This is a genomic window from Streptomyces sp. NPDC093252 (assembly GCF_040683675.1).
Classification (GTDB): Bacteria; Actinomycetota; Actinomycetes; order Streptomycetales; family Streptomycetaceae; genus Streptomyces.
This window is the reverse complement of sequence record NZ_JBFBEM010000005.1, coordinates 115,344-230,686: the sequence shown is the minus strand read 5'-3', so window position 1 is coordinate 230,686 and position 115,343 is coordinate 115,344. Positions and strand designations below refer to the sequence as shown.

Below are 115,343 nucleotides of genomic sequence, written 5' to 3'. Positions count from 1 at the left end.
CGCGAGGCCAAGGCCATCGCCCGGATCCGGAACACCAGCGCGGTCACGGTCTTCGATGTCGTCCAGGAGGACGACCGGCCCTGGATCGTGATGGAGCTGGTCGAGGGCAAGTCCCTGGCCGAGGTGATCCGTGAGGACGGGCTGCTGGAGCCCCGGCGCGCGGCCGAGGTGGGCCTCGCGATCCTGGACGTGCTGCGCTCGGCGCACCGCGAAGGCATCCTGCACCGCGATGTGAAGCCGTCCAACGTACTGATCGCCGAGGACGGCCGGGTCGTCCTCACCGACTTCGGGATCGCCCAGGTCGAGGGCGACCCCTCCATCACCTCGACCGGCATGCTCGTCGGCGCCCCCTCCTACATCTCCCCGGAGCGCGCCCGGGGCCACAAGCCCGGCCCGGCCGCCGACCTCTGGTCGCTCGGCGGACTGCTCTACGCGGCCGTCGAAGGCGCCCCGCCCTACGACAAGGGCTCCGCCATCGCCACGCTCACCGCGGTGATGACCGAGCCCCTGGAGGAGCCGAAGAACGCCGGGGCGCTGGCCGACGTCATCCGGGGTCTCCTCAACAAGGACCCCGCCAAGCGGCTCGACGACACCAGGGCGCGGGCCGGGCTCCAGGCCGTGATCCAGGCGCCCGAGCCGGGCGAAGCGGCCGACGCCACCAAGGTGGTGCCGCTCCCGCCCCAGCCCGACCGGCGTGCGGAGCAGGGCCGTCCGGGGACCAAGAAGGCCGGTGAACCGGCGGCGAAGCGGCGCGGATCACTCCTCTCCGGACGCAAGGGCGCGGCGGGCGCGGCTGCTGCCGGTGCCGCTGGTGCCGCTGCGGCGGTGGGTACGGGCGCGGGTGCGGGTGCTGCTACGGGTACTGGTACGCAGGGTGGTGGTGGCGCGCGGGAGAGCGCGGCCTCGGTGACGAGCGGGATGCCGACGGGCACCAAGGGCGGTGGCTCGGCGGGTGCGGGCGCGGCTGCTGGGGGTGCCGGGGCGGGGGCGTCTTCGCCGAGTGTCTCTGCCGGGTCCGGTCCCGGTTCCGGTTCCGGTTCTGGGTCCGGCGGTTCGGGTTCTTCGTCCGGAGGGTCCGCCGCCGCCTCCGGTTCCACCCCGTCCTCCCTGTCCTCCCCTTCCTCCTCGTCCTCTTCTTCCCCCTCCTCGTCCTCGAACGGTGGGCAGGCGGGGCGGAGTCCGTCCGGGTGGCCCGTGGTGCCGCCGCCGGATCTGCCCGCGCGGCCGGCGCCCAAGGCGTCCCTCACCGATGTGGTGCCGAAGCGGACGCTGATCCTCATCGCCGTGGTCGCGGCGCTGGCGGTGCTCGGCGTGGTGCTGACCATCGCGTTCGCCGGGAACGACGAGTCGGACGCCGGGTCCGGGGGCGGTGCGAAGGCCGACTCCAGTGCCTCGGCGAGCGCCGACACCCGGTCCGACGAGAGCGGTGGCACCGACCCCGACAGCCGGGCCACCGACCCGGCGACCGGGAGCGGTTCGCCCGCCGCGGGCGGTGGCGGCGCCCAGCCGGACGACGACGAGCAGTCGGACGACGCCTCCGACGAAGCCGGTGAGGAGACGGAAGGCGCGTCGCCCGGCGCCGACAGCGGGGCGGCCACGAACTACGAGGGCCAGCAGGGCTACTCGATCGGGCTGCCCGAGGGCTGGAAGTACTCGTCCTCCGACGCCGCGGGCGACCGCTTCACCGGCCCCGACGGCCAGCGGCTGCTGATCGGCTGGACCTCGACGCCCAAGGACGACCCGGTGGCGGACTGGAAGAACCAGGAACGCTCGATGACCCGCGCGCAGTACGAGCGCGTCCGAATAGCCGCGGTGGACTACCGCGGCTGGAACACGGCCGACTGGGAGTTCACCTACTCCGACCGCGGGACCAAGTACCGCACGATCGACCGGGGATTCGTCGTGGACGACGACCAGGGCTACGCGCTGATGTACACCGCGAAGGCGGCGAATTGGGGCGACAGTGAACGCGCCGACACCTGGCGGACCCTGACGGAGAGTTTCGAACCCAAGCCGTGAGCGGGTGGGAGCCGGGGGCCCAAAGCGGGTAGGGACGATGAGATGTCCCATCCTTCCATGCGAATTGCCTCTGGCACGTATCGTGAGTGCTTGCGAACCGTACGCATCCGGAACGGGACGCCTGACGAACGGAATTGACCGACCCGGAAGGGACCGGCCCGGACGCCCGGGGGAGGCAACGTGGACGACTACGCGGGGCGGGTGCTCGCCGACCGCTACCGCCTGCCGCTGCCGCCCTCCGACGAGTACGAACTCGCCGAGAGCCGCGCCTTCGACACCTACAGCGGACAGGAAGTGCTGGTACGGCAGGTGCCGTTGCCGGAGGTCGTCGAGGCGGAGGTGCTCGACGCGGAGGGGCTGCCCGAGGGATTCACCGCGCGCGGCGGCCCCGGACGCAGGCCGCCTGGCCGCGGCGCGAGTACGCGCAGGCCGGTCGATCCGGCCGTACGGCGGGCTGTCGAGGCGGCGCAGGCCGCGGCGCGGATTCCCGACCATCCCCGGCTCGACCAGGTATTCGACGTGTTCGCCGAGGGCGGGTCGCTGTGGATAGTCAGTGAACTGGTACCGGCCCGGCCGCTCGCCGCGTTGCTGGCCGAGCAGCCGCTGACCCCCTACCGCGCCGCCGAGGTCGCCTCGGATGTGCTGATGGCGCTCAAGGTGCTGCACGCCCATGGCTGGGTGCACCGCAACGTCACCGCGCGCACGGTGCTGGTCTGCGACGACGGCCGGGTCATGCTGACCGGCCTCGCGGTCGGCGCGGCGGAGGAGGCGCTGTGCGGGTACGACCCGGTGCCGCCGCCGGAGGGCGATGACGGAGGGCCCGGTGGACCCGGGGTGCCGTCCGGCGGGGCGGGTGTGCCGGGGACATTTGCCAGTGGCTCCGGGGGTGCGGCCGGTGGGGCGCCGCCGCTCGGGCAGGGGCGGGCCGGGGCGCCGGGCGGCGCCCTGCCACCCGCGGGGCACTCGGCATCCGCGGGGCACACGGGCGGGCTCGCCGGGGATCCCGAGGCCGCGCGGCGGGCCGCGATCGAGGCGCGGGCGGCCGGTGGGCTGCCGGTGGCCGGGGGCGAGCGGGCAGCCGGGAGTCCGGCGGTGCCGGCCCGGCGGGCGCCGGAGGACGGCGGGGACATCAGGGCGGCGCGGGCCGGGGCCATCGCCGCGTACCGCGCGGGCGCGCGGGCGGCGGCCCGGGTGCAGGAGACGCAGGGCGGCCGGACGGCGCTGCCCGGAGCCCGTCCGGCGCCGGAGAGCGAGCAGCCGTCCGGGCCGCCCGGACAGATCGCCGATCCCTATGGGGTGCGGGACGCCGGGCGCCAGGTCGGGCCGGGGCCCGCGGCGGCCGGGGCGCTGCCGCCCGCTGCGCCTCGTGGCCAGGGCCCGTCTGCCGGGTATGGCCCATCCGCCGGGCACGGCGGTGGATACGGGGCGGGTGCCCCCGCCCAAGGAGTCCCGGGCCAGGGGTTCACGGCTCAGGGAATGCCCGGCCAGGGAGTCCCGGGCCAGGGAGCCGCGGGCCAAGGAGTCCCGGCCCCCGGAATGCCCGCCCCCGGAATGCCCGCTCCCGGAACCACCGCCCCCGGAGTAGTGGCGCATGGAATGCCCGCCCCCGGAATGCCCGGCCCCGGAGCCACCGGCCCTGAAGTAGTGCCGCACGGCGTGCCCGCCCAGGGTGGGCCCGCGTCGGTCGAGGTGTCGGGGGCGCGGGGTGCGGGGTCCGGCCGGTGGGACGAACCGGACGTCGGGGTGCGGCCCGTGCGGCGGGGGCCCGCGACCGCGCTGGCCGCCGAGCGGGCCCGGCAGGCGCGGATGGCCGTGGTCGGACCGGTGACCGAGCGCTGGGCGCCGGAGCAGGCCGGGCCGGTGCACGAGAACTGGCAGTTGGCCGCGCCGATCGGTCCCGCGACCGATCTGTGGGCGCTGGGCGCGCTGCTCTTCCGCTCCGTGCAGGGGCACGCGCCCTATCCGGAGGAGTCGACGGCCGAGCTGGTGCAGATGGTGTGCGGGGAGCCGCCCGCCTTCGCCGAGGAGTGCGGGCCGCTGCGGCCCGTCGTGGAGTCGCTGCTGCGCCAGGACCCCACCGAGCGGATCGACTTCGAGGAACTGCGGGGCTGGCTGCGTTCGCTGGTGCGTTCGGCGCCCGAGCCGGAGGCCGGGGTGCATGTGGTGGCGGCGCCCCCCGCCGGGACCGGCCGGCTGCCGGTGGTGCGCCGCCGGGGCGAGCTGGTGCGCCGGCGCAAGGCCGGGCTCCCGGCGACCCACGGGCGGCACAAGCGGGGCCGGGAGGAGAACCGGGCACCCCGCCGACTCGGCCGCACCCTGCTCGTCCTGGTGCTGCTGGCGATGGCGGGGGCCATCGCGTACGCGGCGCTGTTCCTGCCGAAGGCCGGCGAGGAGGGGCAGAACGGCGCGAGCGGCACCGACCGGACCGGCGCGGCCGGCGGGGTGAGCGAGGAGTCCGCGCGGCCGGACGCCAGCAGCGAACCGCGCCCCGACCAGACGACACCCGGCGGCGAGGGCGAGGACACCGAGGGGTCCACCGGATCGGGATCCACCGGATCGGCGGAGACGCAGACCGCCGGACCGGACGTCGCCGACGGATTCACCCTGCGCAACGACCCGGAGGGCTTCCGGGTGGCCGTCGCCAACGGCTGGGACCGCACCCCGGAGAACGGACGCGGGCAAGTGGTCTACACGGAGGGTTCCTTCGAGCTGATCCTGGTCCCCGGGCGGGACTCGGCCGCCGAGTTCGGCTCGGACCCCATGGAGTACCAGCGCGAGCGTGAGCCGGAGCTCCAGCCGTACCGCGATTCGACCTGGGCCGTCGCCACCGGGCTGAAGTCGATAGAGGTGGGCGGGCGGAGCATGGCCGAGGGGCAGTTCACCTGGACCGGGGACGACGACCGGGAGCTGTTCGTGCGCAATCTCGCCATCCTGGTCGACGGCCGCTACCACGTGGTGCAGGTGCGCGGCCCGGAGGCCGAGCGCGACGAGGTGACCCGGCTGTACGAACAGGCGGCGGCGACCTACCAGGTGACGGGCTGACGCCTCTCCCCGGGCCCGACCCGACGTTATGCCGGGCCGGTTCACTCCGGTCACGGAAAGCGACAACCGTCACAGTGCTGTCTCCGTGGCCACCCACCGGTTCCGCGCGGCCGGAGCGGTCCTTACGCTGACTCTGTCAAGAGCATTGCGGGGGAACGTGAATCAGATGCAGGGCCTGCTCCTGGGGGACCGCTACCGGCTGACCGACGCCATCGGCAGGGGAGGCATGGGGCGGGTGTGGCGCGCCCATGACGAAGTGCTCCACCGGATGGTCGCCATCAAGGAACTGACGGCCGCTCTCTATGTCTCCGACAGCGACCAGTCGGTCCTGCTGGCGCGCACCCGGGCCGAGGCGCGGGCGGCGGCCAGGATCAACCACTCGGCCGTGGTCACCGTCCACGACGTCCTCGAACACGACGGCCGGCCGTGGATCGTGATGGAACTGGTCGAGGGCGGTTCGCTCGCCGACGCGGTGAAGGAGAACGGCCGGATCGCACCGGCCGAGGCGGCCCGGATCGGGCTGTGGGTGCTGCGGGCCCTGCGCGCCGCGCACACCGCCGGGGTGCTGCACCGCGATGTGAAACCGGGCAATGTCCTGCTCGCGCGCGACGGCCGGGTGCTGCTCACCGACTTCGGGATCGCGCAGATAGAGGGCGACAGCACCATCACCCGGACCGGCGAGGTCGTCGGTTCCGTCGACTATCTCGCCCCCGAGCGGGTACGGGGCCACGATCCCGGGCCGTCCGCCGACCTCTGGGCCCTCGGGGCGACCCTGTACACGGCGGTGGAGGGACTCTCGCCGTTCCGCCGCACCTCGCCGCTGGGCACCATGCAGGCGGTGGTCGAGGAGGAACCCGAGCCGCCGCGCAACGCCGGGGTGCTCGGCCCCGTCATCGCCGCGCTGCTGCGCAAGGATCCGGCCGACCGGCCCGGCACCGCCGAGACCGAGCAGCTCCTCGCGGAGGCCGCGGAGGGGCGCCGTCCGCGCGAGGCGCAGGCGTATGTGCCGACCCTGCTGAACCCGGCGGGCACGACGGCCCTCGACGCGGGGCGGATACCGGCGCCGGTACCGGCGCCCGCGGCGGCGCATCCGTCCGGGACCGGGCCGACCTCCGTCGCGCCCCCGGCGCGGTCCGTCCCGCCGCGCCGGCAGCGCCGGCTGCGCACCCTGGCGCTGGTGATCGCGGTCGCCGCCCTGGTCGGCGGCGGCACCGCCGTGGTGGTGGAGCAGCGGTACGGCGACGAGAGCGGCGGCGGGGCGTCCGGCTCCTCGGCGCCGGCCGACGACCCGGCGGCGGGCGGCGGTCCGGCGACCGGTGACGCCCCCGCGACCGGCGACGACCCGGGGAGCGGCGAGGAACCCTTGCAGGACCTCCTCCCCGGCCGGACCCCGTCGCCCACCGACAACGGGCAGGACCTGGGCGCGGTGCCGGAGGGCTGGGCGACGGTCTCCGACCCGATCGGGTTCGGGCTGGCGCTGCCGCGGGGCTGGGAGCGCCAGGAACCGAGCGTCTCCGGCGATCTCCAGCAGGTCGACTACACCCCGGACGGCGGACGCTACTTCCTGCGCGTGGCCGTCGACAGCTCGCCCGACTACTCCGACCCCTACGCGCATCTGGCCGACCTCGACCAGCAGCTCGGGGACCGGCTGGTGGACTACCGGCGCACCGCGCTGGACCGCAACACCTACCGGGACCGGCCCGGCGCCCGCTGGGAGTACGCCTGGACGGCGCTGGCCAAGGACACCGCGTTCCCGGGCGCGTACCGGGCGGTGGACCAGATGTACCTGGCCCGGAACGGCGTCGAGTACGCCCTCTATCTGGCCGCCCCGGCGGACGAGTGGGACACGGCCCTCGCGGAGTTCGAGACGATCCTGCGGAGTTGGACCGAGCCCGGGGCGCAGCAGGGCTGACCGGGCCCAGCAGGGTTGACCCGGGGCTGACAGGGGGCCGTTGGGCCATCGGTGGGGGCGGGATTCGGTCGCGTCCGGGGATCGGGTTTCGCGGGGTGATCCCCCGGTGCCTCACGGTAGTTGTCCCTTCGGACCCCCGCTGACGTGCCAGGACGGGCGTCGGTTGTCGGCCACCTGGGCGCCCGGGGGTCGGAAGCGGTGGCTCCGGGTCGGGCATCATGGGGCGCATGGGGACCGAGCGCGCGGATGGCCGTGTGATCGCGGGCCGCTACCGGCTGGAGGGTCTCCTCGGGCGGGGCGGTATGGGGGTCGTCTGGCGGGCCACCGACCAACTGCTCGGCCGTCTGGTCGCGGTCAAGGAACTCACCCTCGACACCTCCTCCCTCTCGCCCGACCGGGCCCGGTCGCAGCGCGAGCGGATTCTGCGCGAGGCCCGCACGGTCGCCCGGCTCCATCATCCGCATCTGATCGTCGTCCATGACGTGGTGGAGCACGAGGAACGGCCCTTCCTCGTCATGGAGCTGATCGCGGGCGGCTCGCTCGCCGACCGGGTCGCGGCGGACGGTCCCGTCGACCCGCGCGAGGCCGCCCGGATCGGCATCGCGCTGCTGGGCGCGCTCGGCACCGCCCACGCGGCGGGGGTGCTGCACCGCGACCTCAAACCCGCCAACGTCCTCATCGAGTCCGGCACCGGGCGGGTGGTGCTCACCGACTTCGGGGTGGCCCGGGTCTCCGGGGCCTCCACGCTCACCGAGAGCGGCACCTTCGTCGGATCGCCCGAGTACACCGCGCCGGAGCGGATCTCGGGGACCGGCACCGGACCGGCGTCCGATCTGTGGTCGCTGGGCGCGCTGCTGTGCGCGGCGATGAGCGGCGACTCGCCGTTCCAGCGGGCCTCAGTAGGCGGCACCCTCAATGCGGTGGCCTCCGGCGAGATCCGGCTGCCGGCCGAGGCGGGCCCGCTGCTGCCCGTCGTACGGCGGCTGCTGGAGCGGGATCCGGAACGGCGGCTGGACGCGGCCGGGGCCGAGCGGATGCTGCGGGTCTTCCTGGACACCGGCCGGGCCGAACGGCGTCGCTGGGACCGGCTGCTGTCCCGGCGCCGCAGCCTGCTGGCCGCCGCGCTGCTGGTGGCGGCGCTGATCGGGGCCGGGGTGTCGGCGGCGCTGCTGGCGGCGGGGGACGCGGACGGGGACGGGAAGCCGGGCGGGCGGCCGAGCGGCGGGGTGAGCACACCGGCGAACCCGTCCGCAAGTCCCTCCGCAAGCCCCTCCGCCGGTCCGTCCGGTAGTCCGTCCGTCGGTCCGTCCGGTAGTCCGTCCGCCGGTCCGTCCGTCGGTCCGTCCTTGGGTACGGCGACCGGGGGCGTGCTGCCGTAAGGGGGCGGGGGCGGCGCATCGCCATAAAAGGGAGATAAGTTGCGGCCTTGGTCACGGGTCTGTGACCGGACCGCTTTCGTGGTGGATACAGGGGCGTTCCACGCGATATGGATGGGCCCATGAGCAGCAACGGGGGAGCCCGCCACGGGGCCGACGAGCCGACGAGTTTCGAACTGCAACCGCCGCGCCCGGTGGATCCGCAGCAGGGCAACCCGTATGCGACCCCCGCGCCTCCGGTCCAGCCCCAGCATCAGCCCCGGGCGTCCGTACCGCCGCACGCCCAGTCCGCGCACGAGCTCTCGGCGCAGCCGCATCCCGCCGAGCAGCCCCCCGTACCGCAGCAGTCCCCCGTCCCGCCGCAGCCCTCCGTCCCGCAGCGGGGTGTGCCGCCGCAGGCCGCCGGGGCCGTCCCGTACGGGGTGCGGGATCCCGGGGCCGGGCGGCTGATCGACGGGCGCTACCGGCTGCTCTCCCGGCTCGGGCACGGCGGTATGGGCACGGTCTGGCGGGCCAAGGACGAGACGGTGGACCGCGAGGTCGCCGTCAAGGAGCCCCGGGTGCCCGATCATCTTCCCGACCGTGAACGGGACAACGCGTTCGAGCGGATGCGGCGTGAGGCGCGGGCCGCGGCCCGGCTCGACCATCCGGCCGTGGTGAACGTGTACGACGTGGCCGTGGTGGACGGACGGCCGTGGATCGTGATGGAGCTGGTGCAGGGACGTTCCCTCGGCCATGCCCTCCAGGAGGGCACGCTGAGCGCGCGGGAGGCCGCCCGGGTCGGTCTGGAGGTGCTGGGCGCGCTGGAGGCCGCCCATGCCGCCGGGATCCTGCACCGGGACGTCAAGCCGGACAACGTCCTGCTCGGCCGGCACGACCGGGTGGTGCTCACGGACTTCGGGATCGCGCAGATCGAGGGCGAGACCAATCTGACCGACACCGGCGGCTTCGTGGGCTCGCCCGAGTACATCGCGCCGGAGCGGGTGCTCGGCCAGCGGCCCGGACCGGCGAGCGATCTGTGGTCGCTGGGGGTGGTGCTGTACGCGGCGACCGAGGGTGTCTCCCCGTTCCGCCGCAGCAACACCCCCGCCACCCTCCAGTCCGTCCTCAACGCCGCGCCCGCCCCGCCCGCCGTCGCCGCCGGGCCGCTCGCCGAGGCCGTCAACGGCCTGCTCCAGAAGGATCCGGCCCGCCGTCCGGACGCCGCCCGGGTCCGGGCCCTGCTGGAGGCCGCCGTCCGCCCGCCGGTCCCGTCGGCGCCCACGCCCCCGCAGGTGGTCACCCCGGCCGGGCCGCCCCGCCGGGGACGCCGGTTCCGCGCCGTGGCCTGGACCGCGCTGGGGGCGGTGGTGGCCGCGGCGGCGGTGACGTCGTACGTCCTGGTCGCGGATCCGTTCGCCGGGCCGCTGCCGGACGGCTGGCAGACCCGGGAGGAGAAGGCGCTCGGCGCGACCCTCGCCGTTCCCGGCGACTACAAGCGGTCGGTGCCCGAGGAGGACGACGAGTCGCACTGGGTGACGTACACCGACGCGAGCGGGGCCGTCTGGATCGGGCTGACCCTGGAGCGGAAGGCCGAGGACACCACCGGGGAGATCGCGGACTCGGCGTCGGCGGAGATGTACGACGACAACGCGGGCTTCAAGGAGTCCGGTTCGTACGAGCTGGGCATGCCCGAGGCGCCGAGGACCGCGCCCCGGCCGGACATGGCGTACCGGGGTGAGCGGCGGGCCGCCGAGAACACCGTGACCTACACCACCACCGACACCCAGAATCCTCGCCCCCGTGAGCTGCGGATCTTCTACTACAAGACGTCCGGCGGGGACATGTACAAGCTCACCGTCGGGTATCCGGGGAAGGGCGACTTCACCGAGCGCGGGCGGGATGTGGCGCGGACGGCGATCGAGGAGCTGGAGATCTCCGAGCTGTGAGCGCCGTCCGCCGCCCACGGCGGTGGTACCGGGGCCGCGTCGACAACGGCCCGGTCCGCGCGGTAGGCATGGCGCATGAGTGACGGCGGGGCGCACGGGTCCAACGGGGCGGCGGGCGAAGGGGGGTTGTCGGGGGACGGGTTGCCCGGGGAACGGTTGCCTGGGGGACGGTTGTCCGGGGACGGGTTGCCTGGGGGGCGGCTGTCCGGGGACGGGTTGCCCGGGGAACGGTCGTCCGGGGAACGGCTGTCTGGGGGAGGGTTGTCCGGGGGACGGGGGCCTTTGATCGGCGGTCGGTATCGGCTCGCCGAGCGGATCGGCTCCGGCGGCATGGGCACCGTATGGCGGGCCTACGACGAGTTGGTCGGCCGGGAGGTCGCGGTCAAGCAGCCGCGGCTGCCCGGTGATCCGGAGGATCCCGCCCATCAGCGGGCGGCGCACCGGCTGCACCGGGAGGCGCGGGCCGCCGCCCGTGTCGACCATCCGTCCGCGGTCACCATCCATGACGTGGTCGTCGAGGACGGGCTGCCCTGGATCGTGATGGAGCTGATCCGGGGTGAGTCCCTGCACGAGCGGCTGCGGCGGGGCACCCTGCCGCCCGCCGAGTGCGCGCGGATCGGGCTCGCCGTCCTGGGCGCGCTGCGCGCCGCGCACTCCGTGGGGATCGTGCACCGGGATGTGAAACCGGCCAATGTACTGCTCGGCGCGCACGACCGGGTCGTCCTCACCGACTTCGGGATCGCGCACGTCCAGGGGGAGGAGTCGCTCACCGTCAGCGGGGAGTTCGTGGGCTCGCTGGAGTTCATCGCGCCGGAGCGGATGTCGGGGCGCGGCGCCGGGCCCGCCTCCGACCTCTGGTCGCTGGGCGTTCTGCTGTACGCGGCCGTCGAGGGCGGCTCGCCGTTCCGCCGGGCGACGCTGGAGTCGACGCTCGCCGCGATCCTCTCCGCCGATCCGCCCGAGCCGGAGCACGCCGGGGCGCTGGCGCCGCTGCTCGCCGGGCTGCTGCGCAAGAACCCCGATGAGCGGCCGGGGGCGGGGGAGACGGCTGTGGTGTTGCGGGGGGTTGTGGGGGAGGGGGACGGGGAGGGGGTGGGGTCTGGGGTACCGGGGGAGGCTGCGGAGCCCGTGGAGGCTCAGCGGCCGGAGGGGTTGCGGGAGTTCGGGGACGATCGGGGGACTGTGCGGTTGGGGGAGGCGGGGGAGGAGGGGGCGAGGGCTGGGGCTGGGGCGGCTGCCGGTGAGCCTCAGGGCGTCGAGCCTCAAGCCCCCGGGGACCCCGTACCCGACATACCCGAGGACCACCTCCCCGTGCCGTCGGCGCGGCGCAGGCCGGTGCACCGGCATCCCGTCGCCCTCGCCCTGATGGGTGTGCTGCTCGCGGGTGGGGTGTGGGCCGGGGTCGCGCTCATCGACGGCCAGGGGGCGGGGGCGTCCGGGACGCCCGGCGCCTCGCGGACGCCGCAGCCGACCGGGTCCACCGGATCGACGGGATCGACGGGAGCCACGGGATCCACCGGGTCCACTGGATCGGCGAGCGCCTCGCCCGGCGCCTCCGCCTCCCCCTGGGTGCGCTACGAGGAACCCGACATGGCCGCCGTCCTCGTGCTGCCCTCGGAGTACTGGGAGCTGGCGCGGCAGGGCGGGCCGGACTATCAGCCGCGGCTGGTGGTCTACTCGGCGGGGACCGTGGACGTACGTCTCACGCAGTGGGACCGGGCGCCGAGGGACGCGATGGGGCAGGCGGAGGCGGCGCACGAGGTATGGGCGGAGTACGACGCCGAGGCGCGGACGCAGTACACCCGGACGAGTTTCCAGGGTGCCGAAGCGGTGATCGCGGACACCACGTACACCTCCGAGGGGACCGCGATCCGGGTGATGCAGTTGATGATCCTCCGGGAGGACGAGCGGCTGTACGAGCTGCGGGTGGACATGCCCAAGGGGACGCCGGACGAGCAGCGCGGCACAGCCGTGTTCAAGGGCGCGCGGGACCGGCTGGAGCTCACCTCGTAGCGCCGTGCCCGATGGGGTGCGGGTGGCTGTCGGATCGTGCACAACGCGCTGATCAGGGGCTTCGTTGCCAGTGATCACTGGCGGGTTGCGGATGCCCGGTGCGGCTCCCGTGCCGGATTCATTACCGGCGGGTACGGACGGGTACCCAAAGCCCGCGCGGCGGCATACTCTGCGGCTCATGACCGATGCGCAGCCCGCTGCCGAGCAGGCCACCACCGCCGTCTCAGCCGACCCCGCCGCCCCCGGTAACAGTCCCGCCGCCCCAGGTAGCAATCCCGCCGCCCCCGGTACGAACCCCGCCACCCCCGGTACGAACCCGGTCGCCCCCGGTACGAACCCGGTCGCCCCGGTCCCGGCCGGGGTGCGGGGCGCCGCCGATGTGGTCACCCCGGAGCTGATCGCCCAGCTCACCAAGGGCGTGACCGGTTCGGGCCGGACCGCGAACCACACCCCCTTCACCGGGGAGAAGCTCGCCGATCTGCCCGAGGCGACACCGGAGGACGTGGCCGGGGCGTTCGAGGTGGCGCGGGCGGCGCAGGCGGTGTGGGCGCGCATCCCGGTCCGGCGGCGCGCGGCGGTCCTGCTCCGCTTCCACGATCTGCTGCTGGAGCGGCAGGCCGAGGTGCTGGATCTGATCCAGTTGGAGACTGGCAAGGCGCGGCTGCACGCCCATGAGGAGGTGCAGGCCGTCGCCGTCGCCGCCCGGCACTACGGCCGCCGGGCCGTCCACTATCTGCGCCCGAAGCGGCACGCGGGCGCGATCCCCGCCCTCACCCGGGTCACCGAACTGCGTCACCCGCGCGGGGTCGTCGGCCAGATCGCTCCCTGGAACTACCCCCTGGAGCTGAGCGTCGGCGACGCCCTCCCGGCCTTCGTCGCGGGCAACGCGGTGGTGATGAAACCGGACACGGAGACCGCGCTGACCGCGCTCTGGGCCCGTGACCTGCTGATCGAGGCCGGACTGCCCGCCGAGGTGTTCCAGGTGGTGCTGGGCGAGGGCCCGGTGGTCGGCCCGGAAGTGGTACGCCACGCGGACTACGTCTCCTTCACCGGCTCCACCCGCACCGGCCGCGAGGTCGCTCAGGGTGCCGCCGCCCGGCTGGTCGGGGTCTCCCTCGAACTCGGCGGCAAGAACGCCATGCTGGTCCTCGCGGACGCCGACATCGAGAAGGCGGCGGCGGGCGCGATCCGCTCCTGCTTCTCCTCCGCGGGCCAACTGTGCGTCTCCATCGAACGGCTGTACGTCCATGAGTCGGTCGCGGACGCCTTCGTGGAGCGCTTCGCCGCCCGCACCCGGGCCATGCGGCTGGGCACCGCCCTGGCGTACGGCGCCGACATGGGCTCCCTGGTCGGCGAACGGCAACTGGAGACCGTACAGCGGCATGTGGCGGAGGCGGTGGAGAAGGGGGCGACGGTGATCGCGGGGGGTGTCGCCCGCCCCGACATCGGCCCGTACTTCTACGAGCCGACCATCCTCGACGGCGTCGCCGCCCCGATGGCGGTCTGCGCGGAGGAGACCTTCGGCCCGGTCGTCTCCCTCTACCGTTTCACGGACGAGGACGACGCCGTCGCCCGCGCCAACTCCACCGCGTACGGCCTGAACGCGTCGGTCTGGACGAAGGACGCCCGGCGGGGCCGCGAGGTGGCGGCCCAACTGCGCACCGGCACGGTCAACGTCAACGAGGGGTACGCCTCGGCCTACGGCAGCGTCCAGTCCCCGATGGGCGGCATGAAGGACTCCGGCCTCGGCCGCCGGCACGGCTCCGAGGGCATCCTCAAGTACACCGAGGCCCAGACGGTGGCGGCCCAGCGGGTCCTGCCGATGGCGCCCGCGCTGGGGATGAGCGACGAGCAGTACGCGCGGTTGATGAGCGGGAGTCTGCGGGTGATGAAGGCGCTGCGCTTCCGCTGACGGGCGGGCGGGCGGAACACCCTCGATGGGGAGGCGGATCTCATGTCCCAGGACGACACACTTGTGCCTGATTCACACGATTATGACGTGATTGTCGTCGGCTCGGGGTTCGGTGGATCCGTCACCGCGCTGCGGCTGACCGAGAAGGGCTACCGGGTGGGGGTCCTGGAGGCGGGCCGCCGTTTCACCCCCGAGACCCTCCCCCGGAACTCCTGGGACCTGAGGAACTACCTCTGGGCCCCCGCCCTGGGCCTGTACGGCATCCAGCGCGTCCATCTGCTCGGCAAGGTCATGGTCCTGGCCGGCGCGGGCGTCGGCGGCGGCTCCCTCAACTACGCCAACACCCTCTACGTACCGCCGCGCCCGTTCTTCGAGGACCCCCAGTGGCGGGACATCACCGACTGGCAGCGGGAGCTGGCGCCGTACTACGACCAGGCGCGGCGCATGCTCGGCGTGCGCCTCAATCCGACGATGACCCCCTCGGACGTCCATCTCCGCGCGGCGGCCCGGCGGATGGGGGTCGGCGACACCTTCCACATGGCGCCGGTCGGGGTCTTCTTCGGCGACGGCGAGGACGGGGCCGGTGCTTCGCGGGCGCGGCCGGGGGAGACGGTGGCGGACCCGTACTTCGGCGGGGCCGGACCCGAGCGGCGGGCGTGCGTGGAGTGCGGCGAGTGCATGACCGGCTGCCGCCATGGCGCGAAGAACACCCTCAACGAGAACTATCTCCATCTCGCCGAGCGGGCGGGCGCGGAGGTGCATCCGCTGACGACGGCGGTCGCGGTGACGGACGACTCGCGGGGCGGGTACGCGGTGACGACCCTGCCGACGGAACGGACGGGGCGGCGGACGGGGTGGCGGAAGGGGCGGGGGCGGATGCGGGGGCAGGTGCGGGGGCGGGTGTTCACCTGTCGGCGGGTGGTTCTGGCCGCCGGGACGTACGGCACCCAGACGCTGCTGCACCGGATGAGGGCGGGCGGGCAGCTCCCGTACCTCTCCGACCGGCTCGGTGAGCTGACCCGGACCAACTCCGAGGCGCTGGTCGGCGCCCAGACCGACGACCGGCGCTACCGTCGGCTCGGCGGTGCGCGCAAGGCCGACTTCACCCGTGGCGTCGCCATCACCTCCTCCATCCACCCCGACGCCAGCACCCATATCGAACCGGTCCGCTACGGCAAGGGCTCCAACGCCATGGGTGGCCTGTCCATACTCCAGGTCCCCTACGCCGAGGGGTCGTCGCGGGTCGCCGCCTGGCTGGGGAACGCCGCCCGGCATCCGCTGCTGGTCCTGCGCTCGCTGTCCAACCGCCGCTGGTCCGAGCGGACCATCATCGGCCTGGTGATGCAGTCGCTGGACAACTCCCTGACGACGTATCTGAAACCGGCCGGCCCCGGCAAGGGCCTGCTCACCGCCCGCCAGGGCCACGGCGAACCCAACCCCCAGCAGATCAGGGCCGCCGTCGAGGGCGCCTCGGCCCTGGCCGCCGAGATCAACGGCTTCGCGGGCTCCAACATCGGCGAGCTGATGGGTATGCCGCTCACCGCGCACTTCCTCGGCGGCTGCCCCATCGGCGCCTCCCGCGAGACCGGCGTGATCGACCCGTACCACCGGCTGTACGGCCACCCGGGCATCTCCGTCGTCGACGGCGCGGCGGTCTCGGCGAACCTGGGCGTCAATCCGTCCCTGACGATCACGGCCCAGGCGGAGCGGGCGATGGCGTACTGGCCCAACAAGGGGGACGCCGATCCGCGTCCGGCGCCGGGGGAGGCGTACGCCCCGGTGGCGGCGGTGGCGCCGAGGAGTCCGGCGGTACCGGCGGGGGCGTTCGGGGAGCTGAGGACGGGGACGTTTCTGGGGATGCCGGGGGGATGGGGAGGGGTGGGAGGAGGGGTGTGAGGAAGGGGGTGAGGAAGGGGGGTTCTTGTAGAGGGCCCTTGTAGAGGGCCCTTGTCTTGTGGAGGGGGCTTGCAGGGGCTCTTGTTCGGGGGCAGCAAGAAGGACCTGCGCCCCCCTCCGAGCGCAGGTCCTTCTGTTCCCGGTTTCGGTTTCCGGGATGCCTGAGTTGGTGGTGCTGGTGGTGCTGGTGGTGACGGTGGTTACGCGACGCTGCCGGTCTTGCGCTTGCGGACCACGAACACCGCACCGGCGCCGAGCACGACGGCCGCGCCGCCGACCAGGCCGATGACGGGCAGCGCGGAGCTGGAACCGGTCTCGGCGAGGTTCCCGGTCACCTGCGGGGTGTTGCCGCTGGGCCGCTCGTCGGTGACGGGGGCCTTGCCGCCCTCCTGCGGGCGGGTGCCGTCGGTGTCGGTGCCGGAGGCCACGATCTGGAAGCGGTAGGCGACCTCGCCGTAGCCGGTGCACTCGGCGTCCGGGTCGCCGTAGATCGTCGCGCCGAGCGAGAAGCCCGAGCCGACCGGGGCGGAGGACTTCACATTGATCCGGAGCGGGATGTTGACCTCGTAGTCCGGCTTCAGCTCGTCGGTGTAACCGACGTAGCCGACCGCGTAGCCCTCCTCATCGAGGTCCCCCCAGGTCTCGCTCTCCGGGTCCCACGCCTGGAGCTGGACCTGCTTGCTGAGGAAGAGGTCGAGCCCCGCCTCGTCGGAGGCGGCCCCGGCGAAGAAGCCCAGGTCGGTGAGGGTGGAGTCGGAGGTGTTGAGCACGTCCAGCGAGAACTCGCGCCAGCCGCTGCCCGCCGGGATCTTGCCCGGGAGGCCGGTGATGCTGACATCGACCATCTCGTCCGTGCAGGCCGAGGGCTCGGGGTCGGGCGTCTCGGTCTCCGCCGGCGGGGTGGTGCTCGCGGGCGGGGTGGTCGCGGGGGTGGTCGTCGGCGTGCCGGTGGGCTTGCCGCCCGGCTCGGTGGAGTTGTCGACCGGCGGGGTGGTGCTGGCGGTGGGGCTGCCGGACGGCTCCGAGGTCTCGCTCTCCGTCGGTGACGCCGTCGGGGAGGCGCTCGGCGACTCGCCGTCCGTGGGGGACTCGGACGCGGTGGGGGTCGGGGTCGTCTCACTGTCGGCGAACGCGAGCGGCGCGGTGGTGAGCAGCGCGAGCGGTGAGATGACGGCCGTCGCGGCGGCCACCGCCAGTGCACGGCGGAGCTTCATGAAGACCTCGAAACATCCAGTGCTGCGATCTCGCAGCAGGCTTCGGTCGGCCCCCGCTTGTGGGGCGCGGGTGTGTCCGTTGATTCGAGGGGTTGGATCAGTGACACCTGTGAATGGTTGTCCTTCATTCACATAATATTTATGTGGTCTGGGTCACATGGAGGTGGAGGGGTTGAAGGGGGTGGAGGGGGAGTGGGTTGTGCGGGGGTGGGTGGGTTGGGAGATGGGGTGTGGGGGCTTGTGTGGTCTCGGCGTGCGGAAGGGCCCCGCGGGGGTCGGCCGCGGGGCCCTTCCTTCGTCAGCACCGGCGTCAGGGCTGCGCCGGTGCCGGGGAGCGGCGCCGGGGGGTTGCGCCGCTGGCTTCGCACGCCGGGCGGGCGTGAGGGGGTCGGGGTGGGGTGGGGTGAGGTGTGGGGGTGATGGTGAGGGGGGAGCCGTACCGCCTCGTCCGGGAACGGGACTCAGGGGCGGATCCCGCCGGCCGACCCCGGGCGTCCCCGGAGCCGGCCGTTCTCTTGGGTGACCGGGCTGCTGTCCCCTGCCGTCCGGTCACGACCCTGGAGCGAGGTCCCACGACGTACGGCACGATCCGTACGTCTCATCGCCCCAGCGAGCCACGCGTGGTTCATTCGGGCCCGCGCCTGGCTGACACGGACATCGGTACCAACGAAGGGTCCCGCGGGGGCGTCACGCGCCGTACGGGTGAGAGGGCATGCGTACGTACGTGCCCAGGGGTTCAGATCTTGCCCCGGCACAGTTCGAGCAGGGTCATGGCGAGGGTGGTGCCGGGCTTGCCGAGGGCCTCGCGGTAGTGGCCGAGGATCTCCATCTCGCGGGAGAGGTTCACGCGGCGTCCGCCGGAGGTGATGCGGGCGTCCTGGATCACGGCGGAGACCGCCATCCGTTCCTGGATCAGGCCGATGATCCGGTCGTCGAGGGCGTCGATCCGTTCGCGGGCGCCGGAGATGACGTCGGCGGCTTCGGCGGTGTGGGCGCCGGTCTTCTGGGTGCCCTGCCGGGTGCTCTGCGGGGTGTTGTGCGGGGTGCCCTGGTGGGTGTTCTGCTGTGCGTTCTGCGGGGTGCTCTGCTGTGCGTTGTTCGGGGTGCTCTGCTGGGTTGAGGTGGCGGTGGTCATGTCGGGTTCTCCTGGGGTGGGTGGTGGTGGGGGCGGAGGTGGCGCCCCGACCGACCGGGACCCGGGAACGCCAGACGCCCCGGGCCTTGTCGGCCCGGGGCGCCTGGGAGGTCGCTCGTCAGCAGCTCAAGCAACACGACCATGGCATCCGGCGGGCCGGCTGCCATAGGTAAAGAGGAAGGTCGCGTGCTTGCGCATGGGGCGGAGTATTGCACGGGTGGGGCGGGACGGTCACCCACGGCCCCCCGCGCCTCAACGGTCACGCACGGCCCCCCCACCCCGCACCTCGACGGTCGCCCACGGCGCCCCCACCCCGCGCCTCGGTAGAATCGGCAAGTACAAGCCCCGCTCCGCCCACCGCCGAAAGGCACCCCGTGTCATCAGCGCCCTCCGCTGCCCCGGCCCCCGACACCGTCCTGGTCGTCGACTTCGGCGCGCAGTACGCCCAGCTCATCGCCCGCCGCGTCCGCGAGGCCCGGGTCTACAGCGAGATCGTGCCGAGCACCATGCCGGTCGCCGAGATGCTCGCCAAGAAGCCCGCCGCGATCATCCTCTCCGGCGGCCCCTCCTCGGTCTACGCCGACGAGGCGCCCCGCCTGGACGCCGCGCTGTTCGAGGCCGGTGTCCCCGTCTTCGGCATGTGCTACGGCTTCCAGCTCATGGCCCAGACCCTCGGCGGCACGGTCGACAACACCGGCGCCCGCGAGTACGGCCGTACGCCGCTGCATGTGTCGAAGTCGTCCTCCACCCTCTTCGAGGGCACCCCCGCCGAGCAGCCGGTGTGGATGTCGCACGGCGACGCCTGCTCCGCCGCCCCCGAGGGCTTCACCGTCACCGCGTCCACGGATGTCGTCCCGGTCGCCGCCTTCGAGAACGACGAGAAGAAGCTCTACGGCGTCCAGTACCACCCCGAGGTCATGCACTCCACGCACGGCCAGCAGGTCCTGGAGCACTTCCTCTACCGGGGCGCCGGGCTCACCCCGGACTGGACCACCGGCAATGTCATCGAGGAGCAGGTCGCCGCGATCCGCGAGCAGGTCGGCGACCGGCGTGCCATCTGCGGTCTCTCCGGCGGGGTCGACTCCGCTGTGGCCGCCGCCCTCGTCCAGAAGGCCATCGGCTCCCAGTTGACCTGCGTGTATGTCGACCACGGTCTGATGCGCAAGGGCGAGACCGAGCAGGTCGAGAAGGACTTCGTCGCCGCGACGGGCGTGCAGCTCAAGGTCGTGGACGCCGAGGAGCGCTTCCTGACCGCGCTGAAGGGCGTCTCCGACCCGGAGGAGAAGCGGAAGATCATCGGGCGGGAGTTCATCCGGGTCTTCGAGCAGGCGCAGGCCGAGATCATCGCCGACGCGGGCCCGGCCGTGGAGTTCCTGGTGCAGGGCACGCTGTATCCGGATGTCGTGGAGTCCGGGGGCGGCACCGGCACCGCCAACATCAAGTCCCACCACAATGTCGGCGGCCTCCCCGAGGACCTGGAGTTCCAGCTCATCGAGCCGCTCCGCAAGCTCTTCAAGGACGAGGTCCGGATGGTCGGCCAGGAACTGGGCCTGCCCGACGAAATCGTCCAGCGCCAGCCCTTCCCCGGCCCCGGCCTCGGCATCCGGATCGTCGGCGAGGTCACGAAGGAGCGCCTCGACCTGCTCCGCGAGGCCGACGCCATCGCCCGCGAGGAACTGACCGCCGCCGGTCTCGACCGCGACATCTGGCAGTGCCCGGTCGTCCTCCTCGCCGATGTCCGCAGCGTCGGCGTCCAGGGCGACGGGCGCACCTACGGCCACCCCATCGTGCTGCGCCCGGTCTCGTCCGAGGACGCCATGACCGCCGACTGGTCCCGGCTCCCGTACGACGTCCTCGCGAAGATCTCCACCCGGATCACCAACGAGGTCTCCGACGTCAACCGCGTCGTCCTGGACATCACGTCCAAGCCGCCGGGCACCATCGAGTGGGAGTGACGTCCACCGGGGTGAGCCCTTCCCCGTGACTCCTTCCCCCGTGACTCCTTGCCGGTGAGCCCTTGCCGGTGACCCCTCAGGTCCGCTTGAGCGTCCGCACCGGCGCTCCGGGCCGCCACACCTGCACGACCAGGTACTTCTCGTCCTCGACGAAGGTCCGCACGACCTCCGTCACCTCGGTGCGGAAGAGGTGGAACGGCTCCGGCGGTTCCACCTCTTCGCTGTACGCCGCCTTCCGCGCCGGGTCGGTGACCTCCACCGCCCGCCCGGCGATCCGGATGTCACCCCCGCCCATCGACTGCCCCTCCCCGGGGTTCGCCTGCAACGCGAACCGTCCGTCCCGCAGCAGATCGAGCGCCTTCACCGACCCCGGCATCATCCCGAGCCACAGCTCCCCGCCGAGGAACCGCACCTCCAGCCCCGTCGTGCGCGGCGACCCGTCCTTGCGGAGCGTCGCCAGCACATGGTGGGTGAACGCCCCGAATCTCTCCTCCGAGGTCTTCGCCAGCTCCGGCTCCACCGCCGCGAAGCGGCCCCAGCCGACCCCGGCTCCCGGCGCCGCCTCCGTTGCCCCGGCGCCCGCACCCACTCCGCCCGCCCCGACTCCGCCTGCTGTCTTCTCCCCGGCCGTCCTCTCCTCCGCAGCCGTCCCCCCGGCCGTCGTCCCCCCGGCCGTTGTCCCCTTGGCGGAGTCGACGATCTTCTTTCCGTTCGTACGCGTCATACGACGAGTCTCACCCCGAATCCCGACATCCACTGTCCGGTATCGGCCACAGGCGTCCTCTTTCTCGCTCAGCTCTGTCATCTTCGGCTGACCGACGGTAACTTCCCGCCCGTAAAGCAGCTCCAGTGCCGGAGGAACCATGCTCGGCCCCACTCCGCCCCCACCCCCACCCCTGCCCACGGACCGGCTCCGCTTCGCGATGCCGCCCATGCACGAGTCCCTGGAGGACGAGCGCCGGCACCGCAAGGAACGGCTCGCGGGCGCCCTGCGGATCTTCGGCCGCCAGGGCTTCGAGGACGGGGTCTCCGGCCACATCACCGCCCGCGACCCGGAGTACACCGACTGCTTCTGGGTGAACCCCTTCGGTATGCCCTTCCGGCATGTCACCGTCAGTGACCTGGTCCTCGCCAACCAGGACGGGCAGGTCATCCAGGGCGGCCACCATGTCAACCAGGCCGCCTTCACCGTCCACGCCCAGGTCCACGCCGCCCGCCCCGATGTCGTCGCCGTCGCCCACTGCCACTCCGTGCACGGCCGCGCCCTCGCCGCCCTGGGTGACCTGCTGGACCCGATCACCCAGGAGAGCTGCGCCTTCTACGAGGACCAGGCCCTGTACGCCGGCTACTCCGGAGTCGCCGTCGACACCGAGGAGGGCCGCCGGATCGCCGACACCCTCGGTTCCCGCAAGGCACTGGTCCTGCGCAACCACGGCCTGCTCACCGTCGGTGACTCGGTCGACGCCGCCGCCTGGTGGTTCCTGTCCATGGAACGCTCCAGCCAGGTCCAGCTCACCGCGCGGGCCGCCGGGCGCCCCGTCCTCATCGACCACAAGCCCGCCGTGGCCACTCGCGAACAACTCGGCGGCGACCTGGTGGCCTGGATCAACTACCAGCCGCTCTGGCAGGAGATCAGCCGCAGCGAACCCGATCTGCTGAGCTGACGCCCGCCCCGCCCTCGCCGCCCCTCACCGCCCTCACTCCTCGAAGCCCCGCAGCACCACCGCCTTCGTCATCGCGAACTCCTCGTCCGTGAGCACCCCGTCCCGGTGCAGCTCCCCCAGCTCCCGCAGCCGCCGCAGCAGCACGTCATGGTGACCGTCCACGCGATGCGGGGGGCTCCCTCCGGGGAGGGGATGGTCCAGCGCCGGGGCCGGTGGGTGGGCCGGGGTTTGGGATGGAGGGTGGGGCGGGGTTCGGGTCGGTAGGTGGGGCGGGGTTTGGGACGGAGCCCGGGGTAGAGCTTGGGGCGGGGGCGGCCCCTGGGGCAGAGCTTGGTCCAGGGGTGGTCCCTGGGGCAGAGCTTGGGCCGGAGGCCGTGCCCGGTGGTCCCGGTCCCCGGCGCGGAGGATCCCGTCGACCTGGACCCCGGCCCTGACCCCGACCCCGCAGCCGCCCTCGGAGTCCCGTCCGGCGTCGCCCCCGGAGTCCCGTCCAGGGTCCCGCCCGGCGTCCGGTTCCGCGTCCGGTTCCGCGTCCCGCCCGGTGGACGGATGCGGCAGCCGGGCCGTCACCGCCGTCGCCACCAGCGCCGTCAGCAGATCCCGCCGCACACTGCCCCACAGATCCAGCGCGTACGGATCCTTCTCCGGCGGCAGCTTCGAGACCATCGCCTCGCGGGTCACGAATCGCAGATACCCGTCCTCGTATCCCGAGTTGGGCAGCCACTCCACCTGCACCAGGTCCTGCACATCGATGATCCGCGGCCCCGTCGCCCGCTTCACCCGGTCCGAGGTGTCCGCCCAGTCGATCCTGATCCGCGTCCCGTCGAACGACACCGTCCCGTCGCTCGACCGCACCGACACCGGTACGGGCGGCCCCGCCAGCAGATACGCCCCCGTCGGCGCCTGGGGAAGCTGGTCCAGGAGCAGCGCCCGCCGGATCTCCTCCGCCACGTACTCCGCGACCCCGGCCCGGTCCGTCTCCACCGCCAGCCGATACGGATCCGCCGGGTCCGGCAGCCGCCCGCCGGTCGCCTGGAGCAGCGGGTCCGCCCCTTCGCGCAGCCGCAACCGCAGCCGCCCCCGCTTGCGTTCGGGCTCGTAGACCACCCCCGCGACCGCCTCCAGCGGGACCGTGATCTCCCCGTACGTCTGCCGGAACAGCGGCACCGAGCGGTGCAGCCCCGGAGTGATCCGTACCGTCGTGCCGTCGAAGGCCCAGGTCCCGTCCCGCTGGATGATCTCGGCCATACGGAAATTCTCGCAGCCGGGTCAACACGGCGCCCCGCGCTTCACCCGCACCCGTGCCCGGTCCGTGGACCCACCGGGCGGACACTGCCCCGGGTAGGGCACAATTCGCTGTCGTCGCACGGGAGTTGCGTTCCGGTGGCGGGGACCCGGAGGGGGGCCGGATCACCGGACGGCGGAGCTGTCGCCGGGTGCCGGAACCGCTGATGGTGCCGGTGCCGGTGCCGGTGCCGCGGTCGGCCGGTCGCGGCGGGGTGTGTCGTAACGAGTCATGGGGAAGGCGGTCGTCGGGCGTGGCGGTGCAGGAGACGGGGGCGGGCTCCCGGACGGGAGGGCACGGCGGCGGCTGCACCTGCGGGGACTGTCCGCACGGCGTCCGCGCGGGACATCGCAACGCGGTCGCCGAATTCCTCCGCCGCCGCGACGAGTTCGCCGCCGGGCAAGGGCTCCCGGCCGCCGTCGCCCACTCGGCCTCCGCGTCCCGCCAATGGGTCTCCGAGGCCCTGACCCAGTCCGCCGAGGATGTCGCCGAACGCAGCCGGGCCGAGGGCGACGCCTGGCTCCACCGGCTGTGGGTCCGTACCGCCTGCACCGTCTGGGCCGCGGTCGTCCTGCTCCTGCTCGGCCAGGCGTTCACCGCCATCGGCACCGGCTGGACCGCCGCCCGCACCGCCGCACTCCTCGCCGCGCTCCTGGTGGCCGCCGCGCTCACCATCGCCTCCCGGTACCACCGCGCCCGCGGCGGCGTCCTCGCCCCCGTCATCGGTGAGGACAACCGGCTCTCCACCTCCCGTGCCGTGGCCGCCGCCTGGGTGCTGTTCATCGCGTACGCCGTCCTGCTCCTCGCGGGCCGGCTCGCCGTCGCCTCCACCCCGGACGAACGCGACGCCATCGTCTCCGGCCTCGACCTGGCCCGCGGCGCCGGTGCCGTCGTCGTCCTCGCCGTGGTCTGCGCCATCGCCGTGCTCGTCCGCCGGGTGGTGGGGGTGCGGGTCCTGAACAGACGGCTCCAGAAGGTCCGCGCCGACCGCCCCCGCGCCGCCGACCTGCTCACCGACGACTCCGGCCGCGGCACCTTCGCCGACATCCAGTACGTCGTCATCAGTGCCGTCGCCCTGCTCTTCGCCGCCGTCCGGCTCGCCCGCCGCCCCGACCAACTCCCCGACCTGCCCTGGGGGCTGGCCGTCGTCGTCCTCGTCTCGGCCGCCACATATGTCGCCGGGAAGTACGCCGACGGCGGTCGGCCCGTGATCCTCTCCGTCGTCCGCGCCCGCGAGGCGGGAGACCTGGACGCCCCCATCCGTACCGGCGACGACATCGAGATCCGCGGCGCCGGGTTCGTCCCGCCCGGTGCCCAGGGCGCCGACCGCCTCGCCCGCATGGTCGTGCGCATCGGCGCCGTCCATGTCCACGTCCCCCTGGTGCCCGTCGCGGGCGGCTTCAGCAACCCCTCCGACACCCGCCTCACCGTCCCCGTCCCCGCCGAGGTCGAACCCGGCCGCGCCGCCGTCCAGGTCGTCACCGCCGCGGGCGTGGAGACCGATCCGTACGACATCGACGTCACCGACTGACCGGCCGGCCGCCCCGCTCCCGGCCGATCACGGCCCGGCTCCCTTCCCCGCCCCCTGGCGCGGAACGCCCGCAGCCCGAAACACTGTGCCCACGACAAACACTGTGCCCACGACATTGAGCGGCTCCTTCCTTTCGTACGTATGGTCAAGTGACGGGCCCGGCACTGCGCGGTGAGAGGTGGCTGGCAGCGATGACGCACGGTTATCGAACGGATACCCACACCCCCTACGGCGACGGCGGCGGCCGGGACTGGCGCAGCAACGCCACCCGCTACGCCCTGCTGCCCCTGCGGGTGTTCCTCGGCGTCACCTTCATCTACGCCGGGCTGGACAAGTTGACGGACGGCGCCTTCCTCAAGGACTCGGGCCTCGGGTCCATCGGCGACCTGATGCGCGGCGTCCGCGACTCCTCGGCGATCCCGGCCCTGATCGACACCGCCCTCGACAACCCCGTCGGCTTCGGCTACGCCATCGCCTTCGGTGAACTCGCCGTCGGCATCGGCACCCTGATCGGGCTGCTCGCCCGGATCGCCGCCCTCGGCGGTGCCCTCATCTCGCTCAGCCTCTGGCTGACCGTCAGTTGGTCCGCCGACCCCTACTACTACGGCAACGACCTCGTCTATCTGATGGCCTGGCTGCCCCTGGTCCTCGCGGGCGCCCCCTATCTCTCCCTGGACGCCGTCCTGCACTCCCGACGGCGTTCCCGGTCCGGCGGCGGGTACTACTGAGAGCGGCGGGCACTACTGAGGGCGCGACGGTGTTCGGGCGGTGTCCGATCCGGGTCGGCCCGTCCGGCTGCCAGCGTCCGACCTGGGTTGGCCCGCCTCGTTTTCCGAGGCCGGCTCCCGCCAGGCCGTCCCCCTGTTCGGGGCCGGGTTCGTCGGCCCGCCCCGTTGCCGGGGCCAGGCGTCGGCCGGCCCGCCCCGTCGTCAGAGGCCGGCTCCCCGCCGGGCCGGGTCCGCACCCGCTGCCAAGGGCCCGGTTTCGTCGGCCCGCCCCGTTGTCAGGGTCTGGTCTCCGTCGGATGATCGCTCGCTCGGGTGCCGTCCGGCCCGGCCCGGCGTCTCCGTACCGCCCGGCCGATCACGCCCACCGCGCCCGCCGCGAACAGCCCCGCCACCATCAGCGGGAAGATCGCGAACCAGGGTGTCTCCCACGCCCCGCCCGCGTCCCCGGCATAGACCACACCCGCCAGGATCACCACGAGACCCGCGACCAGCCGTCCGGGCTGGAACTCATGACGCAGCACGGAGCACCTCCGCCTGTCCCACGCCCACCTGGAGCCGCAGCTCCACCGTGCCAGCGTTCTTCGCGTCCTGCGTCGGCGCCAGTGTCACCTGTCTGGACTTCCCGGGGGCCACATCCACATCCTGCTGTCTCTCGCCGGGCAACTGGATGTCACCGAGCCCGACATCCACCTGCACCCGCACCGTGGCGTCCGCGGGCACGATCACCCGCAGCCGCCCCACACCCACGTCCGCGCCCGTCGCCACCGTCTGCCCTCTCGCCACATCCAGCCCGGACAGATCCAGGGTGCCCTGGCCCGTACCGAGGTCGTACTGCGGCTCGACCTGGGCCACCGCCGCCGGCCGCCACGTCGTCCGTGTCCAGTGCGTGCTGACGTCCGCGGGCAGTGCCGCCGCCCCGGCCAGCAGACCTGCCGTGAGCAGCGCCAGGAACATCGAGCCCGCTCCGGTGCGCCCCAGGAAGGAGCTGACGGTTATCCCGAGCCCGAAGACCAGCAGCGCGCACACCAGGCCCGTCTGAAGGCTGATGCCGAGCGGCTGCCCGTCCCAGGTCAGCCCCGTGCCCACGGCAGCCGCGGCCAGGGCGAGCAGGAACGTCCAGCCGCCGATCCAGCGCGGCCCCCGCTGCCTCGGTGACGCCGGCCGCGGCGCCAGGTCCAGCCGGGCGGCCATCGCCGACTGACCGCGGCTGATGTTGACGGCCGCCGCGATGTCCCGGTTCAGGGAGTCCTGCGGGCCCCACAGATATCCCGTCCCGCCGACACGGCCTCCGTCCTTGACGATCGGGTCCCGCCACCACGAGGGATACGCGGCCCCGACCGGCGGCGCCTGCGGCTCCGGCGGGGCGTCGGCGGCGGCCTGCGCGGCCAGCGGATCGGGGCGGGGCGCCCCGCGCCGCTGCGACCAGTACCCCGCGCCCGCCAGCAGCAGCGAGAGGACCACACCGAACGTCAGCACCCCGCCGTTGCCCAGCATGGTCAGGAAGACCCCGCAGCCGACCAGCGCGAACAGCACGGCCGCCAGCGCCTGGCCGTCGACCCGGCCCGTGAAGAGCTTCTTGACCTCGTTCTCCTCCTCGTCCTCGTACGGCACGAAGAGCCAGGCGAAGCCGTAGAAGATAAGGCCGATGCCGCCGGTCGCCGAGAGTACGGCGAGCGTGATCCGGAAGATCACCGGGTCCATGTCGCACTGCCGCCCGAGCCCGGCGCACACCCCCGCCAGCATCTTGTGCGGCCGGTCCCGACGGAACCGGTGCAGCGGCTGCGGCACACCGGGCGACCCGGGCTCACCCGGCCCACCCTCATGACCCGCCGGGGGCTCACCTCGGCCGCCAGGACTGCCGGGACCGCCGTGACCTCCGGGGTTGCCGACACCACCATGATCTCCGGGGTTGCTGGCACCACCGTGGCCTCCCGGGTTGCCGGGATCACCCTGACCTGGCGGGATGTCTGTTGGATGGCCCAGGTCGCCGGACCCACTCCGCCTGTCCGAGCCGCCCGCACCGCCCCAGCCACCCGGACCACCCGGACCGCCCGCACCGCCGGGAACTCCGGCGCCGCCCTGATCGTCGGAGCTGCTGGAACCGACCGCACCCGGACCGCCCACGCCGCCGAGCCCGCTCGCGCTCCCCCGACCACCTGCTCGACCGGGAACACCGGCGTTGCCCCCACTGCCGGTGACCCCGGGACCACCAGCCCCGCAACCACCCGCACTGCCCGCACCGCCGAAGCCGCCCGCGCTCCCCTCGGCGTCACGGCCGCCCGGACTGCCGGGGTTACCGGGATTGCCGGGATTGCCGGGGTTGCCGGGACGGCCGGAGACAGCCGTACCCCCCGCGCCCCGGAGCGCTTCGACCCTGGCCTCCAGCTTCGTCCGCGCGCCCGCCCACTCCTCCAGCTCCCCCGGCCCCCGCTGTTCCCCGTGCGCGCCCGCCCGCTCGCGCCCGCTCGCGCGCGGTTCCTTTTCCGCTGCGTGCGGGGCGGAGGCGCCGGACGGGCTCGGGCCGGGCCCGGGGTCCGCGGCGTGCTGGTGATCAGTCATGAGTCCATGGTGACGGCCGAGCCGCCGCCGCGGCAGTCGGAATGACCCTGGCCGGACCCTGATATCTCCCCTGAGCCGGGCCGGGGGAAGCGTTCGACCCGAGGGCCGGTCGAAGATCAGGGGTGTCTCGGGGGACAACCCTGATGCTCCGCTCCGCCGGCCGTGTGAACATCGATGGCATGCCGGACGTCGCAGCAGCGCCACCACTTGTCGAACCGCGACCGCCGCGCAAGCTCTACCGCAGCAGCGACGGTCGCTGGCTGGGTGGCGTGGCGCGGGGGCTCGCCGGGCATCTCGGGCTGCCTGTGGTCTGGGTGCGGCTGGTCTTCGTCGGCCTCTTCATGGCGGACGGCCTCGGTGCTCTGCTCTACGCGGCCTTCTGGTTCTTCGTCCCGCTCGGTGTCGGAGGGGTGGAGGCGCAGAAGCCGCCCTCCTTCGTCACCACCGAGACCTCGCCCGACGGCCGCCGCAGAATAGTCGCCCGCAAGCCCGACAAGGGCCAGATCATCGCCCTGCTGCTCATGGTCGTGGTGGCCATGGTCTTCGTGGGCAATGTCAACGTGGGCGGTGGCGCCACCGTCTATCTGTGGCCGACCGTGCTGGTCAGCGCCGGGGTCGCCCTGGTGTGGCGGCAGGCGGACAACGCCCGCCGGGCCCGCTGGGTCGAGGCCGGCCGCCGCAAGCGCACGCTCAACCTGCTCAGGGCGGTCGCCGGTGTCCTGCTGGTCACCGCGGGCGTGACCGCGATCTTCGTCCTCCAGGGCTCGGCCGCCCATCTGGGGTCGGTGCTCCAGGCGGCGCTGGCCGTGCTCGTCGGGATAACGCTGCTCGCCGGTCCGTACCTGGTCCGGATGACGCAGGACCTCTCCCAGGAGCGCCTGATGCGTATCCGCGCCCAGGAGCGGGCGGAGGTCGCCGCCCATGTCCATGACTCGGTCCTGCACACCCTGACCCTGATCCAGCGCAACGCGGAGAACGCGGGCGAGGTGCGCCGTCTGGCCCGTGCCCAGGAGCGCGACCTGCGCACCTGGCTGTACAAGCCCGAGGGCACCGGCAAGGAGGAGGCCGAGGAGCCGGACACCCTCGCCGACGCGGTCCGGGGCAACGCGGCCGAGGTCGAGGACAAGCACGGCGTCCCGATCGAGGTGGTCGTGGTCGGCGACTGCCCGCTCGACGACAGAATCGGGGCACAGATGCAGGCCGCGCGCGAGGCAATGGTGAACGCCGCCAAGTACGGTGGCGAGGGCGGTGCCGTGCAGGTCTACGCCGAGGTCGAGGGCAGGACGGTGTTCGTCTCCGTCCGCGACCGGGGGCCCGGCTTCGATCTCGACTCGATACCCGCCGACCGGATGGGCGTCAGGGAATCGATCATCGGCCGCATGGAGCGCCATGGGGGCACGGCGCGGCTGCGCGCGGTGCCGGGCGGTGGCACGGAGGTCGAGCTGGAGATGGAGAGGGCGGAGAACACGACATGAGCGACCCGACCGAGGCGAGCGGTACGGCCGGAGCGGCGGAGCCGGCCGAGGCGGTCGAGCCCTGCCGTCCCGCGGGGGGCGGCCCGGGGCGGCATGTGCGGGTGGTCCTGGTCGACGACCACCGTATGTTCCGCACGGGTGTGCAGGCCGAGATCGGCCAGACCGAGCAGACCGGGGTCGAGGTGGTCGGCGAGGCCGCGGACGTCGACCAGGCGGTCACGGTGATCACGGCCACCCGGCCCGAGGTGGTCCTGCTGGATGTGCATCTGCCGGGCGGCGGCGGGGTGGAGGTGCTGCGCCGCAGCGCGCCGCTGATGGCGGACGCCGAGCAGCCGGTGCGTTTCCTGGCCCTGTCGGTGTCGGACGCGGCGGAGGATGTGATCGGGGTGATCCGCGGCGGTGCGCGCGGGTACGTCACCAAGACGATCACGGGCACGGATCTGGTGGACTCCATCTTCCGGGTCCAGGAGGGCGACGCGGTGTTCTCGCCGCGGCTCGCCGGGTTCGTCCTCGACGCGTTCGCCTCCACGGACGCGCCGCCGGTGGACGAGGACCTGGACCGGCTGACCCAGCGCGAGCGGGAGGTGCTGCGGCTGATCGCCCGGGGTTATGCGTACAAGGAGATCGCCAAGCAGTTGTTCATCTCGGTGAAGACGGTGGAGTCGCATGTCTCGGCGGTGCTGAGAAAGCTCCAGCTCTCCAACCGGCATGAGCTGACCCGGTGGGCGACGGCACACAGACTGGTCTGAGCCCGGGGCCCGGGGCCCGGCCCCGGCGGGCGGGTCAGGGGTCGGGGATCAGGGTGCGGCGTTCGTCGCGCAGAGAGCGGATCAGGGTCAGGGCGGACAGGAGGTTGGCGAGCGCGGTCGTGCCGACCGTCCCCATATTGACCGGACTCGCGTTGCCCCAGAAGGCGAAGACGATCAGTACGCAGCCGCTGATCATGGCGAAGGCGAGGCTGAAGACGGCGATCCGCCAGCCCGTGCGGCGCCTCTTGGCCTCGGCCCTCGACTCCGCCAGGTAGGCGGTCTCCGCCGCCGACAGCGGGAACGGCGCGGGCTCCAGGGCCGTCCGGACGGCGGACAGGCTCCGCTCGTTCAGCACTCCCCGGCGATCGTCCGGGTCGGCCTCCCACGCGCGGGCCGCGGCCCAGAGGCGGGGCCGTAGGCGGAGAGCCTCGGAGGACTGCGCGATCCAGGTGGCCAGCCGGGGCCAGTCGGTCATCAGGGCGGGGTGGGCGAGCCGGAGGCAGGGCCGCTCGTCGTCCTGGGCGAGGCTGACGAGCAGCCGTCGCCGGATCAGTTTGTCGCAGAGGTCGGCGGCGTCCAGTTCGTCGGCGATGGACTTGGGGACGGCGGGTGCCAGGGGGCGGCCGTCGGTGTCGAGGGCGACCAGTTGCAGCAGAAGGGCGCGGGCGCGGTCGCTGTCCTCGGCGGAGAGGCGCTGGAACAGTTCCTCGGCCGTGTCGGTGAGGCTCGCGCCGATGCCGCCCGCGTACGCCTGGTGGGTGAGGTAGCCGTCCTCCCGGTGCAGCCACAGCCGGTCCAGGGCCGTCTGGAGCAGCGGGAGCGGGCCGGCGCCCTCGCCGATGTCCTTCAGCAGCCGGTCGGTGAGGCCGGGTTCGAGTTGGAGGCCGCGGGCGCGGGCGGGCAGTTCCACCGCCTGCCACAGCTCCTCCTCGGTGAGGGGCGGCACCTCGACGGTGCACACGGCGAAGGAGTGAGCGTCGCGCCGTACATCGGCGAGAGAGTCCGAGCGGACCACGGCGATCGGAAGAATCGACGAGTCCTCGGTCAGGGACCGGAGGGAGGAGAGGAGGACGTGGCGTTGATCGGGCGGTACCGAGAGGAACAGATCCTCGAAGTGGTCCATGACGGCGACGACGGGCTGTCCCTGCTCCCGGCTCAGGGCGCGGAGCCGGTCGGGCAGGTCCTGGGCGTCCGCCATGGACGCCTGGATCAGGACCGGCCAGAGATGGCTGCCGGACAGGCCGCCCGCGCGGAGCGCGGGGATCACGCCCGCGTTCACCAGGCTGGTCTTCCCGCTGCCCGAGTCGCCGACGATCGTGCACATACGGAACTCGCGCAGGGTGGCGAGCACCCGGTCCAGCACGGGTTCCCGGCCGAAGAACAGATCGGCGTCGGCGGTGGAGAAGGCGGCGCGTCCCGGGTACGGGGTGCGGATCTCCTCGGACGGCGTCCGGCGGTCACCCCCCTCGTCCCGGAGCGCCGCCCGGACGGTGTCCACCAGCAGTGGGTCGTTCCAGCCCATGCGGAGGTCGAGGGCCTGGTGGTCCGCCAACTCGTCCGGAGGCCGGGTGGCGCCGGGCAGCAGAACCGGCAGGATCGCCGCGTCGCCCCGGACGGCGAGGGCCTCGATTTCCCGCAGTTGCCAGAGGCCGAGCCGTTTCGACGCGCCGACGAGGACCAGGCAGAGTCGGGCCCGTACGCCTTCGTCCCGGGACCGGGACCGGCCGGGGAAGTGCTCGACGACATGGAGGCCGCCCCGGTGCGTCAGCAGGCCGCGCAGCCGGTCGGCCGCCTCCCGGTCGGCCGCGCGGTACGAGATCAGCACATCCGGCGTCGAGAAGCGGGTGGTGGGGTCGTAGCGGGTCTCCGTCGGCTCGCTCGGCGAGGCCGGGCGGTGGTCCGCCGGTGGCGGGCGGAGTTCCGCGAGCGGGCTGGTGCCGGGGGCGAGCAGGGTGATGGCGCTGCGCAGGCTGGCGTAGGCGCGGGCCAGGCCGCGGCGTTCGGCGGCGCGGCTCGGGTCGGTGATGACCTGCTCGTCGAAGGCGTAGGCCGGTTCGTAGGGGATCTGGAGGTCCCAGAAGCGCAGGCCGGCGGCGGGGAGGGGGTCGGGGGTGTACGCGTCGAAGGCGTGATGGAAGCGGGCGGCGAAGGAGTCGAGAAGGGCGGTGTCCTGCTGGTCGACGCGGGCGGGGACGACCAGGACCTCCAGGGGGCGGTCGCCGCGTACCCGGCGGACCTGGGGGGAGAGGAAGTGACGGACCATCCAGGCGGTGCCGTCGAGGTTCTGGAGGTTGGGCGCGCACAGGGTGACGACGGTGTCGGCGAGTTGGTAGGCGCAGACGCCGCCGAGTTCGGTGACGCCGGTGCGGCTGTCGACCAGGACGATGTCATAGCGCTCGGCGCAGGTGCGGCGGAACCATTCGAAGAAGAGTTCGCCGGACCAGACGAAATAGAAGTCCTGCCAGTCGAAGCGGCGCAGTTCGGCGCCGTAGCGGTTGATCTGGTCGTCGGTCAGGCGTCGGCCCGCCGCGAGGAGATCGAGCCGGCCGCCGTCGGAGCGGGGCGGATAGACGGTGGACAGATAGCGGTCGAGGTCGCGGAAGGCGTCCTCCTCGCCGTCCGTCCCGTCCACCGGCTCCGAGGACGCCATGGACATCGCGTACTTGTAGGCGAGCAGCAGGTCGAGGAGGCCCTCGCGGTCGCGGACACGGTCCTGGTCGATCGGGAAGAAGTGTTCGAGGCCGGGCGCCTCCAGATCGAAATCGACCATCAGGACGCGCATTCCGCTCCGCGCGAGCTGGTCGGCGATGTTGGCGAGGGCCATGGAGCGGCCGACGCCGCCCTTGTAGGAGTAGAAGGTGACGATCACGCCGCTCCGCCTTCGGTGATGAGCCGGGCCATCGAGACGGTGGGCCGGGTGCCCAGTTCGGTTTCCAGCAGCAGGGCCTTGGCGGCGCTGGGGCGGGCGGCGCGGTGGGCGTCCAGGGTCTGCGGCAGGCTGCTGCGCAGCCAGCGGTCGAGGTGGCGGCGGCTGGCGACGTTCATCTCGCAGAGCGGGTCGAGGGCGCCGCCGAAGCGCTGGTCGGTGTGGGCCAGCCGGAGCGCGAGTTCCCGGCGGATGACCTCGTGCGGGGTGCCCGCGGCGGGATCGTCCGGGGCGACGGTGATCAGCGAGACCTGGGCGCCCCGGTAGAGCGGGGAGGCGACGAACGCGGCCTCCAGGGCGGGGGCGAGAAGGGAGAGTTCATCGGCGACGACCAGACAGCCGTTGCGGGCGATGTCCCGGAAGAGGAGGGAGTGGGCGGGGTCGTAGCGGAGCAGATCGTCGAAGGCGTAGTACTGGAGCCGGATCTTCCGGCCGCGCAGCAGCAGATCGGGGTCGTTGACCCCGCTCACGGCGGCCTCCAGGATCTGCCGGACGGTGCGGCCGTCGCCGCCGAAGGGTCTCCAGTCGGCGCGGGTGGAACCGTACTGGCCGGTCACCGGGGAGCCGTCGGGGCGGGTGAGGCCGCGCAGGATGTCCGCGACCGGGCCCTCGGGAGTGGCGAGCAGGTCGGCGGCCTCGGTGTCGGTCATGGCGACGACCACCACCGGGAGGCCGATCTCTTGGTCGTGGCGGTGGGGCAGGACGGTGCGGGAGAGCGCCGCGTGCAGCGCGTTCTGCGGGGGCTGGTCAGGGGCGTCGGATATCTGTCCGGTGATGCCCCAGGGGTCGGGGTCGGGCGGGGTCCAGGGTTCGTAGCCGGGTGCGGTGAGGCCGAGGAGGGGAGCGGAGGTGCGGTCGCGGGCCAGGTCCAGGACGCGGCGGGAGCGTGCGGGGTTCTCGCCGAGGATGGTGGTGAGGGCGGGGGAACGCAGCAGGGCGACGGCGCGGACGGCGGTCACCGCGCGGTCCACGTCCAGCAGTTCCTGCGGGGTGGCGGCCAGCAGATGGGTGCTGGAGGCGGTGATGCGCCACAGTCCGCGGAGTGCCTCGGTGAGCCGGTCGGCGGTGTCCTGGTCCCTGGGGGCGTGCAGCAGATGGAGATCGCCGGTCAGCCTGCGCGGGTGCGGGGGTTCGGCGACCTGCCGGGCCGGGGCGGTGCCGGCGGGCGGCAACGGGAGGAGGGAGGCGACGGCGGGTACGACCTCGGCGGCCAGTTCGTGCGGTTCGCTGAACCAGCCGACGCCGTGTTCCTTCATCAGTTCGGTGCGCAGCCGCTTGATGCTGTCGCCGGGGTGGTCGCCGGGGCCGTTGAGGGCGTCGATGTGCCGGGTGGGCCAGGTGGCGCCGTCCTTGACCAGGAAGATCAGCCGCTTCGCACCGGCCGCGCCGGCCGTGCGGTACTCCAGTTCGGTGATCGACCGCCCCTCCGGATTCAGCGGGCCGGGCTCCGGTACGAAGCCGTAGCGGAAGGCGAAGATCCCGATGTAGAGGTCGCAGCTCGCCACGTCGGTGAGGCATTTCTCCAGCGGGCGGTTGTCGAAGGCGGCGTAGTCCTCCATGGCGATCACCTGGAGCGGCAGCCGCCGCAACGCGGTCAGCACGGCCGTCCGGCAGTCCTGGAGATCCGCCACCGTCGACGACAGATAGACCCTCACCCTGCGTACCTCGCTCCTTACGGGGTCAGAACAAGGTACAGGCGACGGCGGGGAGTTGGGGCGCGGTCGGCCGGGACCCGTCGCCGGGACGGTCCGACCGTCGGGCCCTACACGACCCGGGTCGCCCCCGCGAACGGCATCTGGTCGATCGGCGCCACCCGGACCGGGGCGGACGGGTTGGGGGCGTGGATCATTCGGCCGTCGCCGATGTAGAGGCCGACATGGCTGATACCGGAGTAGAAGAAGACCAGGTCACCGGGGCGCAGCTCGGAACGGGAGATGCGGCGCCCGGCGTCGATCTGGGCATAGGTGGTCCGGGGCAGGGCGACCCCGGCGGAGCGGTAGGCGGCCTGGATGAGGCCCGAGCAGTCGAAGGCGTCCGGCCCGGTGGCACCCCAGACGTACGGGCTGCCGAGTTTCTGGCGGGCGTACGAGACGGCCGCGGCGGCGCGGGTGTTGGGGGCGGCGGCGGTGCCGGCGGTGTGGTCGCCGGACGTGGTGCCACCGGCCGCGGAGTCGGTGACGCGCGCCCGTTCCTCTGCGGTGAGCCGCGCCAGCAGCCGGCGGGCGGTGTCCAGCTTGCCGGTGACGGTGGTGCGGTGGCGCTTCAGTTCGGCCTGGCGGGCGGTGAGCGAGGCCAGTTCGACCCGGGCGGCACCGCGCAGCCGCTCGATCTCGCCCAGATGCCTGCGGACCCTGGTGACCGCGGCGGACTGCCGGTCACCGGCCCGCTCGGCGAACGCGGCCCCGTCCAGATAGCCGTCCGGGTCCTCGGACAGGGCGAGTTGGAGGGCCGGGTCGAGGCCACCGCTGCGGTACTGGGCGGCGGCCACGGTCCCGAGCGCCGCCCGCTCGGTGTTGAGCCGCTCCTCCTTGCGGGCCGCCTCGTCCTGGAGCAGCCCCAGCCGCTCCCGCGCGGCCTCGGCCTTCTCCTTGGCGCCGTTGTACTGCTCGGTGGCGGCCTCCGCCTCCTGGTAGAGCCGGTCCACCTTGGCCTTGACCTGCGCCGCGGTCAGCTCGGGCGCGGCATGGCCGGTCCCGTCGAACGCGGTCGCGGTCGCCGCGCCGGCGAGGGCGAGCGTGGCCGCTCTGCGGGCCTTGCCGCCACCGGCCGGGAGCTGTCGGGGCTTGCGGTGCGCTGCCACGTGGACTGCACGTCCTTTCGTACCGTCTCGTACCGTCGTCCGGCCCGGGGCGCCGAGGGGAAGCCGGTCGCCTGGGGGAGGACGCTAGGCCGCGGTGTGACAGCTCGGTAACGGAATGTACGGAAATGGCGGGAGTGGAGCGGGTGTGACCGGCCGCGGTGGCGGATCGCGTCGGTGCCGGGTCGTCTTCGGGTGCGTGGATGACCGAGGTGGGGGTTCGGTGGTGCGGGAGGGGGACGGCAGTGTACGCGGGGGTGCCGGGGCGGGCGGGAGGTGCCCGGTGCGGTGCGGGGCCGGGGGCGCTGGTTAGGCTCCGGCCCCATGGACGTACTCATCCACCTCTTCGTCGGACTGCACATCATCGGCATCGCCTCGCTGCTCGGTGGCTTCCTCACCCAGATGAAGGCGATGGGGCAGGGCACCGCGCGATTCGTCCCCGCCATGCTGCACGGCGCGCTGACCATGCTGGTCACCGGCGTCGTCCTGGTCGGCCTCAACCAGGCCGACGACCAGACCGTCGACAACATCAAGATCGGTGTGAAGCTGGCGCTGCTGGTGGTCATCCTCGGGCTGGTCTATGTCAAGCGCGACGACGAGAAGGTGGACAAGGGGCTGTTCGGCCTGGTGGGGCTGCTGACCACGGCGAACATCTTCATCGCGGTGCTCTGGACGTAGAGGGCGACGCCGAGGGCTGCGTCAGGGGCGCGGCAACCCCGAACCCCGTGTCAGGGGCTCCCCTCGGGGGCGCGCGGCGCACGCCACGCGCCCTCCACCGCCACCCCCGCCACCACCAGCCAGGCCGCCACCGCGACCCAGAGCAGCACCTCGGCCGGGGTCCGCAGCCAGGAGACATCCATCGCGGTCCCGACCGACAGCATCGCTGTCGCCGTCACGCCCATGGAGAAGACGGTGGCCCAGCGCCGTACGTCGTGGCCCGGCCGGGGGCGGGCCGCCTCCGCCGCCAGCAGGATGGCGTACAGGGCCAGGCCGAGCGTGAGCAGTGCCCCGGTGACGTTCCGCAGCACCCCGCGGTCGTCGGCGTTCCAGAGATACAGCGCCGGGCTGTCGGCGGCGATCAGCCCGGAGCCCGCCAGCGCCGAGAGGGCGAGCGCGCCGGCCGCCAGCCAGTGGTCACCGGCCCCGTCCCGGATCTGCCGGAAGTCGAACCGCGTCAGCGCGAAGGCGCAGAGGACCAGTCCCAGCCAGAACAGCACCATCGCGGCGTGTCCGAGCCAGGCCGCCCCCTCCGCCTTCGCCAGGGTCCCGCCGAGCACCGCGAGCCCCTCGGTGGCGACACAGCCCAGGAACACCGCGCCCGGCATCCGCGCCCGCCAGTGCGTCACGCCGATCACGAGCACCACCGGCCACAGCAGCGCGGCGGCGGCCAGCAGGGCTTCGGCGAGGGGCTGCCAGTTCTGCGCGGCCAGCCGGGTGCCGAGGACGGTGGTCGCGGCGACGGCGGTGAGCGCGGCGGGTGCGGCGGACGCGACAGGCTCGGCGGGCGTACCGGCCTCCCGCGGGCTGCTCTGACGGTCGCCCAGGAGCCGGGCAGCGTAGGGACGGCCGCCCAGGAGCCGTGCCGCGAAGTCCGCGACCAGGGCCAGCCAGGCGATCCCGGTCACCGCCAGCAGGATCCCGGACAGGACGTCGTATCCGGCCAGGCGCAGGCCGATCGACATGGTGCCGGTCGCCAGCACGGCGGCCCCGGTCGCCGGTGGGCGCTGCGCCCACCAGGCGCGGAGGGAAGGGGTGCCGGTGCCGGACATGGGGCGATCGTAAGGAGCGCGCCGCCCGGGACGACGGGGGCGCGCACGGGGGCGGACGGAAAGGGGTAAATCGGTACTAGCCGGATAGGGGGCGGACGTGCTCGGCAGCCATCCGCGGCCGATGAGTGCCCGCCCGTCCCGCCCTCGCAGTAACGGGCCCGCCCAGCCCTCGCAGTAACGGCCTCCTATGGGCCCCACAAGGGGGCGTGCACCCTGCGACACGCGCCCCCGGCGCTCGACCGCCCCCAGGGCCGGTTCACTACCTCACGCCCCCCGACCCGGCCCAGGTCCGACCCCGAGCCGACCCGCCCCCCTCAAGCTCGACCCCGACCCGACCCCGGTCAAGCCCGATCCCGGCCGACCCCATCCCGGCCAACCCGATCCCGCTCAAGCCCCTCAGGCGGGCCGCACCACGCTGTGGATGGACGACTCACCGTCGTAGAAGATCGACTCCTCGCGGACATACGCCCCCGGCTTCGGGGCGTGGATCATCATGCCGTTGCCGATGTAGAGGCCGACATGGGTGACGTCGTCGTAGAAGAAGACCAGGTCACCGGGTTGGGCGGCGGAGACGGTGACCGTGGTTCCGGCGTTGACCTGGTCGTAGGTGACCCGGGGGAGGGTGACGCCGGCGGCCTTCCAGGCGGCCTGGGTGAGGCCGGAGCAGTCGTAGGAGCCGGGGCCGGTGGCGCCCCAGACGTACGGTTTGCCGATCTGGGCGCGGGCGAACCCGATCGCCTTCTCGGCCTTGGTGGCGTAGGACGGGTCCGTGGCGGGGGAGCCTGAGCCGGTCGAGCCGGAGTCCGAGCCCGGGGTGCCGGAGGAGCCGCTCTGCTCCTCGTTCTGCCGCTCCGCCGCCGCGGCGGCCTCCCGGCGGCGTTCCTCCTCCTCGGCCCGCTGCTGGCGTGCCAGTTCCTCGGCCTCGCGCTCGGCCTCCGCCCGCTTCTCCCGCTCGATCTCGGCGAGCCGGGCCTTCTCCTCGGCGGTCAGCTCGGAGAGCAGCTCGCGCGCGTCCGCCAGCTTCTGCTGGACCGTGGCCTTGGCCGTCCGGAGGTCGTCCTGGGCGTCGGCCAGCGTCTCCAGGCTCTCGCCGGCGTCCTGGCGCTTCTCCATGGTCTCGGACTGCTGGGCGAAGTAGTCGTCGACCGCGGTCTTCTGGCGCTCGGTGAGCCGGCCCATCAACTGGGTCTGGTCGAAGTAGTCCTGCGGCGAGTCGGCCAGCAGCAGGCTCGCGGTGCTGGGGGCGGCGGCCCCGGTGCGGTACTGGGCCGCGGCGTAGGAACCCAGCTCCTCGCGCGCGTCGTTCAGCTTCTGGGTGCGCTGCGCGACATCGTCCATCAGGGTGTCGAGCAGCTTGCGCTGCTTGCCGGTCTTCTCTTTCGCGGCGTTGTACTTCTCCGTCGCCGATTCGGCCTGACGGTAGAGGTCGTCGACCTTCTTCTCGACCTCCTCCAGACTCGGCTTGTCGTCCGCGGGCGCGGCGGTGGCCGTCTGCGAGAGCAGGGCTACGGAGGTCAGGGCGGCGGTGGCGAGGACGGGGGTGCGTATTCCGGCCAGGCGCGTGCCCGTGGGGTGGGACTTGCGGTGCGACGCCAAGGAGGCGACTCCTTCCATGGGCCGCCTACCGGGTTAGCTGTCGGGTTCGGGCGGGTGCTTCGGAAGGGTTGCCCTACGGTCCGCTCCCGGGACGGAAGTCGGGACCGATTCACCCCAGGTGTCGGTGGGTCCCCGGCTCCGGCCGCCCAGGGGGCTCGCCGGACTCGACGGAGGCCGGACGGCCCGGCGACGTTCGCCGGTGGGGGTCGTTCGGCCTGCCCGGAACCGTAGCCAACTGGTGTGGCGCCTGTGAAGGTTGGTGGGCGTTATGCCCGATACATTTTCGTGACCTTTCCGTCCGGCGGCCCTCGCGGTCCGCCCCGCACCCCCTCCCACCGCGCCCCGCTCAAGATCCGCCACCCTGCGTCACCGGGCGGGAGGAGGGGCGAGGAGCGGGAAAGGAGCGGGACGGCCCCGGGTTGTCAGTGGGGCGGCCTAGACTCGGAGAGCGATGAGCAGCCTCTTTGACGACAGCTTCCTGGCGGACCTCCGAAGCCCCCGCGGGCACGAGGAGGAGCCCCCGCCTCCCCCCGAGGACGAGCACGCGCCGGAGCCGGTTCCGGACGATCTGTTCGGCGGGAAGTTCGACGCGCCCCCGGACCGGGACGCGTACTACCGGGACGGCGCCCCCCGCCCCGCCCTCGACCCGGCCGCGCTCCTGGAGGGGCTCAACGAGAACCAGCGCGCGGCGGTCGCCCACGCGGGCACCCCGCTGCTCATCGTGGCCGGTGCGGGCTCCGGCAAGACCCGGGTGCTCACCCACCGCATCGCCTATCTCCTCGCCGAGCGCGGTGTCCACCCCGGCCAGATCCTCGCGATCACCTTCACCAACAAGGCCGCCGGTGAGATGAAGGAGCGCGTCGAGCAGCTCGTCGGCCCGCGCGCGAACGCGATGTGGGTGATGACGTTCCACAGCGCCTGTGTGCGGATCCTGCGCCGCGAGTCCAAGAAGCTCGGCTTCACGTCGTCGTTCTCGATCTACGACGCGGCCGACTCCAAGCGGCTGATGGCCCTGGTCTGCCGCGATCTGGACCTCGACCCCAAGCGCTACCCGCCCAAGTCCTTCAGCGCCAAGATCAGCAACCTCAAGAACGAGCTGATCGACGAGGAGGACTTCGCCGCGCAGGCCACCGACGGTTTCGAGAAGACCCTCGCCCAGGCGTACGCCCTCTACCAGTCCCGGCTGCGCGAGGCCAACGCCCTCGACTTCGACGACCTGATCATGACCACGGTGAACCTGCTCCGCGCGTTCCCCGATGTCGCCGAGCACTACCGCCGCCGCTTCCGGCACGTCCTGGTGGACGAGTACCAGGACACCAACCACGCCCAGTACGCGCTGGTGCGCGAGCTGGTCGGCACCGGGGAGCGCGCCCCCGAGGACCTCGACGTACCGCCGGGCCCGGACGATCTGCCGCCCGCCGAGCTGTGCGTGGTGGGCGACGCCGACCAGTCGATCTACGCCTTCCGGGGCGCGACGATCCGCAACATCCTCCAGTTCGAGGAGGACTACCCGGACGCGACGACGATCCTGCTGGAGCAGAACTACCGCTCCACCCAGACGATCCTCACCGCCGCCAACGCGGTCATCGAGCGCAATGAGTCCCGCCGCCCCAAGAACCTGTGGACCAACGCGGGCGCGGGCGCGCGCATCACCGGCTATGTCGCCGACACCGAGCACGACGAGGCACAGTTCGTCGCCGACGAGATAGACCGTCTCACGGACGCGGGCGACGCCAAGGCGGGCGATGTCGCCGTCTTCTACCGGACGAACGCCCAGTCCCGTGTCTTCGAAGAGGTCTTCATCCGCGTCGGCCTGCCCTACAAGGTCGTCGGCGGCGTCCGCTTCTACGAGCGCAAGGAGGTCCGGGACGTTCTGGCCTATCTGCGGGTCCTCGCCAACCCGGAGGACTCGGTGCCGCTGCGCCGGATCCTCAACGTCCCCAAGCGCGGTATCGGCGACCGCGCGGAGGCCATGATCGACGCGCTCTCCCAGCGCGAGAGGATCAGCTTCCCGCAGGCCCTGAAGCGGGTGGACGAGGCGTACGGCATGGCCGCCCGCTCCACCAACGCCGTGAAGCGGTTCAACACGCTCATGGAGGACCTCCGGACGATCGTGGAGTCCGGCGTGGGCCCCGCCACGGTCCTGGAGGCCGTCCTCGAACGCACGGGCTATCTCGCGGAGTTGCAGGCGTCCACCGACCCGCAGGACGAGACCCGGATCGAGAACCTCCAGGAACTCGCGGCCGTCGCCCTGGAGTTCGAGCAGGAGCGCGCCGGGGGCGGGGAAGCGCCCGAGGCCCCGGCCCCGGGCGGCACGCTCGCCGACTTCCTGGAGCAGGTCGCCCTGGTCGCCGACTCCGACCAGATCCCGGACGAGGAGGACGGCGCCGGGGTCATCACGCTGATGACCCTGCACACCGCCAAGGGCCTGGAGTTCCCGGTCGTGTTCCTGACCGGCATGGAGGACGGCGTCTTCCCCCACATGCGCGCCCTCGGCCAGACCAAGGAGCTGGAGGAGGAGCGCCGCCTCGCCTATGTCGGCATCACCCGCGCGCGGGAGCGGCTCTACCTCACCCGCTCGGCGATGCGCAGCGCCTGGGGGCAGCCGTCGTACAACCCGCCCTCCCGCTTCCTGGAGGAGATCCCGCCGACGCATGTCGACTGGAAGCGCACGGGGGCGACGGCGGCTCCGGCCGGTCCGGTGTCGGGGGTAGCCGCGTCCCTGTCCTCGACCCGGTCCCGCTCGTCCGCGTCCGGCGCCTCGGGCTTCGCCACCCGCAGATCGGCGGAGCAGCCGGCGGTCTCCCTGGCCGTCGGCGACCGGGTGACCCATGACCAGTTCGGGCTGGGCACGGTGGTCGGGGTCAAGGGCACCGGGGGGAACGCGGAGGCGACGATCGACTTCGGGGACGCCAAGCCGAAGCGGCTGCTGCTGCGGTACGCGCCGGTGGAGAAGCTGTAGGGGCCTGTCCTGTAGGGCGGGGTCCGGTAAGAAGGTCCTATGGGGGCCGTCCAGGGGGGACGGTCCTAGGGGACTGGTGCCAGGGGTGCCGTCCTGGACGGACGGTCGACGGTCCGCAGGCAGGCGGGGCCGCCCGGGAAGACCGGGTCGGTCAGATCAGGTCAGGCCGACCCGGCCGGGTCAGGCCGGTCAGATCGGGCCAGGCCGGTCAGGTCGGGTCCAGGCCGTGGCTGCGGAACCAGGCCAGCGGGTCGATCGCGGCGCCCCCGCCCGGCCGGACCTCGAAGTGCAGATGCGGGCCGGTGGAGTTCCCGGAGTCACCGGAGTAGGCGATGGTGTCGCCAGCCTTCACGGTCGTACCGGACGCGACCGCGTAGGTCGACAGATGGCAGTACCAGGTCTCGGTGCCGTCCATCGCGGTAAGGATCACCATCGTGCCGTAGGCCGAGTTGAACTGCGTGCGGACGGTGCCGTCGGTGGCGGCCATCACGGGCGTGCCGTAGGAGACGGGGAAGTCGATACCGCTGTGGACGGACATCCAGTTGATGCCGGACTGGCCGTAGTAGGCGCTGAGTCCGCCCTGCGCGACCGGGAGGGCGAACTTCGGGCGGAGCCGCTCCTTGCGGGCCGCCTCCTCCGCCGCCCGCTTGCGCTCGGCCTCCTGCTCGGCCTTGAGGTCGATGCGCTCCTGCGTCCGGCTGGCCCGGTCGGCGAAGTCGTCGGCCTCCGCGCTGAGGCTGGCCAACTGGGTGTCGAGCTGGTTGTTGGCGGTGGACGGCTTCACCGGCTGCGCGTCGGCCGCGGTGGTCGAGGTCTCCTTGGAGTCGCCGGTCAGGGAACCGACGGAGGCGGCGGCGATACCGGCGACGCCCATCACACAGGCCGAGGGGATCGCGACGGTCATCAGCGCGGAGCGCTTGGCGGGGGCGCGGCGCCGGGAGCGGGAGCCGCCGCGCGCGGCGGCCCGGGAACCGGGGGCCGGGGCGGACTCCTCCTGATCGTCCAGGAGTACTACGGCGGGCAGCTCGCCGGTGGCGGACAGGCCGTCGTCGTCGGTGTCGCGGGACCGGTCGTGCGGGTCGGTGCCGGAGTCGTGGGCGACCTGCTCGAAGGTCGCCGTCGCCTGTTCGTGGAACGATTCGCCTTGCCCGTACTCGGCGGCGGGGGTGCCGTAGCCGTCGTCCTGGGCGCCGTAACCCTCGTCCGGGGTGCCGTAGTCGCCGGTGTCCTGCGGCTGAGGCGGCTGCTGCTGCGGGTAGTCGGGGTCCGGGGCGCCGGAGTTCCACTGGGTGGCGTCATAGGCGCCGGTGTCGAACGCCTGGGTGCCCCACTCCCAGTGCTGGGTGGCGTCGGTGGGGGCGCTGGACTGCTCGGGCGGGAGCCAGGCGGTGGCGTCCCACTGACCGCTGCCGTCGGCCGGCCCCGGCTGCGGGGGGACGGCGGACAGCGGCTGGTAGCCGTCGGTCCAGGCGGTGGTGTCGTAGCTGCCGGAGTCGTAGGCGGCCAGGTGCTGGGCCGCGTACGGGTCCTGGTTCAGGATCTGCTGGCCGCCGGTCGACCACTGGGTGGCGTCATAGGTGCCGGTGGCGGTGGCGCTGTGCGGGTCGCCGCCGGGCAGGTCGCCGAAGAGGGGGTCGGTGGCGAAGGCGTGGGCGCCCTGATGGACTCCCGGGTCAAAACCGTTCGCGGAATGCCCGGTGGCTGTGGTGAAGTCACCGTACGGGGCTTCCTGTGTGCCGTACGCCGGATAGGGCCCGGAGGCGGCGTCGGAAGCCGGGGCCGGGGTGGTCAAAGTCCCCGACGGGTGACGGTCGTTCACCAACTTCTCTTTCGCCTCGACAACAGGGGCTGGCAGAGCAGTGCGGCGACTGTACCCGGCGGTATGCGGGCTCGACAATCTTCCTCAGGTTTCCCGCTCACCGGAAACGGGCATTCGGCCGTGTTTCGGCGGTCCGGGCACCGGAGTTTGGCTTTGTGTTCGAGACTTGTTCGATAAAACGGCCCTTTGAAGGCGCTGTCCCTGGGCTGTGCGGGGGTCCGGCCGTCGCTGTGGGGTCACCCGTCCCACCCTTTGCGCTGGTCACGCGGGCGAGTCGGGAGATCACCGTCGGTCAGCGGCGGGCGGCTCGCATACAGGGTGGCGCGGTGACCCGGGGGTGGTTCAGGCCACCGTGAGTCCGCCGCTCGCCCCGGCGTGCGCGCCGGTCCCGGTCCCGGGCGGCGGGCTGTCGAGGGCCTGGCGGATCCGGTGCGCCACCGCCGGGTGCACCGGCAGCGCGAGATGGCCGATCCCGCTCACCCGGACGTTGTCCGCCAGCAGATCGGGGTGGTCGACGCGGGCCGTCTCCAGCGGGTCCATCAGATGGTCCAGATCGCTCCAGAAGCTCACGAACCGGGTGCGGCAGCCGGGCGCCGGGAACGCCAGCTCCTCGATGACCTCGGAACCCGGGCGCATCTGGCGCACGATCGGGTGCGCGTCGGCCAGCGGCACCACCCGCGTCCCCGAGTGCGGGGTGCCGAGCGTGACCAGGGTGCGGACCCGCAGGTCACCGCCGAGCCGCTGGGCGTAGTAGCGCGCGATCAGGCCGCCCAGGCTGTGCCCGACGATGTCCACCTGATCGCTGCCCGTCCGCTCGCACAGGGCCTCGATGTGCCGGCCGAGCAGCTCGGCGGCGGCGCGGATGTCGCCGGTCAGCGGGGAGTAGTTGAGCGAGACCACCTGCCGGCGGCCGTGCTGGGTCAGATAGCGGCGCAGCAGGACGAAGACCGACCGGTTGTCGATGAAGCCGTGCAGCAGGATCACCGGGGGTCTGGGGGCGGTGGGCAGCCGGGTGGGGGCGGGGGTGTGGTCGCCGGTGGGGGTGCTGGTGCCGGTGGTGCCGGTGATGCTGGTGGTGGTGGGGATCGGGGTCGGGGCCGGGATGCTTCCCGGGGCGCCGCGCGGGGCGGCCGGAGTCGTGGGGCGGCGCTCCTGGACGATGCCGGACGGGTAGAGCAGCAGATGCCCCGCGAGAATCGCGAGGTCCAGCGCGGTCGCTTTCAACAGAGTCATGGAGACTCCGGCCAGTCGGTCCGGGAGCAGACTCCGGCACAGCGGTTGAAGAGTCTGAACGGTTTGAAAGGCTCTGAGGGTTTCAAGGCTTTCGAGGGTTTGAAAGGTGCGAAAGGGCAGCAGCACGCTGGTGACCTTCATGCCCGACCTCCCGTCGGCACACCCGGGGACGTCTCTGTCCCTCGGGGGCCCTCGTGGGAGACTGCGGTACGAGGCGACCGGTGTGCGGCGTGGTGGTACGGCGACCTCGTGGCGGCTCCCGGTGCGTGCGGTCCCTTCCGCGATCCCTGAACCGCGGACGCTTGCGGTGCGCCTGACCTGCCGGACCTGTCGACCGCGGAGCGTTGGGGGCGACGCGCTGTGAATAGGTCCCATTGTGTGATGTCCCCCTCGCCCCCGGCCGTGAAACTGCCGGCTGCGGCTCCGCTCGGGAGGCGTGCGGAGCGCAGGTGTGATATCGCCGGGAAGTGCGGCATATGTGTAGTGCGGGGCAGGCATGGATGACGTCGCTTCAGGGAGGCAGTGATGGGTGTGGCAGCCGGTCCGATCCGCGTGGTGGTGGCCAAGCCGGGGCTCGACGGGCACGACCGGGGCGCCAAGGTGATCGCGAGGGCGCTGCGCGACGCCGGTATGGAGGTCATCTACACCGGGCTCCACCAGACGCCCGAGCAGGTCGTCGACACCGCGATCCAGGAGGACGCCGACGCCATCGGTCTGTCCATCCTCTCCGGTGCCCACAACACGCTCTTCGCCGCCGTGATCGACCTGCTCAAGGAGCGCGACGCGGCGGACATCCTGGTCTTCGGCGGCGGGATCATCCCCGAGGAGGACATCCCGGAACTGACGGCGAAGGGCGTCGCCGCGATCTTCACACCGGGGGCGACGACGACATCCATCGTGGAGTGGGTGCGGGAGAACGTGGGGCAGGCGGCGGCGCCCTGAGGGCGGGCGGGCACCGGGGGCGGCCCTCATGTCCCTGACCAAATGTCCCTGGCCATCTGCGTGGCCCCGGCCGTAGCCGTCTGCGTGTCCCCTCGCCGTCTGCCTGCCTCTCGCCATCCGCGTGCCGCTAACCACCCGCATGCCCCCGGCCATCCGCCCTCCCCGCCAGCTCCTCCGCCATGGCCGCCCGCAGCCGCAGGGTCGTGACCAGGCGCTGGAACGCCTCCGCCCAGTACCCTCCGGCGCCGGGGGACGCGTCCTCCGGTTCCTCCGGCGCGGCCAGCAGGCCGTCCAGGCGGCCCGCCTCGGCGGGGTCGAGACAGCGCTCGGCCAGCCCCATCACCCCGCTGAAGCTCCACGGGTAGCTCCCCGCGTCCCGCGCGATGTTGAGCGCGTCGACCACCGCCCCGCCCAGCGGCCCCGACCACGGCACCGCGCACACCCCGAGCAACTGGAACGCCTCGGACAATCCGTGCGCGGCGATGAACCCGGCCACCCACGCCGCCCGTTCGCCCGCCTCCAGCGTCCCCAGCAGCCGGGCCCGCTCCGCCAGGGACACCGCCCCCGGCCCGCCCGACTCCGGCGCCGACGCGGTGCCGAGCAGCGCTCTCGCCCAGTCGGCGTTCCCCTGCCGTACCGCTGCCCGGCACCAGGCCGCGTGCAGATCGTTCCGCCAGTCGTCGGCCACCGGCAGCGCCACGATCCGCTCCGGCGTACGCCCCCCGAGCCGGGCGGACCAGGCCGTCAGCGGGGCCGCCTCCACCAACTGCCCGAACCACCACGACCGTTCGCCCCGGCCGCTCGGCGCCTTGGGTGCCACGCCGTCCCGCTCCATGCCCGCGTCGCACTCGTGCGGCGCCTCGACCACGATCACTGGCGTGCCCCGCAGCGGGTCCAGCGCCACGCACGACCCCGCCCGGACCGCCATCCGCCCCGCCAGCGCCGAACCCGGCAGCGCCGACAGCAGCTCCGCCGCCGTCGCCCGCACATTGCGGCTCCGGTCGGCCAGCGCCTGCTCAAGGAACGGCTCGTCGGTCCCCGTGAGTTCCACCCGCAGCGAGTCGAGGAACATCAGCCGGTCCTCGGCCCGCTCCGACGCCCAGCTCCCGGCGAGCAGCTCGCGCGCGGCGGCCGGTTCACGGGACCGCAGCGCCGCCAGCAGCGCGACCCGCTCGGCGAACAGCCCCTCCCCCCACAGCCGCCGTACACCCTCCCCGTCGTCCAGCCGGGGCAGCGCCGCCCCGCCGCCCGGTGTCGACCGCAGCGCGAACCGCCAGTCCGGGTTCAGCCGGGCCAGCCACAGGGCCCGCTGCCCGGCGAACGCCAGCGCCGCCGGGCGCAGATCCGTCCGTCCCCGGGCCGCGTCCAGCAGCGCGGGCAGGATCTCCGGGGGTGCCGCGTACCCGTGGTCGTTGGCCGCCGCCAGCCACTGGGGGAGCAGTTCCATCAGGTCCGGGGCGGCGCCGCGACGGCTTCCGGCGGCCGTGCCGGGGCGGTCGGCCAGGAACTGGGCGAGCCGGTGGGCGGCGGCCACCGGTAGCGCGGGGCGGGGGTCCCGGGGCGCGGGTTCCGGCCGGGGCGCGGCCCGCGCGGGACGTATCCCGGCCCGCCGCCGGACGGTCTCCAGCGCGGCGGCGTCCAGCAGCGCGCCCGGCGCCGCCGGTCCGGGCGCCACACCGGGCGGCGTACGGCGGTCGGTGCCGAGGAGGGCCGCGGTGACGAGGTCTTCCCAGGGAGGAGGAGGGGTGGGGGTGGGCATCTGGGTCCTTTCCCGGGTGGGCCTGGGGCGGTGTGGGTGGCGGTGTGGGTATCTAGGCGAGCCGTACGGCCTCCCCTCTCCCCTCCGGCCAGGCCGTCAGCGGGTGGAAGCCCTGGTGGCCGCACTCGCCGAAGACCTTGACGGGGGCGCCGCCCGACAGGGCGACCAGCCGCCAGAGGCCGGAGCGGCTGCGGGCGGCCGGGGTGAGCGGCAGGGCCGTGTCCCCGTCCGCGTCGGCCAGTTGCCAGGAGTCGCCGTCCGGGACCGGCACCACCCGGTCCAGCGTCACCGGGACCGAGTCCAGCCACGGATCCCGTCGCAGCGCGTCCCCGTAGCGCGCGGCGGCCTGCTCCGTCGTACCGCCCGGCGGACGGACGGCGCTGGGGGCGGCCGGCGCGAACTGCTCGCCCAGCGCGACCCGGAGCGGGTGGGCGCCGGGATACCCGGACACCTCGGCGTCCAGGGCGGCCCCGACCGGCAGCGCGATCTCCGGGGAACGGCCGGCCGCGCCGTACGACAGGATCAGCGCCGTACGCTCCGAGCCGGTGCCGTACAGCCAGATGCGGCGGGTCGTCAGTTTCGGGTCGACGGTGTCGTACTGGGCCAGGACCAGCCACTGGTCGCGTACCGGGGGGCCGACCGGCGTGGCGGGCAGGCCGATCCGGGAGCGGACCGTGGCCGCGAGGCCGTCCGGGAGCCGCTCGCGGCCGAGCCAGCCGCGGTCGAGGAGATGCAGCAGCGCGCACTCCTCCAGCAGTCGCACCGGCCAGCCCGGTCCGGACGCGGGTATCGCCCCCAACTCCCGCACCCGCGCCGCCAGCCCGGGTGCCTGGGCGTCGACCATCCGGGCCGCCGTCTCCTCCCAGAGCCCGTAGCCCGCCCCGTCCGCCGTGGCCAGACCGGCGCGCAGCAGATCGGCGAGGCGTTGCTCCAGCTCCAGGGCGCCCGCGGTGACCCGCTCCGCCCGGCGCTCGGCCCGGCGCCGCGCCGCCTCCGGATCGGCGGTGGCACCACCACTCGGCACGGACGCCGCCTGCTCCCTCCTCCCTTCTCTCCCCTCCCTCCACTGCGCCGCCCAGTCCGGCACCGGGCCCACCGGCACCACGGCGTCCCCGGCCGCCCAGAGCAGCAGCAGCCCCAGCGCGTGCTTGCACGGGAACTTACGACTGGGGCAACTGCACCGGTACGCGGGCCCGTCGGGATCCGCGATGTCCACCACCGTGCGATACGGCGTGCTGCCGCTGCCCTTGCACACTCCCCACACCGCCCCCTCGTCCGAACTGCCCGCCCCGGTCCACGGACCGGCCGCGCCGAGCTTGCTCCCGGCCTTGCGTGACGCCGCGTCAGGTGCCAGTGCCAGCACCTGGTCCGCGGTCCAGCGCACCCCCTGCTCAGTCATGACATCGAAGGTAGAACCCACCACTGACAATCGCCTTCGCGAGCACGTTTTCGCAGGTCAGGGCGATTGTCAGTGGCGTGGTGCATGGTGGAACCAGATCCGAACCGGCCGAGCTGGAGGGGACCTCAGCCATGTCCGTGTCTGTTGATGAGATGTCCGTGGACCCAGTCGATCCGCGGGCCAGCGGGGAGCACGCGTTCGCTCAGGAGAAGCACGGGAAGGACGGGAAGGACGGGAACCACGAGAAGGACGGGAAGCAGGAGGCGGAGGCGCTGCGGCCCCACGCCGAGGACGCCTTCGCCGGGGAACTCGCGGCGCTCGCCGCCCAGGACGACCGGCCGCGTCCGGCCCGCTGGCGGCTGTCGCCCTGGGCCGTGGCCACCTATCTGCTCGGCGGCACCCTGCCCGACGGCACGGTGATCACACCGAAGTACGTGGGCCCGCGCCGGATCGTGGAGGTCGCGGTCAGCACGCTGGCCACCGACCGCGCCCTGCTGCTGCTCGGCGTGCCGGGCACGGCCAAGACCTGGGTGTCCGAGCATCTGGCTGCCGCCGTCAGCGGTGACTCGACCCTCCTCGTCCAGGGCACGGCGGGCACCCCGGAGGAGGCGATCCGCTACGGGTGGAACTACGCGCAGTTGCTCGCCCACGGCCCCAGCCGGGACGCCCTGGTGCCCGGTCCGGTCATGCGGGCCATGGCCCTGGGCATGACGGCCCGGGTGGAGGAGCTGACCCGGATCCCGGCCGATGTCCAGGACTCGCTGATCACGATCCTGTCGGAGAAGACCCTGCCCCTTCCCGAGCTGGGTTCCGAGGTCCAGGCCGTGCGCGGCTTCAACCTCATCGCCACCGCCAACGACCGCGACCGCGGGGTCAACGAGCTGTCCAGCGCGCTGCGCCGCCGCTTCAACACGGTGGTGCTGCCGCTGCCGGAGAGCGTGGAGGCCGAGGTCGGCATCGTCTCGCGCCGGGTGGACCAGATCGGCCGCTCGCTGGACCTGCCGGCCGTACCCGACGGGGCCGACGAGATCCGCCGGGTGGTGACGGTCTTCCGGGAACTGCGCGACGGGGTCACCTCCGACGGCCGGACGAAGGTGAAGTCGCCGAGCGGCACGCTGTCCACGGCGGAGGCGATCTCCGTGGTGACCAACGGTCTCGCCCTCGCCGCGCACTTCGGGGACGGTGTGCTGCGGCCGGGCGATGTCGCGGCGGGCATCCTCGGGGCGGTGGTCCGCGATCCGGCGGCGGACCGGGTGGTCTGGCAGGAGTATCTGGAGGCGGTGGTCCGCGAGCGGGACGGCTGGACGGACTTCTACCGGGCGTGCCGGGAGGTCAGCGCATGAGGGGCGAAGCACGGCGGCGGGGGCAGCAGGGACAGCAGGGACATCGGCGACTGCGCTCGGACGATGACCTCGGGTGGCCCTTCGCTGACGACGACCTGGGCTGGCCCTTCGCGGGCCGGGAGGGGCGGCGGGCAGGGCGGGGAGCGGGCGGGGGGACGGGATGACGGCCACCACCGACACCGACGGGCACGCGGCGCCCGACGCCGGTACCAGCGCCGACGCCGGAGCCGGTACCACTGCCACCACCGACGCCGGTACGGGTGCCCACGCCGGTGTCGGGACCAATGCCGAGGCCGACGCCGGTACGGGCGCCCCTGCCGGTGCCGGGCCGCTGCTGCTGGGTGTGCGGCATCACGGGCCGGGGTCCGCGCGCGCGGTGCGGGCGGCGCTGGCGGCGGCGCGGCCCCACGCGGTGCTGATCGAGGGGCCGCCCGAGGCGGACGCGCTGGTCCCGCTGGTCGCCGACGCGGACATGCGCCCGCCCGTCGCACTGCTCGCCCACGCCGTGGACGAGCCCGGCCGCTCGGCGTTCTGGCCGTTCGCCGAGTTCTCCCCGGAGTGGATCGCCCTGCGCTGGGCGGTGGAGCACGGGGTTCCGGCCCGTTTCATCGACCTGCCCGCGACCCACACCCTGGCGTGGGGGAGCGAGGAGGAGAGTGCGGGCGGCGAGGGCGCGCAGGAGGAGGACGGCGGGCGGGGCGGCGGCCCCGGTGCCGTCCGGATCGACCCGCTCGCCGTGCTCGCCGAGACCGCCGGTCATGACGACGCCGAGCGGTGGTGGGAGGACGTGGTCGAGCACCGGGGGGTGGGCGGGGACGTCTTCGCCCCGTTCCGGGTGCTGGCGGAGGCCATGGGCGCCCTGCGCGAGGCGTACGGCGACGGCGGGGCCGGGCGGGATCTCGTGCGGGAGGCGTACATGCGGCTCCAGGTGCGGGCGGCGCGGCGGGAGTTCGGTGACGCGGTGGCCGTGGTGTGCGGGGCGTGGCATGTCCCGGCGCTGGCGCGGAAGGCGGCCGTGGCGGCGGACCGGGCGCTGGTGAAGGGGCTGCCCAGGGTCAAGGCGGAGCTGACCTGGGTGCCGTGGACGTACCGGCGGCTGGCGCGGGCCGGGGGATATGGGGCGGGTATCGAGTCGCCGGGATGGTACGGGCATCTGTTCGAGGTGCCGGACCGGCCGGTCGAGCGGTGGCTGGCAAAGGTGGCGGGGCTGCTGCGGGCCGAGGACATGGTGGTGTCGTCCGCCCATGTGATCGAGGCGGTCCGGCTGGCCGAGGCGCTGGCGGCGATGCGGGGGCGGCCGTTGCCGGGGCTCGGCGAGACCACCGACGCGGTGCGGGCGGTGCTGTGCGAGGGCTCGGACGTGCCGCTGGCGCTGGTGCGGGACCGGCTGGTGGTCGGCGAGGTGCTGGGCGAGGTTCCGGCGTCGGCCCCGGCGGTGCCGTTGCAGCGGGACCTGGACCGGGCGCAGCGCAGGCTCCGGCTGAAGCCCGAGGCGCGGGAGCGGGAGATGGAGCTGGATCTGCGCAAGGACACCGACGCCGGGCGCAGCAGGCTCCTGCACCGGCTGCGGCTGCTCGGCGTGGAGTGGGGCGAACCGGCCGGGTCCCGGGGCGGTACGGGCACCTTCCGGGAGACCTGGCGGCTGCGGTGGGAACCGGAGCTGGCGGTGCGGATCGCGGAGGCGGGGGTGTGGGGGACGACCGTGCTCGGCGCCGCGACCGCGAAGGCGGAGGGGGACGCGGTCGCCGCACCGGGGCTGGTCGAGGTCACGGCGCTCGCCGAGCGCTGTCTGCTGGCCGGGCTGCCGGAGGCGCTCCCCGCGGTGATGCGCGTCCTGGCCGACCGCGCGGCGCTCGACGCGGATGTCGGCCATCTGGCGCAGGCCCTGCCCGCGCTGGTCCGGGCACTGCGGTACGGCGACGTGCGGGGCACGGACACGCGGGCGCTGGCCGGGGTGGCGGCGGGGCTCGCCGAGCGGATCTTCGTCGGCCTGCCCCCGGCCTGCGCGGCCCTCGACCGGGAGGCGGCGCAGGAGATGCGGCGCCATGTGGACGCGGTGCACGGGGCGGTGGGGTTGCTGGGGGAGAGCGGCGGGGAGGCGGCGGCGGGCGGTGCGGGGGCCGATCCGGACCGGGGACAGGGCGGCGGGCTCTCCGGCGCGGGCGGGCTGCGGGAGCGGTGGCGGGACGTGCTGGGGGTGCTGGCCGGGTGGGACAGTGTGCCGGGGGTGATCCGGGGGCGGGCGGCGCGGCTGCTGCTGGACGACGGGCGGCTCGACCAGGACGGGGCCGCGCGGCTGCTGGGGCTGGCGCTGTCGCCGGGGACGCCACCGGGGGACGCCGCGGCCTGGATCGAGGGGTTCGTCGGGGGCGGCTCCGGGGGCGGGATGCTGCTGGTGCACGACGAACGGCTGCTGGGGCTGGTCGACACCTGGCTGACGGGGGTGTCGCCGGAGGCGTTCACGGATGTGCTGCCGCTGCTGCGGCGGACGTTCGCGGAGTACGAGGCGGGGGTGCGGCGCACGCTCGGTGAGCTGGTCCGCCGCGGGCCGGGGGAGCGGGCGGTGGCGGTCGGCGCGGGCGCCGGGGTGCCCGGCTTCGGCGACACCCTCGACCCGGACCGCGCGGGGGCGGTGGCGCCGGTGGTGCGGCTGCTGCTGGGGACGGCGAACGACGGACCCGGACTCATGGGGGTGGCGTGACCATGACGCAGGACAGGGAGGAAAGGGGGGACATGGAGGGCGCGGGGGCCACGGAGGCCATGCAGGCCACGGAGACTACCGGGGCTACCGGGGCCATGGAGGACCTGGCGGGCGCGCCCGGCGGGGTGGCGGGCGGCGGCGCGGGAACGGACCCGGCGCGGGAGCGGCTGCGGCGCTGGCGGCTGGTCCTCGGCGGCGGGGAGGGGGCCGACGGCACCGGATACGAGCCGGGCGGGCGGGACGCGGCGATGGACGGGGCGCTGACCGCGCTCTACGGAAAGCAGGGGGACAAGGGGCGCGCGGGGAAGGACCGCGCGGCGGGGCTCGGGGCGTCGGCGCCGGCGGTCGCGCGATGGCTCGGCGACATCCGGGCGTACTTCCCCTCCTCCGTGGTGCAGGTGATGCAGCGGGACGCGATCGACCGGCTCGGGCTGTCGACGCTGCTGCTGGAGCCGGAGATGCTGGAGGCCGTCGAGGCGGACGTGCACCTGGTCGGCACGCTGCTGTCGCTGAACAAGGCGATGCCGGAGACGACGAAGGAGACCGCCCGGGCGGTGGTGCGCAAGGTCGTCGACGATCTGGAGCAACGGCTCGCCACCCGCACCCGGGCCACCCTCACCGGGGCGCTCGACCGCAGCGCCCGGGTCAGCCGCCCCCGCCACCACGACATCGACTGGAACCGCACGATCGCCGCCAACCTCAAGCACTACCTCCCGGAGCACCGGACGGTGGTACCGGAGCGGCTGGTGGGGTACGGGCGGGCCGCGCGGTCGGTGCGGAAGGAGGTCGTGCTCTGCGTCGACCAGTCGGGGTCGATGGCGGCGTCGGTGGTGTACGCGTCGGTGTTCGGGGCGGTGCTGGCGTCGATGCGGTCGATCAGTACACGGCTGGTGGTGTTCGACACGGCGGTGGTGGACCTGACGGATCAGTTGGACGATCCGGTGGATGTGCTGTTCGGCACCCAACTCGGCGGTGGCACGGACATCAACCGGGCACTGGCGTACTGCCAGTCGAGGATCACCCGGCCCGCGGACACGGTGGTCGTGCTGATCAGCGATCTGTACGAGGGCGGGATCCGGGACGAGATGCTGAAGCGGGTGGCGGCGCTGAAGGCGTCGGGGGCGCAGTTCGTGACGCTGCTCGCGCTGTCGGACGAGGGGGCGCCCGCGTACGACCGGGAGCACGCGGCGGCGCTCGCCGCGCTGGGCGCGCCGGCGTTCGCCTGTACGCCGGATCTGTTCCCGGAGGTGATGGCCGCGGCGATCGAGAGACGGCCGCTGCCGATACCGGACACGGCGGCCCACCAGCGATAGGCCGCCCGGACGGCACCGCACCGGCACCGCACCGGCACCGGACTGGCGTCGGACCGGCACCGCACCGGGCACAGCACCGGCACCGCGCAGCACCGGCACCGCGCCGGCACCGGACGGCGCCGCCTCCCGCACCCCCCTATGGCACTCCGTGCCACGGATTGCGGCATCATGTGACGGGTATCACCGCTCAGGTGTGACTCTCGATTTAGGGGCCTTCCGGAAGCAGCGATAACCTGCGAGACGGACATGCCGCGCCCTCGGACACCGTGTGCGCATCCCCTGTGACCCAAGCGGACGTCACGTTGCCCTTCGCGGCACGCCCACGCATCCAACGAACCGCGAGATCACTGATAGGGACGGAAGCGCGTGGACCTGTTCGAGTACCAGGCGAGGGACCTCTTCGCCAAGCACGATGTACCGGTGCTGGCCGGTGAAGTCATCGACACGCCTGAGGCGGCGCGCGCAGCCACCGAGCGCCTGGGCGGCAAGTCCGTCGTCAAGGCCCAGGTGAAGGTCGGTGGCCGAGGGAAGGCCGGTGGCGTCAAGCTCGCCGCGACCCCGGACGAGGCCGTCGCCCGCGCGACGGACATCCTCGGGATGGACATCAAGGGCCACACGGTCCACAAGGTGATGATCGCCGAGACCGCGCCGGAGATCGTCGAGGAGTACTACGTCTCCTTCCTCCTCGACCGTGCCAACCGCACCTTCCTCTCCATCGCCTCCGTCGAGGGCGGCATGGACATCGAGGAGGTGGCCGCCACCCGTCCGGAGGCCGTCGCCAAGACCCCGATCGACGCGATCGACGGTGTGACGCCGGAGAAGGCGCGGGAGATCGTCGCCGCCGCGAAGTTCCCGGCCGAGGTCGCGGACAAGGTCGCCGATGTCCTGGTCACGCTGTGGGACGTCTTCATCAAGGAGGACGCCCTCCTGGTCGAGGTGAACCCGCTGGCCAAGGTCGCCTCCGGTGAGGTCCTCGCGCTCGACGGCAAGGTGTCGCTGGACGACAACGCCGAGTTCCGTCACCCCGACTTCGAGGAACTCCACGACAAGGCCGCGGCCAACCCGCTGGAGGCCGCCGCCAAGGAGAAGAACCTCAACTACGTCAAGCTGGACGGCGAGGTCGGCATCATCGGCAACGGCGCCGGGCTGGTCATGTCCACCCTGGACGTCGTCGCCTACGCCGGTGAGAACCACGGCAACGTCAAGCCGGCGAACTTCCTGGACATCGGTGGCGGTGCCTCCGCCCAGGTGATGGCCAACGGTCTGGAGATCATCCTCGGCGACCCGGACGTCAAGTCCGTCTTCGTCAATGTCTTCGGCGGCATCACCGCGTGCGACGAGGTCGCCAACGGCATCGTCCAGGCGCTCCAGCTTCTCGCGGACCGCGGTGACGAGGTCACCAAGCCGCTGGTCGTCCGGCTGGACGGCAACAACGCCGAGCTGGGTCGCAAGATCCTCACCGACGCCAACCACCCGCTGGTGCAGCGCGTCGACACCATGGACGGCGCGGCCGACAAGGCCGCCGAGCTGGCCCACGCCGCAAAGTAAGCACTCAGGACGAGGACACCACACACCATGGCTATCTGGCTCAACAAGGACAGCAAGGTCATCGTCCAGGGCATGACCGGCGCCACGGGCATGAAGCACACCAAGCTCATGCTGGGCGACGGCACCAACGTCGTGGGCGGCGTGAACCCGCGCAAGGCGGGGACGACCGTGGACTTCGACGGCACCGAGGTACCCGTGTTCGGGACCGTCAAGGAGGCCATCGAGCAGACCGGCGCGAACGTATCCGTGATCTTCGTACCGGAGAAGTTCACCAAGGACGCGGTGGTCGAGGCGATCGACGCCGAGATCCCGCTGGCCGTCGTGATCACCGAGGGCATCGCCGTGCACGACTCGGCGTCCTTCTGGGCGTACGCCGGGAAGAAGGGCGACAAGACCCGGATCATCGGCCCGAACTGTCCCGGCATCATCACCGTCGGCCAGTCCAACGTCGGCATCATCCCCGGCGACATCACCAAGCCGGGCCGGATCGGGCTCGTCTCGAAGTCCGGCACGCTGACGTACCAGATGATGTACGAGCTGCGGGACATCGGCTTCTCTACGGCGGTCGGTATCGGCGGTGACCCGATCATCGGGACCACCCACATCGACGCCCTCGCCGCGTTCCAGGACGACCCCGACACCGATCTGATCGTGATGATCGGCGAGATCGGCGGCGACGCGGAGGAGCGGGCGGCGGCGTTCATCAAGGAGAACGTGACGAAGCCGGTCGTCGGCTATGTCGCGGGCTTCACCGCGCCCGAGGGCAAGACGATGGGCCACGCGGGCGCGATCGTGTCCGGTTCGTCGGGTACGGCGCAGGCCAAGAAGGAGGCGCTGGAGGCGGCCGGAGTCAAGGTCGGCAAGACGCCGACCGAGACGGCGGAGCTGGCCCGCGAGATCCTGGCGGGCTGAACGCGGGATCCGATGCGCACGCCGGTGGGCCCGCACCCTGCGAGGGTGCGGGCCCACCGGCATCACGGCCAGCAGTGCGAGCACCACGCCGCCGCGCCCCCCCCACGCGCGGGACCCCGTCACTCCAGCGGTACGACTGCCTGCGGCCGAGGCGGGCCGGGGCGACGTGAGCCGCGAGGGCTTTCAGGGGCGCTGGGGGCACCCCCTCCGGGGGAGGAACCGCGCGATCAGCCCCCACCGGCCCGCACCCGGCGGCATACGGACCCGCCCCGCCCCCTCACTCCGCCACCGGAATCAACCGCTCCGGCCCCGCCGCCGCCTCCCCCCGCAGCTTCGCGCGCAGCTCGATCTGGGTGTCCGACAGCGGCCCCGGCGCCTGCCGGGGCGGCACCCCCCGTACCGTCTCCCCCGGCGCCACCGGTGGCTCGTACTGGGTGGGCGCGGTGCGCAGGGTCAGCGCCGTCGCGCCGATCAGCGCGACCGTGAACGCGATCGCCGCCCGCGTCCAGAACCGCGCCCGCCGCTCACCCGCCAGCCGCACCGGCTTCGGCTGGGACGCCCGCAGCCGCTCGGTGGAGGCCAGCCGGGTCAGCCGGTCGTGCAGCACCCCGGGATCGGACAGCTCCGGCAACCGCCCGGCGAGGGACTCGCGCGCGTGCATCAACCGGGTCGCCGCCGCCGGAGTGCTCGCCTCCGTCTCCGCCGCCGTCTCCGCGAGACCGAGCCCCACCCCGTCGTAGAGGAGCAGGGTGCGGCGGTGCGGGGGCGGGATTTCCAGCAGCGTGCCGAGCAGCGCGCGGTCCGCCGCGTCCGCCGGTGGGGCCTCCGGATGGCGGTAGCGCGGGCGGAACCGGTGCCAGGGGGAGAGCGCGTACTCGTACGCCGCCGCCCGGACCCAGCCCGCCGGGTCCCGGTCGACCGCCACCTCGGGCCAGCGCCCCCACGCCTGCTGGAACGCCCGCTCCACCGCCTCCCGCGCCAGTTCCCGCCGCCCGCACAGCAGATACGCCTGCCGGACGAGGGCGGGGGCGCAGTAGGTGTAGAGCGCGTCGAACGCCTGACCGGGGGTCAGGGCGGAGCGCGGCGGGGGCGGCGGGTCGGCGGACACCGGTTCCGCGACCGCCGTCACCGTCTGCGCGACGGCCGGCTTCACCGGCCCCTGACCCACGCCCACGGAAGCCACGGAGGAAACGGGGGACACGGAGGAAACGGGGGACACGGAAGAAGACGCGGAGGACGAGGGCATGCTCACTGGCTCCTGACGTGCTGTCACCCGGGCGCCCGCCGACGCACCGGCCTCGGATCCGGCGCGCTCCGGCTCGGCCAACCGGGCCAGCAGCCTCGCGTACGCCTCGCGCTTGCGTCCGCGCGGAGTGGTCCGGCCGTTCTCCCAGGCGCGTACCGTCTCTCGGGTGACGCCGACCTGGGTGGCGAGCTGAGCCTGCGTCAGTGAGGCGGCCTCACGCAGCCGTCGGCACTCCTTGGGCGGGGGGAGCGGAGTGGCAGGGCTCTGCGTCACAGGGCGCCCCTTCGCTCGAAAAAGTACATAAACACATATTGGGCGACACATCGGAGGTTCGCCTGTTACGACGGGAAAGCGCGTGTCGTTGGGAGCATGGCGCTCGTGATCCCGATGACCGATCGCCCCGCCGATGCCGACGCCGACGCACGCGCTGGCACCCACCCCGGCACCGCGCGCCCGTCCGGCCGCCGTCCACCCCTGCCGTGGCTGACGGCGCTGTCGTCCCTGCCCGCGCACCTCACCCACCGGCTCCCCAGGAGGGCGCTGCGCCGCCCCTCGTCCGGGCTCGTCGCGGGCGCGTGCGGCGGGGTGGTCGCCGCCGGGCTCGGCCTCGGTTCGTTCGCCGTCCTGGTGATGATGATGTGGATCAGCTCGCCCTACCCCGACAGCGGTCCCGGCGGCGCCCTGCATCTCGCCGCCTCCCTCTGGCTGCTCGCACACGGCGCCGAACTGATCCGCGCCGACACCCTCTCCGGCGTCCCCGCCCCGGTCGGCCTCACCCCGCTGCTGCTGCTCGCCGTGCCGCTCTTCCTGCTGCACCGCGCCGCCCGGGACGCCGTCGACCGCGCCGCCGAGGGCCACACCCCGGCCTCCGCGCGCACCGCCTGGACCGGGGTCGTCCTCGGCTATCTCGCCGTCGGCGCCGCCGCCGCGCTCTACGCCGACGGCGGCGACCTGCGCCCCTCCTGGCCCTGGGTCCTCGGCTGCGTCCCGCTGATCGCGGTACTGGCGGCCGGTGCCGGGGTCTGGACGGCGTACGGCAGGCCGCACGAGCCGCTGCTCGATGTGCTGGTGCTGCTGCCCCGGGCGGTGCGCCGCAGGCTGCTGCCGCCGGTGGCCCGGGACCGCCTCGGCGAGGCGCTGCGGGCCGCGGCGGCGGGTACGGCGGTACTGGTCGGCGGCGGTTCGCTGCTGGTCGCGGTCTCGCTGGTCGGGCACGGGACCGCCGCCGGAGCCGCCTTCGCGCAGTTGACGGAGGGCTGGTCGGGGCGGTTCGCGGTGTTCCTGCTCTGTCTGGCCCTGGTCCCGAACGCCGCCGTCTGGGGCGCCGCCTACGCGCTGGGTCCCGGATTCACCCTCGGTGTCGGCCAGATCGTCGGTCCGCTCGGCTCCGCCCCCGGGCCGCTCCTGCCGCCGTTCCCGCTTCTGTCCGCCGTACCGTCCGCAGGACCCGGCACGCCCTTCACCTGGGCCGCCGCCGCGGTTCCGGTGGCGGCCGGGCTGACCCTGGGCTGGTTCATGGCGGCGGCGGCCGTGCATGTCCCGGACGCCGGGTCCGAGACCGTCTCCGAGCCCGGCGCACCGCCCTGGCCGCCCCTGCCGCCCTGGTCCGCCCGGCGCACGATGTCCCTCACCCTGCTGGCCGCCATCCTCTGCGCCGCCGCCTTCGCCCCGCTCGCCGCCCTGTCCGGCGGCCCGCTGGGCGTCGCGGCGCTGGCCGACTTCGGCCCGCTGGGGTGGCAGACCGGTGTGGCGGCCCTGGCCTGGACCACGGCCCTGGGCATCCCGACCGCCCTGACCGTACGGGCCTGGCGACTCAGAACCACCCGCAGGTCCACCCGGAAGAAACCGCAGAAGCCGGAGGAGCCGACGAGGCCGGGGAAGCCGGTGAGGTCGGAGAAGCCGGGGAAGCCGGTGAGGTCGGAGAAGCCGGAGACCGCGCATGCCGCGCAGGCCGCGGAGAACACCGGCGCCGCCCCCGATCCCACAGAAGCCGAAGAAGCGGCAGAGCAGCCGCCGGAACCGAAGGAACGGACGGAGCCACCGGCCCCCGCCACCACCCCCGCCACCATCACCCCCACCCCCAGCCCCACCGACCCCCAGCCCCCGGAGCCCCCCGGCGACCACTAGCCCCCAGCGGAGTGCTACCCCCCCTGCCCCAGCACATCCCGCAACTGCTCCGGCAGCAACTGATCGCAGGACTGCCGCTGCTCATTGGTGAGGGCGTCGCTGCGGCAGGTGTAGTAGTCGCGGTAGACGAGCTGGGCCACGAAGGTCGCCGCCACCAGCACGATCGCCAGCGACGCCGTCACGATCCCGCTGACCGCCGCCGTGGTCTGCGGACGCCCCGTCGGCTGCGGAGCGGGGTTGTCCGGATCCTGTGTGCGCGGCTTGGCGTGCAGCGCGCTGATGCCCCAGTACAGGGCGAGCGCGCCGAGCAGCAGCGCCACATACGGCCAACTGAAGAGGGCGAAGAAGAACGCCCACATCCCGCTCAGCAGCGCGTACCGCGCGCGTCTCTGGGCGGGGTCGGTCGGGTCCCAGCGGGAACCGGGACCACCCGAGCCGCCGCCCCCGGGGCCCTCGGGACGGCCACCGGGCCGGTCGCCGAAGCCGCCGCCGGAGCGGCCGGGCTGCCGGTCGCTCCACTGGCCGCCCCAGGCCGGACGCCCGCCCTCGCCCCCGCGCGATCCGTCCTCCGAAGGCCCCGACGACCCGTCCGACCCCTCCGGGCGGCGCGGCTGCCACGGCTGGTCGGGCCTGCCCTCGGGCGGCGGCGCGAAGGGGTTGTCGGCCTGCCCGGAGTTCCCTGAGTCACCGGAGTTCCCTGAACTGCCGGGGCTTCCGGAGTTCCCGGGCGAGGTGTCCGGTGTGGACGAAGGGCGCTCCCGCAGCAGCACACCGCTGCGCCGCCCACCCCGCTCCGGCAGCGGGGTCGACATGAGGAGTCGCGGAGTGCGGTCCGGCATCAAGTGAGCGTCATCCCTTGGTGGTCGAGGCGTGGTCGGAGCAATTAGGAACGTGGTCGGAACGTCGTCGGGGGGCGTCGTCGAAGCGTGATCGAAGCGGAGCGGTACGGCTCGGGCAGTCGGGGCTGGCAGTGCGGTGACCGGGCCGTCACCATCTGAAACGCTTCGTGCCCCACGCACGTTCCCGACCCGGCTCCCCCAGACGCTACCTTCCGGCCACGCCCCCGTCCCGTGGGGGCCGTCCGGTGTGCCGGTATCGTTGCTGACGGTCGGCCGCTTCGTAGGCTTCCCCGTATCCGAGGGCGCGAAGCATTCGTACGAACGTACATGCCGCCCAGGCGCACCCCCCGAATCAGAAAGGGCCGAACCCGTGGTCGAGCGTGTCAAGCGCCTCGTCGTGCTGGTCTCCGGATCCGGTACCAATCTCCAGGCGCTGCTCGACGGGATCGCAGCGACCGGCACCGCCCGCTACGGCGCCGAGATCGTGGCCGTGGGCGCCGACCGCACCGGCATCGAGGGACTGGCCCGCGCCGAGCGCGCCGGGCTGCCGACCTTCGTCCGGCGGGTGAAGGACTACCCGGCCCGCGAGGAGTGGGACGCCGCTCTCGCCGAGGCCGTGGCCGCCTACGAACCCGACCTGGTGGTGTCCGCCGGGTTCATGAAGATCGTCGGCAAGGAGTTCCTGGCCCGGTTCGGCGGCCGGTTCGTGAATACGCACCCCGCGCTGCTGCCCAGTTTTCCCGGCGCCCACGGCGTCCGTGACGCGCTCGCGTACGGGGCCAGGGTCACCGGCTGCACCGTCCACTTCGTCGACGACGGCGTCGACACCGGCCCGATCATCGCTCAGGGCGTGGTCGAGATCCGGGACGAGGACGACGAGAGCGCGCTGCACGAGCGCATCAAGGAAGTCGAGCGAAGGCTGCTCGTCGATGTCGTGGGGCGGCTCGCCCGCAACGGCTATCGCATCGAGGGACGAAAGGTAGTTATCCCGTGACCGCCAACGAGACCGCCAGTGCCGGGACCGTCAGTGCCGGGACCGCCAGTGCCGGGACCGCCAGTGCCGGGACCGTGAGTGCCGAGACGGCCACCGCCGAGAGCAGCACCAAGCGGCCGATCCGCCGGGCGCTGATCAGTGTCTACGACAAGACCGGCCTCGAAGAGCTGGCGCGCGGCCTGCACGAGGCGGGCGTCGCCCTCGTCTCCACCGGCTCCACGGCCGGGCGGATCGCCGCCGCCGGGGTCCCGGTGACCAAGGTCGAGGAGCTGACCGGCTTCCCCGAGTGCCTGGACGGCCGGGTCAAGACCCTGCACCCCAAGGTGCACGCGGGCATCCTCGCCGACCTGCGTCTCGCCACCCACCGCGAGCAGCTCACCGAGCTGGGCGTCGAGCCCTTCGACCTGGTCGTCGTGAACCTCTACCCGTTCCGCGAGACGGTCGCCTCCGGCGCCTCCCCCGACGAGTGCGTGGAGCAGATCGACATCGGCGGACCCTCCATGGTCCGCGCCGCCGCCAAGAACCACCCGTCCGTGGCGGTCGTCACCAGCCCCGCCCGGTACGCGGACGTCCTCGCCGCGGCCACCGCGGGAGGCTTCGACCTCGCCACCCGCAAGCGCCTGGCCGCCGAGGCGTTCCAGCACACCGCCGCCTACGACGTGGCGGTGGCCAACTGGTTCGCGACCGAGTACGCCCCGGTCGACGACTCCCCCTTCCCCGACTTCCTGGGCGCCACCTGGGAGCGCGAGAACACCCTGCGCTACGGCGAGAACCCGCACCAGCCAGCCGCCCTCTACACCGACCCCGCGGGTGGGGGTCTCGCCCGCGCGGAGCAGTTGCACGGCAAGGAGATGTCGTACAACAACTACACGGACACGGACGCCGCCCGCCGGGCCGCCTACGACCACGACGAGCCCTGCGTCGCGATCATCAAGCACGCCAACCCCTGCGGGATCGCGATCGGCACGGATGTCGCCGAGGCGCACCGCAAGGCGCACGCCAGTGATCCGCTGTCGGCGTTCGGCGGGGTGATCGCGGTGAACCGCCCGGTCAGCAAGGAGATGGCGGAGCAGGTCGCCGAGATCTTCACCGAGGTCATCGTGGCCCCGGACTACGAGGACGGCGCCCTGGAGGCCCTCGCCCGCAAGAAGAACATCCGGGTCCTCAAGGCGCCGGGCGCCCCCGCCAACGCGGTCGAGGTCAAGGCCGTCGACGGCGGCGCCCTGCTCCAGGTCACCGACCGCCTCCAGGCCGACGGCGACGACCCGGCCCACTGGACCCTGGCGACCGGCGAGGCCCTCGACCCCGCCGCACTCCGTGAGCTGGCCTTCGCCTGGAAGGCGTGCCGCGCGGTGAAGTCCAACGCGATCCTGCTGGCCAAGGACGGTGCCTCGGTCGGCGTCGGCATGGGCCAGGTCAACCGGGTCGACTCCGCGAAGCTCGCCGTCGAGCGGGCGGGCGCCGAGCGCGCCCGGGGCGCCTACGCCGCCTCCGACGCGTTCTTCCCCTTCCCGGACGGCCTGGAGATCCTCACCGACGCCGGGGTCAGGGCGGTCGTCCAGCCGGGCGGTTCGGTCCGTGACGACCAGGTCGTGGAGGCGGCGAAGAAGGCGGGCGTGACGATGTACTTCACGGGGACGCGGCACTTCTTCCACTGACGGACGGCTCGTCGGCGACGAGTTCGCACCAGACGGTTCTGCCGCCCGCCTGCGCCTTCACACCCCAGCGCCGGGCGATCACCCCGACCAGCAGCAGCCCCCGGCCGGACTCGTCGTACCGGTGCGGATACCGCGCCAGGAGCAGCGCGGGCGGCCCGGCGTCCGTGACCTCCAGTCGGGTGGTGCCGCTGGGCCCGGGGCAGACCCGCACCGTCACGGGCGTGCCCTCGCCGACATGCCGGATCACATTGGTCAGCAACTCACTGAGACAGAGCAGGACGTCGGGGCAGGGGTCGCCGAGATACGCCCCGACGACCCGCCGAGCCTCGGGCACGGCACGGGGGACGGCGACGATATCGAGCACGAGATGCTCGGAGACGAATCGCGGGGGTGGGTGGGGGGACATGGGAGTACGCCTCCGTGTGCGGGGTGTGACGAATCCCTCACAGAGTGATGTCAAGACGCGTACGGTGAAAGGGGTTTCGGCTGGACACGAGCAACTGTTGAACGGTGGTGATGGTTGTGCCCGCGAAGAAGGACCCCGACGCGTCCGAGAACATCCCCTGCTTTTACGGCGCCGAGTTGCGGTATCGCCGGGAGCAGGCGGGGCTGACGTTGGAGCAGTTGGCCGAGGGCAGCTATCGGGGGGTTTCGTACCTCAGCCTGATCGAGCGCGGCGAGCGCCGGATGCCGATCGACCTGGCCCGGCATGTGGACAAGACATTGGGGACGGACGGGTTTTTCGAGCGGCGGTGTGAAGACGCCTCCAAGGCGCGGCGCACGGGACATTCCGCGAACTTCGAGGATGTGCCCGACCTGGAGAAGGAGGCGGTGTCGCTGGAGGAGTGGCAGCCCGAGGTCATCCCCGGCCTGCTCCAGACGGAGGCGTACATGCGCGGGCTCATCCGCCATGGAGCCCCGTACACCAAGCCGGAGGCGGCGGAAGAGCGCATCAGTGCGCGCATGGCACGTGCGAAGCTGTGGGAACTTCCCGACCGTCCTGAGTACTGGGGGATCGTGCGGGAGTCGGTCATCCGGAACACGCCGCTCTCAGCCGCTGTGATGGCCGAGCAGTTGGAGCACGTTTCCGCCCTGATCCGTTCCACGGAGAGCATCTTCCAGATCGTTCCGGAAACGACCTTCTGGCACCCCCTCAGGCGCGGCACCGCCAAGATCATGACCTTTGCCGATGCCCCGCAACTGGTGTGGTCGGACGGCAACTTCGTGGGCCAGATGATCGACTATCCACCTCTCGTGCGTCAGTACCGCCGCGCGTACGATCTGCTCCGGGCCGCCGCCCTGTCACCGGAGGCGTCCCTGACACTGATCGACGAAGTAGCGAGGACCTACAGAGATGAAGCCGACAAGGAAGGCCGACCTGCGTAGCGCGGCCTGGCGCAAGAGCAGCTTCAGCGACGAGTACGGCGCCGACTGCGTCGAAGTCGCCACCAACCTCCCCGGCATAACCCCCGTCCGCGACACCAAAACCCCCAACGGCCCCACCCTCCTGGTCTCCACAAACGCCTGGGCCGCCTTCGTCTCCGCCGTGCAGGCGTGACGAGGCGGCCCTCGGTCGGCTCGGTACCGGTCAGTACCGCGGGCGGTTGAACCACGCCTTGCCGTTGGCGTTGCCCGCGAACACGGCTATCAGGATGCCGAGCACGAGGTGGATGATGCCGAAGACGGTGAACGGGTAGATGGCGATCACCGCCGTCAAAATGCCGAACACCAGGATCGTCACCCGCGCGCCGCTACCGCCGGACTTGAACTTGGTGGCGAGTACGGCCGCCCACACCAGCCAGGCCAGCGCCAGTGCGATGAGGCCCCACAGCACGCCGGTCGAGTAGCCGGAGAGATCATCGAACGCCGGGTCGTCCTCCAGTTGGTCGACCGTGAACGCGGCGAAGGCGAACAGCACCACGCCGATGGCCTGGAGTCCGGCGATCACCCACAGCAGCACCCGGGCGGTGCTCACCGTGCCCGGCATCGTGGTCAGCACGGGGACGCCCTCCCCGTACGGGCTGACCGGCGGTGCCTGCGGGTAGCCGTACCCCGGGTGGGGCGGCTGCTGGCCCCCCTGGGGCGCGCCATAGGGGTTGTTCTGGTCGCCGAAACTCATGGCGGGGATTCCTCCGATGTCACTGGGTGCGGGGACGGCGCGCGGCGGCACGGTGTGGAGGAGAAGGAGTCACAGAAAGCGGTTTCGTCCCCCCGGTACTGCCCGCGGCACTGTCTTCACATCGTTCTTCAGCCCTGGCTGGATTGTCCAGCCGCGGGCGGGATGTGTTGTGCAAGTGCAACATCACCGATCTTGGGAGGATCGGCGGCCGGAGGCGATTGGAACGAAGGGGCGGTCATCCGGGAGGATGGGGCGCATGACCGCCCAGATTCTCGATGGCAAGGCCACCGCAGCCGCGATCAAGTCCGATCTGACCGTCCGCGTGGCGGCGCTGAAGGAGAAGGGCGTCACGCCCGGCCTCGGCACGATCCTGGTCGGGGACGACCCCGGCAGCCGCAAGTACGTCGCCGGCAAGCACCGCGACTGCGCCGAGGTCGGTATCGCCTCCCTCCAGCGCGAGCTGCCCGCCACGGCGACCCAGGAGGAGATCGAGGCGGTCGTCCGGGAGCTGAACGACGACCCGGAGTGCACCGGCTACATCGTGCAGCTCCCACTGCCCCGGGGCATCGACGAGAACCGGATCCTGGAGCTGATGGACCCGGACAAGGACGCCGACGGCCTGCACCCCATGAACCTCGGCCGGCTCGTCCTCAACGAGCCCGCCCCCCTGCCCTGCACCCCCAACGGCATCCTCACCCTGCTGCGCCGCTACGGCGTGGAGATCAAGGGCGCCGAGGTGGTGGTCGTCGGCCGCGGCGTCACCATCGGCCGCCCGATGCCCCTCCTCCTCACCCGCCGCACCGAGAACGCCACGGTGACCCAGTGCCACACCGGCACCCGCGATCTCGCCGCCCACCTCAAGCGCGCGGACATCATCGTCGCCGCCGCGGGCTCCGCCCACCTGGTGCGCGCCGAGGACGTCAAGCCGGGCGCGGCCGTCCTGGACGTGGGCGTCTCGCGCAACGCCGAGGGCAAGATCGTCGGCGATGTCCACCCGGATGTGGCCGAGGTCGCCGGTTTCCTCTCCCCGAACCCCGGCGGGGTCGGCCCGATGACCCGGGCCCAATTGCTGGTCAACGTGGTCGAGGCGGCGGAGCGCAGTGTCGGCTGACGGCAGGACCGAGGAGCAGCGCGCCGACGCCGGCGCCGGATCCGGTTCTGACCCGGGTTCCGGTTCCGACCCGGGTTCCGGCTCCGGTCCGGAGGGCGCCGCCGCGTACGAGGATCTCGCGGTGACCGACGCGGTCAGCGCCCCGGACGCCGAGGGCCGGCCGCGCCGGACCACCCGGCGCTTCCCCCTGTTCACCCGCGACACCGCCCGCCCCGAGGGCGGCGGCCGGGCAGCCGGCGGCGACGCCCCCGCCCCGGCCCGCCAGTGGCCGATGCTGCTGGTGCTGTCCCTGGTCGGCCTCGGTCTGCTGGTGACCGCCCTCGACGTGTTCCGGGTCGGCACGCTGCTGATCGGCGCCGGGCTGCTGGCGGGCGCGGTCCTGCGGTTCGTACTGCCCGGCGTCGGCATGCTCGCCGTCCGCTCCCGCTTCACGGACATCGCCACCTACGGGGTGCTGGGGCTGTCGATCGTGCTGCTGGCGCTGATGGCCCAGCCGGACCCGCTGCTGAGGATCCCGTTCCTCAAGGACGCCCTGCACTTCACCGTCGACCAGTAGCCCGCCCGCGTGCCGCGGACGGCGGCGGTCCGTCCCCACCCCCGAGGAAGGACGGACCGCCGGTGCGCCCACGCTGTCGCACCGGGAACGGCCCGATCAACGGCTGTCCGGGTCCTGTCCGGGTCCTGTGGCACGGAAGTGACCATTCCGCTACGGTGTCCGCGCCGCGTGAGGCTAATCTGCTGACGGGTTAATGTGATGAATCGGGGCGTCCGGGGCACCCTTCCGTTTGTTCGTGCGGTTGCTCGTCAGTGCGGACTGGACCCCGGGTCTTCGGGCGTGCGACCGTGCATGCCCGCGGCCCCGTGCTCCCGTGCGCCCCCACCCCGGGAAGCTGGGATCCTGATCCGGCGCATCCCTGTGGGTAGTCCAGACCGGGGCTCGGCAACGGGGCTCGCGCGCGGGGGAACAGCGCGGGCGCACCACGGAGCCCACAACGCGGGTGCGGAGAACAACGCGCAGAGCAACGCGGGGAACGACCGGCACGTACCGGGGGGAAGAGGGGGAAGCGCAATGCCTCGTTGGAAGGCACTGCCCGATGAACTCGATCCACAGATCAGAGAGTTCACCAGCCAGCTCCGCAGGCTCGTGGACCGCAGTGGTCTGAACGTCGCGGCCGTCGCCGACCGCACGGGCTACAGCAAGACGTCCTGGGAGCGTTATCTCAATGGACGGCTGCTCGCGCCGAAGGGCGCGATCGTCGCCCTGGCCGAGGTCACCGGGACCAACCCGGTCCATCTGACCACCATGTGGGAGCTGGCCGAACGCGCCTGGAGCCGCTCCGAGATGCGGCACGACATGACCATGGAGGCCATCCGGATCTCCCAGGCCCGTGCCGCGCTCAGCGAGTTCGGCGCCCAGCCCGGCAAGGCCAAGGGGAGGGCGGGCCGGAAGAACGACGGCCCGACCGGCCCGACGGGACCGACAGGACCGGCTGTGACCCCGGGGATAGCCGGACCGGCGGGAGTGTCGCCGACGGTGCCGCAGCGGCCGTCCGTGCCGGAGCAGCCGTCGGGGCCGCGCCATTCCGGCTCCGCCGGGCACCGGCGGGGCGCCCAGGAGCCGTCGGCGGGGGGTTCCGGTTCCTCCGGTGCGCCGTCCGACGGGCCCGAGGATGTCGTGAACTCGTGGAAGCTGGCCGGGTACCAGGGGCCGTCGCGCACCGGGGGGCGCGGGCCCGGGGCGCGTGAGGGCCGGCCCGAGGGGGCGGCGACGCCTCCGTCGGGATCGCCGTCGGCCCGGATCGGAGCCGGGATCGGGACCGGGGCCGGGATGGGTGTGGGGGTCGGTGCCGGGGCCGGGGCCGGGGCCGGTGCCGCTGTCGGGGCCTATGGGGAGCCGCCCCGGGGCGGGCGCCAGGGTGGCGGTTCCGGGTCCGGTGGGGGTAGGCGGCGGGTGACGATGTTCCTCGCCGGGGTCGTGGGTGTGCTGGTCGTGGTCGCCGGGGCGTTCTATCTGACCCGGGGCGGCGACACGGCGGACGAGGGCGCCGAACCCAAGCCCAGCCCCACCGCCACCGCCAGCGTCGAACTCCCGCCGGGCGTGGAGTGCAGCGGGGCGAGCTGTGTGGGCAAGGACGCCGAGGCCATGGGGTGCAGCGGCGAACTGGTGACCACCACCGCGAGCGCGGTCGTCGGCACCACCACCCTTGAGGTCCGCTACAGCAAGACCTGCCAGGCCGCGTGGGGCCGGATCACCCTGGGCACCACGGGCGACGCGGTCGACATCAGCGCGGGCGGCGCCGAGCAGAAGGGCACCATCGCCGAGGCCGGGGACACCATCGCGTACACCCCGATGGTCGCGGTCAAGAACGCCGAGGAGGCGGTCGCCTGCGCGACGCTCGCCACCGGCGAGACCGGGTGCACCCAGTAGCGGGAGCGGGAGCGGGGGTGGGAGCCGGTGCGGGTGGCGCGGGGCGGGTCGGTATCACCGGTTTGCCCCGGTATGCGGGTGAGTGGTCGGCGGGATTCACTCGTACGAGTTAACGCTCGTGCGCATGGCCGCCGTGAGGCCGGGAAAGCGGACGGTACCCCCACGGGATCCGGCGACGGACCCCACCCGGGCGGCCGTTCCGCCTCCCCTCTCCTGGCGGACGGCCGCCCCTTCTCCTCCCCCATCTCCGACCATCTCCGACCGGCGAACCCCCTCCCCCCGACAGGTGGCCGCTGTGGCGTCGGCCACAGGACCCGGGCCGTTCCCTCCGGGGGATGCGCGATAGCCTGACCGCTGGATCTGTCTTGAGGTCAAGAGATCGATCATCCGCCCGGGGCCGGGACGCCCCACCGCCAGCCTGTATACGGAGAACGCCATGACCCGCACTCCCGTGAACGTCACCGTCACCGGCGCGGCCGGCCAGATCGGTTACGCCCTGCTCTTCCGCATCGCCTCCGGCCAGTTGCTCGGCGCGGATGTGCCGGTCAAGCTGCGTCTGCTGGAGATCACCCCGGCGCTCAAGGCCGCCGAGGGCACGGCGATGGAGCTGGACGACTCCGCGTTCCCGCTGCTCCAGGGCATCGACATCACCGACGACCCGAACGTCGCCTTCGCGGGCGCCAATGTCGCCCTGCTGGTCGGCGCGCGTCCGCGCACCAAGGGCATGGAGCGCGGTGACCTGCTGGAGGCCAACGGCGGCATCTTCAAGCCGCAGGGCAAGGCCATCAACGACCACGCGGCGGACGACATCAAGGTGCTGGTGGTCGGCAACCCGGCCAACACCAACGCGCTCATCGCCCAGGCGTCGGCGCCGGACGTACCGGCCGAGCGGTTCACCGCGATGACCCGCCTCGACCACAACCGCGCGCTCACCCAGCTCGCGAAGAAGACCGGTATCCCGGTCTCCGAGATCAAGCGGCTGACGATCTGGGGCAACCACTCGGCGACCCAGTACCCGGACATCTTCCACGCGACCCTCGCCGGGAAGAACGCGGCCGAGGTCGTCAACGACGAGCAGTGGCTCGCCGACGACTTCATCCCGACCGTCGCCAAGCGCGGTGCCGCGATCATCGAGGCCCGGGGCGCGTCCTCCGCCGCCTCCGCCGCCAACGCCGCCATCGACCACGTCCACACCTGGGTCAACGGCACGGACGAGGGCGACTGGGTGTCGATGGGCATCCCGTCCGACGGTTCCTACGGTGTCCCCGAGGGCCTCATCTCGTCCTTCCCGGTGACCTGCAAGGACGGGGCGTACGAGATCGTCCAGGGGCTGGAGATCAATGAGTTCTCGCGGGCGCGGATCGACGCGTCGGTGCAGGAGCTGGCGGAGGAGCGGGAGGCCGTGCGCGGGCTCGGCCTGATCTGACGCCTCTGCTCACCACCGGGTTTCGTCCACGGGGGTGCGGGGAACCGGGCGACCGGTTCGCCGCACCCCCGTGGCGTTGGGCTCCTGTCGGGAACCGGTGTCCATGAGCATGTGCGTACGGCGTACGTGCCGGGGTGCGCCCCCCTATGCTGATGGACCTCAACTAGCCTTTATTTGTGGGCAATTGGATCATTCACGCCTCGGGGGAGCCGTGTGAGTACCCATTCCGCTTCCACTGCCGTATCCGTACCGTCTCAGCCGCCGCCCGTCCCGCCGCGCGCCAGTGAGGCGACCCGGCTGCTCTGCGCCGGGACCTATCTGAACGCCACCTACCGGGACCGGGTGATCGAGGAGCTGTATCTCAACGAACAGCGCATCGCCCCGCCCGCGCTCGGTCACGACGCCGCCCGCGTCCTCGCCCACGCCCTGCGCGCCCGCCGTCTGGAACTGACCTGGGCCGCCGCGATCGTCGCGCTGTGGATCGTCGGCCTGGTGGCGACCGGACTGCTGCTGATCTGGTATCTGCTGCCGGAAGTGCTGCTGGCGCTGGCCGGTGTGGTGCGCGGCACCGCCGAACGTCCCGCGCCGCTGCGCCGGTTCGTGGCGCTCGTCCTGCGCTGGCTGGGCCGGTTCCTGTTTCTGGTGGCCCTGTTCAGCACCCTCTTGATCGTCGTGTTGGCGCAGATGATCGGCTTGGACGGGCAGATCGAGCCGGTCCAGGTGTGGCTGGCGCTGGTGGTGCTGCTGGCGGTGGCGGTGTGCAACGCCGGGCAGCGCGGGCAGTTCGCCCGGGTGATGGGCGCCGAACTGGCGCCGGAGCGGTTCCCGGACATCGGGTCCGACCCGGCGGAGAGCGCCGAGGGGTCGCGCTTCCGGCGGCTGATGGACCGTATCCGGCTGGAGCAGCACGCACCGCTGATCATGTACCACGAGGCCCATCCCTTCTGCGGGGCGGGCACCGCCCACGACACCTGGGTGCTCGCCGTCGAACTGCGGCCCGAGGAGGGCGGGGCGGAGGACGGTTCGTCGACGAACGGTTCGACGAAAGGGTCTGCCGCCGGGTCTGCGGCCGGGTCTGCCGTCGGGTCTGCGGCTGGGGCGCTCGGCAATCGGATCGTCCTCGACACCATCGAGCCGCTGCTCGCCGCGCTCCGCGTGCCCGCTAAACACGCGGGCGACGCGGGGCGGGACCGGCTGCGGCGGCTGGAGATCGACGAGTGTGTCTTCCTGCCCGCCGAGGGGCTCCGGCGCCGCGCGGACGCTCCCTTCGGCGCCGAGGACTTCGAACGCCACCGCAGCCGCGCGGTCGAGGAGGGCGCCGAGAAGCGTCGCCACTTTCTGCGGGTGCGGGTCGGTGGCTGGGAGGAGGAACTCGTCGTCACCGTGTTCGTCCGGGTCCACACCCAGGGGCGGATGCTGATGCTGGAGATCGCCCCGCATGTCCTCCAGCCGATCCGGGCCGACTTCAAGGACGCGGACCGCGCCGCCCACCGCTTCCGCAGCGTCAACGCCGTCGCCAAGGCGGCCTGGGCGGTCGGGCAGGCCCCCGGCTCGGCCGTGCGGTCCCTCGTCACCCTCGCCCGGGGCGCCGCCCACGGCTGGGCCGCGCTCACCGGCGGCCACGGCGTCGCCCTGCCCGAGGGGCCCGCGGTGTCCGTACGGGAACTGGGGGCCGCGGCCACGGGATCGCTGTTCCAGCAGATGGACGTCGACCGCTATCTGAAGAGCATCCAGGACCGTATCGCCGAGGGGGTGAAGGCCGCCCTCGCCGCGCACGGCTACCGCACCGGGGAGTTCGTTCAGAAGGTCGTGAACATCAGCAACGGCGCGGTGCACATCGGTTCCGTCCGGGACAGCACCTTCGCGGTCGGCGACCGGGCCGAGGCCCACTCCACAACGGGGAACATGATGAAGAAGGGACCTGGTGGCGATGGCGACGACGGACGGTGAGCGGGCGGAGGGCACGGCGGCCGGAGGTCCGGCCGGGGGTGAGCCGAGTGTCCGTATCGGTGATGTCTTCGGCAGCACCTTCGCCATCGGCAGCCATGCTCGCGCCGAGAGCCATCACGGTGGTGGCGGAACCGGGTCCCCTGATCCGGCGGTGGTCGCCCTGCTCGCCGCGATACGGAAGCTGCGCGCCGATCTCACCCGGGTCCGCGCGGACGACCGTACCGCCGCGCTGGATGCCGAACTCGCCGGGGCCGAGGGGGAGATCGACCGTACCGGCGCGGTGGAGCGGACCCGGCTCCAGCGGCTGCGGCAGCTTCTCACCGACTCCGAGGCGCTGATGGCGCTGCTGGCGTCGGCGGGAGCGGTGGCCACGGCGGTGGCGGGGTTGCTGTGACGGGCTCGGGGTGGGGGTCGGGTTCTGGGTTGGGGTCCGGTTCGGAGTTGGGTTCGGGTTCTGGCTCGGGTGCCGGGGGAGGGGCTTCCGGTGGGCCGGTCTGGGATGAGGATGCCCAGCGGTGGGAGGGCGGGGCGGGGGTCTCCGACTGCTCCAGCCACTCCGGCCTCTTCGGCCTCTTCGGTCCCTTTGCCGGTGCCGGTGCCGGTTTCTGGCGCGAGGTGTCCCGGTTGCGGGTGGCGGTGGTCGTCGGGGTGGTGGTGGTCGGGGTGGTGGTTGCCCTGGTGGTGGTGCGGGCGCCGGGTGAGTCGGGGGAGTCGGGGGAGGGGGGTGGTGGGGAGGTTGTCGCGTCCGGGTATCCCTCTGAAACCCTTCCCTCTGACGCCGCTACGTCTTCTTTCCCTTCCCCCTCCCCCTCTCCTTCCCCCTCTACTGTGGTTGATCCCGTGCCCTCCTTGCCGCCCTCCGGCTATGAGGTCCGTGTCGATCCCGAAGGGTTTCGGATCGCCGTGCCGGAGGGGTGGGAGCGGGACGCCGTGCCCTCGCAGTACGGCTTCGACGTGGTGAACTACCGCTCCCCGGAGGGGGACCGTCGGGTCCAGGTGTTCGAGATCGCCGAGGTGTCGCCGGACGACTCCTTCGCGCTGTTCCGGTCGGCGGACACCCCCAAGCCCGACGGTTACCGGGAACTCTCCTTCGAGGAGCTGCCCACCTCCCGGGTGACCGGAGCGCGGCTCGAATACATGGCCGCCTCGATCGGCGACGAACCGGATGTCGGCACCTGGCACGCGGTGGACGCCCGGTTCACCGCGATGAACGGCGGCGGGTACGCCGTCGCCGCCTACGGGCGGGACGCGGACGGACGGGAGGACGAGTTCGCGCTGATGGAGGTGGGGGTGGAGTGGTTCTGTCCGCCGGACGGGCTGTGCGGCTGAGGGTTCACCAGTCGGTGCTGCCCGGGGGGATACGGCGGGTCACCATCAGGCGGTTCCAACCGTTGATCGCCGTGATCAGGGCGATCAGATGGGCGAGCCGCGGGCCGTCGAAGTGGCGGGCGGCTTCGTCGTGGACGTCGTCCGGGACGAAGCCGTCGGTCAGGACGGTGATCGCCTCCGTCAGGGCCAGCGCGGCGCGTTCCCGGGCGTCGAACTCCGCGCCGGACTCCTCCCAGGCGGCCAGCAGATCGAGCTGCCGCTCCCGCACCCCGTGCTTGCGGGCCAGGGTGAGGTGCATGTCCAGGCAGAAGGCGCAGTGGTTGAGCTGCGAGGCCCGGATCTGGACCAGTTCGGCCAGCGCCGGGTCGCCCAGACCGCGCTTGGCGGCGGCGCTCACCGACTGCATCGCCGTACGGACCCCGGCGTCCAGGGCGGTGGTGCGGGCGGTCACCGGGCGCCGGCCGGGCGGTAGTGGCCCGGGGTCATCCGGGTGGTCACCCCGAACCGGTTCCAGGCGTTGATCACCGTGATCGCGGCGATCAACTGAGCCAGCTCCCGTTCCTCGAAGTGCGCCGCGGCCCGCTCGTAGACCTCGTCGGGGACGAAACCGTCGGTGAGGACCGTCACGGCCTCGGTCAGCTCGATCGCCGCGAGTTCCTTCTCGGTGTAGAAATGCCGCGACTCCTCCCAGGCGCCGAGCTGGATGATCCGCTCCACGCTCTCCCCGGCCGCGAGGGCGTCCTTGGTGTGCATGTCGAGGCAGAAGGCGCAGTGGTTGAGCTGCGAGGCGCGGATCTTCACCAGTTCGTGGAGCCTGGGATCCAGGTCCTGCTTGGCGGCGGTGTCCAGCCGGATCATCGCCTTGTAGACCTCGGGGGCGTGCTCGGCCAGGTTCAGGCGCTGGGGGATTTCGGGGGCGTGGGCGGGTTCGGTGCGGGGCTCGGTGCCGGGCGCGGTGCCGGGTGATTCCGTGCCGGATGGGTCGGTGCCGGATGGGTCGGTGTCGGTCTCGGTGGTCATGGGTGGGAGCCTATGGGCGGTGCGGCCCAGGGGTATGGTCCATTTTCATGGAGAAGCGGTGGGCCAATTCGGAGCAGGGGGCAGAGTCGGGGAGGGAGCGGAAGCGGGAGCGGGGGCCCGTCCCGGGGCTCGGGATCGATCTGCATCTGGCGCCCTCCGGTGGTGCCGGTCTGCGCCGGGGGCTGACGGACGCGCTGCGTGAGGCCGTCCGGACCGGGCGGCTCGCTCCCGGTCTGCGGCTGCCCTCCTCCCGCACCCTCGCCGCCGACCTCGGCATCGCCCGCAACACCGTCGCCGACGCCTACGCCGATCTGGTCGCCGAGGGCTGGCTCGCCGCCCGGCAGGGCTCCGGCACCCGGGTCGCCGACCGTCCCGTACCCGCCCCGCCCCGCCGCCCGGCGGCCACCCCGCGTGTGCCCGGCCGCCCCGCCCACGACCTGGAACCCGGCTCGCCCGACCTCGGTTCCTTCCCGCGCGCCGCCTGGCTCAAGGCCGCCCGCCGCGCCCTGGCCGACGCCCCGAACGATGTCTTCGGCTACGGCGACCCGCGCGGCCGTCCCGAACTGCGGACCGCCCTCGCCGGTTATCTCGCCCGCGCCCGGGGCGTCCGGGCCGACCCGGAGCGGATCGTCGTCTGCTCCGGCTTCGCCCATGGCCTCGGCCTGCTGGCGCAGGTGCTGCGCCGCCGGGGCCTGGACTCCCTCGCCGTGGAGTCCTACGGCCTCGACGCGCACTGGGACCTGGTCGAGCGGGCCGGGCTGACGACCCGTCCGATGCCGTTCGACGCGCTCGGCACGGTCGTCGGGGACGGGGACGGGGACGGGGATGGAGGCGGCGATGGTGGTGATGTCGGCGACGGTCGTGGTGGCGGACCGGGTGGTGCCCGCTCCGGTGCCGTGCTCCTCACCCCCGGGCACTCCTTCCCGCTCGGGCTGGCGCTGCCTCCCGGGCGCCGTGCCGCCCTGGCCGACTGGGCGCGGCGCACCGGCGGCCTGGTCCTGGAGGACGACTACGACGGCGAGTTCCGCTACGACCGCCAGCCCGTCGGCGCCCTCCAGGACCTCGCCCCCGACCGGGTCGTCTATCTCGGCACCGCCAGCAAGTCCCTCGCCCCCGGACTGCGGCTGGGCTGGCTGGTGCTGCCGCCGGACCTGGTGACCGAGGTCGCCGAGACCCTCGGCACCAGCGCCACCGGGGTCGTGGAACAGCTCACGCTCGCCGAGTTCCTGGTCTCCGGGGCCTACGACCGTCATGTGCGGGCCGCCCGGCAGCGCTACCGGCGGCGCCGGGACGCGCTGGTCGCCGCGCTCGCCGTGCGGGCGCCGGAGGTGACCGTCACCGGGATCGCGGCCGGGCTGCACGCCGTACTGCGGCTGCCGCCCGGGACGGAGGAGTCGGTTCTGCGGGCGGCGGCCTGGCAGGGGCTCTCGGTGTTCGGGCTGTCCCGCTTCCGGCATCCGCGCGCCACCGCCCGCGCGGCGGACGCGCTGGTCGTCGGGTACGCCACCCCGCCGGACCACGCGTGGGCGGGGACGCTGGAGGCACTGTGCCGGGCGCTGCCGTAGGGTGTTCGCGCGTCAGTTCGTGCGTCAGTTCGTTCGTAAGTTTGCGCGTCAGTTCGCTTTGTGGGGACGCCAGTTGCCGCCGGGGGGCGGATGGCGCGTCGCGGGGGACGGGATGGGATGGGCGTGGGACGGAAGGGGATCGGGATGGCTCTGACTCGGCGTCGGCTGCGTTCCAGCACGGTCGTGCTCGGCGGTATGGGGGTGGTGGCCGTCACGCTCACCTCCTGCGGCTCCGACCCGGACCGCCGCTGCGTGGACCGGGACAGCTACGACGCCCTCAACGGCTACAAGATCGTCGCCGAGAAGAACTGCACCACCTCGACCTCGACCTCGTCATCATCCTCGTCCTCGTCCTCGTCCGCTGATTGGTACTACGACGCCGATGTGAGCGGCGGCAAAGCCGATGACGGCACCTTCAGCCGCAGCGAGGCCGTCGACCGGGGCGGCTTCGGCTGCTCCGGCGGCGGTGGCAGCGGCGGCGGCTGAACCGGCGCACCCGGTGGAGCGCCGTACCATCGCGCCCCGCCCCGGCTGGCAGCGGACCGTCGAGGAGCAGGGGCTGATCTACCCGCTGACCCGGTACCCCGACGACTCCCTACGGCCCTACTGGGACGAGAGCGCCTACTACGTCTTCTCGCTCGCCGAGGTCGAGGCGCTGGAGGAGGCCGTCGAGGAACTGCACCGGATGTGCCTCGCCGCGGCCGGGCACATCGTCGCCACCGGACGGTTCGCCGACCTCGGCATCACCGATCCCCGGGTGGCCGCCGCGGTCGCCGAGTCCTGGCGCCGCCGCGCCGAACTTCCCTCCGTCTACAGCCGCTTCGACCTGCGCTACGACGGCCGGGGACCGGCGAAGCTGCTGGAGTACAACGCCGACACCCCGACCTCGCTGGTGGAGGCGGCCTCACCGCAGTGGTTCTGGATGGAGGAGCGGTTCCCCGGCGCCGATCAGTGGAACTCCCTGCACGAACGCCTCGTCGCCGCCTGGCGCCACCAGGCCGCGCTGCTGCCGCCGGGCTCCCCGCTGTACTTCGCCCACTCCAGCGCCGATGAGGCGGGCGAGGATCTGATGACCGTCGCGTATCTCAAGGAGACGGCGGAGCAGGCCGGGCTCGCCACCGACTGGATCGCCATGGAGGACATCGGCTGGGACCGGCTGGCGGGTCGGTTCGTCGACCGGCGGCTGCGGTTCATGCGCAGTGTCTTCAAGCTGTATCCCTGGGAGTGGCTGCTGAGCGACCGGTTCGCCGGGCATGTGCTCGACACCCTCGACCACGGCGGCGGCACGGGTTCCACGCTGTGGATCGAGCCCGCCTGGAAGATGCTGCTCAGCAACAAGGCGCTGCTGGCGGTGCTCTGGGAGCTGTATCCGGGGCATCCGCATCTGCTGCCGGCCTATCTGGACGGGCCGCGCGAACTGGCCACCACCGGGTATGTGGCGAAGCCGCTGCTGGGGAGGGAGGGGGAGGGGGTGTCGGTGCACGAGGGGTCCGGGGAGAGGGGGGTTCGTGGGGAGTTTGGGGAGTTTGGGGAGCGTCGCTGTTTCCAGGAACTGGCGCCCCTGCCCGACTTCGAGGGGAACCGGGTGGTGCTGGGGGCGTGGGTGGTCGAAGGGGAGTCGGCGGGGCTGGGGATCCGGGAGTCGGAAGGGCTGGTGACGGATGGGTATGCACGGTTTCTTCCGCATGTAATCCTGTCGTAAGTCCTTTCGTGAGTCCTGTCGTAGTCCTGCCGCTAGTCACCGAGGGGTCATAGCGAGGCCATAACGAGGCCATAGAGAAGCCATAGAGAAGCCTTCGGGGGTCATGGCGAGGCCACGGAGAGGCGGCCAAGGGGTCATCGGTGAGATGGGCGAGCGCACTCCGTGTTCGCGCGAGTACGCTGCCCCGAAGGGAAGCCGGTCAAATGATCGTATTGCCGGAAGGGGTGGCCCCATCTCCGAACCTCCGAGCCTCGCGGATCTGTTGCGCCGGCACCGGCGGGCCGCGCGGCTGACGCTGGAACAGCTCGCCGAGACCGCCGCGGTCAGCGCGCGGACCCTGTCCGATGTGGAACGCGGTCGCAGCAAAGGGCCGCAGCACCGGACCGTCGTCGCCATCGCCGACGCGCTCGCCCTCACCGAGGAGGACCGGCGCCAGCTCATCGAACTCGCCCGGGACGGGCGCCTGCGCGACCACTGGACCCGCCCCACCGGACTGTGCGAACTGCCCAGTTCCGTCGCCGACTTCACCGGCCGGTCCGCCGAACTCGCCTGGATCGACGACCTGGTGCGCGCCGAGCATCTGCCCGGGGTGCCGCTGGTCGGGCTGATCACCGGGTCCGCCGGGCTCGGCAAGACCACCTTCGCCGTGCGCGCCGCCCACGCCCTGCGGCCCGGCTTTCCCGACGGGGTGTTCTTCCTCGACCTGCTCGGCATGTCCCCCCGCCCGCTCCCCGTGGACGACGCCCTCGCCCTGCTGCTCGGCGCGCTCGGCATCAGCGAGCCGCAGATGCCCTCCGACACCCAGGGCCGCGCCTCCCTGTACCGGGCCCAGCTCCGCGACAAACGCATCCTGGTGGTCCTCGACAACATCGCCTCCGAGGAACAGGCCCGCCCCCTGCTGCCGGGCGGCGGCTCGGCGGGCGCCCTGATCACCAGCCGCCGTCTGCTCGCCGGTCTGGAAGGCGTACGACGGCTCGCCCTCGGCCCGCTCCAGCTCACCGAGGCCACCGAACTGCTCTCCGGCATCGTCGGCGAACGCTCCACCGCCGACGGGGAGTCCGCGCTGTCCCGGCTCGCCCGGCTCAGCGGCGGACTGCCCCTCGCCCTGCGGATCATCGGCAACCGGCTGGTCAGCCGCCCCGGCTGGAGCACCGCCGACCTCGCCGCCCGGCTCTCCGACGAACGCCGCCGCCTCGACCAGCTCAAGGCCGGCGATCTGAAGATCGCCAAGGCGTTCGCCATGTCCTACGAACAGCTTCCCGGCTCGGCGCGGCAGGTGTTCCGGCGGCTCGGGGCCGTACCCGGCCGGGACTTCGACGCGGCGCTCGCCGCGGTCGTCGGCGGCACCTCGATCGAGGACTCCTGGGACGCCCTCGACGAACTCGTCGACCTCGGGCTGCTCCAGGACGCCGGGTCCGGCCGCTACCGCCTCCACGACCTGGTCGGGCTGTTCGCCCGGGACCGGCTCCAGGAGGAGGAACCTCCGGACGAGCGGGCCGCGGTCGCCGACCGCACCACGACCTGGCTCCTCGACATGGCCACCACCGCCGGACGCTGGTTCGAACCCGCCTACGGCAGCCCCGAGGGCCCCGACCCCGAACTCTTCGAACTCTCCTCCCTGGAGGACGCCGACCGCTGGCTGCGCGCCGAGGCCGACAACTGGCTCGCCGCGCTGCGGACCGCGGCGGCCGACGGACGCCACGCGGCGGTCCTGGACTGCGCCGAGTCCATGCACTGGTACTCCGACCGCTGGATCCACGCCCCGCACTGGCACGAGGTGTTCAGCCTCGGCGCCGCCGCTGCCGCCGCCCTCGGCGACCTGCCCCAGCACGCCACCCAGCTCAACTACGTCGCCTGGGTCTACGCGATCCCGCTGGGCGACCCCGAGACCGGCCTGCGCTACGCCCGCCAGGCCCTGGACATCGCCGTCCGCGGCGAGGTGACCGCGCAGATCGCCTGGGCCCACCAGTACGCGGGCATCTCGCTGCGCAACCTGGGGCGGCTCGCCGAGGGCGCGATCGAGTCCCGCGAAGCCGCCGACCTCTTCAAGACCCTCGGCGACATGGACTCCTACACCTCCTGCGTGACCAATGTCGCCCACTGCCTGCACGGCAGCGGACGGCACGCCGAGGGGCTCGTCCACTACGGCGAGGTCCTCGATCTGCTGAACGACGAGCAGTCCGGCATGACCCCCAGCATCACCGTCCTCGCCCGGCCGCACGCCCTCGGCTACTACGGGGACTGCCTGAAGGCCCTGGGCCGGCGGACCGAGGCGATCGACGCCCTCACCGAGGCCACGGAACTGCTGGGCCGGTTCGACGTCAACTTCCGCCAGGGCCAGTTCCTGGAATCCCTGGCGGAACTCCTGGCCCTGGAGGGCCGCGCGGAGGAGGGCGAACGGACCTACGCCCGAGCGGCGGAGGTCTACCGGCTCACGGGCGACGGAGCGGCGGCGGCCCGCTGCCAGGCCCTGTCCGGGCGGGACGGAGACGCGGCGGTCTAGGGCAGACCCCGGGAGGTGGGGGTGGTGGCGGGGGCGGGTGGCGGAAGTTCTGCGTGCTGTTCTGCATGGTGCGGAACGGGGTCCGGCGGTTGACTCGATGGTGTTGGACAGGCGAAGGGTCTGTCCCTCCGGGCAGGAGCAGCCATGGCGACAATCAAGAACATCGTGCTGGTCCATGGTGGCTTCGTGGACGGCTCCGGCTGGCAGGGCGTCCATGAGCAGTTGACGGCCGACGGCTACCACGTCGATGTCCTTCAGCATCCCACCCTCTCCCTGGCCGGTGACGTCACCCTCACCCACCATGTCCTCGACGCGCTCGACGGCCCCACCGTCCTGGTGGGCCACTCCTACGGCGGTGCCGTCATCACCGAGGCCGGCAACCACCCGCAGGTCGCCGCCCTCGTCTACATCGCCGCCTTCGTCCCCGAGAAGGGCGAGTCCGTCGCCAGCCTGACCGCCGACCCCGCCCCCGGAGCACCCGTCCCGCCGATCCTGCCGCCCCGCGACGGGTTCCTCCTCCTGGACCGGGAGCGGTTCGCCGACTCCTTCGCCGCCGATCTGCCCACCGCGCAGGCCGCGTTCATGGCCGACGCCCAGGTCCCCTGGGGCGTGGACGCCCTCGCCGGGACGATCACCCAGCCGGCCTGGCGCACCAAGCCCTCCCGCTATCTCGTCGCCACGGAGGACCGCATGATCCCGCCGGCCGTCCAGCGCGAGATGGCCGAACGCGCCGGAGCCACCGTCTCCGAGACCCCCGGCAGCCACGCCGTCTACATCTCCCGCCCGGCCACGGTCGCGGCGGTCATCGCGGGCGCCGCGGAAGGGTAGGGCGGGCGCCCGCCCGAGGGGCGGTGCCGCCGCTACGGGGGTGGCGTCGGCACCGCCGACGGGTGCACCCCCGCGAGCCCGCCCTCACCGCGCCCCTGCCTCCCGGGCGCCCCATCCGCGTACCCGTCTTCCTGGTGCCCTGGCCGCGTGCCCCCTTGCCCGTGTCCCTGCTGTCCAGGTGCCCTGGCCCGCGTACCTCCTGCCCGCGTCTCCGTGGCCCGGGTGCCCTGGCCGTCCCCGTTGCCCGCGTCCCCGTCTCCCAGGTGCCTTGGCCGCGTGCCCGTTGCCTGTGTTTCGGGTGCCCAGGTGCCCAGGCCGTGTGCCTCGTGCCCGTGTCCCCCGTTGCCCGCGTGCCCTCGCCGTGTCCGGGTGCTGGCCCCCGGTGGCTGCCCCCGGTGACCGCCCTTCCCTGACGGCTCACCCTTCCCGGGCACTGCTCCTCCCGGCGCCTCCCCCTCCCGGGGTGGACCACCTCGCCCCGCCCCGGGCGACTGTCCCCTGGTGACCGCCCGGACGGGCCTGCCCGCTCGCCCTACGGGGTCAGCTCGGCTCTCAGTTGGTCCAGGCCCCAGCCCAGATCGTCCTGGCTGATCACCAGCGGCGGGGCGATCCGGATCGTGTGCCCATGGGTGTCCTTCACCAGCACCCCCCGCTCCATCAGCCGCTCCGCCACCTCCCGGCCCGTGCCGTGCCGCGGAGCGATGTCCAGCCCCGCCCAGAGCCCCCGCCCCCGCACCGCCGTGATCGCGCCGCTGGCCGTCAGCCCGGCCAGTTCGCCGTGCAGAAAGGCCCCCAGCCCGGCCGCCCGCTCCTGGAACTCCCCCGACCGCAGCATCGCGATCACCTCCAGCGCCACCGCGCACGCCAGCGGATTCCCGCCGAACGTCGACCCGTGCTCCCCGGGCCGGAACACCCCCAGCACCTCCGCGCTCGACACCACCGCCGACACCGGCACGATCCCCCCGCCCAGCGCCTTCCCCAGCACATACATATCGGGCACCACCCCCTCGTGCTCACAGGCGAACGTCCTCCCCGTCCGCCCCAGCCCCGACTGGATCTCGTCCGCGACGAACAGCACCTCCCGCTCGCGCGTCAGCTCCCGCACCCCCGCCAGATAGCCCTGCGGCGGCACCACCACCCCCGCCTCCCCCTGGATCGGCTCCAGCAGCACCGCCACCGTGTTCTCCGTCACCGCACTGCGCATCGCCGCCAGATCCCCGTACGGCACGATCTCGAACCCCGGCGTGTACGGCCCGAAGTCCGCCCGCGCCGCGCGGTCCGTCGAGAAGCTGATGACTGTCGTCGTACGGCCGTGGAAGTTGTCCGCCGCCACCACGATCTTCGCCATCTCCCACGGCACCCCCTTCACCCGGTACCCCCACTTCCGCGCCGTCTTCACGGCTGTCTCCACCGCCTCCGCGCCCGTGTTCATCGGCAGCACCAGCTCCATCCCGCACAACGCCGCCAGCTCCCCGCAGAACGCCGCGAACCGGTCGTGGTAGAACGCCCTCGACGTCAGCGTCACCCGCCCCAACTGCGCCTTCGCCGCCTCGATCAGCCGCCGGTTGCCGTGCCCGAAGTTGAGCGCCGAGTACCCCGCCAGCAGATCCAGATAGCGCCGCCCCTCCACATCCGTCATCCACGCCCCGTCCGCGTCGGCCACCACCACCGGCAGGGGGTGATAGGTGTGCGCGCTGTGCGCCTCGGCGGCGGCGATCAGCTCCTGCGTCCGGGACCCCGGGGACCCGGAGGACGACAGCGGCGACATGGGGGGCAACGGCGGTGTCGGACACATATCAACCTCCGGAAGACGACCTCGGCTCCTATCGGGATCGTCGGCCGGACCCCACCCCTTGAGAGCCGTTCGGCCACCGGGTGTCTCCGCCCGTCCCCCTTCCCCTCGCAGGTCGGCCACGGCTGCGGCTCGCCCGCATGGTGGACGTCCGGGCCTGCGCCCTCGCCGGCGCCGGTAGGCTGGCCACGGGCCGTGACTGGCGTGCTGGGATGGGACCGACCATCGGGGAGCGGCCCCGGCGGAACCGCAGGGGCGTATCGCCACCGCGGAACTGCCGAGCGAGTGCCGTGCGCCTGGGCCGAACCGTGAACCGTGTCCGCGTCGAGCCACGCCACCCGGAGGCCGAGATGTCCGACCAGCAGCCCCTGTCCACCGAGTCCACCGCGTTCCGCGCCGCCCTCGATGTGATCCGTGCCGTCGAGCCGCGCGTCGCCGATGCCATCGGCCAGGAGGTCCACGACCAGCGCGAGATGCTCAAGCTGATCGCCTCCGAGAACTACGCCTCCCCGGCGACCCTTCTCGCCATGGGCAACTGGTTCAGCGACAAGTACGCCGAGGGCACCGTCGGCCGCCGCTTCTACGCCGGCTGCCGCAATGTCGACACCGTCGAGTCCCTCGCCGCCGAACACGCCCGCGAACTCTTCGGCGCCCGGCACGCCTATGTCCAGCCGCACTCCGGTATCGACGCCAACCTCGTCGCCTTCTGGGCCGTCCTCGCCGACCGCGTCGAAGCTCCCTTCCTGGAGAAGACCGGCGTCCGCCAGATCAACGACCTCACCGACGCCGACTGGGCCGAACTCCGCCAGGCCTTCGGGAACCAGCGCATGCTGGGCATGTCCCTCGACGCGGGTGGCCACCTCACCCACGGCTTCCGCCCGAACATCTCCGGCAAGATGTTCGACCAGCGCTCCTACGGCACCGACCCCGCCACCGGCCTCCTCGACTACGAGGCCCTGCGCGGCACCGCCCGCGAGTTCAAGCCCCTGATCCTCGTCGCCGGCTACTCCGCCTACCCCCGGCTGGTGAACTTCCGCATCATGCGGGAGATCGCCGACGAGGTCGGAGCGACCCTGATGGTCGACATGGCGCACTTCGCCGGTCTGGTCGCCGGCCAGGTCCTTACCGGTGACTTCGACCCGGTGCCGCACGCCCAGATCGTCACCACCACCACCCACAAGTCGCTGCGCGGCCCGCGCGGCGGCATGGTGCTGTGCGACGACTCCCTCAAGGACCAGGTCGACCGCGGCTGCCCGATGGTCCTCGGCGGCCCGCTCCCGCATGTCATGGCCGCCAAGGCCGTCGCCCTCGCCGAGGCCCGTCAGCCCTCCTTCCGTGACTACGCCCAGCGCATCGTCGACAACTCCCGCGCCCTCGCCGAGGGCCTGATGCGCCGCGGCGCCACCCTGGTCACCGGCGGCACGGACAACCACCTCAATCTGATCGATGTCGCCACCTCCTACGGCCTCACCGGCCGCCAGGCCGAGGCCGCCCTGCTCTCCTCCGGCATCGTCACCAACCGCAACGCCATCCCTTCCGACCCCAACGGGGCCTGGTACACCTCCGGTATCCGTATCGGCACCCCCGCCCTGACCACCCGCGGTCTGGGCACCGCCGAGATGGACGAGGTCGCCGCCCTGATCGACCGGGTGCTGACCACCACCGAGCCCGGCACCACCAGCAAGGGCGCCCCCTCCAAGGCCCAGCACATCCTGGACCCGAAGATCGCCGACGAGATCTCCCACCGCGCCACCGATCTCGTCGCCGCCTTCCCGCTTTACCCCGAGATCGACCTGGGCTGATCCACCGCCTCACCCCACCCGCGCGGTCGCGGTACTGCCGGGTGGGGTGAGGTGAGGCCCCCCGGGGTGCGGCTCTCCCCCCCGGTGAGCCGCACCCCGGACGGCGGTCATATGTCCCGCAGCTCCTGCCGTGGGCCTTCCTCGGTGCGGCGCAGCCGGGCCGTCGCGAGCGTGCCCGGCAGGCGCAGCGCCAGGGGGCGCAGGGCCAGGGCCAGGACCGCTCCGGCGGCGAGGCCCGGAAGGGCCCACCACCAGTCCTCGCCGTCCGCCGCAGCGGTCGCCGCGACCGGCCGGGACGAGCCCGCGGCCTGCTCGGGTGCCGGCTCGGGCGTCGACTCACCGGCCGGTTCCTGGACACCGCCCTCGTCGGGGGCGTTCTCCACCGGGGCGTTCTCCTCCGGGGCGGGGAAGACCCCAGAGCCCCCCTCGGGGGATATCTCGCCCATCACACCCAGCTCCTTGAGCAGCGACCGCAGCCGGTTGGTGTCACTGGCCAGATGCCATGTGCCGCTCCCGGAGGGCGGGTTGGCCGTCGTGTGCACCCAGATGTCTCTGGTGCTCGATGTGAGGAAGAGCCGGTCCCAGCGGTGCGGTGCTATGTCGTGTGCCATCCAGGTGACATTGATCTGGCGGGTGCCGGACTCGTCCACACCGCGCGGGGTGGCGGACGAACCCCTGCCCGTCGGGCCCAGAAGCCTCTCCAGCTCCATGTACCGGCCGTCCATGGAGTACAGCGCCGTCGCCTCCAGGCTCTGCGGCGAGACGATCAGCACACTGGTCGGGCCACCCGCCGAGGCGCTCGGCGCCGCCCACAGCATCATGGCCAGCGCTGCCGCCAACGCCCCGACGACAGCGGTCAGTTCATGAACTCTCCCTCTCCACCTGCTCTGCATCCCCAACCCCAACCGGACGGATTCCGTGCGGCCCGCCTCCGGGCCGCCTGTCACTTCTGGTACACCGCCCGACCGCTTCGGGTTCCCATCTCCCCGCGCACTTTTTTCCGGGCGATCTGAGGGCCGCGGGGTGCCCGACCGCTGGGTGCCCGGCCGCTGGGCCGGATGTCACTCCGGCGTCGGCAGTGACTCCGGTGCCGGCAATGACTCCGCCGTCGGCAGTGACTCCGATACCGGCAGTGACTTCGCGATCCGTACCGCCCGATCCCGCCCGGCCACGCCCTCCAGCCGCAGGGTGAAGTGCCGTGCGCCCGCGTCATGGGCCCACAGCAGGGTCGGCCCCGCCGTGCGGGTCTCACGGGAGTAGCGGTCGCCGTCGGCGGCCAGCACCCAGTAGGTCAGCTCGTGCGGCTTGGGAAACCAGAGCGCGAAAGTGCCGTTCGGGTCCGTCGGCCCCAGGGGGATCCACTCCGGCTCCTCCCGCACCTGCTTCACAAAGCCCAGATCCAGGACGCCGAGGTCCTGCTCCAGCCGGATCGTCCCGCCCGGCTCGCGCCAGCACAGGGTCAGCAGGAATCTGCGGTCCCGCTCGGCGGTGATCGCCACACCGTCCGGCTCGCCCAGCGCCTCGGGGACCAGCGGACGCCAGCCCGAGCGCCGCTCCGCCTCCGCCAGGGAGACCGGGGCGGCGCCGCAGCCGGGTACCCCGGCGGGATCCGGCGCCGGTGCGGACGGGTCGTAGCGCACCTCGACCCCGCCGAAGTCGAACCAGTCCAGGACCGCCGCCCGTACCGGTGGGGTCAGGGCGAGCACCGCCAGCAGGGCGCAGAGCGTCGCGGTGAGCGAGCGTCGGCGCAGCCGCGTCCAGCGGCGGGCCGCGCGCAGGCCGCCCCGGACCCGGTCGCCGCGTCTCGGCGGCTCGGGGGGCTCGACGGCGAGATGCTCGGCGAGTATCTGCCCCAGGACGCGTTCGACCATCGACTCCGAGGTGTCCGGTCCCTGGGGGCCCAGGGAGCGGCCGAGCGAGCGCAGCTCCTCCGGCAGCCGGGGCGGCACCCCGCGCGCGCCCCGCATCTCGCGAGCCCCCCGCACTCCGCGAGCCCCGCGCGCACCAGGAATCCCACGCACTCTGCGCACCCCACGCCCCGCGCCCTCGGTGGCCTTCCCGACGCCGTCCCCTCCCTGCCGGTCCTCCGGCTGGCCGGATCCGGGCTCACTCATGCTCCTCACCTCCCTTCCCGGGCCGGAAGTCCGGCAGCAGTCGGCCCAGCTTGCGCAGCGCGCGATTCAGCCGGGACTTCACCGTGCCCCGCGGCCAGTCCAGGATCTGGGCCGTCTCCGCCTCGTCCATCTCCAGCAGATAGCGATAGGTGACGACCAGCCGGTGCTCCTCGCTGAGCTGCTCCATCGCGGCCAGCAGGGCGTCCCGGCGCTCGCTCTCCAGCGTCGCCACCGCAGGGTCGGCCGACTCCGGTATCAAGGGCTCGGCCGCCACGAAGGCCGCCTCGCGACCGGCGAGCGTGCGCTGCCGGGCCGCGGTACGCACTGTGTTCCTTGTCTCATTGGCGACGATGGACAGCAGCCAGGGCTTGAACGCCGAGCCGTCCTTGAACCGGCTCAGCGAGCAGTACGCCTTGACGAACGCCTGCTGCACCACGTCCTCCGCGTCCGCACCCGCTCCGAGTGCCGCTGCCGCTCGCAGGGCCATGCCCGTATGGGCACGGACCAGCTCCGCGTACGCCTCCGGCTCTCCGGCGCGTACGCGGGCGATCACCGCGGCCTCATCGACGATGCGGACCCCCTCCCGCGTGTTCACATTCTTGGTACACCGCCCACCGCCGATCGGTTCCCATCTCGCCGGGACGGATCGTGAAAGCGCGAGAGGAAGAGCGAGAGGAAGAGGGGGGAAGAGCGGGGGAGGAGAGAGAGCGGGAAGCGCCTGTGGCCGGGAGTGGAGCAGGGGGCGCACGCCCCGGGGCAGAGGGGCGCGCGGTGACGGCCACCGCACCACGTTCCCGCTGATCGAGCCCCCGCCCCAGCCCCGCCGCACCCCCGCCCCACCCGCCCGCCGAACGGCCCGTGGCCTGTTTCTGATCGGTCCGGCCTACCTGAGAGAATGGTGGGCATGGCCTCTGACAGTCCCCGCGTGCTCTCCGGGATCCAGCCCACCGCAGGCTCGTTCCACCTCGGCAACTACCTCGGCGCGGTCCGCCAGTGGGTGGCGCTCCAGGAGACCCACGACGCGTTCTACATGGTCGTCGACCTGCACGCGATCACGATCCCGCAGGACCCGAAGGAACTGCGGGCGAACACCCGGCTGGCCGCCGCCCAGCTCCTCGCCGCCGGTCTCGACCCCGAGCGCTGCACGCTGTTCGTCCAGAGCCATGTCCCCGAGCACGCCCAGCTCGCCTGGGTCATGAACTGCCTCACCGGCTTCGGCGAGGCGTCCCGGATGACCCAGTTCAAGGACAAGTCCGCCAAGCAGGGCGCCGACCGCGCGTCGGTCGGCCTGTTCACGTACCCGATCCTCCAGGTCGCGGACATCCTGCTCTACCAGGCCAACGAGGTGCCGGTCGGTGAGGACCAGCGCCAGCACATCGAGCTGACCCGGGACCTCGCCGAGCGGTTCAACGGCCGTTTCGGCGCCACCTTCACCGTCCCGAAGCCGTACATCCTCAAGGAGACGGCGAAGATCTACGACCTCCAGGACCCCTCGATCAAGATGAGCAAGTCGGCGTCCACGCCGAAGGGCCTGATCAATCTGCTCGACGAGCCCAAGGCCACCGCCAAGAAAGTGAAGAGCGCGGTCACCGACACCGACACCGTGATCCGCTACGACGCCGAGGCCAAGCCGGGCGTCAGCAACCTCCTCACCATCCACTCCACCCTCACCGGCACGGACATCGAGGAGCTGGAGAAGCGCTACGACGGCAAGGGCTACGGCGCGCTCAAGACGGACCTCGCCGAGATCATGGTCGATTTCGTCACACCGTTCCGGGAGCGCACCCAGCAGTATCTGGACGACCCGGAGACGCTGGACGCGATCCTGGCCAAGGGCGCCGAGAAGGCCCGCGCGGTCGCCGCCGAGACGCTGGCCTCCGCGTACGACCGGGTGGGTTTCCTTCCGGCCAAGCACTGAGCCGGGCGCCGGGTGAGCGGGGCGTGAGCCCCGTACCCCCGGACAGCGCTGCATATCACCATGCCTGCGCCTGCCCAGGGCACCGCCGTGGTCGTACAGTCGGTACCCGGATGGCCGCGCCAGCGGCCACCCGCGCGCGTAGCGGTGTACGGGCGCGTGGAGACAGAGGCCGTGGAGCGGGTACGGGGCAAACCGCGGGGGGCGCGGCGCACAGGTTGTACAGGCGTACAGGTGTACTCGATGTATCCGGCACGGCCGGGATGTCCGGCACGACGACAGGAGACGACGTGGGGACCGTAACGATCGGCGTGTCGATCGCGGTCCCGGAGCCTCACGGCAGCCTGCTCCAGCAGCGGCGCGCGGGCTTCGGCGACGCCGCGGCGCACGGTATTCCGACCCATGTCACCCTGCTGCCGCCGACCGAGGTGGACGCCGCGCTGCTCCCGGCGATCGAGGAACATCTCGTCCAGGTCGCTAGCGCCGGGCGGCCCTTCCCGATGCGGCTGTCCGGCACCGGTACCTTCCGCCCGCTCTCCCCGGTGGTGTACCTCCGGGTGGTCGAGGGCGCGGACGCCTGCGCGTGGCTCCAGAAGCAGGTCCGGGACGCGTCCGGGCCCGTCGCGCGCGAGTTGCAGTTCCCGTACCACCCGCATGTGACGGTGGCGCACGGGATCGACGAGGCTGCCATGGACCGCGCCTTCGAGGAGTTGTCCGGCTACGAGGCCCTCTGGCCCTGCACCGGGTTCGCCCTCTATGAGCAGGGCCCGGACGGGGTGTGGCGCAAGCTCCGGGAGTTCGCCTTCGGCGCCCCGGTGGTCCCGCCGCAGGCGTCCGCACCCGCCGAGCGGGGATCCCTGCCCGCGCACTGAGGGCCCTTGGCGTGACCGCCCCCCGTGGTGGGCCCTACGCGGCGGGCCGTCCCCGGTGGTGGGCCCTGCGCGGCGGGCCTGTGCCTCACAGGGGCAGTCTCCGGTAGGCGGCCCTCGGCAGAAGCCGCAGCGCCGTCATCATCATCCGCAGCCCGCCCGGCACCCACACGGTCTCCGCACGGCGGCGCAGGCCCAGTTCGATGGCCGTGGCCACCGCCTCCGGGGTCGTCGCCGGGGGAACCGGCTCCCGCGCGGCGGTGGACCCCGTACGGACGAATCCGGGGCGGACGACCATGACGTGTACGCCGGTGCCGTGGAGGGCGTCGCCCAGGCCCTGGGTGAAGACATCCAGACCGGCCTTGCCGGCGCCGTAGATGAAGTCCGAGCGCCGGGCGCGCTCCCCGGCGACGGAGGAGAGCACCACCAGGGAGCCGTGTGCCTGGTCCTGGAGGGCCCGGGCGCTGATCAGGCCCGCGGAGACCGCGCCGGTGAAGTTGGTCTGGACGACCCGGACGGCGTCGAGCGGTTCGCGTTCGTCGCGGGCCTGGTCGCCGAGGACGCCGAAGGCGAGCAGCACCATGTCGACGGCCCCCTCGGCGAAGACCTTGCCGAGCACGGCCTCGTGGGAGGCGGGGTCCAGGGCGTCGAAGGGGACGGTACGGACCTCCGCGCCGAGCGCGCGCAGTTCCTGGGCCGCCTGTTCCAGGGACGGCGAGGGGCGCCCGGCGAGCCACACCGTGCGGGTGCGGCGAGCGATCAGCCGACGGGCGGTGGCGAGCGCGATGCCGGAGGTGCCGCCGAGGACGAGCAGGGACTGGGGCAGGTCGGGGTGTTCCTTCAGCAGGCTCCGGAGGTTCCTGAAGACGGGGAGGCGCGCGGTGTCGGCAAGCATGTCGGTGACCGTATCGCCCTATATGCCGGACTTCAGTTGGTCGACGCGGGATCCGTGACGACCCTCCCCGAAACGGGTGATCAGTGGTGCGCCGCTCCAGGGCGGCTCGGCTCATAGCGCGTCGACCCATAGCGCCTCGGCCTATGGCGGCTCGACCCATAGTGCCTCGGCTCACAGTGCGTCGGCTCACAGTGCGTCGGGCCCATGGTGTTTCGGCACATGGCGCCTCGGTCCATGGTGCCGGAGTGCGGGTGGCGCGTTTTCGGCGTGCTCGGACATCGGGCGGCCACAACAGGGGCACAGTCGGATCATGGACTGGCTGAAAAAGCTCCCGCTGATCGGGCCGATCGTCGCGCGCCTGATGACCACGCACGCCTGGCGGGCGTACGAGCGCCTGGACCGGGTGAAGTGGACGCGGCTGGCCGCGGCGGTCACGTTCATCAGCTTCATCGCGCTGTTCCCGCTGCTCACCGTGGTCGCCGCGATCGCCGCGGCCACGCTCAGCGACAGCCGGCGGGCCGAGCTGGAGGAGAAGATCGCCGACCAGGTGCCCGGAATCTCCGACCAGCTCAACATCGGCGGCCTGATCGACAACGCGGGGACCGTCGGCCTCGTCGCCGGAGCGGTGCTGCTGCTCACCGGCATCGGCTGGGTCGGCTCCACCCGGGACTGTCTGCGCGCGGTGTGGGAGCTGCCGGACGCCGACGAGAACCCGATCCTGCGCAAGGGCAAGGACGCGGGGATCCTGCTGGGGCTGGGCGGGGCGCTGCTGATCACGGTCGCCGCCTCCACCGTCGGATCGGCGCTGGTCGGCTGGATCGTCCAGCAACTCGGCATCGACGAGGCGGGCTGGGGGAGCGTCCTGCTGCGCGCGGCGGCGTTCGCCGTCGCCGTCCTCGCGGACTTTCTGCTCCTGCTGTACGTCCTCACCCTGCTGCCCGGCGTCGAACCGCCGCGCCGCAGGCTGATCGAGGCGGCCCTGATCGGCGCGGTCGGCTTCGAACTCCTCAAGCTGCTGCTCAGCGGCTACATCCAGGGCGTCGCCGCGAAGAGCATGTACGGCGCCTTCGGTGTGCCGGTCGCCCTGCTCCTCTGGATCAACTTCACGGCGAAGCTGGTGCTGTTCTGTGCGGCCTGGACGGCCACGGGGAGGGGGGTGCCCCCGGCGGAGGGAGTGGGGGAATCGGAGGGGGCGGAGGTGCCCGGGGCGGGGGAGGGTGAGGTGTCCCAGGGGGTGGGGGTATCCAGGGCGAGGGAGGAGGGGGCGTCCAGGGTGGGGGAGGCGGAGGCGCTCAGGAGGGGAGACGCCGGGGCGTCAGGACGGACGGAAGGGGTCGCGGACGACGGCCCGAGCGGCGGTCGGGTCACCTCGGGAGGCGAGGGCGAGGAAGACTCGGTCGGGCCGGGAGACCCAGGCGAGCGGGGCGGCCCGGGCGGGCTGTGTGGCCCGGGCGGGCGGGGCGCCCCGGACGCGCCGGATGGCCCGGACAGGCCGGGAGACTCGAACGGGTCAGTACGCCCGGAAGGGCCAGGCGACTCAGACCCGGACCCGGATCCGGACCCGGACAAGCCAGGAGGCCCGGACGCTCAGAAGGGCCGGAACTGACCCCCACCGCCTGCCGACCCACCCGGGCCGGAGGCGCCCCCCACCGTCCTGCCGACACCCGACCCGGCCGGAGGTCACCCCCCGGCCTCTGCCAGCACCCCCGACCTGTCCGGAGGCCACCCCCGGCTTCTGCCAGCACCCTGACCTGGCCGGGGCCCGCAACCTCCGGCTAACCCCGACCCGGCCGGAGGCTCCCCGTCTCCCGCCCTCCACCCCGGCCGGAGGCCACCCCCCCCCGGCCTCTGCCAGCACCCCGCCCCGGCCGAAGGTCCCCCGCCCCTGCCAACCCCAACCCGGCCGGAGCCCCCCGCCTCCCGCCCTCCGCCCCGGCCGGAGGCCAACCCCCCCCGGGCCTCTGCCAGCCCCCCAACCCAGCCGGAGGCCACCCCCCTCACCGCCTCCGTCGCACCAACTCCGGCAGTGGCCAGCGCCGGTTCACCAGGAACCCCGCCCCGGCCACCAGCACCAGCACGCCGCCCGTGATGCCCAGCGCCACACCCATCCCGCCCGAGCCGCCGCTCGTCGTACCGGCCGCGACCGGGGTGCCCGCCGCGTCGCCGCCGCCCGCCTCGCCGGAGTCATCGCCGGAACCGCCGCCGGAGGTGGCCGCCGTTCCGCCGGCCTGGGGCTCCGCGCCCCGCGGGGCGACCAGCTCACCCACCGGATCGACCGCGCCCGCCGCCTTGAAGCCCCAGTCGAAGAGCTTCGCCGTCTCCTTGTAGACCTGGTTGCTCGCCTCGGTCTGCGGGTTCATGACGGTGACCAGCAGCACCCGGCCGTCGCGCTCGGCGACGCCGGTGAAGGTGGCGCCCGCGTTGGTGGTGTTGCCGTTCTTGACGCCGGCTATCCCCTCGTACTGGGCGAGGCCGGTGTCACCGGTCAGCAGCCGGTTGGTGTTCTGGATCTCGAAGGACTCGCGGGTTGTTTTGCCCTTCTTGTCCTTCTTTGTCTCGCCGGGGAAGTCGGCGGTCGCCGTCGCCGCGTACTCCCGGAAGTCCTTCTTCTGGAGGCCGGAGCGGGCGAACAGGGTGAGATCGTAGGCGGACGAGACCTGGCCGGGGGCGTCGTAGCCGTCCGGGGAGACCACCTCGGTGTCGAGCGCCTGGAGCTCCTCGGCGTGCTCGTTCATCTCCCGGACGGTGTTCTCCACGCCGTCGTTCATCGCCGACAGCACATGCACCGCGTCGTTGCCGGAGCGGAGGAAGACACCGAGCCACAGATCGTGGACCGTGTACGTCTCCTCCTCCTTGATCCCCACCATGCTGGAGCCCGCCCCGATGTCCGCCAGGTCGGAGGGGGCGACCTTGTGCTCCTGGTCCTTGGGGAACTTCGGCAGCAGCGTGTCCGCGAACAGCATCTTCAGAGTGCTCGCCGGGGCCAGGCGCCAGTGCGCGTTGTGCGCCGCGAGCACCTCGCCGGACTCGGCGTCGGCCACGATCCAGGACCGCGCGGAGACGTCCTTGGGGATCACCGGCACGCCGGGCGCCAGCTCGACCTGCGTACCGGGCTGTCCGAGCCGCTCGCCGCCGACCGTCGACATGGTGGCCGGCGGGGTCGGGGAGGGGGTGCCGGAGGGCGTGCCCGAGGGGCTCGTGGAGGGGCTCGGGGACGGGCTGGGCGCCGCCACCACCGCCGGAGCGGTCAGCGACAGGGTCAACAGAGTGGCGGAAGCGACCAACAGGCTTCGCCTGACGGTCTGCTGGTGAGCGGACACGACCGAGAACGTACAGGGGCCGCCTGTGGATGTCCCACCCCCGCCCTCACCCCGAAAGCGGAACCGGACACCCGGCGGTGATACTGAACGTATGAAACTCAGCCGCCCCCTCTCCTGGTTCCTGCTCGCGTTCGGGGTGTGGAGCTGGGTCATCTGGATCACTTTCGTCAATAATCTGATCAACGACGGCAGCGGGCTCGCGTTCGACGACGGCCGGCCCACGGCGTACTTCTGGGTGCACCTGACCCTGGCGATCGTCTCCTTCGTATTGGGGACGGTTGTCGGAGGGGTCGGGTTGCGTTCGGTGCGCACACTGCGTCACACGCCATAAGCGGTCATCCCCCGGCAGGCGCGCCAGAGCAGCGGGCAGCGCGCCCCGGGAGCGCGCCCCCCGGGGAGCGCACCCCCGAGAGCGCCCCGCGGGGCGCCGCACAGCAAGGGACAACAACAGCGTGGTCTTCGTCTTCGTGTTCGCCGTCCTGGGCGTCCTGGTGGCGGCGAACTGGTATCTCTGGCGCCGTCTGGTCCGTGACACCACGAGCGGCCCCGGGTGGCTGCGCCGGGGTGGCGCCTTACTGATAGCCGGTGGCTGGATCCTGGCCATCGCCGCCTTCGTGGCGGAGGGCACCGGTGCCCCGTTCGTGGTCCAGCAGATTCTGGCCTGGCCGGGGTTCCTGTGGCTGGCGCTCTCGCTCTACCTGCTCCTCGCGGTCCTCGCGGGCGAGATCGTACGGCCGCTGCTGCGCCGCTACCTGGAGCGCCGCCGCCCCGCCACGGTGCCCGCCGCCGCCCCGGCGAGCGACACCGCCACCGCGCCCGCTGCCGCCCCCACGACCGGGGTCGCCCCCGTCACCGTGCCCGAGGCCGCCACCGAGGCCCACGCCGTACAGGGTGCCCGCCCCGCCTCCGCCACCCCCACCGCCGCGACGGCCGAACCGTCCACCCGGCCCGCCGGCGACACGCCGGGAACGCCCTCCGAACCGCCCACCGAACCGTCCACCGACGGTGACGACACGCCGCGACACGCCGACGGTACGGCGTCCCCGAGGCTCGTGGCCGCCCCCTCCCGGCGCCTGTTCGTGTCCCGGGTGGTCGCCGGTGCCGCCGCCGCGGCGGCCGTCGGGACCGTCGGGTACGGCACCGTCAGCGTGCTGAACGGGCCCAGCATCAAGCGGGTCACCGTCCCCCTGGCCAAGCTGCCGCGCGCGGCGCACGGGTTCCGGATCGCGGTGGTCAGCGACATCCATCTGGGCCCGGTGCTCGGCCGGGGCTTCGCCCAGCGGGTCGTGGACACGATCAACTCCACCCAGCCCGATCTGATCGCCGTGGTCGGCGACCTGGTCGACGGCAGCGTCAAGGACCTCGGCCCGGCCGCCGCGCCGCTCGCCGGACTCCGCGCCCGGCACGGCACGTACTACGTCACCGGCAACCACGAGTACTTCTCCGGCGCCGAGCAGTGGGTCGACGAGGTACGGCGGCTCGGGATGACCCCCCTGGAGAACGCCCGCACCGAACTGCCCTACTTCGACCTCGCCGGCGTCAACGACGTGGCCGGGGAGGACGAGGGGCAGGGCCCCGACTTCGTCCGGGCTCTCGGCGACCGGGACCGCAGCCGCACCTCTGTGCTGCTCGCCCATCAGCCGGTGCAGATCCATGATGCCGTCGACCATGGTGTCGACCTCCAGCTCTCCGGTCACACCCATGGCGGCCAGCTCTGGCCGGGCACCTTCCTCGCCGGGGCCGCCAACCCGACGGTCGCGGGCCTGGAGCGGTACGGCGACACCCAGCTCTACGTCAGCCGGGGCGCGGGCGCGTGGGGCCCGCCGACCCGGGTCGGCGCCGAGTCGGACATCACGGTGATCCAGTTGGCGGCCCGCGAGGCATGAGCGCGGGGCGCGCCGCGCCCCCACCGCACCGATGGAACGCGTCGCCCCCCACCGCGCGGGTAGGGCGTGCCACCCCCACCGCACGGATGGGGCGTGCCACCCCCACCGCACGGATGGGGCGTGCCGCCCCCACCGCACGGGTGGTGCGCGTCACCCCCCACCGCACCGGCTGAACGCACCGCCCCCCACCGCACCGGTGGTGCGCGCCGCCCCCCGCCGGCGCCCCCTCCTTCAAGTTTCTGCCATGCCACCCCGAAGCCCCTTCCCCCGCCGGAACGCACTGTGATTGGGTGACCTCGCCGCCGGGGGAGGCGGCTTCTCACTCACGCGCCCGGGTGCGGAGGCGTTCGGCCGCTGCCGTGGACGCCGGGCGCCGAGGCAAGCGGGCGCCGACGCGCCGAATCGGGTGCCGACGCGCCGGACTCCGGCACCGAAGCGCCGAATCGGGCGCTGGAGCGCCGAGGCTCTGGGGAGGGCTGGGCGATGCGATCCGTCCGGATGCGGATTCTCGCGCTGGTACTGGTGCTGGTGGCCGTCGGGGCCGCCGCCTGGCAACTGGTGCCGTCGGAGGAGGACCACGGCAGGACGATCACCGTCGGCACCACCGACGCGGTCACCTCGCTGGACCCGGCCGGGGCCTATGACGCCGGTTCCTGGGCGCTGTTCAGCAATCTCTTCCAGTCGCTGCTGACCTTCGAGCCCGGCGGCACCTCACCCGTCCCCGACGCGGCCGAGAGCTGCGAATTCACCGACTCCGGACTGCGCACCTACCGCTGCGAACTGCGCTCCGGGCTGACCTTCCCGAGCGGCCGGGAGATGACGGCCGACGATGTGAAGTTCTCCATCGAACGGGTGCTGCGGATCAACTCCGACGTCGGCCCCGCCCCCCTCTTCGACACCCTGGACGGGGTCAGCGCGCGCGGGGAGACGGTCACCTTCCGGCTCTCCGCGGCCGACGCCACCTTCCCCTACCGGCTGGCGACCGGCGCGGGCGCCATCGTCGACGCCACCAAGTACCCGGCGAACGCGCTGCGCACCGACCCCGGCGCCGACGGCTCCGGGCCCTATCTGCTGTCGTCGTACACCAGGGACACGAGCGCGGCGCTCACGCCCAACGGCGACTACCGGGGCGCCGTGGAGCGTTCGAGCAGCCCCGTCGAACTGCGCTACTACACCGACTCCGCCGCCCTCGACCGCGCCTACCGGGAACGCGAGGTCCAGGTCGCCACGCGCCAGCTCCCGCCCGACACCGTCGCCGGGCTCTCCGCCAGCGACCCCGACCAGCGGGTCTCCGAGGCGGACAGCTCCGAGACCCGGAACCTGTACCTCAACACCCGCAAGGGCTCACCCCTGGGCGACGAACGGGTCCGCCAGGCGCTCGCCTGGCTCATCGACCGCGACAAGCTGGCCGCGGACGTCTACAAGGGCACCGTCGACCCGCTGTACTCGCTGATCCCGGCCGGGATCACCGGCCACACCACGTCCTTCTTCGACCAGTACCCCACCCAGGACCCCGGCAGGGCCCGCGACCTGCTCACCGACGCCGGGGTCTCCCTCCCGCTCGCCTTCACCCTCTCCTACGGGCAGGGCCGCGGCGCCGCCGCCGAGGAGGCCGCCGAACTCAAGCGGCAACTGGAGGCGGACGGACTGTTCCGGGTCACCGTCAAGGGCTATGAGTGGACCGAGTTCCAGGAGTTGTGGGCGGCCGGGAAGCTCGACGCGTATGCCGTCGGCTGGGTCGCCGACTACCCCGACCCGGACACCTTCGGCGCCCCCCTGGTCGGCACCGGCTCCACCATGAACACCGGCTACAGCGACAAGACCGTCGACCGGCTGATCAAGGAGGGCCAGCGGTACGCCGACCGGGGCCGCGCCGCCGACGACTTCAGCGACCTCCAGGACCTCGTCGCCCGCGACGCCCCGGTGATCCCGCTGTGGCAGCGCAAGGAGTACGTGGTGGCCGACGAGGCCGTGGGCGGCGGCCAGGACCTCACGGACGGCACCGGGGTGTTCCGGCTGTGGCGGCTGGACTGGATCTGAGCCCCACCGGGCATCGAGCCTCCCCCGGACCGCACCAACCCGCTGACACCTCCACCGGTATCCGCACGGGAGCCGGTGGAGGGGGAGCCGGACGCCATCAGTCCTGGAGCGGCCGACCGGCCCTCAGCAGGGCGCCCACGTCGAGCGTGACGTCGGCACCGAGAGAGGCGGGGAGGGTGACGGTCTCGCCGGGGGCGTACAGGCGGTGCTTCGCGTAGTTGTCCCCGGCGGGATCGGTCAGGACGTGCAGGCGCTGGTTCCTGCGGTCGAGGATGACGTAGACCGGGATCTTGGCACCGGCGTACGCCTTCACCTTGTTGCGGAGGTCGCTGCGGAAATTGCTGGAGGTGACCTCCAGGACCAGGCGGAAGGACACGGGGTCATAGCAGTTGTTCTCGAAGACATGATCCCGGTAGTCGGCGTCGACCAGAGCGAGGTCGGGGATCGCGTAGTCCTCGACATCGCTCGGGAGCCAGAGCCCGATCCCTTGGACGATCTTCGACTCCGCCCCGTGGAGTCCGGCCGTCAGGAACGGCACCATGAGGTCGGTCAGGACTTCGGCGTGGGCGCCGTCCGGCGGTGGGGTCACGAGGAGCTCGCCTCCGATGATCTCGACGCGGAACCCCGGAAGACGGTCCATGAGCCGGTTGGCCGCTGCGGTCAGCGGACGGTCGCCATGGGGCCGCTCGACGGATGCTGCGGACATCGCGTGCCTCCTTGGGCTGGTGTCGAGAGCATCATCGTAGGCAGCCCGCTCCCGGCATGTCCTCTCCCGCCCCGTTCACCCGGACGTGCTCACGAACGGGATGCCGGGCGCGGTCAGGGGCGGGTCACCCGTCCTTCGTCATCCCCGGCAGGAAGTCCGTGAACAGCTCGTGCACCTCCCTGACCAGCGGACGCAGCACCCGGAAGCGGGCCAGGGAGACGCCCCGGGCGGTGAGGCGGGCCCCGCGCGCGGCGAGCCGGTAGCTGCGTTCGCGGCCCGGGGTGCGGTCGAAGATCCAGTACAGGCACAGCCCCATCTGGGCCAGCCACATCAGCTCCGGCAGGGCCTCGCGCAGCTCCCCGGGGACCTTGGCCGCCGAGCCGGCGAGAACCTCCTGGTGGACGCTGATGGCCTGCACGCGCGCGTGCTCGCTCTCCGGGGAGAACGGGCTGAGCGGGCTGTCGGGGTCGGCGGCGTTCCGGAAGAACTGCACCGCGAACTCGTGATAGGGCGTGGCCACGTCCAGCCACGCCGTGAGCACCCCCGCGAGCCGGGCCTCCAGGGCGGTCTCCCGGTCGAGGATCTCGCGCACCGCGCGCTGGTGCTCGGCGGCGATCCGGTCGTAGAACCCCTGGATCAGATGTTCCTTGCCGTCGAAGTAGTAGTACGCGCTCCCGACGGAGACGCCGGCCTCCTGGGCGATGGCCCGCATGGTGGTGCGGTCGTAGCCCCGCTCCTGGAACAGCCGCATGGCCGTCTCCAGGATCAGCGCCCGGGTCTGCTCGGACTTGCTGAGGGCACCGCCCCGGCCGGTTCCGCCGCGCCCGCCGGGCCCGGCGGGCGCACCGGTGGCGTCGGCGCCCTCACGGCTCGCGCGGTGCTCGCCGTTCCCGCCGCTCTCATCGCTCGCGCCGCTGTCGTCGCCATCGGTCTTGTCGGGCATGGGGAGAGAGACTAACGACCCCCGCGCGCCCCCTCTCCGGCGGCCGGGTCAGGCTCCGGTCCGCTCTCCCGCCCGGCCCAGCTCGGGGCGCTTGGAGTAGTCCGTGAAGCCGATGACATTGCCCCAGGGATCGGCGATCTCCACCGTCCACCCGGTGGCCACCGGGAACGGCGGGTCCAGCGGCGCGACCCCGGCCGAGGCCAGATGGCCGGCGACCGCGCGGGCGTCCGGCACCTCCAGCCACGTCCGGGGCGACGGCCACGGCGGCGGGCGGTGGCCCACGCCCTCCTCGTGCCGCAGCAGCACCCCCGGCGCCTCCGCACCGACCTTCAGCAGCGCGATCCCGGCCTCGTCGAGGCGGAACCCGACCGTGAACCCCGCTCGTTCGTAGAACACCACCGCCTCGCCGAGATCCCCGACGGGCAGCAGCACGTTGTCGAAGCCGAGCAGTTCGTACGACTGGTTGTTGTCCGATCTGTCTGACATACCGTCAGCGTAGGCCGATCATCGCCCGTGACCCGGCATTGTCCCGCCGCGTTCCCCGTGCTCTCCCGGTGCTCTCCGGTCACCGTCGGGGCGTTGTCAGTGCCGCCCCGTACTGTCGACGGCATGGGAATGGTGACGTTCGTCGACGAGACGACGACAGGGGACCGTACGGCGTCCTGGGGGCTGGAGATCGCCGAGGAGCGGCTCACCGTGCGTGAGCTGATCCGGCGCCGGGTGTTCCAGGAGGTGGCCGAGTTCAACGCCCGTACCCCGGGCGTCTTCCAGGGCCTGGTGCAGCCCACGGACACCGAGCGCACGCTCAACGGGTACGCGCTGCGCACCCCCCGCCGGATCGACCCCGAGGCCCAGTCCGAGCTGGCCCTGAGGGCGTTCGCGGGCAATGGCTTCCTGGTGCTGGTGGGAGACCGTCAGGTCACCGACCCGGACCAGGAGATAGAGCTGACCCTGGGCACCGAGGTCACCTTCCTCAAGCTCGTCCCGCTGGTGGGTGGCTGATGAACGGCAAGGAGCGGTACGCGGACGAGATCCGCACCAGTCTGTGCCTGATCACGGCCCGGCGGTTCGACGCCCTCGTGCCCGAGCTGCTGCGCCTCGCCGAGGTCATCGACGACCGCTGGGGCCTGGACGCCGCGAGGGTCCTCGCCGCAGTCCGCGGCAGCGAACCCTCCTTCCGGTCCGAGCTGGTCAGGCGGCTCACCGCCCACTACCACAGCGCCGAGACGGGCTCCGCCGACCGCCTGCACATCGCCGTCCTGCTCGGCAACTTCCAGGCCCGGGAACTCGTCGCCGACCAGCCGCTCGACGCCCGCGTGGCCCTCATGGAACTCATCGCCCACCAGGAGGTGACCTACGACACCGACCTGCTGAAGCGCCTCGCCGAGCCGGAGCTGGCCGAGGGCCGGGCGCTGCCCGGCCTGTTCGCCGCGCTGATCCGCCGCTCCTGGCTCACGGTGTGGCAGGCGAGCGAGGAACTGCGCCCGCTGGTCGAGCGCATCACCCCCGTCTCCCCGGTCCTCAACCCCGGCGAGGCATGGGCCGACCGGGCGCTCGCCGACCTCACCGACCTGGGCGAGGACTGGCGGAGGCTGGTCGCGCACGCCACCACGGCCAACTCCGCCCGCCCGTCCGCCCGGTGGGAGCGCACCGGCCGGGCCCTGATCGACACCGTGGGCGCCGACGCGGTACGCGGCCGGGTGCTGGACTGGCTCCGCCTGGTGGGCCGCCCCCGTACGGTCCCGCTGCTGGCCGCGACGTACGGCGGTGACCCCAACGCCCTCTTCGACCCGTACAACGCGACGGCCCTGCGGGGCCTGATCTGGCTGCTGTCCTTCCTGCCGGCCACCACCCCGGAGGCGGGTCGGCAGGCGGGCACGGACACGGCCCCCGCCCCCGGAACCCCCGCCCTTGGAACCCCGGGCACCCAAACCCCAGCCCCCGAAACCTCCGCTCCCCAAACCCCCGCCACCGCCCGCACCCTCGGCTCCCTCACCGAGACCTCCCTGCGCCGCGTCCCCGGCACCGGCCCGGTCAACCCCAAGGTGGCCAACGCCGCCGTGGGCGCCCTCGCCCGGATCGAGCACGAGTCCGCCCTCGCCGAGCTGGCCCGCCTCGCCACCCGGGTCACCTACAAGGGCACCCTCAAGCTGGTCGACGCCGCCCTGGACACCCGGGCCCAGGCGCTCGGCCTCAGCCGCGAGGAGATCGAGGAACTGGCGGTCCCGGGCTACGGCCTGACGGACGTCGGCCGCGCCGAGCACCACCTCGGAGAGGCCACCGCCCTGCTGTCCGTGCAGGGCACCAAGGCCGTGCTGACCTGGCGAAACGCCGCCGGGAAGACCGTCAAGGGCATCCCCGCGGCCGTCCGGCGCGACCATGCCGAAGAGCTGAAGGAGCTGAAGGCGGCGGTCAAGGACATCGACAAGATGCTCTCCGCCCAGAGCGAGCGCCTGGACCGCCAGTTCCTCGCCCGCCGCACCTGGTCCTTCACCGCCTGGCGCGAGCGCTACCTCGACCACCCGCTGGTCGGCACCCTGGCCCGCCGTCTGCTCTGGACCGTCGACGGCACCACCGTCGGATACGCGGACGGCGAGCTGCGCACCCTCGCCGACACCCCCGTCACCGAGGGCCGCGAGGTCGGCATCTGGCACCCGGCCGGTGCCGAGCCCGCCACCATCGTCGCCTGGCGCGACTGGCTGGAGCGGCACGCCATCACCCAGCCGTTCAAGCAGGCCCACCGCGAGGTGTACCTCCTCACCGACGCCGAGCGCGCCACCGGCACCTACTCCAACCGGTTCGCCGCGCACATCCTGCGCCAGCACCAGTTCCACTCCCTCGCCGCGGTCCGCGGCTGGCGCAACAAGCTCCGCCTCTGCGTGGACGACGAGGCCCCGCCTGCCACCCGGGACCTGCCCCGGTGGGGCCTGCGCGCGGAGTACTGGATCGGCGGCGACGGCACGGAGTACGGCGTCGACACCACCGAATCCGGCAGCTTCCTGCGCCTGCGCACCGACCAGGTCCGCTTCTACCCGATCGACGCCCCGCAGAACTCGGCGCACTGCTGCGGCGGCGAGTACCGGATGTGGCGGCCCCGGCGGGCGGCCCCGGTCGAGGCGCTGCCGCTGAGCGCGATACCGCCCCTGGTCCTCTCCGAGATCCTGCGGGACGTGGACCTGTTCGTCGGCGTCGCCAGCGTCGGCAACGACCCGACCTGGCAGGACGGCGGCCCCGAGGGCCGCTACCGCGAGTACTGGAGGTCGTACGGCTTCGGGGAGCTGAACCAGAGCGCCGAGACCCGCCGGGCCCTGCTGGAGCGGCTGGTGCCCCGGCTCGCGATAGCCGACCGCTGCCATATCGAGGGCCGCTTCCTGCACGTCAAGGGCGAGCGCCACACGTACAAGATCCACCTCGGTTCGGGGAACATCCTGATGACCCCGCACGACCAGTATCTGTGCATCGTCCCCAAGAGCGCCGCGGCCACCCCCGACTCCGGCTATCTGCCCTTCGAGGGGGACCGGCTGCTCGCCGTGATCCTCAGCAAGGCGACGATGCTCGCCGCCGACACGGAGATCACCGATCCGACGATCCTCAGCCAGTTGTAGGAACCGACGGCGCCCGCCCGGCCCGGGGAAACCCGAGGGCCCCGCCTCACCAGGAGACGGGGCCCGGGAACGACCGGGAGGGACGGAACCCCAGAACCGCCCGTTGGTGCTCAGAACCGCCGGGTGATCAGCGCCTTCTTCACCTCGGCGATGGCCTTCGTCACCTCGATACCGCGCGGGCAGGCGTCCGTGCAGTTGAAGGTGGTCCGGCAGCGCCACACGCCATCGCGGTCGTTGAGGATCTCCAGCCGCTGCTCACCGGCCTCGTCGCGCGAGTCGAAGATGAAGCGGTGGGCGTTGACGATGGCGGCCGGGCCGAAGTACTGGCCGTCGTTCCAGAACACCGGGCAGGAGGAGGTGCAGGCCGCGCACAGAATGCACTTGGTGGTGTCGTCGAACCGCTCGCGGTCCGCGGCGGACTGGAGCCGCTCGCGCGTCGGCTCGTTGGTCTCCTTGGTGATCAGGAACGGCATCACGTCCCGGTACGCCTGGAAGAACGGCTCCATGTCCACGACCAGGTCCTTCAGGACCGTGAGGCCCTTGATGGGCTCGACCGTGATCGGCTTGTCCGGGTTGATGTCCTTGATCAGGGTCTTGCAGGCCAGCCGGTTCTTGCCGTTGATCCGCATGGCGTCGGAACCGCAGATGCCGTGCGCGCAGGAGCGGCGGAAGGTCAGCGTCCCGTCGATGTCCCACTTGATCTTGTGCAGACCGTCGAGGACCCGCTCCTTGGGGTCGATCTCCAACTGGAAGTCTTCCCAGACCGCGTCGGCCGAGACCTCGGGGTTGAAGCGGCGGACACGGAAGGTCACCGTGATGTACGGGGACGCCGCGGCCTCCGCCTCCACCTTGTCCAGAACGGGGGTTGCCATCAGTACTTACGCTCCATCGGCTGGTAGCGGGTCTGCACGACCGGCTTGTAGTCGAGCCGGACGGTCTCGCTGCCGTCGGCGCCGACCTCGCGGTACGCCATGGTGTGGCGCATGAAGTTGATGTCGTCGCGGTTGGGGTAGTCCTCGCGGTAGTGACCGCCGCGGGACTCCTTGCGGGCCAGCGCGGAGACGGCCATGACCTCGGCCAGCTCCAGCAGATTGCCCAGCTCGATGGCCTCCAGCAGGTCCGTGTTGAACCGCTTGCCCTTGTCCTGGATCGAGACATTGCGGTAGCGCTCGCGCAACTCCGCGATCTTCTCGACGGCCGTCTTGATGGTCTGCTCGGTACGGAACACCATGACGTTGGCGTCCATGGTCTCCTGGAGTTCCCGGCGCAGCTCCGCCACCCGCTCGCTGCCGGTCGAGGCACGGAGCTGCTCGATCTGCTCGACCACGAACGCCTCGGGATCCTCGGGCAGCTCCACGAACTCGGCGCCCTGGCTGTACTCCGCCGCCGCGATACCCGCCCGGCGCCCGAACACATTGATGTCCAGGAGCGAGTTGGTGCCGAGCCGGTTCGCGCCGTGCACGGAGACACAGGCGACCTCGCCGGCCGCGTACAGACCCGGGACGACGGTGGTGTTGTCCGACAGGACCTCACCCTCGACGTTGGTGGGGATGCCGCCCATCGCGTAGTGCGCGGTGGGCTGGATCGGGATCGGGTCGGTGTACGGCTCGATGCCCAGATAGGTGCGGGCGAACTCGGTGATGTCCGGGAGCTTGGCGTCGAGCTGCTCCGGCGGGAGGTGGGTGAGGTCCAGGTAGACGTGGTCGCCCTCGGGACCGCAGCCGCGGCCCTCCCGGATCTCCGTGTAGATGGACCGGGAGACGACATCGCGCGACGCCAGGTCCTTCATCACCGGCGCGTACTTCTCCATGAAGCGCTCGCCGTCCTTGTTGCGCAGGATGCCGCCCTCACCGCGGGCGCCCTCGGTGAGCAGGATGCCCATGCGCCAGATACCGGTCGGGTGGAACTGGAAGAACTCCATGTCCTCCAGCGGCAGCCCGCGCCGGTACACGGCCGCCTGGCCGTCACCGGTCAGGGTGTGCGCGTTCGACGTCACCTTGAAGAACTTGCCGGTGCCGCCGGAGGCGTAGATCACGGCCTTCGCCTGGAAGATGTGGATCTCGCCGGTGGCCAGCTCGTAGGCGACCACACCGGAGGACTTCTTGACGCCGTCGACCTCGGTGATGAGCTGGTCCAGGACATAGAACTCGTTGAAGAACTCCACGCCCTCCTTGACGCAGTTCTGGTACAGCGTCTGGAGGATCATGTGGCCGGTGCGGTCGGCCGCGTAACAGGAGCGGCGGACCGGGGCCTCGCCGTGGTTGCGGGAGTGCCCGCCGAAGCGCCGCTGGTCGATGGTGCCGTTCGGGGTCCGGTTGAACGGCAGGCCCATCTTCTCCAGGTCGAGGACGGCGTCGATGGCCTCCTTCGCCAGGATCTCGGCGGCGTCCTGGTCGACCAGGTAGTCACCGCCCTTGACCGTGTCGAAGGTGTGCCACTCCCAGTTGTCCTCCTCCACATTGGCCAGCGCGGCGGCCATACCGCCCTGCGCGGCGCCCGTGTGGGAGCGGGTGGGGTAGAGCTTGGTCAGCACGGCGGTGCGGCTGCGCTTCGTCGACTCGATGGCGGCGCGCATGCCCGCGCCACCGGCGCCGACGATGACGGTGTCGTACTTGTGGATCTTCATGAGTCTCGTAACCCCGTGCCTAGCGGATGTTCGGGTCGAAGGTGAAGATCACCAGCGTGCCCAGCAGGATGGTGAACACCGTGGCGGTGTACAGCAGGCCCTTCAGCCACAGCCGGGTGCCCGCCCGCTCCGCGTAGTCGTTGATGACCACGCGCAGACCGTTGGTGCCGTGCAGCATCGCCAGCCACAGCATCAGCAGATCCCAGACCTGCCAGAACGGGGACGCCCAGCGGCCCGCCACAAAGGCGAAGCCGATCTTGGAGACACCGCCGTCCAGCACGAGCTGGATCAGCAGATGGCCGATGACCAGGACGACCAGCACGACGCCGGACAGCCGCATGAACAGCCAGGCCGCCATCTCGAAGTTGCCGCGCGTGGAGCGCGGGGTCTTCTTGGTGCGCTGGCGCGGCGGCTCGATCAGCGGGGCGGGGTTGTCGACCGTGTAGACGGGCGCGCTCTCGACGGGGCCGATCCCGGAGGCGGTCTTCTCAGTCGTGGACATACGCGTCAGCTCCCGAACACTTCACGAGCGGCGTGGCCGAGGACGGGGTAGATCGCCCCGAGCATCAGCACCACCCAGATGCCTACGACCGTCCAGAGCATCTGCTTCTGATAGCGCGCGCCCTTCGACCAGAAGTCGACGGCGATGACACGCAGGCCGTTGAGCGCGTGGAACAGGATGGCGGCGACGAGGCCGTACTCCAGCACGGCGACGATCGGCGTCTTGTACGTGGCCACGACGTCGTCGTAGGCCTCGGGGGAGACACGCACGAGAGCGGTGTCCAGCACGTGTACGAACAGGAAGAAGAAAATGAGGACGCCGGTGACTCGATGAGCCACCCAGGACCACATTCCTTCCCGGCCGCGGTACAGCGTTCCAGCCGGCACGGAAGTTCCTCCGGGAGCGGGGATTGGGGCCGCGCCGGCTTGTGCTGTCGGTGGGGCCCGGCCGGGTACGGTCCACCGGCCCTCAGCATGGTATCCACGGTTGCGCTCCGCGCTGAGCGGGGGTGTGGCTCTGTGATCGAAGTGGCACGCGGATGGGGGAAGTGCGGCTAATGGGGCGGTGTGTTCCCCGGGAGGCCGGGTGCGGGCGCGTGGTGGTCGTTCGCGCAGTTCCCCGCGCCCCTGAGGGCGTCGCCGCCCGGGGTGTCGCCCCGGAGGCGGCGGATCAGCCGTCCCCTGGTCAGTCGGCGGAGTTCCTCGGCGGCGGTGACGCGTTCGTCCTCGGGATCGTTCGTCAATCGTGACCGGATGGCCGCGAGGAGATGGTCCAGGGCCTCGGCCGGGGGGACATGGTCCAGGCAGACGACGAATACATGACCGAAGTTCGCCTCGTAGGCGGCGTGGGCCGCGCTCAGGGCGGTGTGGGCGGCGGAGTAGGTGCCGTCGGGCAGGTCCGGCAGCGACTCGCCCGCCAGCGCCTCGGCCAGTTGGGCCGGGGTGAGGTCGTAGGCGGCCTCGTCGGACGCGGCGAGGAGGGCGTCGATGTCGGGGTAGGGGCGGTGGGCGGCGAGGCGCTCGGCCCAGCGGGGGCTGCGGAGGCACTCCAGCAGGGCGCGGTGGGCCACGGCGGGCGGGGTGTCGTTGAAGCACCGGAGGGCGGCGGGCGCCGGGGGCGCGGGGGCCACGGGGGTGCGGGTCTGCTCGGGAAGTAGGCGATTCACGTCGAGGAGGGGAAGAGAAGAGGAGAGGTGGAGAGGAGAGGTTGGCGGTGCGGGTGCGAACGGTGTGAAAGAAGTGCCGCCACGCTATCGAGTGTGGTCATCCCTGTCCGTCGGTTATCCGAATTTCACTCGGACGGGAGAGTTTCGGAACGTGCGGTGGACACGTCGGCGTTAGGTTGACGATGTGGGCGAGCACCGGCGCCCGGCCCCGGCCGAGGCGGACCAGCGGATCGTGCGGCGCGGGGCGCTGCTGATCGCCGCTGCCGTGGTGGTCCTCGGCGTCGGACTCGGCCTGTGGGCCACCAAAGGCGGCGACGCCCCGGGCGGCGGCACCGGCGACGGCACCGGAGACCGCACCGGTACGGAGGTCTCCGCGCGGGTCACCCCCACCCCCAGCCCTTCTCATCCGCTGTCTCAGCCGCCCCGGACCATACCCGCCGTCCGGGAGCACACCCCGGCCCGTGGCCCCGGCTGGCGCCCCGCCCCCGCCCACCGGGTCGTGGTGGACGACCCCGCGCTGGCCGACGAGGGCCGGCTGCTCGCCGGGGAGCTGGGGCTCACCTACGCGGGGGAGCGGGCGGACAGCGTCGCCGGGGACGTACGGCTGGCGCTGGGCGGGGCCCGGGGGGCGGATCCGGAGTCGTACGCCATGACCGTCGGCGGGGGGCGGGTGGTGATCAGCGGGCCGGGGGAGGCGGGGGTGTTCTACGGGACGCGGACGCTGAAGCAGGAGGTCGCGGGGGGTGGTGCGGCGCCGGAGGGGGTGGTGCGGGACGGGCCGGCCAAGGAGCGGCGGGGGTTCATGCTGGACATCGCCCGCAAGCCGTTCACCGCGGACTGGATCGAGGACCGGGTGCGGGAGCTGGGCGATCTCAAGTTCAACGAGCTGGGGCTGCACTTCTCCGACGACCAGGGCTTCCGGATCGCCTCGGACACCCACCCCGAGATCGTCTCCAGGGACCACCTCAGCAAGGCCCAGGTGCGCAGGATCGTCGCGCTGGCCGCGAGCCGCCACATCACCGTCGTCCCGGAGATCGACTCGCCCGGCCATCTCGGCGCGGTCCTCGCCGCGCACCCCGACCTCCAACTGCGCAACGCGAACGGGGCCGTGGCGCGGGGCGCGGTGAACATCGCCGATCCGGCCGCGGCCGACCTGGTGGACGAGCTGCTGACCGAGTACGCCGGGCTGTTCCCGGGCGCCGAGTGGCATCTGGGCGGGGACGAGTACCGGGCGCTGGCCGTCGCCGACCCGGAGGCGTCCTACCCGGGGCTGGCCGCGGCGGCCCGCGCGGAGTACGGCCCCGGCGGTACGGTCGCCGACCTCGCCACGGGCTGGCTCAACGACCGCGCCGCCACCGTCCGCGCCCACGACCGCACCCCGCGCGCCTGGAACGACGGCTTCTACCGGCTCTCCGGGGACCCCGCCGTCACCCCGGACGACGACATCGTCGTCGCCTACTGGACCGGCAAGGAGATCGGCGCCCGCGAGCCGGTGGAGTATCTGCGCGCCGGACGGACGCTGATCAACTACAACGACGAGTTCCTCTACTACGTCCTCGGCGAGCCGCAGACCTTCGTCTACCCGACCGGGCAGCGGATCTACGAGCAGTGGAGCCCGCGGGTGCTGCGCGGCACCGGGGCGGTCGCGGCCCGCTACGAGGACCGGATAGCGGGCGGGTCGTTCGCGGTGTGGTGCGACCTCGCGAACGCCCAGACCCAGGACCAGGTGGCGGCCGGGATCCGGATGCCGCTGCGGGCGACCGTGCAGAAGCTGTGGGATCCGGAGCGGCCGGAGTTGTCGTGGGGGGAGTTCCGTTCCCTGGCGGATCGCTTGCGCTGAGCTGCTTCCGGGGTGAGCGCGGCCTGCGCCGGGGCCGTCCCGTGCGGGGCCCTCCCGGGGTTTGCGCCGCCCCTGCCGGGCGGCCTCCCCCTGCCGGGCCCCCTGCCGGGCCCCCCTGCCGGGCCGCCCCCCCGGGTCGCTCTCCGCCGGGCCGCCGCCTCCCTCCCGCGCCGGGCGCTCCCGTGCCGGGTCCACCCTGGGGCTGCGCCCCCCCCGCTGGGTCTCCCCCCTGCCGGGCCGCCCCCCAGCCCCCGGGGGCCGCCCTCCGCCAGGCCGCCGCCCCCCGCCGTGTCGTGCCGGACCGTCCCGTGCCGGGCCCACCCGGGGCTGCGCCCCCCGCTGGGCCGCCTCCCCTGCCGGGCCGCCCCCTCCCGTGCCGGGCCCCCGCCGGGCCGCCTCCCCCGCCGGACCGCCCCCCTGCCGAGCCGCCCCCCGCCGGGCCGGGCCCCGCCCCGCGCCCCCTCTGCCGACCCCCCTGTGCCGCCCCCCTCTGCCGACCCCCCTGCGCCGCACCCCCCACCCCGCCCCGATTGGTCCGATCCGCTGCGGGCGCGTGGGTCGCTGGGCTGAGATGGACCCGTACGCGTACGAAGCGCGCGAAGTGCGCGCGGCCGAGGCGGGAACGGGGAATCGGTGTCATGGGCTACTGGGGGTACTTCGTCGTGGGGCGCGGTGACCGGCCGCTGGGGGAGTACGGGGCGCTGGCGGGGGTACCAGGGCTGGAGCCGCGGGCCTCGGCGCCGGGCGGCTGGCAGGTGTGGGAGTACCCGGGCGGGGACGGCGAGGTCGGCAGCATGAACGCCCTCGCCCTGGAGAGCGGGGCGCCCGCGCTGTTCGGGTACGTCATGGACAGCGCCTGTGTGGTGGTGGAGGCGGCGGCGCCGGAGAGCGGGGCGTGGAGCAGTTGCCTGGTGCGGTCGGCGATGGCCGGGTACCTCGGAGCGGAGGCGGAGGGCCTCACGCTGGAGGACTACTTCCTGGAGCCGCGCGACGCCGCCGAGCGGGCGGTGGCCTGGGCGGCGGAGGCGGGGCACGGGGTGGGGGCGGAGGAGTTGGTGGAGGTGTTCACGGCGGATGCCGGGGAGGAGGCGGAGGGCGGCGGGGACGCGTCCGGTGGGGACGGTTCCGGCAGGGTCGGTTCCGGTGGGGCGGAGAAGTTGTTCTTCCAACTGCTCGACCGGCTCGGGGTCGTCCCGCTATAACCGTCCCACTGTGGCCGCCGTACCACTGTGGCCGTCCCCCTGCGGGAGTCCCGCGGCGGCCGGGCCGATGTGACCTCGTGTGTGACACCGTGCCCCGGTCGCACGCAGTACACGCAGTGGGGGAAGAGCGGGTTCCGCGAGGCGCGGTGCCCCGGACCCGGAGGCGTGGATGAGCCTGGTGGAGCTGATCGCTCAGGCCGACGAACGCGGACTCGCCGTCAGCGGGCTGGCCTGTCTGGACCGTTGCGTACCGCTGCTCGGCGGGGACGACGAGGTGCTGCGCCCGCTGTGGGCCAACCTCGCCGACGACGGAGACGCGAGCGCCTGGGGCACGCTACTGGACACCGTCCGCGCCCGGCTCGGCGCCGCCGAGGTGATGGACGACGGAGCCGCCGAGGACGAGGCCGCGCTGCTGGTGCGCCGGATGCTGGCCGCCGCCCCGGCGGTGCGCTCCGCCGCCGAGGCCCGCGTCTGGGCCGACGGCTGCTCGGTGGCCGCCCTGCGGATCCACCGGCTGCTCGACCCGGCCGAGCCCCGCCCCGACGACGGTACGGAGGCCCTCGCCCCGCTGGTCGCCGCCGAGTTGCGCCGCCAGATCACCGTGCTGGAACTCCTCGGCGAGCACGGCGGGGGCGGGCTGCGCCGGGCGCACGAGGTGTCCACCGAGGGACGGCGGGTGCTGCGCGCGGTGGTGTCCCGGCGGGCCCGGCACGGGTGACGCCCGCCGGGCCCGGGTCGCGGGCTGTCCGCCGCTGCCCCGCTCCATGATCACTGTGACGAAATACCTGGCCGCAGCGCTCTTCTCCATGTGACGAGTGCGATGAGTGAGACCCCGGGCGACGGACCCGACCGTACGGCGGCGGCCCGGCCCTCCGCCGCCGCCAGGCCCGTACGGTGGGCCGCCGATATCGTGTCCGCCCTGCGGGAGGGCGCCCGGCTGCGCCTGGACTACTCGGCGCAGTCGCTGTGGAGCGCGGACCGGCTGATCGCCGAACTGCGCCGGGAGGCCACCCCGCCCGCCGCCGCCGAGCAGGTGCTGCGCGGACTCGGCGCGTACGCCGGGGAGGTGATCGTGCGTCAGACCGGCGCGGAATGGTGGGCGAGCGGCGGCGACCACTGGGTCCGGACGCCGGACGGGCGGCTCTGGGACCCGGTCGGCGAGGCCCGGCGCTGCTTCGAGGGAGACGGCTCCCTGCGGCTGCTGTGCCGGGACGCGACGACCGGGCGCTCCTGACCCGACCGGGCAATCCTGATCCGGCCGGGCTGCCCTGACTCGAACGGGCTGCCCTTACGCCGGACGGTCATGACCCTCCCGTCGGGTCATGACCCCCCGTCACCCCCACAACCCGCCCTACGGCGTGAGGACCTGCCCCAGCCGCCCGTCCGTCGGGGTGCCCAGCGTCGACTTGCTGTAGAGCGCGGCCCGGGAGTAGCCGATGCCGCCGCTCGCGGTGCTCGGCAGATGGAGGACGATGCCGTCGGTGGCGTCCTCGCCGTCCGCGCCGAGGGCGAGATCGGCGCGGCCGTACCCCGACAGATCGGCCAGTGACACCGCCGAGCCCAGCCGGTCGCCGCTCTCGGTGGAGCCCGGCACGCTTGAGGTGTCCTGGGAGATCAGGGTGGAGCCGGTGCCGGTGAGGCCGGTGGAGGTGCCCTTGAGCAGGGTCACCGCGCCCGCGTCGGCCCGGTTCACCTTGTCCCGGGTCAGATCCTCGCCCGGCGCGCCGACCAGGGCGTCGGCGAGACCGTCGGCGTTGAAGTCGCCGACGGAGACCGAGCTGCCGAAGGCGTCGCCCGCCTCCCCGGCGCCGGGCACTCCGGCGGTGTCCTGGTGGATGACCCGCATCCCGGTGGTGGTGAACCCGCTCGCGGTGCCGAAGAGCATGGTGATCTGGCCGCCGGTGCGCGCGCCCGACTCGGCGGTGACCGGCTGGCCGATGACGAGGTCGTCGTAGCCGTTGAGGTCGATGTCGCCGGCGGCGACCGCGCGCCCGCCGCGGACCGAGAGGACCCCGGCGAGGGTCAGTCCGTTCTTGGAGCCGGCGAACCGGGCGACCCGGCCGATGCCCCCGGCGTCCCGGTAGTTGAGGGCCACGTCCTGGTAGCCGTCCCGGTTGAAGTCGCCGGTGGCGGTGTCCAGATGGGCGACGGAACCGGTCGCGGTGGTGATCCGGCCGGAGGTGGAGGCGCCGCCGGTGAGCCGGACGTGCCAGGAGCCGCCCCGGCCGGTGCCGGCCGCGAAGACATCGGCGCGGCCGTCGGCGTTGAAGTCGCCCACCGCGACCGCGGAGCCCAGCCGGGCGCCCTTGGCGGTGACACTGCCGGTGGTGGTGAAGGCGGTACCGGTCTTCAGCCCCGGCCCGTACAGCACGGTGACCTGGCCGCGGTCGGCGGTCCCGGCGCTGTCGTCCTCGCCGGGGGCGCCGATCGCGAGGTCGGCGTGGCCGTCGCCGTTGACATCGCCCCAGGCGGTGGCGGTGCCGAAGGCGTCGCCGGACTCGGAGCTGTCGGGGACACCGGGGCTGTTCTGGGTGAGGCCGGTGCGCTGGGCCGGGACCGGGCCGCCGGTGCTGCCCGGGACCACGGTCACCCGGTTGGCCTTCGGGGTGCCGACGGCGAGATCGGCGGTGCCGTCCCGCTGGAGGTCGGAGGTCGGCAGGGCGTGCGAGATGCCCGGTGTCCTGGCGAGCTGGGCGATGAGGGAGAGCTTGGGGTAGAGGTTGAGGCCGGGGCAGAGGGTGGCGTTGGTGTCCCGGTGCCCGAAGACGCGGGGCAGGGTGACCGAGGCGCCCTTGGCGATCTTGTTGCCGTCCACGCCCTTGTCGACGCCCGAGGTCAGGGTGACCTTGCTGGTCGGGTCGATGCCGTACATCCCGAACTTCCAGGCCACGATCCGCGCGATGGCGTCCAGCGCGGCCCGACTGGGCTTGGCCGTCTCGTAGTTGCCGATGTAGGAGATGCCGAGGGTGTTGGTGTTGAAGCCGACGTTGTGCGCGCCGGTGACCGGCAGGTCCATGCCGCCGCTGCGGCCCTCGAAGATCTGGCCGCACTTGTCGACGACGAAGTTGTAGCCGAGGTCGTAGTAGCCGCGGGCGAAGTGGCTCTGCTGGAGGGTGCGCATGTACGCCCGGGAGTCGGCGCAGGAGAGGGCGTTGTCGGGGGTCATACCGGTGTGGTGGACGACGGCGGCCTTGATGTCGGTGCCATAGCTCGGCGTGCCGTCGTAGGCGGTCGAGGCGCCCCACTCGGCCTGGGAGATGACGGGGGGTTTGGCGACGGTGGAGGGGCGGGGGGCGGGGACGGTGGGTGTCGGGGTGGGCGTCGGGGTGGGGGTGGGGGTCAGCTCCGGGGGAGTGGCCGTGGCCGTCGGAGAGTTCGTCTCCGTCGGTGTGGTCGTGGCCGATTCCGTCGGCGTGGTCGCCTCGGTCGGGGTGGTGGCCTCCGACGGGGTGATGGTCTCCGACGGTTCGGGGGAGCCCGTCTCCGCCGTGAACGCGGCCGGTTCCAGGGTGGCGGACGGGTCGGTGGGGACCGCGCCCGGGTCGAGGAGCTTGACGTCCATCCCCGAGGGCTGGCCGGGGGCCTCGGTGCCGTCGGCGCGGACCAGCCGGACCTCGACGCCATTGGCGTCGCCGGTCCACAGGGCCTCGGTGCCGCCGCGCACCCCCGCCCGCTCGCGCTCGGCGCCCTCGGACTGGTTCGGCTCCTTCTCCAGCTTCTGCCACGCCGACCAGGTGCCGGATCCGGCGTCCCGGGTGCGGACCTCGGGGGTGCCCTTGGCCTGGGCGTCCGGGTCGTTCCAGGTGAGCTGGACGGCGCTGAACCGCTGGGTGGCGCGGCGCTCCAGCCCCTTGCGGCCCCCGC

The 115,343-nt window shown here is 72.9% G+C and carries 87 protein-coding genes, 1 pseudogene and 1 riboswitch (2 of these 89 cut by a window edge); of the genes and pseudogenes, 52 read left to right on the top strand and 36 right to left on the bottom strand.

What is annotated here, in order from left to right:
- The 8 genes from AB0O01_RS12525 to AB0O01_RS12490 all read left to right on the top strand — a co-directional run.
- Positions 1-2,019, top strand: the 3' portion of a protein-coding gene (locus AB0O01_RS12525; RefSeq protein ID WP_365312755.1) for a serine/threonine-protein kinase. 219 nt of this gene lie to the left of the window's left edge; the window shows 2,019 of its 2,238 coding nt (coding positions 220-2,238); the start codon falls outside the window, past its left edge; it ends in the stop codon at positions 2,017-2,019.
- A 180-nt stretch (positions 2,020-2,199) separates the two neighbouring features.
- Complete coding sequence (locus AB0O01_RS12520; RefSeq protein ID WP_365312753.1) at positions 2,200-5,061, top strand: protein kinase; 2,862 nt, start codon at positions 2,200-2,202, stop codon at positions 5,059-5,061.
- Positions 5,062-5,227: 166 nt separating this feature from the next.
- Positions 5,228-6,973 carry a serine/threonine-protein kinase gene (locus tag AB0O01_RS12515; protein WP_365312751.1) on the top strand — a complete coding sequence of 582 codons (1,746 nt, stop codon included), beginning with the start codon at positions 5,228-5,230 and terminating at the stop codon, positions 6,971-6,973.
- A 227-nt stretch (positions 6,974-7,200) separates the two neighbouring features.
- Positions 7,201-8,352, top strand: coding sequence for a serine/threonine-protein kinase (locus AB0O01_RS12510; protein WP_365312749.1), 1,152 nt, complete (start codon positions 7,201-7,203; stop codon positions 8,350-8,352).
- 119 nt (positions 8,353-8,471) lie between these two features.
- Positions 8,472-10,277 carry a protein kinase gene (locus AB0O01_RS12505; protein ID WP_365312747.1) on the top strand — a complete coding sequence of 602 codons (1,806 nt, stop codon included), beginning with the start codon at positions 8,472-8,474 and terminating at the stop codon, positions 10,275-10,277.
- Positions 10,278-10,559: 282 nt separating this feature from the next.
- Positions 10,560-12,290 carry a serine/threonine-protein kinase gene (locus tag AB0O01_RS12500; protein ID WP_365312745.1) on the top strand — a complete coding sequence of 577 codons (1,731 nt, stop codon included), beginning with the start codon at positions 10,560-10,562 and terminating at the stop codon, positions 12,288-12,290.
- A 178-nt stretch (positions 12,291-12,468) separates the two neighbouring features.
- Complete coding sequence (locus tag AB0O01_RS12495; protein WP_365312743.1) at positions 12,469-14,202, top strand: succinic semialdehyde dehydrogenase; 1,734 nt, start codon at positions 12,469-12,471, stop codon at positions 14,200-14,202.
- A gap of 42 nt (positions 14,203-14,244) precedes the next feature.
- Entirely contained in the window at positions 14,245-16,098 is a 1,854-nt protein-coding gene (locus AB0O01_RS12490) for a GMC family oxidoreductase (RefSeq protein ID WP_365312742.1), read from the top strand.
- Between the two features lie 200 nt (positions 16,099-16,298).
- Here AB0O01_RS12490 and AB0O01_RS12485 read toward each other — a convergent pair whose 3' ends face one another.
- Entirely contained in the window at positions 16,299-17,312 is a 1,014-nt protein-coding gene (locus AB0O01_RS12485; protein WP_365312741.1) for an LAETG motif-containing sortase-dependent surface protein, read from the bottom strand.
- 736 nt (positions 17,313-18,048) lie between these two features.
- Complete coding sequence (locus AB0O01_RS12480) at positions 18,049-18,447, bottom strand: chorismate mutase (RefSeq protein ID WP_365312739.1); 399 nt, start codon at positions 18,445-18,447, stop codon at positions 18,049-18,051.
- A 374-nt stretch (positions 18,448-18,821) separates the two neighbouring features.
- Here AB0O01_RS12480 and guaA point away from each other — a divergent pair, with 374 nt between their 5' ends.
- Positions 18,822-20,402 (top strand): glutamine-hydrolyzing GMP synthase, encoded by a 1,581-nt coding sequence (gene guaA, locus AB0O01_RS12475; protein ID WP_365312737.1) that lies wholly within the window; start codon positions 18,822-18,824, stop codon positions 20,400-20,402.
- 76 nt (positions 20,403-20,478) lie between these two features.
- On the opposite strand, the gene AB0O01_RS12470 is transcribed toward guaA, so the two are convergent.
- Positions 20,479-20,922, bottom strand: a complete 444-nt coding sequence (locus tag AB0O01_RS12470; protein ID WP_365313125.1) for a pyridoxamine 5'-phosphate oxidase family protein — start codon at positions 20,920-20,922, stop codon at positions 20,479-20,481.
- 343 nt (positions 20,923-21,265) lie between these two features.
- Here AB0O01_RS12470 and AB0O01_RS12465 point away from each other — a divergent pair, with 343 nt between their 5' ends.
- Positions 21,266-22,066, top strand: a complete 801-nt coding sequence (locus AB0O01_RS12465) for a class II aldolase/adducin family protein (protein ID WP_365312735.1) — start codon at positions 21,266-21,268, stop codon at positions 22,064-22,066.
- 33 nt (positions 22,067-22,099) lie between these two features.
- Here the strand turns inward: AB0O01_RS12465 and AB0O01_RS12460 are convergent, their stop codons facing one another.
- Entirely contained in the window at positions 22,100-23,314 is a 1,215-nt protein-coding gene (locus AB0O01_RS12460; protein ID WP_365312733.1) for a DUF4429 domain-containing protein, read from the bottom strand.
- 290 nt (positions 23,315-23,604) lie between these two features.
- Between AB0O01_RS12460 and AB0O01_RS12455 the strand changes: the two genes are divergently transcribed.
- Together AB0O01_RS12455 and AB0O01_RS12450 are read left to right on the top strand one after the other, a co-directional pair.
- Positions 23,605-24,882: a hypothetical protein gene (locus AB0O01_RS12455; RefSeq protein WP_365312731.1), complete on the top strand. Its 1,278-nt coding sequence runs from the start codon at positions 23,605-23,607 to the stop codon at positions 24,880-24,882.
- A gap of 191 nt (positions 24,883-25,073) precedes the next feature.
- Positions 25,074-25,610 (top strand): DoxX family protein, encoded by a 537-nt coding sequence (locus tag AB0O01_RS12450; protein WP_365312730.1) that lies wholly within the window; start codon positions 25,074-25,076, stop codon positions 25,608-25,610.
- Between the two features lie 275 nt (positions 25,611-25,885).
- Here the strand turns inward: AB0O01_RS12450 and AB0O01_RS12445 are convergent, their stop codons facing one another.
- Positions 25,886-26,131 carry a hypothetical protein gene (locus tag AB0O01_RS12445; RefSeq protein ID WP_365312728.1) on the bottom strand — a complete coding sequence of 82 codons (246 nt, stop codon included), beginning with the start codon at positions 26,129-26,131 and terminating at the stop codon, positions 25,886-25,888.
- On the bottom strand, positions 26,118-27,398 hold the full coding sequence (locus AB0O01_RS12440) for a PspC domain-containing protein (RefSeq protein ID WP_365312727.1): 1,281 nt from the start codon (positions 27,396-27,398) through the stop codon (positions 26,118-26,120). Before AB0O01_RS12440 ends, AB0O01_RS12445 begins: the two co-directional genes overlap by 14 nt.
- A 914-nt stretch (positions 27,399-28,312) precedes the next feature.
- On the opposite strand from AB0O01_RS12440, the gene AB0O01_RS12435 reads away from it, so the two are divergent.
- Both AB0O01_RS12435 and AB0O01_RS12430 read left to right on the top strand, forming a co-directional pair.
- Positions 28,313-29,644 carry a PspC domain-containing protein gene (locus tag AB0O01_RS12435; protein ID WP_365312726.1) on the top strand — a complete coding sequence of 444 codons (1,332 nt, stop codon included), beginning with the start codon at positions 28,313-28,315 and terminating at the stop codon, positions 29,642-29,644.
- On the top strand, positions 29,641-30,393 hold the full coding sequence (locus AB0O01_RS12430) for a response regulator transcription factor (RefSeq protein WP_365312724.1): 753 nt from the start codon (positions 29,641-29,643) through the stop codon (positions 30,391-30,393). The genes AB0O01_RS12435 and AB0O01_RS12430 overlap by 4 nt, the downstream gene beginning before the upstream one ends.
- Before the next feature lie 34 nt (positions 30,394-30,427).
- On the opposite strand, the gene AB0O01_RS12425 is transcribed toward AB0O01_RS12430, so the two are convergent.
- The 3 genes from AB0O01_RS12425 to AB0O01_RS12415 form a co-directional block, all read right to left on the bottom strand.
- A complete protein-coding gene (locus tag AB0O01_RS12425) occupies positions 30,428-33,262 on the bottom strand; it encodes an AAA family ATPase (RefSeq protein WP_365312722.1) in 2,835 nt (944 codons plus the stop codon).
- Complete coding sequence (locus AB0O01_RS12420) at positions 33,259-34,974, bottom strand: DUF4062 domain-containing protein (protein WP_365312720.1); 1,716 nt, start codon at positions 34,972-34,974, stop codon at positions 33,259-33,261. The genes AB0O01_RS12425 and AB0O01_RS12420 overlap by 4 nt, the downstream gene beginning before the upstream one ends.
- 107 nt (positions 34,975-35,081) lie before the next feature.
- Positions 35,082-36,119, bottom strand: coding sequence for an NlpC/P60 family protein (locus AB0O01_RS12415; RefSeq protein ID WP_365312719.1), 1,038 nt, complete (start codon positions 36,117-36,119; stop codon positions 35,082-35,084).
- A 321-nt stretch (positions 36,120-36,440) separates the two neighbouring features.
- On the opposite strand from AB0O01_RS12415, the gene AB0O01_RS12410 reads away from it, so the two are divergent.
- Positions 36,441-36,794 (top strand): hypothetical protein, encoded by a 354-nt coding sequence (locus AB0O01_RS12410; protein ID WP_365312718.1) that lies wholly within the window; start codon positions 36,441-36,443, stop codon positions 36,792-36,794.
- Positions 36,795-36,844: 50 nt separating this feature from the next.
- On the opposite strand, the gene AB0O01_RS12405 is transcribed toward AB0O01_RS12410, so the two are convergent.
- Complete coding sequence (locus tag AB0O01_RS12405; protein ID WP_365312716.1) at positions 36,845-37,885, bottom strand: hypothetical protein; 1,041 nt, start codon at positions 37,883-37,885, stop codon at positions 36,845-36,847.
- Positions 37,886-38,281: 396 nt separating this feature from the next.
- Complete coding sequence (locus AB0O01_RS12400) at positions 38,282-39,481, bottom strand: NlpC/P60 family protein (RefSeq protein WP_365312715.1); 1,200 nt, start codon at positions 39,479-39,481, stop codon at positions 38,282-38,284.
- 6 nt (positions 39,482-39,487) lie between these two features.
- A riboswitch (cyclic di-AMP (ydaO/yuaA leader) is annotated at positions 39,488-39,661 on the bottom strand.
- Positions 39,662-39,932: 271 nt separating this feature from the next.
- Here AB0O01_RS12400 and pcrA point away from each other — a divergent pair.
- Positions 39,933-42,443, top strand: a complete 2,511-nt coding sequence (gene pcrA, locus AB0O01_RS12395; RefSeq protein WP_365312714.1) for a DNA helicase PcrA — start codon at positions 39,933-39,935, stop codon at positions 42,441-42,443.
- Positions 42,444-42,651: 208 nt separating this feature from the next.
- Here the strand turns inward: pcrA and AB0O01_RS12390 are convergent, their stop codons facing one another.
- Both AB0O01_RS12390 and AB0O01_RS12385 read right to left on the bottom strand, forming a co-directional pair.
- Positions 42,652-44,262 (bottom strand): M23 family metallopeptidase, encoded by a 1,611-nt coding sequence (locus AB0O01_RS12390; protein WP_365312712.1) that lies wholly within the window; start codon positions 44,260-44,262, stop codon positions 42,652-42,654.
- A 342-nt stretch (positions 44,263-44,604) separates the two neighbouring features.
- Positions 44,605-45,636, bottom strand: coding sequence for an alpha/beta fold hydrolase (locus AB0O01_RS12385; protein WP_365312711.1), 1,032 nt, complete (start codon positions 45,634-45,636; stop codon positions 44,605-44,607).
- Positions 45,637-46,020: 384 nt separating this feature from the next.
- Here AB0O01_RS12385 and AB0O01_RS12380 point away from each other — a divergent pair, with 384 nt between their 5' ends.
- The gene (locus AB0O01_RS12380) at positions 46,021-46,437 is read left to right on the top strand and encodes a cobalamin B12-binding domain-containing protein (RefSeq protein ID WP_365312709.1); all 417 of its coding nucleotides are present in this window, start codon (positions 46,021-46,023) and stop codon (positions 46,435-46,437) included.
- A 127-nt stretch (positions 46,438-46,564) separates the two neighbouring features.
- Here the strand turns inward: AB0O01_RS12380 and AB0O01_RS12375 are convergent, their stop codons facing one another.
- Positions 46,565-48,196 carry a DUF5691 domain-containing protein gene (locus AB0O01_RS12375; RefSeq protein ID WP_365312708.1) on the bottom strand — a complete coding sequence of 544 codons (1,632 nt, stop codon included), beginning with the start codon at positions 48,194-48,196 and terminating at the stop codon, positions 46,565-46,567.
- 52 nt (positions 48,197-48,248) lie between these two features.
- Complete coding sequence (locus AB0O01_RS12370; protein ID WP_365312706.1) at positions 48,249-49,595, bottom strand: SWIM zinc finger family protein; 1,347 nt, start codon at positions 49,593-49,595, stop codon at positions 48,249-48,251.
- Between the two features lie 152 nt (positions 49,596-49,747).
- Between AB0O01_RS12370 and AB0O01_RS12365 the strand changes: the two genes are divergently transcribed.
- From AB0O01_RS12365 to sucD, 5 genes are all read left to right on the top strand, one after another.
- Positions 49,748-50,938: an AAA family ATPase gene (locus AB0O01_RS12365; protein ID WP_365312704.1), complete on the top strand. Its 1,191-nt coding sequence runs from the start codon at positions 49,748-49,750 to the stop codon at positions 50,936-50,938.
- A 160-nt stretch (positions 50,939-51,098) separates the two neighbouring features.
- Entirely contained in the window at positions 51,099-53,639 is a 2,541-nt protein-coding gene (locus tag AB0O01_RS12360; protein WP_365312703.1) for a DUF5682 family protein, read from the top strand.
- 95 nt (positions 53,640-53,734) lie between these two features.
- On the top strand, positions 53,735-54,952 hold the full coding sequence (locus AB0O01_RS12355; RefSeq protein WP_365313124.1) for a VWA domain-containing protein: 1,218 nt from the start codon (positions 53,735-53,737) through the stop codon (positions 54,950-54,952).
- 366 nt (positions 54,953-55,318) lie between these two features.
- Positions 55,319-56,500 (top strand): ADP-forming succinate--CoA ligase subunit beta, encoded by a 1,182-nt coding sequence (gene sucC / locus AB0O01_RS12350; protein ID WP_365312702.1) that lies wholly within the window; start codon positions 55,319-55,321, stop codon positions 56,498-56,500.
- Positions 56,501-56,527: 27 nt separating this feature from the next.
- On the top strand, positions 56,528-57,412 hold the full coding sequence (sucD, locus tag AB0O01_RS12345) for a succinate--CoA ligase subunit alpha (protein WP_365312701.1): 885 nt from the start codon (positions 56,528-56,530) through the stop codon (positions 57,410-57,412).
- 277 nt (positions 57,413-57,689) lie between these two features.
- On the opposite strand, the gene AB0O01_RS12340 is transcribed toward sucD, so the two are convergent.
- Complete coding sequence (locus tag AB0O01_RS12340) at positions 57,690-58,931, bottom strand: helix-turn-helix domain-containing protein (RefSeq protein ID WP_365312700.1); 1,242 nt, start codon at positions 58,929-58,931, stop codon at positions 57,690-57,692.
- Positions 58,932-59,027: 96 nt separating this feature from the next.
- On the opposite strand from AB0O01_RS12340, the gene AB0O01_RS12335 reads away from it, so the two are divergent.
- Positions 59,028-60,785: a DUF6350 family protein gene (locus AB0O01_RS12335; protein ID WP_365312698.1), complete on the top strand. Its 1,758-nt coding sequence runs from the start codon at positions 59,028-59,030 to the stop codon at positions 60,783-60,785.
- Between the two features lie 14 nt (positions 60,786-60,799).
- On the opposite strand, the gene AB0O01_RS12330 is transcribed toward AB0O01_RS12335, so the two are convergent.
- On the bottom strand, positions 60,800-61,624 hold the full coding sequence (locus AB0O01_RS12330; protein ID WP_365312696.1) for a hypothetical protein: 825 nt from the start codon (positions 61,622-61,624) through the stop codon (positions 60,800-60,802).
- Between the two features lie 370 nt (positions 61,625-61,994).
- On the opposite strand from AB0O01_RS12330, the gene purN reads away from it, so the two are divergent.
- On the top strand, positions 61,995-62,618 hold the full coding sequence (gene purN / locus AB0O01_RS12325; protein WP_365312694.1) for a phosphoribosylglycinamide formyltransferase: 624 nt from the start codon (positions 61,995-61,997) through the stop codon (positions 62,616-62,618).
- A gap of 74 nt (positions 62,619-62,692) precedes the next feature.
- Complete coding sequence (purH, locus tag AB0O01_RS12320; protein ID WP_365313123.1) at positions 62,693-64,276, top strand: bifunctional phosphoribosylaminoimidazolecarboxamide formyltransferase/IMP cyclohydrolase; 1,584 nt, start codon at positions 62,693-62,695, stop codon at positions 64,274-64,276.
- Here purH and AB0O01_RS12315 read toward each other — a convergent pair.
- Positions 64,248-64,682: an ATP-binding protein gene (locus AB0O01_RS12315; protein ID WP_365312692.1), complete on the bottom strand. Its 435-nt coding sequence runs from the start codon at positions 64,680-64,682 to the stop codon at positions 64,248-64,250. The genes purH and AB0O01_RS12315 overlap by 29 nt on opposite strands.
- A gap of 116 nt (positions 64,683-64,798) precedes the next feature.
- On the opposite strand from AB0O01_RS12315, the gene AB0O01_RS12310 reads away from it, so the two are divergent.
- The gene (locus AB0O01_RS12310; protein WP_365312691.1) at positions 64,799-65,662 is read left to right on the top strand and encodes a helix-turn-helix transcriptional regulator; all 864 of its coding nucleotides are present in this window, start codon (positions 64,799-64,801) and stop codon (positions 65,660-65,662) included.
- Positions 65,631-65,834 carry a DUF397 domain-containing protein gene (locus AB0O01_RS12305; protein ID WP_365312690.1) on the top strand — a complete coding sequence of 68 codons (204 nt, stop codon included), beginning with the start codon at positions 65,631-65,633 and terminating at the stop codon, positions 65,832-65,834. The genes AB0O01_RS12310 and AB0O01_RS12305 overlap by 32 nt, the downstream gene beginning before the upstream one ends.
- 30 nt (positions 65,835-65,864) lie before the next feature.
- On the opposite strand, the gene AB0O01_RS12300 is transcribed toward AB0O01_RS12305, so the two are convergent.
- A complete protein-coding gene (locus AB0O01_RS12300; RefSeq protein WP_365312688.1) occupies positions 65,865-66,395 on the bottom strand; it encodes a hypothetical protein in 531 nt (176 codons plus the stop codon).
- A 256-nt stretch (positions 66,396-66,651) separates the two neighbouring features.
- Between AB0O01_RS12300 and AB0O01_RS12295 the strand changes: the two genes are divergently transcribed.
- The 7 genes from AB0O01_RS12295 to AB0O01_RS12265 all read left to right on the top strand — a co-directional run bounded on the left by AB0O01_RS12295 (position 66,652) and on the right by AB0O01_RS12265 (position 74,639).
- Positions 66,652-67,506, top strand: a complete 855-nt coding sequence (locus AB0O01_RS12295; protein WP_365312687.1) for a bifunctional methylenetetrahydrofolate dehydrogenase/methenyltetrahydrofolate cyclohydrolase — start codon at positions 66,652-66,654, stop codon at positions 67,504-67,506.
- 121 nt (positions 67,507-67,627) lie between these two features.
- Positions 67,628-68,062, top strand: a complete 435-nt coding sequence (locus AB0O01_RS12290) for a DUF3017 domain-containing protein (protein ID WP_365313121.1) — start codon at positions 67,628-67,630, stop codon at positions 68,060-68,062.
- Between the two features lie 513 nt (positions 68,063-68,575).
- Positions 68,576-69,934: a DUF2690 domain-containing protein gene (locus AB0O01_RS12285; RefSeq protein ID WP_365312685.1), complete on the top strand. Its 1,359-nt coding sequence runs from the start codon at positions 68,576-68,578 to the stop codon at positions 69,932-69,934.
- Positions 69,935-70,370: 436 nt separating this feature from the next.
- On the top strand, positions 70,371-71,360 hold the full coding sequence (locus AB0O01_RS12280; protein WP_365312683.1) for a malate dehydrogenase: 990 nt from the start codon (positions 70,371-70,373) through the stop codon (positions 71,358-71,360).
- A 213-nt stretch (positions 71,361-71,573) separates the two neighbouring features.
- On the top strand, positions 71,574-73,310 hold the full coding sequence (locus tag AB0O01_RS12275; protein WP_365312682.1) for a hypothetical protein: 1,737 nt from the start codon (positions 71,574-71,576) through the stop codon (positions 73,308-73,310).
- Positions 73,291-73,704: a hypothetical protein gene (locus AB0O01_RS12270; RefSeq protein WP_365312680.1), complete on the top strand. Its 414-nt coding sequence runs from the start codon at positions 73,291-73,293 to the stop codon at positions 73,702-73,704. Before AB0O01_RS12275 ends, AB0O01_RS12270 begins: the two co-directional genes overlap by 20 nt.
- Positions 73,705-74,150: 446 nt before the next feature.
- Positions 74,151-74,639 carry a hypothetical protein gene (locus tag AB0O01_RS12265; protein WP_365312678.1) on the top strand — a complete coding sequence of 163 codons (489 nt, stop codon included), beginning with the start codon at positions 74,151-74,153 and terminating at the stop codon, positions 74,637-74,639.
- A gap of 4 nt (positions 74,640-74,643) precedes the next feature.
- Here the strand turns inward: AB0O01_RS12265 and AB0O01_RS12260 are convergent, their stop codons facing one another.
- Positions 74,644-75,090 carry a carboxymuconolactone decarboxylase family protein gene (locus AB0O01_RS12260; protein ID WP_365312677.1) on the bottom strand — a complete coding sequence of 149 codons (447 nt, stop codon included), beginning with the start codon at positions 75,088-75,090 and terminating at the stop codon, positions 74,644-74,646.
- Positions 75,087-75,659, bottom strand: coding sequence for a carboxymuconolactone decarboxylase family protein (locus AB0O01_RS12255; RefSeq protein ID WP_365312675.1), 573 nt, complete (start codon positions 75,657-75,659; stop codon positions 75,087-75,089). Before AB0O01_RS12255 ends, AB0O01_RS12260 begins: the two co-directional genes overlap by 4 nt.
- A gap of 47 nt (positions 75,660-75,706) precedes the next feature.
- Between AB0O01_RS12255 and AB0O01_RS12250 the strand changes: the two genes are divergently transcribed.
- The 5 genes from AB0O01_RS12250 to AB0O01_RS12230 all read left to right on the top strand — a co-directional run bounded on the left by AB0O01_RS12250 (position 75,707) and on the right by AB0O01_RS12230 (position 82,257).
- Positions 75,707-77,224, top strand: a complete 1,518-nt coding sequence (locus AB0O01_RS12250; protein ID WP_365312674.1) for a PLP-dependent aminotransferase family protein — start codon at positions 75,707-75,709, stop codon at positions 77,222-77,224.
- A gap of 144 nt (positions 77,225-77,368) precedes the next feature.
- Positions 77,369-77,710: a hypothetical protein gene (locus AB0O01_RS12245; RefSeq protein WP_365312672.1), complete on the top strand. Its 342-nt coding sequence runs from the start codon at positions 77,369-77,371 to the stop codon at positions 77,708-77,710.
- 13 nt (positions 77,711-77,723) lie between these two features.
- Entirely contained in the window at positions 77,724-78,926 is a 1,203-nt protein-coding gene (locus AB0O01_RS12240; protein WP_365312670.1) for a glutathionylspermidine synthase family protein, read from the top strand.
- 262 nt (positions 78,927-79,188) lie between these two features.
- Positions 79,189-81,429, top strand: a complete 2,241-nt coding sequence (locus AB0O01_RS12235) for a helix-turn-helix domain-containing protein (RefSeq protein WP_365312668.1) — start codon at positions 79,189-79,191, stop codon at positions 81,427-81,429.
- Positions 81,430-81,573: 144 nt separating this feature from the next.
- Positions 81,574-82,257: an alpha/beta hydrolase gene (locus AB0O01_RS12230; protein ID WP_365312666.1), complete on the top strand. Its 684-nt coding sequence runs from the start codon at positions 81,574-81,576 to the stop codon at positions 82,255-82,257.
- Positions 82,258-82,789: 532 nt separating this feature from the next.
- Here the strand turns inward: AB0O01_RS12230 and rocD are convergent.
- Complete coding sequence (rocD, locus tag AB0O01_RS12225; protein ID WP_365312664.1) at positions 82,790-84,025, bottom strand: ornithine--oxo-acid transaminase; 1,236 nt, start codon at positions 84,023-84,025, stop codon at positions 82,790-82,792.
- A gap of 374 nt (positions 84,026-84,399) precedes the next feature.
- Between rocD and AB0O01_RS12220 the strand changes: the two genes are divergently transcribed.
- Positions 84,400-85,851 (top strand): glycine hydroxymethyltransferase, encoded by a 1,452-nt coding sequence (locus tag AB0O01_RS12220; RefSeq protein WP_365312662.1) that lies wholly within the window; start codon positions 84,400-84,402, stop codon positions 85,849-85,851.
- Between the two features lie 107 nt (positions 85,852-85,958).
- Here AB0O01_RS12220 and AB0O01_RS12215 read toward each other — a convergent pair whose 3' ends face one another.
- From AB0O01_RS12215 to AB0O01_RS12205, 3 genes are all read right to left on the bottom strand, one after another.
- On the bottom strand, positions 85,959-86,690 hold the full coding sequence (locus AB0O01_RS12215) for a hypothetical protein (protein WP_365312661.1): 732 nt from the start codon (positions 86,688-86,690) through the stop codon (positions 85,959-85,961).
- 222 nt (positions 86,691-86,912) lie between these two features.
- Positions 86,913-87,818 carry a hypothetical protein gene (locus tag AB0O01_RS12210; protein ID WP_365312659.1) on the bottom strand — a complete coding sequence of 302 codons (906 nt, stop codon included), beginning with the start codon at positions 87,816-87,818 and terminating at the stop codon, positions 86,913-86,915.
- A gap of 139 nt (positions 87,819-87,957) precedes the next feature.
- Positions 87,958-88,560, bottom strand: coding sequence for an RNA polymerase sigma factor (locus tag AB0O01_RS12205; RefSeq protein ID WP_365312657.1), 603 nt, complete (start codon positions 88,558-88,560; stop codon positions 87,958-87,960).
- 309 nt (positions 88,561-88,869) lie between these two features.
- Here AB0O01_RS12205 and trpS point away from each other — a divergent pair, with 309 nt between their 5' ends.
- Positions 88,870-89,883, top strand: coding sequence for a tryptophan--tRNA ligase (gene trpS, locus AB0O01_RS12200; RefSeq protein ID WP_365312655.1), 1,014 nt, complete (start codon positions 88,870-88,872; stop codon positions 89,881-89,883).
- Positions 89,884-90,170: 287 nt separating this feature from the next.
- Positions 90,171-90,752, top strand: coding sequence for a 2'-5' RNA ligase family protein (locus tag AB0O01_RS12195; protein ID WP_365312654.1), 582 nt, complete (start codon positions 90,171-90,173; stop codon positions 90,750-90,752).
- A gap of 85 nt (positions 90,753-90,837) precedes the next feature.
- On the opposite strand, the gene AB0O01_RS12190 is transcribed toward AB0O01_RS12195, so the two are convergent.
- A complete protein-coding gene (locus tag AB0O01_RS12190; protein ID WP_365313120.1) occupies positions 90,838-91,593 on the bottom strand; it encodes an SDR family NAD(P)-dependent oxidoreductase in 756 nt (251 codons plus the stop codon).
- Between the two features lie 361 nt (positions 91,594-91,954).
- Here AB0O01_RS12190 and AB0O01_RS12185 point away from each other — a divergent pair.
- Positions 91,955-92,791 (top strand): annotated as a pseudogene (locus AB0O01_RS12185) (YihY/virulence factor BrkB family protein); the annotation flags it as partial.
- Between the two features lie 850 nt (positions 92,792-93,641).
- Here the strand turns inward: AB0O01_RS12185 and AB0O01_RS12180 are convergent.
- Entirely contained in the window at positions 93,642-94,964 is a 1,323-nt protein-coding gene (locus AB0O01_RS12180; protein WP_365312653.1) for a D-alanyl-D-alanine carboxypeptidase, read from the bottom strand.
- A gap of 91 nt (positions 94,965-95,055) precedes the next feature.
- On the opposite strand from AB0O01_RS12180, the gene AB0O01_RS12175 reads away from it, so the two are divergent.
- From AB0O01_RS12175 to AB0O01_RS12165, 3 genes are all read left to right on the top strand, one after another.
- Positions 95,056-95,295, top strand: coding sequence for a hypothetical protein (locus AB0O01_RS12175; protein ID WP_365312652.1), 240 nt, complete (start codon positions 95,056-95,058; stop codon positions 95,293-95,295).
- Between the two features lie 121 nt (positions 95,296-95,416).
- Positions 95,417-96,850, top strand: a complete 1,434-nt coding sequence (locus AB0O01_RS12170) for a metallophosphoesterase (protein WP_365312651.1) — start codon at positions 95,417-95,419, stop codon at positions 96,848-96,850.
- Positions 96,851-97,333: 483 nt separating this feature from the next.
- A complete protein-coding gene (locus tag AB0O01_RS12165; protein ID WP_365312650.1) occupies positions 97,334-98,890 on the top strand; it encodes an ABC transporter substrate-binding protein in 1,557 nt (518 codons plus the stop codon).
- Between the two features lie 97 nt (positions 98,891-98,987).
- Here the strand turns inward: AB0O01_RS12165 and AB0O01_RS12160 are convergent, their stop codons facing one another.
- From AB0O01_RS12160 to AB0O01_RS12150, 3 genes are all read right to left on the bottom strand, one after another.
- Positions 98,988-99,596: a Uma2 family endonuclease gene (locus AB0O01_RS12160; RefSeq protein ID WP_365312648.1), complete on the bottom strand. Its 609-nt coding sequence runs from the start codon at positions 99,594-99,596 to the stop codon at positions 98,988-98,990.
- Positions 99,597-99,720: 124 nt separating this feature from the next.
- Complete coding sequence (locus AB0O01_RS12155) at positions 99,721-100,539, bottom strand: TetR family transcriptional regulator (protein WP_365312646.1); 819 nt, start codon at positions 100,537-100,539, stop codon at positions 99,721-99,723.
- A 48-nt stretch (positions 100,540-100,587) separates the two neighbouring features.
- Positions 100,588-101,025, bottom strand: coding sequence for a VOC family protein (locus tag AB0O01_RS12150; RefSeq protein ID WP_365312645.1), 438 nt, complete (start codon positions 101,023-101,025; stop codon positions 100,588-100,590).
- A gap of 123 nt (positions 101,026-101,148) precedes the next feature.
- Between AB0O01_RS12150 and AB0O01_RS12145 the strand changes: the two genes are divergently transcribed.
- Both AB0O01_RS12145 and AB0O01_RS12140 read left to right on the top strand, forming a co-directional pair.
- Positions 101,149-101,541 carry a hypothetical protein gene (locus AB0O01_RS12145; RefSeq protein ID WP_365312643.1) on the top strand — a complete coding sequence of 131 codons (393 nt, stop codon included), beginning with the start codon at positions 101,149-101,151 and terminating at the stop codon, positions 101,539-101,541.
- Positions 101,541-104,144 (top strand): DUF4132 domain-containing protein, encoded by a 2,604-nt coding sequence (locus AB0O01_RS12140; protein WP_365312641.1) that lies wholly within the window; start codon positions 101,541-101,543, stop codon positions 104,142-104,144. The genes AB0O01_RS12145 and AB0O01_RS12140 overlap by 1 nt, the downstream gene beginning before the upstream one ends.
- 110 nt (positions 104,145-104,254) lie before the next feature.
- Here AB0O01_RS12140 and AB0O01_RS12135 read toward each other — a convergent pair whose 3' ends face one another.
- The 5 genes from AB0O01_RS12135 to AB0O01_RS12115 form a co-directional block, all read right to left on the bottom strand.
- A complete protein-coding gene (locus tag AB0O01_RS12135; RefSeq protein WP_365312639.1) occupies positions 104,255-105,016 on the bottom strand; it encodes a succinate dehydrogenase iron-sulfur subunit in 762 nt (253 codons plus the stop codon).
- Complete coding sequence (gene sdhA, locus AB0O01_RS12130; RefSeq protein ID WP_365312637.1) at positions 105,016-106,770, bottom strand: succinate dehydrogenase flavoprotein subunit; 1,755 nt, start codon at positions 106,768-106,770, stop codon at positions 105,016-105,018. The genes AB0O01_RS12135 and sdhA overlap by 1 nt, the downstream gene beginning before the upstream one ends.
- 19 nt (positions 106,771-106,789) lie before the next feature.
- Positions 106,790-107,272, bottom strand: a complete 483-nt coding sequence (locus AB0O01_RS12125) for a succinate dehydrogenase hydrophobic membrane anchor subunit (protein WP_365312635.1) — start codon at positions 107,270-107,272, stop codon at positions 106,790-106,792.
- A 5-nt stretch (positions 107,273-107,277) separates the two neighbouring features.
- On the bottom strand, positions 107,278-107,658 hold the full coding sequence (sdhC, locus tag AB0O01_RS12120) for a succinate dehydrogenase, cytochrome b556 subunit (protein WP_355740749.1): 381 nt from the start codon (positions 107,656-107,658) through the stop codon (positions 107,278-107,280).
- A gap of 167 nt (positions 107,659-107,825) precedes the next feature.
- The gene (locus AB0O01_RS12115; protein ID WP_365313118.1) at positions 107,826-108,341 is read right to left on the bottom strand and encodes a 2-oxo-4-hydroxy-4-carboxy-5-ureidoimidazoline decarboxylase; all 516 of its coding nucleotides are present in this window, start codon (positions 108,339-108,341) and stop codon (positions 107,826-107,828) included.
- A gap of 343 nt (positions 108,342-108,684) precedes the next feature.
- Between AB0O01_RS12115 and AB0O01_RS12110 the strand changes: the two genes are divergently transcribed.
- From AB0O01_RS12110 to AB0O01_RS12095, 4 genes are all read left to right on the top strand, one after another.
- On the top strand, positions 108,685-110,277 hold the full coding sequence (locus tag AB0O01_RS12110; RefSeq protein ID WP_365313117.1) for a glycoside hydrolase family 20 protein: 1,593 nt from the start codon (positions 108,685-108,687) through the stop codon (positions 110,275-110,277).
- 638 nt (positions 110,278-110,915) lie between these two features.
- Positions 110,916-111,479 (top strand): hypothetical protein, encoded by a 564-nt coding sequence (locus AB0O01_RS12105; protein WP_365312633.1) that lies wholly within the window; start codon positions 110,916-110,918, stop codon positions 111,477-111,479.
- Positions 111,480-111,648: 169 nt separating this feature from the next.
- Positions 111,649-112,197, top strand: a complete 549-nt coding sequence (locus AB0O01_RS12100; protein WP_365312631.1) for a hypothetical protein — start codon at positions 111,649-111,651, stop codon at positions 112,195-112,197.
- Between the two features lie 102 nt (positions 112,198-112,299).
- Entirely contained in the window at positions 112,300-112,713 is a 414-nt protein-coding gene (locus AB0O01_RS12095; RefSeq protein WP_365312629.1) for a hypothetical protein, read from the top strand.
- Positions 112,714-112,830: 117 nt separating this feature from the next.
- Here the strand turns inward: AB0O01_RS12095 and AB0O01_RS12090 are convergent, their stop codons facing one another.
- On the bottom strand, positions 112,831-115,343 hold the 3' portion of the coding sequence (locus AB0O01_RS12090; protein ID WP_365312628.1) for an N-acetylmuramoyl-L-alanine amidase. 193 nt of this gene lie beyond the right edge of the window; the window shows 2,513 of its 2,706 coding nt (coding positions 194-2,706); its start codon lies beyond the right edge, outside the window; its stop codon occupies positions 112,831-112,833.

Bases quoted from the DNA above. Each gene is read 5' to 3' on its own strand.
- AB0O01_RS12515 (WP_365312751.1), top strand. From the start codon at position 5,228: ATGCAGGGCCTGCTCCTGGGGGACCGCTACCGGCTGACCGACGCCATC.
- AB0O01_RS12510 (WP_365312749.1), top strand. From the start codon at position 7,201: ATGGGGACCGAGCGCGCGGATGGCCGTGTGATCGCGGGCCGCTACCGG.
- AB0O01_RS12505 (WP_365312747.1), top strand. From the start codon at position 8,472: ATGAGCAGCAACGGGGGAGCCCGCCACGGGGCCGACGAGCCGACGAGT.
- AB0O01_RS12495 (WP_365312743.1), top strand. From the start codon at position 12,469: ATGACCGATGCGCAGCCCGCTGCCGAGCAGGCCACCACCGCCGTCTCA.
- AB0O01_RS12490 (WP_365312742.1), top strand. From the start codon at position 14,245: ATGTCCCAGGACGACACACTTGTGCCTGATTCACACGATTATGACGTG.
- AB0O01_RS12485 (WP_365312741.1), bottom strand. From the start codon at position 17,312: ATGAAGCTCCGCCGTGCACTGGCGGTGGCCGCCGCGACGGCCGTCATC.
- AB0O01_RS12480 (WP_365312739.1), bottom strand. From the start codon at position 18,447: ATGACCACCGCCACCTCAACCCAGCAGAGCACCCCGAACAACGCACAG.
- AB0O01_RS12465 (WP_365312735.1), top strand. From the start codon at position 21,266: ATGCTCGGCCCCACTCCGCCCCCACCCCCACCCCTGCCCACGGACCGG.
- AB0O01_RS12460 (WP_365312733.1), bottom strand. From the start codon at position 23,314: ATGGCCGAGATCATCCAGCGGGACGGGACCTGGGCCTTCGACGGCACG.
- AB0O01_RS12450 (WP_365312730.1), top strand. From the start codon at position 25,074: ATGACGCACGGTTATCGAACGGATACCCACACCCCCTACGGCGACGGC.
- AB0O01_RS12435 (WP_365312726.1), top strand. From the start codon at position 28,313: ATGCTCCGCTCCGCCGGCCGTGTGAACATCGATGGCATGCCGGACGTC.
- AB0O01_RS12430 (WP_365312724.1), top strand. From the start codon at position 29,641: ATGAGCGACCCGACCGAGGCGAGCGGTACGGCCGGAGCGGCGGAGCCG.
- AB0O01_RS12410 (WP_365312718.1), top strand. From the start codon at position 36,441: ATGGACGTACTCATCCACCTCTTCGTCGGACTGCACATCATCGGCATC.
- AB0O01_RS12405 (WP_365312716.1), bottom strand. From the start codon at position 37,885: ATGTCCGGCACCGGCACCCCTTCCCTCCGCGCCTGGTGGGCGCAGCGC.
- pcrA (WP_365312714.1), top strand. From the start codon at position 39,933: ATGAGCAGCCTCTTTGACGACAGCTTCCTGGCGGACCTCCGAAGCCCC.
- AB0O01_RS12385 (WP_365312711.1), bottom strand. From the start codon at position 45,636: ATGAAGGTCACCAGCGTGCTGCTGCCCTTTCGCACCTTTCAAACCCTC.
- AB0O01_RS12380 (WP_365312709.1), top strand. From the start codon at position 46,021: ATGGGTGTGGCAGCCGGTCCGATCCGCGTGGTGGTGGCCAAGCCGGGG.
- AB0O01_RS12375 (WP_365312708.1), bottom strand. From the start codon at position 48,196: ATGCCCACCCCCACCCCTCCTCCTCCCTGGGAAGACCTCGTCACCGCG.
- AB0O01_RS12370 (WP_365312706.1), bottom strand. From the start codon at position 49,595: ATGACTGAGCAGGGGGTGCGCTGGACCGCGGACCAGGTGCTGGCACTG.
- AB0O01_RS12365 (WP_365312704.1), top strand. From the start codon at position 49,748: ATGTCCGTGGACCCAGTCGATCCGCGGGCCAGCGGGGAGCACGCGTTC.
- AB0O01_RS12360 (WP_365312703.1), top strand. From the start codon at position 51,099: ATGACGGCCACCACCGACACCGACGGGCACGCGGCGCCCGACGCCGGT.
- AB0O01_RS12355 (WP_365313124.1), top strand. From the start codon at position 53,735: ATGGAGGACCTGGCGGGCGCGCCCGGCGGGGTGGCGGGCGGCGGCGCG.
- sucD (WP_365312701.1), top strand. From the start codon at position 56,528: ATGGCTATCTGGCTCAACAAGGACAGCAAGGTCATCGTCCAGGGCATG.
- AB0O01_RS12335 (WP_365312698.1), top strand. From the start codon at position 59,028: ATGGCGCTCGTGATCCCGATGACCGATCGCCCCGCCGATGCCGACGCC.
- AB0O01_RS12330 (WP_365312696.1), bottom strand. From the start codon at position 61,624: ATGCCGGACCGCACTCCGCGACTCCTCATGTCGACCCCGCTGCCGGAG.
- AB0O01_RS12315 (WP_365312692.1), bottom strand. From the start codon at position 64,682: ATGTCCCCCCACCCACCCCCGCGATTCGTCTCCGAGCATCTCGTGCTC.
- AB0O01_RS12305 (WP_365312690.1), top strand. From the start codon at position 65,631: ATGAAGCCGACAAGGAAGGCCGACCTGCGTAGCGCGGCCTGGCGCAAG.
- AB0O01_RS12300 (WP_365312688.1), bottom strand. From the start codon at position 66,395: ATGAGTTTCGGCGACCAGAACAACCCCTATGGCGCGCCCCAGGGGGGC.
- AB0O01_RS12295 (WP_365312687.1), top strand. From the start codon at position 66,652: ATGACCGCCCAGATTCTCGATGGCAAGGCCACCGCAGCCGCGATCAAG.
- AB0O01_RS12285 (WP_365312685.1), top strand. From the start codon at position 68,576: ATGCCTCGTTGGAAGGCACTGCCCGATGAACTCGATCCACAGATCAGA.
- AB0O01_RS12280 (WP_365312683.1), top strand. From the start codon at position 70,371: ATGACCCGCACTCCCGTGAACGTCACCGTCACCGGCGCGGCCGGCCAG.
- AB0O01_RS12270 (WP_365312680.1), top strand. From the start codon at position 73,291: ATGGCGACGACGGACGGTGAGCGGGCGGAGGGCACGGCGGCCGGAGGT.
- AB0O01_RS12255 (WP_365312675.1), bottom strand. From the start codon at position 75,659: ATGACCACCGAGACCGACACCGACCCATCCGGCACCGACCCATCCGGC.
- AB0O01_RS12250 (WP_365312674.1), top strand. From the start codon at position 75,707: ATGGAGAAGCGGTGGGCCAATTCGGAGCAGGGGGCAGAGTCGGGGAGG.
- AB0O01_RS12245 (WP_365312672.1), top strand. From the start codon at position 77,369: ATGGCTCTGACTCGGCGTCGGCTGCGTTCCAGCACGGTCGTGCTCGGC.
- AB0O01_RS12230 (WP_365312666.1), top strand. From the start codon at position 81,574: ATGGCGACAATCAAGAACATCGTGCTGGTCCATGGTGGCTTCGTGGAC.
- rocD (WP_365312664.1), bottom strand. From the start codon at position 84,025: ATGTCGCCGCTGTCGTCCTCCGGGTCCCCGGGGTCCCGGACGCAGGAG.
- AB0O01_RS12220 (WP_365312662.1), top strand. From the start codon at position 84,400: ATGTCCGACCAGCAGCCCCTGTCCACCGAGTCCACCGCGTTCCGCGCC.
- AB0O01_RS12210 (WP_365312659.1), bottom strand. From the start codon at position 87,818: ATGCGGGGCGCGCGCGGGGTGCCGCCCCGGCTGCCGGAGGAGCTGCGC.
- trpS (WP_365312655.1), top strand. From the start codon at position 88,870: ATGGCCTCTGACAGTCCCCGCGTGCTCTCCGGGATCCAGCCCACCGCA.
- AB0O01_RS12175 (WP_365312652.1), top strand. From the start codon at position 95,056: ATGAAACTCAGCCGCCCCCTCTCCTGGTTCCTGCTCGCGTTCGGGGTG.
- AB0O01_RS12165 (WP_365312650.1), top strand. From the start codon at position 97,334: ATGCGATCCGTCCGGATGCGGATTCTCGCGCTGGTACTGGTGCTGGTG.
- AB0O01_RS12160 (WP_365312648.1), bottom strand. From the start codon at position 99,596: ATGTCCGCAGCATCCGTCGAGCGGCCCCATGGCGACCGTCCGCTGACC.
- AB0O01_RS12155 (WP_365312646.1), bottom strand. From the start codon at position 100,539: ATGCCCGACAAGACCGATGGCGACGACAGCGGCGCGAGCGATGAGAGC.
- AB0O01_RS12150 (WP_365312645.1), bottom strand. From the start codon at position 101,025: ATGTCAGACAGATCGGACAACAACCAGTCGTACGAACTGCTCGGCTTC.
- AB0O01_RS12145 (WP_365312643.1), top strand. From the start codon at position 101,149: ATGGGAATGGTGACGTTCGTCGACGAGACGACGACAGGGGACCGTACG.
- AB0O01_RS12140 (WP_365312641.1), top strand. From the start codon at position 101,541: ATGAACGGCAAGGAGCGGTACGCGGACGAGATCCGCACCAGTCTGTGC.
- AB0O01_RS12135 (WP_365312639.1), bottom strand. From the start codon at position 105,016: ATGGCAACCCCCGTTCTGGACAAGGTGGAGGCGGAGGCCGCGGCGTCC.
- sdhA (WP_365312637.1), bottom strand. From the start codon at position 106,770: ATGAAGATCCACAAGTACGACACCGTCATCGTCGGCGCCGGTGGCGCG.
- AB0O01_RS12125 (WP_365312635.1), bottom strand. From the start codon at position 107,272: ATGTCCACGACTGAGAAGACCGCCTCCGGGATCGGCCCCGTCGAGAGC.
- AB0O01_RS12105 (WP_365312633.1), top strand. From the start codon at position 110,916: ATGGGCTACTGGGGGTACTTCGTCGTGGGGCGCGGTGACCGGCCGCTG.
- AB0O01_RS12100 (WP_365312631.1), top strand. From the start codon at position 111,649: ATGAGCCTGGTGGAGCTGATCGCTCAGGCCGACGAACGCGGACTCGCC.
- AB0O01_RS12095 (WP_365312629.1), top strand. From the start codon at position 112,300: ATGAGTGAGACCCCGGGCGACGGACCCGACCGTACGGCGGCGGCCCGG.